Source organism: Verrucomicrobiia bacterium (genome assembly GCA_019634625.1).
In the GTDB taxonomy this organism is placed as follows: domain Bacteria; phylum Verrucomicrobiota; class Verrucomicrobiia; order Limisphaerales; family CAIMTB01; genus CAIMTB01.
Genome location: JAHCBA010000004.1, coordinates 57672 through 173014 on the forward strand (window position 1 = coordinate 57672; position 115343 = coordinate 173014).

General features: G+C 66.8%; 72 protein-coding genes (2 of these 72 cut by a window edge). 39 read left to right on the forward strand and 33 right to left on the reverse strand.

The genetic code is table 11. The annotated features are described in order from the left end of the window. From KF833_03555 to KF833_03570, 4 genes are all read right to left on the reverse strand, one after another. On the reverse strand, window positions 1-567 hold the beginning of the coding sequence (locus KF833_03555) for a glycosyltransferase family 4 protein (GenBank protein MBX3744360.1). It extends 597 nt beyond the left edge of the window; only the first 567 of its 1164 coding nucleotides appear in the window; its start codon is at window positions 565-567; its stop codon lies beyond the left edge, outside the window. After that, window positions 560-1951, reverse strand: coding sequence for a phenylacetate--CoA ligase family protein (locus tag KF833_03560; GenBank protein MBX3744361.1), 1392 nt, complete (start codon window positions 1949-1951; stop codon window positions 560-562). Before KF833_03560 ends, KF833_03555 begins: the two co-directional genes overlap by 8 nt. A gap of 248 nt (window positions 1952-2199) precedes the next feature. Next, complete coding sequence (locus KF833_03565) at window positions 2200-3375, reverse strand: glycosyltransferase family 4 protein (protein MBX3744362.1); 1176 nt, start codon at window positions 3373-3375, stop codon at window positions 2200-2202. A gap of 297 nt (window positions 3376-3672) precedes the next feature. Beyond that, complete coding sequence (locus tag KF833_03570; GenBank protein MBX3744363.1) at window positions 3673-5082, reverse strand: O-antigen ligase family protein; 1410 nt, start codon at window positions 5080-5082, stop codon at window positions 3673-3675. A 517-nt stretch (window positions 5083-5599) separates the two neighbouring features. On the opposite strand from KF833_03570, the gene KF833_03575 reads away from it, so the two are divergent. Next, window positions 5600-10243: a hypothetical protein gene (locus KF833_03575; GenBank protein MBX3744364.1), complete on the forward strand. Its 4644-nt coding sequence runs from the start codon at window positions 5600-5602 to the stop codon at window positions 10241-10243. On the opposite strand, the gene KF833_03580 is transcribed toward KF833_03575, so the two are convergent. The 10 genes from KF833_03580 to KF833_03625 all read right to left on the reverse strand — a co-directional run bounded on the left by KF833_03580 (window position 10185) and on the right by KF833_03625 (window position 24278). Further along, window positions 10185-11471, reverse strand: coding sequence for a glycosyltransferase (locus KF833_03580; GenBank protein MBX3744365.1), 1287 nt, complete (start codon window positions 11469-11471; stop codon window positions 10185-10187). The genes KF833_03575 and KF833_03580 overlap by 59 nt on opposite strands. Beyond that, window positions 11428-12627 (reverse strand): glycosyltransferase family 4 protein, encoded by a 1200-nt coding sequence (locus KF833_03585; protein ID MBX3744366.1) that lies wholly within the window; start codon window positions 12625-12627, stop codon window positions 11428-11430. Before KF833_03585 ends, KF833_03580 begins: the two co-directional genes overlap by 44 nt. After that, window positions 12624-14330, reverse strand: a complete 1707-nt coding sequence (locus KF833_03590) for a glycosyltransferase family 2 protein (GenBank protein ID MBX3744367.1) — start codon at window positions 14328-14330, stop codon at window positions 12624-12626. The genes KF833_03585 and KF833_03590 overlap by 4 nt, the downstream gene beginning before the upstream one ends. Beyond that, window positions 14327-15598, reverse strand: a complete 1272-nt coding sequence (locus KF833_03595; protein ID MBX3744368.1) for a glycosyltransferase family 4 protein — start codon at window positions 15596-15598, stop codon at window positions 14327-14329. The genes KF833_03590 and KF833_03595 overlap by 4 nt, the downstream gene beginning before the upstream one ends. A 3-nt stretch (window positions 15599-15601) precedes the next feature. Then, on the reverse strand, window positions 15602-16945 hold the full coding sequence (locus KF833_03600; GenBank protein ID MBX3744369.1) for a glycosyltransferase family 4 protein: 1344 nt from the start codon (window positions 16943-16945) through the stop codon (window positions 15602-15604). Beyond that, a complete protein-coding gene (locus tag KF833_03605; protein ID MBX3744370.1) occupies window positions 16942-18507 on the reverse strand; it encodes an exosortase/archaeosortase family protein in 1566 nt (521 codons plus the stop codon). Before KF833_03605 ends, KF833_03600 begins: the two co-directional genes overlap by 4 nt. 440 nt (window positions 18508-18947) lie before the next feature. Further along, window positions 18948-21230, reverse strand: coding sequence for a polysaccharide biosynthesis tyrosine autokinase (locus tag KF833_03610; GenBank protein ID MBX3744371.1), 2283 nt, complete (start codon window positions 21228-21230; stop codon window positions 18948-18950). A 3-nt stretch (window positions 21231-21233) separates the two neighbouring features. Then, window positions 21234-21797 (reverse strand): polysaccharide biosynthesis/export family protein, encoded by a 564-nt coding sequence (locus KF833_03615; protein ID MBX3744372.1) that lies wholly within the window; start codon window positions 21795-21797, stop codon window positions 21234-21236. 212 nt (window positions 21798-22009) lie between these two features. Further along, window positions 22010-23218, reverse strand: coding sequence for an outer membrane beta-barrel protein (locus KF833_03620; protein ID MBX3744373.1), 1209 nt, complete (start codon window positions 23216-23218; stop codon window positions 22010-22012). Window positions 23219-23312: 94 nt separating this feature from the next. After that, on the reverse strand, window positions 23313-24278 hold the full coding sequence (locus KF833_03625; GenBank protein MBX3744374.1) for a helix-turn-helix transcriptional regulator: 966 nt from the start codon (window positions 24276-24278) through the stop codon (window positions 23313-23315). A 611-nt stretch (window positions 24279-24889) separates the two neighbouring features. Here KF833_03625 and KF833_03630 point away from each other — a divergent pair. Then, window positions 24890-25630: a hypothetical protein gene (locus tag KF833_03630; protein MBX3744375.1), complete on the forward strand. Its 741-nt coding sequence runs from the start codon at window positions 24890-24892 to the stop codon at window positions 25628-25630. 1225 nt (window positions 25631-26855) lie between these two features. Here KF833_03630 and KF833_03635 read toward each other — a convergent pair. Next, window positions 26856-28874 (reverse strand): acetylxylan esterase, encoded by a 2019-nt coding sequence (locus KF833_03635; protein ID MBX3744376.1) that lies wholly within the window; start codon window positions 28872-28874, stop codon window positions 26856-26858. A 118-nt stretch (window positions 28875-28992) separates the two neighbouring features. On the opposite strand from KF833_03635, the gene KF833_03640 reads away from it, so the two are divergent. The 3 genes from KF833_03640 to KF833_03650 all read left to right on the forward strand — a co-directional run bounded on the left by KF833_03640 (window position 28993) and on the right by KF833_03650 (window position 34025). Continuing rightward, a complete protein-coding gene (locus tag KF833_03640) occupies window positions 28993-31557 on the forward strand; it encodes a DNA translocase FtsK (protein MBX3744377.1) in 2565 nt (854 codons plus the stop codon). A gap of 66 nt (window positions 31558-31623) precedes the next feature. Continuing rightward, on the forward strand, window positions 31624-32619 hold the full coding sequence (locus tag KF833_03645; protein ID MBX3744378.1) for a DUF72 domain-containing protein: 996 nt from the start codon (window positions 31624-31626) through the stop codon (window positions 32617-32619). A gap of 491 nt (window positions 32620-33110) precedes the next feature. Further along, a complete protein-coding gene (locus KF833_03650) occupies window positions 33111-34025 on the forward strand; it encodes a type II secretion system protein (protein ID MBX3744379.1) in 915 nt (304 codons plus the stop codon). On the opposite strand, the gene KF833_03655 is transcribed toward KF833_03650, so the two are convergent. Both KF833_03655 and KF833_03660 read right to left on the reverse strand, forming a co-directional pair. Beyond that, a complete protein-coding gene (locus KF833_03655; GenBank protein MBX3744380.1) occupies window positions 34016-36277 on the reverse strand; it encodes a CRTAC1 family protein in 2262 nt (753 codons plus the stop codon). The two genes, KF833_03650 and KF833_03655, sit on opposite strands and share 10 nt — an antisense overlap. Window positions 36278-36623: 346 nt before the next feature. Then, window positions 36624-36890: a hypothetical protein gene (locus KF833_03660; GenBank protein ID MBX3744381.1), complete on the reverse strand. Its 267-nt coding sequence runs from the start codon at window positions 36888-36890 to the stop codon at window positions 36624-36626. Window positions 36891-36952: 62 nt separating this feature from the next. Between KF833_03660 and sucC the strand changes: the two genes are divergently transcribed. Continuing rightward, a complete protein-coding gene (gene sucC / locus KF833_03665; protein ID MBX3744382.1) occupies window positions 36953-38158 on the forward strand; it encodes an ADP-forming succinate--CoA ligase subunit beta in 1206 nt (401 codons plus the stop codon). Window positions 38159-38209: 51 nt separating this feature from the next. After that, window positions 38210-39109 (forward strand): succinate--CoA ligase subunit alpha, encoded by a 900-nt coding sequence (sucD, locus tag KF833_03670; GenBank protein ID MBX3744383.1) that lies wholly within the window; start codon window positions 38210-38212, stop codon window positions 39107-39109. Between the two features lie 145 nt (window positions 39110-39254). On the opposite strand, the gene KF833_03675 is transcribed toward sucD, so the two are convergent. The 6 genes from KF833_03675 to KF833_03700 form a co-directional block, all read right to left on the reverse strand. Then, a complete protein-coding gene (locus KF833_03675) occupies window positions 39255-39482 on the reverse strand; it encodes a hypothetical protein (protein ID MBX3744384.1) in 228 nt (75 codons plus the stop codon). 59 nt (window positions 39483-39541) lie between these two features. Continuing rightward, a complete protein-coding gene (locus KF833_03680; protein ID MBX3744385.1) occupies window positions 39542-40453 on the reverse strand; it encodes a FliA/WhiG family RNA polymerase sigma factor in 912 nt (303 codons plus the stop codon). Between the two features lie 507 nt (window positions 40454-40960). Continuing rightward, a complete protein-coding gene (gene xylB / locus KF833_03685; GenBank protein MBX3744386.1) occupies window positions 40961-42484 on the reverse strand; it encodes a xylulokinase in 1524 nt (507 codons plus the stop codon). A 558-nt stretch (window positions 42485-43042) separates the two neighbouring features. Next, window positions 43043-45925 (reverse strand): aminomethyl-transferring glycine dehydrogenase, encoded by a 2883-nt coding sequence (gene gcvP, locus KF833_03690; protein ID MBX3744387.1) that lies wholly within the window; start codon window positions 45923-45925, stop codon window positions 43043-43045. 18 nt (window positions 45926-45943) lie between these two features. Continuing rightward, window positions 45944-46564, reverse strand: a complete 621-nt coding sequence (locus tag KF833_03695) for a J domain-containing protein (GenBank protein MBX3744388.1) — start codon at window positions 46562-46564, stop codon at window positions 45944-45946. Window positions 46565-46613: 49 nt separating this feature from the next. Further along, a complete protein-coding gene (locus KF833_03700) occupies window positions 46614-47009 on the reverse strand; it encodes an iron-sulfur cluster assembly accessory protein (GenBank protein MBX3744389.1) in 396 nt (131 codons plus the stop codon). Window positions 47010-47297: 288 nt separating this feature from the next. Between KF833_03700 and KF833_03705 the strand changes: the two genes are divergently transcribed. The 4 genes from KF833_03705 (at window position 47298) to KF833_03720 (ending at window position 53359) form a co-directional block, all read left to right on the forward strand. Then, complete coding sequence (locus KF833_03705; GenBank protein ID MBX3744390.1) at window positions 47298-49082, forward strand: TolC family protein; 1785 nt, start codon at window positions 47298-47300, stop codon at window positions 49080-49082. Beyond that, a complete protein-coding gene (locus tag KF833_03710; GenBank protein ID MBX3744391.1) occupies window positions 49079-51199 on the forward strand; it encodes an efflux RND transporter periplasmic adaptor subunit in 2121 nt (706 codons plus the stop codon). The genes KF833_03705 and KF833_03710 overlap by 4 nt, the downstream gene beginning before the upstream one ends. Before the next feature lie 77 nt (window positions 51200-51276). Next, window positions 51277-51999: an ABC transporter ATP-binding protein gene (locus KF833_03715; GenBank protein ID MBX3744392.1), complete on the forward strand. Its 723-nt coding sequence runs from the start codon at window positions 51277-51279 to the stop codon at window positions 51997-51999. 55 nt (window positions 52000-52054) lie between these two features. After that, window positions 52055-53359, forward strand: coding sequence for an ABC transporter permease (locus KF833_03720; protein ID MBX3744393.1), 1305 nt, complete (start codon window positions 52055-52057; stop codon window positions 53357-53359). Window positions 53360-53426: 67 nt separating this feature from the next. Here the strand turns inward: KF833_03720 and KF833_03725 are convergent, their stop codons facing one another. Continuing rightward, window positions 53427-54407, reverse strand: coding sequence for a transposase (locus KF833_03725; protein MBX3744394.1), 981 nt, complete (start codon window positions 54405-54407; stop codon window positions 53427-53429). Window positions 54408-55136: 729 nt separating this feature from the next. Between KF833_03725 and KF833_03730 the strand changes: the two genes are divergently transcribed. The 3 genes from KF833_03730 (at window position 55137) to KF833_03740 (ending at window position 63368) form a co-directional block, all read left to right on the forward strand. Then, entirely contained in the window at window positions 55137-61706 is a 6570-nt protein-coding gene (locus KF833_03730; protein MBX3744395.1) for an Ig-like domain-containing protein, read from the forward strand. A 148-nt stretch (window positions 61707-61854) separates the two neighbouring features. Next, a complete protein-coding gene (locus KF833_03735) occupies window positions 61855-62718 on the forward strand; it encodes a hypothetical protein (GenBank protein ID MBX3744396.1) in 864 nt (287 codons plus the stop codon). A 308-nt stretch (window positions 62719-63026) separates the two neighbouring features. Continuing rightward, window positions 63027-63368 (forward strand): hypothetical protein, encoded by a 342-nt coding sequence (locus tag KF833_03740; protein MBX3744397.1) that lies wholly within the window; start codon window positions 63027-63029, stop codon window positions 63366-63368. On the opposite strand, the gene KF833_03745 is transcribed toward KF833_03740, so the two are convergent. Next, entirely contained in the window at window positions 63356-64663 is a 1308-nt protein-coding gene (locus tag KF833_03745) for a terpene cyclase/mutase family protein (GenBank protein ID MBX3744398.1), read from the reverse strand. The two genes, KF833_03740 and KF833_03745, sit on opposite strands and share 13 nt — an antisense overlap. Window positions 64664-65039: 376 nt before the next feature. On the opposite strand from KF833_03745, the gene KF833_03750 reads away from it, so the two are divergent. The 3 genes from KF833_03750 (at window position 65040) to KF833_03760 (ending at window position 72230) form a co-directional block, all read left to right on the forward strand. Beyond that, window positions 65040-66431 (forward strand): PQQ-binding-like beta-propeller repeat protein, encoded by a 1392-nt coding sequence (locus KF833_03750; GenBank protein MBX3744399.1) that lies wholly within the window; start codon window positions 65040-65042, stop codon window positions 66429-66431. A 59-nt stretch (window positions 66432-66490) separates the two neighbouring features. Beyond that, window positions 66491-67594 (forward strand): redox-regulated ATPase YchF, encoded by a 1104-nt coding sequence (ychF, locus tag KF833_03755; protein MBX3744400.1) that lies wholly within the window; start codon window positions 66491-66493, stop codon window positions 67592-67594. A gap of 751 nt (window positions 67595-68345) precedes the next feature. Further along, window positions 68346-72230 carry a S8 family serine peptidase gene (locus KF833_03760; protein ID MBX3744401.1) on the forward strand — a complete coding sequence of 1295 codons (3885 nt, stop codon included), beginning with the start codon at window positions 68346-68348 and terminating at the stop codon, window positions 72228-72230. 506 nt (window positions 72231-72736) lie between these two features. Here the strand turns inward: KF833_03760 and KF833_03765 are convergent. The 4 genes from KF833_03765 to KF833_03780 all read right to left on the reverse strand — a co-directional run bounded on the left by KF833_03765 (window position 72737) and on the right by KF833_03780 (window position 75906). Then, window positions 72737-73525, reverse strand: coding sequence for a response regulator (locus tag KF833_03765; protein ID MBX3744402.1), 789 nt, complete (start codon window positions 73523-73525; stop codon window positions 72737-72739). A 124-nt stretch (window positions 73526-73649) separates the two neighbouring features. Beyond that, window positions 73650-74303: a dTMP kinase gene (gene tmk / locus KF833_03770; GenBank protein ID MBX3744403.1), complete on the reverse strand. Its 654-nt coding sequence runs from the start codon at window positions 74301-74303 to the stop codon at window positions 73650-73652. Continuing rightward, a complete protein-coding gene (locus KF833_03775) occupies window positions 74300-75133 on the reverse strand; it encodes a DUF1573 domain-containing protein (protein MBX3744404.1) in 834 nt (277 codons plus the stop codon). Before KF833_03775 ends, tmk begins: the two co-directional genes overlap by 4 nt. Window positions 75134-75177: 44 nt before the next feature. After that, window positions 75178-75906 carry a hypothetical protein gene (locus KF833_03780; protein MBX3744405.1) on the reverse strand — a complete coding sequence of 243 codons (729 nt, stop codon included), beginning with the start codon at window positions 75904-75906 and terminating at the stop codon, window positions 75178-75180. Window positions 75907-76033: 127 nt separating this feature from the next. Here KF833_03780 and KF833_03785 point away from each other — a divergent pair, with 127 nt between their 5' ends. From KF833_03785 to KF833_03830, 10 genes are all read left to right on the forward strand, one after another. Then, the gene (locus KF833_03785) at window positions 76034-77530 is read left to right on the forward strand and encodes a sulfatase (protein ID MBX3744406.1); all 1497 of its coding nucleotides are present in this window, start codon (window positions 76034-76036) and stop codon (window positions 77528-77530) included. After that, entirely contained in the window at window positions 77527-81657 is a 4131-nt protein-coding gene (locus KF833_03790) for a PAS domain S-box protein (protein MBX3744407.1), read from the forward strand. Before KF833_03785 ends, KF833_03790 begins: the two co-directional genes overlap by 4 nt. Further along, complete coding sequence (locus KF833_03795) at window positions 81654-84581, forward strand: hypothetical protein (protein ID MBX3744408.1); 2928 nt, start codon at window positions 81654-81656, stop codon at window positions 84579-84581. The genes KF833_03790 and KF833_03795 overlap by 4 nt, the downstream gene beginning before the upstream one ends. Window positions 84582-84900: 319 nt before the next feature. Continuing rightward, on the forward strand, window positions 84901-85698 hold the full coding sequence (locus KF833_03800) for a hypothetical protein (GenBank protein MBX3744409.1): 798 nt from the start codon (window positions 84901-84903) through the stop codon (window positions 85696-85698). Window positions 85699-86129: 431 nt separating this feature from the next. Next, window positions 86130-87290, forward strand: coding sequence for a Gfo/Idh/MocA family oxidoreductase (locus KF833_03805; GenBank protein ID MBX3744410.1), 1161 nt, complete (start codon window positions 86130-86132; stop codon window positions 87288-87290). 38 nt (window positions 87291-87328) lie between these two features. After that, a complete protein-coding gene (locus KF833_03810) occupies window positions 87329-88243 on the forward strand; it encodes a LysR family transcriptional regulator (protein MBX3744411.1) in 915 nt (304 codons plus the stop codon). Beyond that, a complete protein-coding gene (locus KF833_03815) occupies window positions 88243-89838 on the forward strand; it encodes a sulfatase (GenBank protein MBX3744412.1) in 1596 nt (531 codons plus the stop codon). Before KF833_03810 ends, KF833_03815 begins: the two co-directional genes overlap by 1 nt. A gap of 223 nt (window positions 89839-90061) precedes the next feature. Beyond that, window positions 90062-90304 (forward strand): hypothetical protein, encoded by a 243-nt coding sequence (locus tag KF833_03820; protein ID MBX3744413.1) that lies wholly within the window; start codon window positions 90062-90064, stop codon window positions 90302-90304. After that, window positions 90301-90780 (forward strand): PIN domain-containing protein, encoded by a 480-nt coding sequence (locus KF833_03825; GenBank protein ID MBX3744414.1) that lies wholly within the window; start codon window positions 90301-90303, stop codon window positions 90778-90780. Before KF833_03820 ends, KF833_03825 begins: the two co-directional genes overlap by 4 nt. A gap of 291 nt (window positions 90781-91071) precedes the next feature. After that, window positions 91072-91269, forward strand: coding sequence for a hypothetical protein (locus KF833_03830; GenBank protein MBX3744415.1), 198 nt, complete (start codon window positions 91072-91074; stop codon window positions 91267-91269). 245 nt (window positions 91270-91514) lie between these two features. On the opposite strand, the gene hrpA is transcribed toward KF833_03830, so the two are convergent. The 4 genes from hrpA to KF833_03850 form a co-directional block, all read right to left on the reverse strand. Further along, window positions 91515-95729 carry an ATP-dependent RNA helicase HrpA gene (gene hrpA, locus KF833_03835; GenBank protein ID MBX3744416.1) on the reverse strand — a complete coding sequence of 1405 codons (4215 nt, stop codon included), beginning with the start codon at window positions 95727-95729 and terminating at the stop codon, window positions 91515-91517. 10 nt (window positions 95730-95739) lie between these two features. Continuing rightward, window positions 95740-96891, reverse strand: coding sequence for a site-2 protease family protein (locus KF833_03840; protein ID MBX3744417.1), 1152 nt, complete (start codon window positions 96889-96891; stop codon window positions 95740-95742). A 32-nt stretch (window positions 96892-96923) separates the two neighbouring features. After that, window positions 96924-97619 carry a zinc metallopeptidase gene (locus tag KF833_03845; protein ID MBX3744418.1) on the reverse strand — a complete coding sequence of 232 codons (696 nt, stop codon included), beginning with the start codon at window positions 97617-97619 and terminating at the stop codon, window positions 96924-96926. 265 nt (window positions 97620-97884) lie between these two features. Next, window positions 97885-99285, reverse strand: coding sequence for an NAD(P)/FAD-dependent oxidoreductase (locus tag KF833_03850; protein ID MBX3744419.1), 1401 nt, complete (start codon window positions 99283-99285; stop codon window positions 97885-97887). A 464-nt stretch (window positions 99286-99749) separates the two neighbouring features. On the opposite strand from KF833_03850, the gene KF833_03855 reads away from it, so the two are divergent. From KF833_03855 to KF833_03910, 12 genes are all read left to right on the forward strand, one after another. Continuing rightward, window positions 99750-100547, forward strand: a complete 798-nt coding sequence (locus KF833_03855; protein ID MBX3744420.1) for a sugar transferase — start codon at window positions 99750-99752, stop codon at window positions 100545-100547. Window positions 100548-100595: 48 nt separating this feature from the next. Then, a complete protein-coding gene (locus tag KF833_03860; protein ID MBX3744421.1) occupies window positions 100596-101792 on the forward strand; it encodes a Gfo/Idh/MocA family oxidoreductase in 1197 nt (398 codons plus the stop codon). Window positions 101793-101818: 26 nt separating this feature from the next. Then, the gene (locus KF833_03865; protein ID MBX3744422.1) at window positions 101819-102343 is read left to right on the forward strand and encodes an N-acetyltransferase; all 525 of its coding nucleotides are present in this window, start codon (window positions 101819-101821) and stop codon (window positions 102341-102343) included. Between the two features lie 153 nt (window positions 102344-102496). Beyond that, a complete protein-coding gene (locus KF833_03870) occupies window positions 102497-103660 on the forward strand; it encodes a DegT/DnrJ/EryC1/StrS family aminotransferase (GenBank protein ID MBX3744423.1) in 1164 nt (387 codons plus the stop codon). A gap of 113 nt (window positions 103661-103773) precedes the next feature. Continuing rightward, complete coding sequence (locus KF833_03875; protein MBX3744424.1) at window positions 103774-104922, forward strand: GNAT family N-acetyltransferase; 1149 nt, start codon at window positions 103774-103776, stop codon at window positions 104920-104922. 383 nt (window positions 104923-105305) lie between these two features. Then, on the forward strand, window positions 105306-107522 hold the full coding sequence (locus tag KF833_03880; GenBank protein MBX3744425.1) for a hypothetical protein: 2217 nt from the start codon (window positions 105306-105308) through the stop codon (window positions 107520-107522). 248 nt (window positions 107523-107770) lie between these two features. After that, the gene (locus KF833_03885) at window positions 107771-110065 is read left to right on the forward strand and encodes a glycosyltransferase (protein MBX3744426.1); all 2295 of its coding nucleotides are present in this window, start codon (window positions 107771-107773) and stop codon (window positions 110063-110065) included. Window positions 110066-110101: 36 nt separating this feature from the next. Next, entirely contained in the window at window positions 110102-110989 is an 888-nt protein-coding gene (locus KF833_03890) for a glycosyltransferase (GenBank protein MBX3744427.1), read from the forward strand. A gap of 4 nt (window positions 110990-110993) precedes the next feature. Beyond that, entirely contained in the window at window positions 110994-112799 is a 1806-nt protein-coding gene (locus tag KF833_03895) for a hypothetical protein (GenBank protein MBX3744428.1), read from the forward strand. Further along, entirely contained in the window at window positions 112796-113614 is an 819-nt protein-coding gene (locus KF833_03900; GenBank protein MBX3744429.1) for a polysaccharide deacetylase family protein, read from the forward strand. Before KF833_03895 ends, KF833_03900 begins: the two co-directional genes overlap by 4 nt. Further along, the gene (locus KF833_03905; protein ID MBX3744430.1) at window positions 113611-114705 is read left to right on the forward strand and encodes a peptidoglycan bridge formation glycyltransferase FemA/FemB family protein; all 1095 of its coding nucleotides are present in this window, start codon (window positions 113611-113613) and stop codon (window positions 114703-114705) included. The genes KF833_03900 and KF833_03905 overlap by 4 nt, the downstream gene beginning before the upstream one ends. A gap of 40 nt (window positions 114706-114745) precedes the next feature. Beyond that, window positions 114746-115343 carry the 5' portion of a dTDP-4-dehydrorhamnose 3,5-epimerase family protein gene (locus KF833_03910; protein MBX3744431.1) on the forward strand. The gene runs 44 nt beyond the window's last position, so 598 of the gene's 642 nt are visible here — the first part of the coding sequence; its start codon is at window positions 114746-114748; its stop codon lies off the right edge, out of view.

The following is a 115343-nucleotide window of genomic DNA, read 5'->3' on the forward strand; positions in this document are numbered from 1 at the left end:
AGCCTTGACGCCCTGCGGCACCGATAGATGGAAGCCATTGTACACGCGCCGGATCTTCGACGGCGCCACTTGGAGCGATCTCAAATACCCGCACACCCCCTCGGAGATGCCTACGACCACGCCCGCTCGTCGGGCTCGTGCCTTCAGGGCCCACCGATACCCATTCCGATTCATGCTCCGTTGCGTGAAAAGGAAGTGATCCGCGAACGACGGACTCGACCACGCCTCCAGTGGCATGCTGGTGAAGTCCAGGGAGTGGTGGATGGCGTATCGTCCCCGGCCTCGAATCACCCTTCGGTACTTGAGAAATTCAAGCCAACCCGACAATCCATACTCGGCCGGCCGAAACCGCGCGACAAACCAACCGACTCCCATCGCCGCCAACTGACTCCCCGTGATGTCACTGCCGTTGGGACGCAACGAACATACGTCCAGCCGGAACCCCCGACGGGTCAGGCCTTTGCACAGCGCCATCAACTCCCGGTACGGACTTGAGGTAGCTTCCAGTTGAGGGACGGTGAGGAGCACCCGCTCGCCGCAATCGGCCACATGCCTGTGTTCAGCCATGATGGACTCCCGGTCCCACCGCCGCTCCTGCCCCGGCCCTCCACTCCTTCCAGCCCACCACCGCCTTGAACTTCCCGTTGGAACCCCGAGGAATCCTCTCCACCAGGACGATCTCGATGCGCATCGCACCCACACGCTCCATGAGCGCCCGCCGCAGGCTCTCCTCGGCCGTCGGGCCGTAGCCATGTCCCGGCACCACCCTCACCTCGATCCGGTCTGGTCCCAGCTGCTGAATCTGCGCTTCGACCACCGGTAGTCCCCCCTTGAACACGGGATCGAGGCGCCCGATCCAGCGACCGTCTGGTGTGCGAATGAGATCATCCGAGCGCCCCTCGATCCGGGTCAGGACAGGAAGCGTCCGCCCGCACGGACAACGCCAACCCGGTTCCACCACGGCGCCACGGTCCCCGGTGTCGTAACGAATCAGCGGCTGTTCCCGATGCAGCAGACCGGTGCACACGATCCGGCCCGTCTCCCCAGGCAGCACCGGGGTATCCGAGTCATCCCTCAGAATCTCCAGCACCCCCGCCTCCGGCCACCAGTGCAGGGTGCCCGACTCGCACTCGCTGGCGGCCCCGACGTGTTCGCTCATGCCGTAGGTATCATACACGGGACAGCCGAAGACGCGCCGAAGAACCTCCCTTTGGTGGGTGTAAAGCGGTTCCGCATTGCTGAGCACCGCCTTCAGCGGCGGTGCGCTCAGACTCTGTTCCTCCATCCAACCGGCAAGGAGGGCAAGGGCGGAAGGGTACCCGAGAAGGTAGGTGACCCGATGCACCATCAGCGCCTCGGCATAAGCGGCAGCCGTCGTCCTGGAGAGATGGTAGGTGCTGCAATAGAGCTGTCGCATCGGGCTGTTCCAAACCCAGAATGGCGGACGCTGCCGACCGGGCGGGGCTACCAACTGGCCGCCTAGAATCGCCCACCGGTCATGCCGGCTCAATCCGGCCCAACCCCGCCATCGCGCTTCGAAGAGGGCATACCAGGCCCGAATTCCCTCCACCCCGTGGTAGAGGGTCACCGGAGTCCCCGTACTCCCGCTGGTCCGCTCGATCATCAACGAACGGGGATCGATCCGTTCGTCCACAAACGACAACGGGGCGGACCTGAGGGATTCCTTGGCTAATACAGGCCAGTATTCCAGGCCTCCCGCCTCTCCGGAATCTGTCCGACCCAACCTTTGCCTTGCCCAGGAACGGTAATGCGGAACGTGTTGGGCCGCGTCGGTCAGCAAGCGCTGGAGAATAGGCTGACGCCAGGCAGCCCAAGCCTCGTTCGACCAGCGTTCACGGGCCCACGCCGCTCGGACCCGCTCGTCTGTCTCCCGGCCATATCGCAGTCGCTGCAACCGCCATCCGCGGGCGCTGGCCGCCGCCACTTTCATGGGATAGGGCAGCCGCCGGTAGATTGTATCGATACCGAACGACATGGATGTCGTCTTCCGGAGGGACGAGCTCCGCGAGTTCTTATCCCATCGTTCCACTCCCCTGCGGCCTCGTGGAACTCGGCCCTCCGATTTCAACCGTTAGCCTCTCTCACGGAGACACCAAGACACGGAGGATTCCGATCCAGATACCCATGGTAGCAACGCAACAGCGCCTTCGACGAGAAGGATCCCACTGGCGTTCTCGTTCATCTCCGTGTCTTTGTGCCTCCGTGAGAGTCATTCTCCTTCATCGAACCGTGACTCATCGACGCACTCCCGCCATCGGCCACCTCACGAAGCAGCCTCATCCATTGCGGAAGCACAGCACCCCAATCATACGCCTCCACTTTTCTCCTGGCATGGACGGACAACCTCCCCGCCAGCCCGGGCTCCCGGAACAGCCGCAAAACGGCCGCCGCGATCGCTCCCGCATCGCCGGGCGGCACCAGCAGTCCGTCGTGACCCTCCTCGATCAGGTATGGGGTGCCTCCCACGTTCGTGCTCACCACGCACAGTCCGCACGCCATCGCCTCGATCACACTGACCGGGGTATTGTCCACATCGGTGGTGTTGAGAAAAATGTCCCCTCCCGACAACGCCCTGGGAACATCGGCTTTGGGTACACCGCCCGCCCAGGACACCTCGCGCCCCACGTCGAAGGCGGCCACCGCCGCCTCCCAATCCTGCCGTGCCCCGTCCCCCTTGTCGGGACCGTAGAGCGTCAAACCAATGCCCGGCAGTTCCCGCTTGAGACGGGCCACGACCTCGGCGGCCAGTTGCGGGCGATAGATGCGATGCAACGCGCGCAGCCACACCAGGATCGGCTGCGGCCTCTCCCGGGACCGCCAGGGATACCGCGAGATCTCGAGGGGATTGGGCAGAATCCGGATGTCCCGCCGAGAACCGGCCATGTGGTCTGCAAGGTACCGGGAGGGAGCCGTCACCACCCGGGCTGCACTCAGCACTCGTTTCACCCGGCGCGGCCAGCGCGCGGCGAATCGGGGCAGATTGCCACCGTGCAACGTTGCGACGAACGGTACGCCCCTTCGTTTCAGCCATGCCGCAGCCGTTTCCGCCCACAGAAACGCCGCCCCACTGAAGACATCCAGATGCGCCACCTCCGCCCAGCCCGCATGCTGGCGGACCACCCGCATCATCTGGAACCAACGGGCCCATCGGTTCAAACGGTCCGACGTGGTGACCACCGGCCAGCCGACCACCCGGAGCCGGTCGGCCAGCTCTTCGCCCACCCCCCGCGCCAGGCCGTGGCCGGAGAGAAAGTTCCCCACCATCAGAAGCCGCCGGCTTTCACCGCCTTCCCCGGGCCCTCGGGTCGTATCGAGCCCATGCCCCAGGGGTTCTGATCTCGTCACCTCGAACATACAGACCAGGAACCACTCGGCTGCTCCATCGATCGAATGGGCGGCGTGGCGGTCGGAACACAGCCCATTCCCAAGGACCCGTCGAAGCCGCATCCATGCGGTCGCGAGTGTACGCGATGACCCGGTCATCGCGGCGAGGGCATTCGATTTGATCGCTGGTGCGACGCTGGAGATGGCACACCCAAAGGTCATCCGGGCATCGTGCCGTCTTGGCATCCGATCCCTGTTCCCAAGCGTTTCCCTCCGTGGCCTCCGCGCCTCCGCGTGCCCATCCCTGCTATATGGATACGGTCAAACCTACCCGAGGGTAACGACACGATGGTCCTGGACCGGATCTCCCTCATCGCGTCTTTGCGCGTGGGCGTGAGCTTTCCTCGTGTGTCCAACAGAATGGATACGGCGAGGTCGAGGCTGCCCCTCGTGCCTTGCCAGTGCCATACCAATCAGGAATCCCGGCGTGGCCGTCCGCATGGCGGTGACCGCCATGAACAGCATTCCCCACAGGTAGCCCGCCACCAGGCTGGATCGGATGTAGGGTTGCCCACGGGCACGCCATGCGACCCATCCGATTGCGGCCAGGAACCCCCCAGCAGCCAACCCAAGCAGGCCGTGCTCCGACAACAGCCGGGTGTACTCCGTGTGGGATGCCGTGCCCCGCTCCATTCGTGCGACGGCGATCCCGCCACCGAACACGGGGTTCTCCATCCACAACCTCAAATCCTGCATCACCAACCGATCGCGACCGGTCGAATCGGTATTCATAAACCGCTCCACGATCCTTCCACCCGTGAAGTTCACCAGGTATCCCCAGATTCCCAGCCCGATGACCACCAACGCCGCCCCCAGCATCCCATTGCGCGCCGTCAGCCATCGACGCAGGGGCAACAACGGAGCCGCTCCCATCAGGGATCCGGCGAAGAGATACAGCCCGGTACGCGAAAAGGACAACACCGCGTGCGCCAGAAACCAGACTGCGACCGCGGCGAGCAGATAGGGGAGCAGACCGGCCCGCCGCAACTGTAACGAAAGCAATACCGCGCAGATCGCCCCCAGGGAGAGGATGCTGGAAACCTGGTTCGGCCCGTAACCCCCGGACGCATGCACCGCGGATCCTCCCGAGAAGTCTGAGGTATCCAACTCGCGGACGCCCATGAGCACGATGGTCGCGATGGTAACCACCCCTAATACCAGCCAGACCTGCAAGCGCTGCAGGGATGATTCATCCATCCTAAGCCGGCTGAAGTACCAACCGCAGACCGCCAGGCTTAGCGGTCCGGAGAGGTAGAATCGGATTGTTTCACTGGCAAACTGCGGAGAAAAATTGATGAAGGTGGGCACGACCCCGGGCAGCAGCAGCCCAAAGTATGCCCAAGGCAGCCAGGACGACCGCCCACCGGGCATTCTTGATCCAGCGATGACCAACACGAACGCCAGGGCGTACTTTCCGAATTCCCACGGGACGGGGGCCTTGGTCATTCGCCAGAATATCTCCATCCCCACCACATAAGCTGCCCAAGCCGCCAATCGGAAGGGCCGACGATCCGTAAAAGCCCAGAAAAGGCCCACCCCAAGCGTCAGCAACGCGTGCCCCCCGGACACCAGCGCACTCGACTTGCCCGCCACGCCCAACCCCACATGCACCAGCAAGCCGACCACGAACCACCGTGTGTGGATCGGAGCCGTCCCCGTCGCCGGCACTCGACGCACCGGCGCCCCCCTCCGTCGCCCCACCCCATTCCCAAATGCCATCTCTCCCATCGCAGTCACGCATCATCGCCCCCCAGTCACCCCCTCGCCCGTCACCCCCCTCATGCCCCAGGTCTCAGGCCTCAGGCTTCAGGTCTCAGGTTTCAGGCTTCAGGCCTCAGGCCTCAGGCCTCAGGCCCTCCTTCCCCACAGCTCCGCCCCGTCACGTCGCAACGGGGCCGAACAACGGGCCCCGCGAAGTGCTTCATCCCCCAACGCCCTACCATCGGCACCGCAGGCCCGCTCCTAAAGCCCGATCCCCGCCCTCTCGGGCTCCCCCTACGCAAATGTCCCAATCCCATATTTCTACTTTCTGCTTTCCAGTTTCTGCTTTTCCCCCTCCCCCTAGCCCTTCCAACCCAGCGAATTTAAAGGGAGGAAAAAGAGCCCAATTCCCATTCATTTCCGCTGGACCCATCCGATAGAACCCTCCATAGGCTGCTTGGCCGACCGGCCCTGCCGCTGCCCGGAACCTCCGATGAACACCCCAAATCTCCACCTTCTGCGGCGATCCCTTCTCCCAGCCCTTGTGGGTCTCGCCCTTCTCTCCCCGCCGGCCGTACGGGCGGCCAACGTTCTGAGCCAAGCCAACTTCCACAACGGCCCGGGCCTCTACACCGGCTTCGACGGCAGCGCCCAAACCCGGGTCAACCACTTGCTGACCCGGTACGACGGATGCTTCCTCGAAGCCGGGAGCCTGGCGGGAATCCCCGCAGCGTCTCGGATCGCCTCCGACACTGGCCGCATCCGCAACTGGATCCACGAGCACACCTGGACCACCGTCACGGCCCCCGCCGTCCGCCTGGCGGCCGACGGAGCCCGGATTCCCCTCCGCTTCGAGAATCTCCAGCCCGGTGTCTATTTCGTCCGCCTCGTGGGCCGGGTGGACAACGCGCCGACCCCCCGCATCCGCCGTCCCCTGTACGTGCATCTTCGGATCAATGACGGCCCGGCCGGGGAGGTGAACGAGTACCGGATGCGTGTGCTGTACTCGGAAAACTACGAGGAAACCGGCCGTATCTTTTTCTACGCGCTCAACCCGAACAACACCCTCGACGCGGAACTGTTCGTCGGCCCGGGCAGCCAGGAGGCGCTGATCCTGCATCGAATCGACTTTTTTGACGCCCTTGCCGGAACCGATCGCCGGGCCAACAAGACGGCCGCCTACACATTCACCCCGGAGGAACGCCAGTTGGTGCGGGCGCAAGCCCAGATGATTGCAGCCAAAGGCCCCTTCGAAAAGGACGAGAATGGAGCCAACTACAGAGACAACTACATCTGGCGATGGATCAACAACAACTCTCCCTCGATTCCCCAGAACCCGACCGTCTCGGAGCGTGCCCAGCGCGATACCATCCTTTGGCATGCCATGCCGCCGTTGAACGCCATGCACCTGGGATCGAAGACAGACAACAAACTGTATGACCCGCCGGCGACTTCCGAGGGAACCTGGGTCATCCACCCGGCCACCACGGTTTCGCACACCTTTCTCCACAATTTCGCCCATCCCTTCCAGCTCACCAATGCGACACTCCAGGCGTCCTATTCCTGGGAAGATCTCCGGGCCAACCGCCCCCTGCCGGGTTCCCTTCCCGACGACGGACTGGGTCTCTGGGTTCCTGGAGCGGGAGAGGCCTGGAACAGCCCGGGCAGCTATTATTTCATCATCGGCAATCAGGTGACCCGAAAGTTCTACGACCAGTTTTACCAGATTCTCAGCGGGGAACACTCCGGGCCGGCCCATTGCCTCCCGGAACGCTACCATGTCACCGGACAAGCCGCCGCGGCATGGGACGCGGCCATCATGCTGGCCCGCCTGGCTCTGCAGTGGCCTGCCATGCAACTGGAGGCTCAGGAACTCTCCCTCAACGCCGCCAACCCCGATCTCGCCTACAACTCCGAATGGCGATGGGAAGCCCGGCGGGTGGGCAAGCATGTCTATAACGCCTGGTCGGGAGCCATGCAGACCCGGCTATTTTCGGCCTACGACCAGCTCTTCGATTTCATCCAGGGCAATCAACCGCTCGCCGATGCCATAGGCCGCTTCATTCCTTGGATCCAAACGCCAACCGACCTCATCGCCTTCTTCGACAACCACCTGGTCCAGTCGTCCATGATGGACAACCGGACAGCACGCATTAGCAACAGTGAGCCCATGTACCTGGGCCTGGTGCATGGCCCGGGCGATCTTGGGACCGAATTCATGGACTTTTCCCGCGCGACCGTGTCCGTTCATCCGCTCGGGTTCCGCACCCTCAAATCCCACTACCACAATTCGTTCAGTCAGGACGGGATGAACTACATCGGCTCCACCATGTACGCATCAGGCCAGTCGGCCTTGTTCCTGGATGCCGCTGATCTCACCCGGCGCTTCAAACAAACCGGCGGTGCACCGACCTACGATCTGACCGACGTGGTTGCCTATCCCAAGATCGGGGCCTTTGCCCGTTTCCTGATGAATTCCACCGTGGCGGGCGGATATACGTTCAGTGTGGGAGACGCCTCGCACACTACTTACTCGAACCGGGGCTATTTCGCTGCGGTCAATCAGGAAACGACCCGCAGGATCTGGCGCCTCACCGGCCACCCGAACGCCGCCTGGCTCCTTCGCCATGCCTGGGGCGGACGCAGCAGCGAAACCGACGCCGAATGGCAGTCCATCCTGGCGACCAGCGAAGGCATGCGGGATCCGCGCCTGAGTTCCACATCCCGCCTGTTCCCCGGCTTCGGGGTCGGACTCCTCGAGTCGGGCGTCGAACAGGACGACTTCCGAAAGAAGCGCGCGGTCATGATCCGCACTGGCACGGGCATTGGCCACGCCCACCACGACGCCCTCGACCTCAACCTGTTCGCCCTGGGCCTCCGGATGGCCAACGACTTTGGGCAGCGCAACGAAGGCAGCACCCTGTTTACGGTCCCGCCCGACTCGGCCACCTACACCCACAACACCGTCGAGATCGATGGCTATCACCATCATACCAAGGCGGAGAGCGGGTGGCCGGCAGGCAGTTTCACCCAGCAGGATGCCTGGTTCGAGGCCTTCAAACCCATGCCCGGCGCCCAGTTCCTCGCCGCTTCGGGCCGCTCCATGCAGCATCCGGGCGTCCAGATCTATCGCCGGGACGTCGCCCTGGTGGACCTGGGTGACGACCATTCCTACGTCTTCGATGTCTTCCGTGTGCGGGGGGGCAAGTGGCACACCTGGAGCTTTCACGGCGCCGACACCAGCGGCGAGGAGGGGGGCTTGACGGTCAACACCTCGATGAACCCACCGCCAACCGGTTCGATCAGCGCTCATTACCTCCGCAAACATGCCTCGACCACTCTCCGGGAAGGCACCACTCCCGGCGTCCTCGAGGCGACCTGGCGCCTGGGGCGCACCTCGACCACCCAGAATCTGACCAACGGGGACGGAACTGCGCTGACTGTTACCACTGTGGCCGCGGAACCCAACATGCTCGGCTCCCTCTATGATCCGGCCTCGCCCCGGAAGTACACCCAGGTCACACTCTTCGATCGGGCCGGTGACACCGTGATGGCCGGCAATCTGTACTCGGCGGCCTACAAACTCAATGTGCCGAACCTGTTCGTGCAGTCGCGTCAACCGGTCAGCACCTACGCCGAGATGGCGACTCGCGAGAACGTGTTCCCGGCCCTGATCGAGGCCTTTGCCGGTCAGTCCCGCATCGCGGCCAAGGTGTCCCTCCCCATCGTCAACAACGAATCCGACGCCTTGAAGGCCGTTGCCCTCCGCGTCACCACCGTGGACGGTCGGACCGACCATCTGTTCTCCGACGGGCGCGATGTCCGCCGGGTCATCGATGGCGGGCAACTGGTGGCCCAAGGTCGCTTTGCCCTCTGGTCCGAGCAGTCGGGCGCCTTTCAGGCCCTGCATCTGGTCGGCGGCCGAGAACTCGCCCGGGGATCGATCGCAGTCCGCCCGGCCCATTCCCTGCACCAGGCGACCATTGCCGAAGTGGATTTCCGGAACCGCCGCATCGTGACGACCGAACGTCTGCCCGCCACCCCGGCCACGTCCCAGGCATTCCACATCCGCAATGCCGATCACCATGCCACCTATACCGTAACGTCCGTGGTCGATCACGGCGCAGGCAGTCTCCTGACCTTCGAGAACCCGGCGGACATCGGCGCCTTCGCCATCAAATCCATCTCGGGAAACACCTTCATTTCCGATGACACGCTGACTGCCGATTTTCATGCAAACCGGCATCGTGGACTGACCGCCGCCAACGAGTCTCTCACCCGCTTCTGGAAGATCCACAAGGTCTCCCCGCTGGATCGACGCACCGATGTCTCCTACCAACTCGTGGGCCCGGCAGTCGCTCCCGGTGATTTCACCGATGCCGACGGGGACGGCTTGGTCTCGGTGATGATCTTTGACTTCGGTCCCGGCGATGTCCTCGAAGCTCCTTCGGGGGTCCGTCTGACTGCCTCCGGCAGTCACTACCTGATGGCGGCGGATGTCGATCTCGCCGTCACCCTCCCAGGCACTGGCATCATTCAGCTCCAGTCCCCGGGAGGCTCTTGGACCAGCCTCACCACAACCCTGGCCAGCAGCGGAAGTGTGACTGCCTGGGTCCCGAGAAGTCTCGACCCCGCTCTCAACCGGGCCCTGCGGGTGGTCACCTCCACGGACCTGCCTCCCGTCCAGATGGCTCTCGGCGCCTCCTCGATGCTGTACCAGCTTCCGGTGGAAGCCCACGCGGATGTCAGCGCCTCGACCGGGACGTACCTGACCTCTCCCAGCGCCGGACGGGGAACCGCCACCGTGGAGTTCGAGGTTCCCGTCGCCGGGCCTTACCTCGTCTGGACGCGGGTCCAGGCTGCCCCGGGGATCGCCGGACTGTTCCATGTCGCCTTGAACGGCGAACCCGAACAACCCTTCCTGCTGCCCGCGCCCGCGACGGCAGCCACCTGGGATTGGATTGCGCTCACGGGCACCGCTGGAACGGATCAACCGCGAATTCTTCTCCTCGGTGCCGGTCCCCAGCGATTGACATTCCGCTGGGACTCCGCCCACACCCGGTTGGACCAGGTGATGATCACCACCGATGCCGGCTTCCGGCCGCCTCAGGCCCCCCGCGGCCTGACCCGGCGCTGAAGTGTCGGTGTCCTTCCATGGACTGGACACCAGACGGCAACTCAAGAATCTCGCGCACCCGCTCCAAATGGCGCTCATAGGTGAATTGACCGGCGGCGAGGGCCGCCCGCCGGGACTGGTCCTCCCATCCGTCGGGATGCGCCACCAGGAGACTGAGCCTCCGGACGAATCCGTCCAAGTCACGCACCTCCACAGCTTCACCCGTCCCGAATTGTTCCAGGTACGGACCGATGCAACCGACCCGCCCAGCCAGCGGCACCACCCCGAAGGCCATGGCCTCACTCAACACCTTGGGCCATCCCTCGCTTAGCGACGGGAGCAGTGCCACATGGGTCCGTTCGTAACAAAGGTCCAAATCCGTTCGGCCCAGCCAACCGTGAAAGCGCACGGAAGCCCCCAGCCCCATGTCCCGCGCCGTCGCCTCGTAGCGACCCCGATTGGGGCCATCGCCCACCAAATCGAGAACAGCTTTTCCACCCGTCGCTTGGAACCGGCGGAGGATCTCCAGGCAACGACCCACCCCCTTGGCCTCCTCCAACCGGCCGACAAACAACAGCCGGAGGGGTTCCGTCAGCACCTTCCTGGCCGCGACCGACCGGGCGTGGTCAAGCTCGGCCTGAGTGAGACAAGGGTTGTAAAAGGACCGGACATGCCGGGGCTGGCCGGGCCACTCTCCATTGACGGTCACGACGCCACCATGCCAGCCGCGCTCAAGCCAGGCTCGTTGGAGTCGGTAGCTGAGGGGTTCCGCACCGTCGGGACGCCAGTTGCCGGCATACTTGATCCAACGTCGCCTGGGTTTCCGAGAAAATCCCAACAGGCAGGCCGCCAATAGACTCAGATTGGCCGGGCATCGGACGTGAACCGCATCCGCATGTCGAAATCCCCTGCGGATGGCCCATGCATACCCCGGGTACCGTAGCAGAATGCAAGCCTTGGCCGCCCATCCCCTTCCCCCGGCGGGCCGCACCGGCTCGACACGGACATTTCGTGCCTGGTAGGGGAGCGCACTGGCCGGCGCCGCTTCTTCATAGGCCGGGGCGAGATGGACCACCTCCGCGAACAGGGTCGCCAAGGCGTCGACCTCCCGTACCGTCGCTCCCCAGGCCGCCCAACCGGTCCCGATCCGGTAATGCGGGGTATGGGATACGATGAAGAGGCGCATGATCTCCGGCGCTGAGTCGTCACCGAATCCCGGCAACCGGGTGGGCTCCGGGAGCGGGCTCAACCCCGAGGGGTGACTCCACCAGCGGCTTCAGCACCTGATCGAACCGCTGCACACACTGCTCCCACGTCTGCTCGTTCAGGGCCCGTTCCCGCGCCCGCATCCCCATCCGCTCCCGCAGCACCGCATCGTCCAGCAGGCGCAGGATGACCGAAGCGGTCGCAGGTGGATCATTTTCCGGCGCGGTCAGTCCCGTTTCCCCGGGAAGAATGGCTTCCACCAACCCGGACCCCTCCGAGACCACGGAGGGCCGGCCGCTGAGCGCCGCTTCGACCGCGACAATACCGAACCCCTCGGAGTCCCCACTCGCCGTGGTGCGACTCGTCACCACAAAGACCTCGCAGACCTGATACCAGGCACGAAGGTCCGCGGCGTCGGCGATGCCCTCGAAGCGCACATGCCCCTCCACGCCCAGTTCGCGGGCCACCGTCAGGAAGGCGTCGCGGCGGGTGGGCATCCCGACCATCACATACACGACCTCCGGGTGGCGCCGCACGATGGCCGGCAAGGCCCGAATCACCACCTCCTGCCCCTTGCGATCGGTCACGTTGCCGACCGTCAGGAGTATCCGCGCTCCTGTTACCCCCTTGCGCTCGCGAAACGCCTGACGTTCCGCCTCCGGCATCGGCTCGAACGCTCCGGGGTCGGCACCGTTGGGTATCACCTCCTCGGCCCTCGGTCGTATGCCCGCCGATCGCATCAACCCCCGCGTGAAACGGCTGACACAGACCACGGTGGACGCCTTCTGAAACGCCCAACGCGTCAGGCTCGATCCCACCCTCCCCCGCACCCGAAACTCAGTGGCATGGCCGATGGCCACCCACGGCAGGGTCTTCGGCGCAGTCGCTGCCGCGATCCAGACGGACTTCATCCCGGTCGCCAGAACCACATCCGGCCGCGTCTCACCGAGCATCCGGCCGACGTGGCGCCACCGCCGCCAACCGGTCACGGCCGGATGGCTGGCCCGCGGGAGTCGCACCAGGCGGAAGGGCTGACCATGGCCGAATGCGACGGCCTCCGCGTCGGAGACGTAGTCCTGGGCCGCCAGCACCGTGACCTCCCAACCCCATCGGGGCAGATGCCGCGCCAGTTGCCAGGCATGCGTGCCTATCCCACCGGGACCCGGAGGAAACTCGGAAGCGACCAGCAGCGCCTTCATTCCTCCCTCTCACCGGTCTGGGGAATCTGCGGAAATCTCCCCAGCATGTCGTTCGCTTCCGTCCAGCGCCGATGCAGCACCCAGACGGTGTGGGGCAGAGACACCAGGGCCAGAACCATCCTCAAGGCACGCCGCCAGCCTCCCCCCTCGCCACTCAGGGTTCCCACCGCGTTGATCCACAGCATTTCCCGAACCTCGTTCCTCGGAAAATACCGGAGTCCCCGGTAGATGTCCCACACACTGGCCAGGTGTCTCTGGAACAGCCGGCGGCGACTCCCGGCACGGGTCACCACGCGGGCGCCGTGCGTGCGCAATCCTCCCGCCGGCGCGTGGTGGTGCAGAACCGAGATGGTCGGGTCCAGCAGCATCTTTGCCCCGCTCAGATAGAGCCGCATCCCGAGATCCCCATCGGCCCGTTGCCCTCGATCGTAGGCCAGGTCGAACAACCCGCTTCGTTCGAGCACCTCCCGCCGGATCATGGTGTTGTTGGTCGGGAAGACATCGCTCATCCGCGCCAACCGAAACTCCGGGGGAAGCGGTCCAGCGCCTACTTCATCGGCGACGCCACACGAAACCCCGGCTCCGGTCCGATCAAGGTGCCTCAGGTGCCGCTCCACAAGGTCAGGCCCCACCTCGTCATCGTCATCCAGGAACAGGACCATCTCCCCCGTCGCCATTCGCAGCCCCCGGTTGCGCGAGGAGCACTGACCGGGCACTTCCAATGTCACCACCCGCAATGGCAGTTCCGGAAACGCTTCCACCCAGGAGGTCTCCCTCCGCTCAACGCGGGTCTGATCGACCACCACCACCTCCTTCACGGGAAGGGTCTGTTTTCCCAACTGCCCGAGCAACACTTTCAGATAGGGATAACGGTCCACCGTGGGAATCAGGACAGTCACCCCCCTCCCGGGGACATCGGGGACGCCCTGCTCCGGCACGGATTCGCATTGGGCGGGTTGCCTCAGAGGCGGGGGCGCAGGCACGGATGGCTCGCGTCGCACCCGCCACCAGGCGCGCAACCATTTCCTGAACGGCGCCTGTCGCGTCCAAACCGCCCGGAAGGCGGCCCAACCCAGCCATCGACGCCCATGGCGCCGCCGAACGAAGCGCAAGGCATCCTCGACCTCCCCTTCGTTTGCCGCCCCCACCCCGTTCCCGGAAATCTCCCCGGCCACCCGGCTCGGAGGAGCGGCATCCGAAGGGCCGAGCAGCCCCGGCACATGCCGCATCCGTGCTCCGTGGCGAATCCACCGATGCCCCATTTCCAGGCCGGCGATCTCAAGGGTCCGAAAGCCCGATGGAAGCCCGCCCAACCGCATCACCACCTCCCGTCGCACCAGGCACGCCCGCAGGGACAACCGCCAGGATGTCGCCTCCACCTCGGGATTCGGATCCGCCTGCAGCATCCATGTCGGGGTGACCGAAGCCAGGATGTGCGGACGCCCCCCCATCCCCAGGCGAAGGCCCGCATGCCAGACATCCCACCCTGTGGCCAGCAGTTCGCCAATGAGTTGCAGGCCCGGAGGACGCCCCAAGGTCGCATCCCAGCAGAGCGCAGCCGGCTCGGATCCCGACGCTCCCCAATCGTCGAGGGCCGACCGGACCGACGCGAGATTGCCCCCGACCGTCACCACCTGCCCGGCTCCCCAGTCGAGGGAATCCCCGCCACCGTCCAGAAGGATGAGCCTTACGCCTTCCATCACGAAGGGTGAACGCTCCCACCGTAATCATCGACCCGTGCACGCAATCCCTCTTCTCCTGCGGGCCCCCGATGGAACCGGTCGAAGGCTTCCAATTGATCCTCGATGCGAAAGCGCTGCTCCACCCGTGTCCGCCCGGCCCGCCCCATCCTCAAGCGCAAGTCCGGATCCTCAGCCAGACGTCGGACGGCCTCCGCCATGGCGCCCGGATCCCGACGCGGAAGGACGAACCCCGTCTCTCCGTCGGCCACGTTTTCACCCAGCCCATCCGCATCGCTGCACACGACGGGCAACCGCATCGCCTGCGCCTCGATCGCTCCGTTGCAGAAGCCCTCGGACACCGCCCCGTGCAGGAAGACATCGGCCCAGACCAGTTCCCGCCGCACGCGTTCTGCCGGCTGGGGACCAAGCAGGGTCACCTCCGAATCCAGATTCATCTGCTTTCGCTCGAAAGCCACAGCCTCGAGGTGACTGCCCCCGCCCACGATCCGGTACTCGCAGGCCAGCCCGGCTCGCACCAGTCGATGCACCACCTCGAGATTGAACTCATAGCCCTTCTTCCACTCAAGCCGTCCGACACTCAGCAGGCGTATCGGACGTTCCCGGGTTCCAAGTCGTTCCCCGCCCCGGTCGTCCGGCGGGGTCCAGATGCCCGGGTCGAGTGCCGGGGGGATGAGAACGTGCGGTTTCGCCGGCGGGCAACCCCGGTGCAGGGCCCGGTGCCACAGGTCCTGCCCCAGGCAATGAATGGCATCCACCTCCCGCCACACCGCATCGTAGTACCCGGGCACCTCCAACCCGGAGAAATTGAGATCGTACCCTCGAAAACTGCACGTCAACCGCACCCCGAGCTGACGCCGAAGGTGCGTGCGGCCCACCGCGAGTGCGCCGAACTCGAAATGGACCGAGTCAGGACCGAGCCCGATGAGCGTGGAATCCAGGTAGGCGTTTCGCAGCCGACTCAACGCATCCGCCCCGCGGCCACGCCGGACATACCGCGACAACCGCATGGGATGCCTCGCCGCACCCAGCAGCGCCATCGGCCAGCGCAGCGGCATCAGCCACCTGGGATCGGTCCGCCACACCCGGTGCACCCGGCGCCTCGCCTCGTCGTGGCCCTGCAATGCCGGAAACCGACCCCACTCCCGCGCCTCCGACTGATGGCACACCACATGGACATCCCAGCCCCTGTCCAGCAGTCCGAGAAACTTCGAGACAATGAAGCTCTCCGACAGCCTCGGAAACGCCGGGACGACAAGCACCAATCGCATGCTCTATTCCCTCCTGCCCGCCACCTCACGGAACAGCGCCGCGAACCTTTGAACCTGGTCCTCCAGCCGGAAATCGCGCTCCACCCGGGCCCGGCCGGCCGCTCCCATCCGGCGCGCCGCCTCGGGGCTCTGAATCAGCTCTTCGATGGCCTCCGCCATGGCCAGCGGATCCCGCGCCGGAACCACGCGCCCCTCGACCCCATCGGTCACCGCCTCGCGCACCCCTCCGCAGTCGGTGGTGACCACCGGCAGTCCGCAGGCCATCGCTTCGAGCACGGCATTCGGCAACCCTTCGCTCAGGCTCGAAAACACGAAACAATCCGCTCCCTGCAACCGCTCCCTCACCTCCCGCGGGGAACGGCGCCCCAGAATCTCCACGCGGTCACCGAGACCGAGATCCTGCACCGTATAGACCAGCCTCTCCCGCTCCGGACCCTCCCCGATGATCGCAAGCCGGACCGGCAGACCCCGATCCGCCAACCGGCGCAGCGCGAGCAGCAGGTACTCATATCCCTTGCGCCAGATCAGCGCGCCCGTGGTGACCAACTGAACACCGGCAGCGGACGGGGGACGGGTGGCAGCCGGCACAAATCGAACCGGATCCACCGCAGGCCGGATCACCCGTGCCTTGGCTGCATCCAGTCCCAACCGGCTGGCCTCCTGTAGAATGTCATCACTCACACAATGCACGGCGGCCGCCCTTCGAAACGTCTCCTTCAACCCGGCCACCAGGTCGCGTCGGGCTGGATTGCTCGGGGCGACATTCACCTGACTCCCCCGGCAGCTCACCACCACCGGCGTCCCCAACTCGAAGACCGGCAGGTGCGCCACCGCCGCCGAGTTCCACGGAAAATAGATCACATCCCAACGGCCCAGGCAGAACGGCAATCCGCGGTGAAGCATGGACATTCGCCGCGTAAACCCTCGCGCCTGCCAGCTCGTCCGAACCAGCTTGCCAAGCTCGCGTCGGGACCTCAGGAACGCCATGGCCAGCCATCCGGCCCCTTCCAACCAGCGCATGGGGTGACCCGAACTCCAACCCGGCATCCGGACGGCGCTCAACCCCTGGCGACGCGCACCCCGGATGGCGTCCGCCGTCGGCAACCCCAACGTCACCTCGCAACCGGCCTGGTCCAACCCGACCACCAGCCTTTGCAGAAACGTCTCGGGCGGCCATGAAATGCCCGCCACCAGAACGCGGACCGCTGCCGATCCTCCCGAAGCCGGGCACGCCAAAATCCTGCCGCTCCCCGGTTCGGACCGACCGGCACCGCGCTCCGTGGCTCGACCCAACAGACAGGTTGTCGTCGTCATGCCCACCCCGAACTCACTCCACGCGGCCGTCATGGAACAACGTCGGGCCGTTGCACCTCGACCAGTCCCGGCAATTCGCGCCGGACCGACTCCGTCGCCTCGGCCAGACTGGGGTATCCCGCCAGAATGAGCTGAAAGGTCTGCTGGCCGATCAGGCGCCTGCCCTGGATGGCCAGACGAAACCGTTCCCCGTACTTGCTCCCCAGCCCACCCTGCCGGTCCATGCCATCCTCCCAGAGACAAAAGAAGACATGCAGAACGGCTTCGTCCCGCCCGAATGTGTATCTGCGGAACGGAATGGTGACCCCATCCGCCTCGAACCCCTCCACTCCGGCATCCTCCACAATGCGAAACCCCGACCCGGGCAGGCATCGGTCCGGCCGATGCACGCGGCCCAGGGACGAATGGCCCGCCGTGCGCGGATCCCAGCGAAAGAAGAACGCGGTCCATGCCCGGCCGTCCAAAGTCCGCCACGCCCCCGCCGTGCCGTGATCGTACTTGAGTTGGCGGAGGATGCTGTCGCCGACCTCGACGGGACCATAGCCCGGCGCGTCTTGTGGTGCCTGAAAGGCCCAGCGTGTGGACTCCTTCCAACTCGTATCCCTGGATCGGTACCAGACCTCGTTGCCCAGGAAAATCAGGACCATCCAGATGGCGAATCCGATGGCCGGGGCGCGACGCAAGCCTCCGACAGGCGGACACGACGCCTTGGGCTCGATCGGCGGCGCCTTGGCCAGACGCCCGGCCATCAGCCACAGACCGATGAAACACCCGATCACGATGCTCCACCCGGCGCCATCATGATACTTGTCGATGGCCTCAACCCCCTGAGCCGAAGCCTGCCAGGTAAGAAACAGCGCCCTCCCCACATTGAGAGCAAAGGCGAAGAGGAGTCCGCCCAGTACCAACAGGATCCGCCGGGACCAGAGCAGGCGGAAATGCTCCCCCAGGAACAGCCCGATCATCAAGGTCGTCTGGAACGACCGGATCCCACTGCACGCCTCGTCCACCCCAACCACCCCCGACCCGATTTCAATCAGATTGCCACGTTGCAGGGCGGGGATGTTGAACAATCCCAGAATCTCGACCGAGATCGCCGCCACAATGTGCATGAGTCCCTGGGTGAGCCCGTGTTCGATCCGGAACGGCCAGCGGACCGCGGTGAGGATGAAGGCGATCGGAAAGGCGAAATGACGCACCCACGCCCATCCACCCACGCGATGGATCGCGTACAGGGTCAGCACCACCGTCAGCACGGCTGTGAGCCAGTTCATCAGCGGCCAGGTGCGGTTGACCTCGGCCACGATGCGAATCGGCAGCAGGGCCAGCACGAGCACGCCCATGCCGATCTTCAGGGCCCACGGGTCGCGACCTGGCACAGGATCGGGCCGGGTCCCCCAGTTGCGCAGCAGCAGGCCGGCCGCCAGCAGGGGCACGAACCAGCCATACTCGTACTGCTCACTGGTCGCCCAGGTGAAACTGAGTTGCCGCAGCAAATCCAGCCACAGCAACCCAAAGGCCAGCACCCAGACCCAGAGGGTCACCCGATCCGGCCTCACGTCAGCCGCCGCCATGATACCCGTTGTGGAACTCACAAGTCTCTCACATGTTTCGACACTTCGTGCCGGTCGGTTCGCAGCCCCTTTCCGGTCCGGCCACGACCTTTTGCTCCATCACTTCCTTGCCCCGCCGTTCTCGAAGGGGCCGTGACGCCGCACCGAGAGTCGCCGCTGGCTCATTCCATCGCATCGCCACGCGCTCCGTTCCTCAGGTCGCAACGCTCTGTCCCCGGCACCCGTGGATTTACGCGCAAATCCCCACCCGCCGTGTCCTGTCTCACTCCCGCGAGGAGAATCAGCCTGGGTCACCCCGGGTACCCGCCTCCACCACCGGACCGCCCTCCCCTCGCCAGACATCCTGTCCGATAGTCGACCATTCCCCAGTCCTCCCGTCCTCAGCCATCAAGTGTCATCCCTCCGTCTTCCGTCTTCAGGTCTCAGGTTTCAGGCTTCAGGTTTCAGCCTTCATTCTCCCCTCACGCCGCCACAGGCGGAACTCCGCGATAATAGTCAGCGTACTTGTAGTAGTGGTAGGAGCGCAGCGAGGCGTTGGCGCGGTTGAACACCATGCCGAGAATGCGGGCCTGCCGCTGCTGGAGAACTTCGATGGCTTCCGTCACCTGCGCCGCACGCGAGAATCCCCGCCGCACCACCAGCAGAGCCCCGTCCAGGCGCGGCGCCATGGTCGCCGAATCGTCCGCGGCGAAAATCGGACTGCTGTCGAACAGGACGTAGTCGTACTGCTCGCGCAGCAGGCGGAGCAGGCGCTCGAACTTGGGTCCCGTCAGGAGATCCCCCGGGTTTGCGGCCCCCTTTCCCCGCGCGATGAATCCCAGGTTGGGAAGGAGGTCGGCCTGGATGAAGTCGGCGAGCCGATCCGGGTTCCTCAGGGCCTCCGTAAGCCCCGGTTCCTTGGCAGCACCCAGCAACTCGTGCAGGTGTCCCTTGCGCATGTCCGCGTCGATGAGGACCACTTTGGCCCCCCCGAATGCAATGGCCCGCGCGAGGTTGGAGGCCACGGTCGATTTGCCTTCCCCAGGGATGGCGCTGGTCACCAGCAGGGAGCGAGGCGCACGGTCGTCCCGGACCAGGTAGAGCAGGGCGGAACGCAGGCTGCGATAGGCCTCGGCGAACATGTACCGCGGATCGTCCAGGGCCAGGAGGGGGAGGGTCTTCTCGGATCGCCCCAGCGGCATGTCGGGAACGTGTCCGACCACCCCGCCACCCAACGTCTCGACCAGTTCGGCCGGGGTCTGAAAACGGTCATCCCGGAAGGCGAGGAGGGCCAATATCCCAATCCCGAAGCATAACCCGCCCACCGCGGAGGCGCCGAACATGGCCAGTTCCTTCCGTCGGGTGCGCTCCGCCACTGAAGCAGGTTCGAGGACCGCCATGGTGTCCTGTTCGATGTTGCGGCTGATGCCGACGTTCTGGACCAACAGCATCAGGCGGTCATGAACGGACTGCGCACGCTGCACGTGAACGCGCAACCGTTCCGCCTCGGAAATCCGGGTATTGGCCTCGACGACCTTCGACTCCCATTCCCGGATGGAGTCCCGCACGCTGGCCATCTTGAGACCCAACGCAGCGAGGGCCGCGTCGATCCGGCGCTGTTCCTGAGTGCCGTAAATCTCAAGCATCCGATCCACCCGGGCAATGTCGTCCGACAGGCGCACCATCTTGGGATGTTTCGGGCGGAGATACTGGCTCAACCGGTCGCGCTGCGCCTCCAACATGGCGCGCTCGCGGAGCACGCCCTGAATCTCGGGCGGAATCGTCGCCAGGTAGGCCAGCTCCGCATCCGGGCCCGAAGGAGCGGCCACTTCGCCCCCGCCGGCTTCGGCGAGCGGCGCGGGCGTCGGAGCAGATACCAACGGGGGGTCCGGCCAGCCGTCGGCAGCCGCTTCCGCCTGGGGCCAGTCCCCCGCTGGGACATCCGGGGTGGCGGCGGCCGGGCCAGCCTGCGCCAGCGGCCCGGGGAGTGCGGAAGCCACGGGAGTGGGTCGGCGTCCCGAGCGGAGGATCTGGGCTTCGAGTTCGAGATCGGCCAGTTGGGTCCGCAGCCTGGCGAGATAGCCGCCGGCGATGGTTCCCTCCTCCTGCAGAATCGCCAGGTTGTTGCTCCGCTGGAAGGTGGAGAAGATGTCCTGAGCCATCGTCAGGTCGCGTTCCGCCCGCTGCACCTGCTCGGTGATTGAGGTCAGGGTCTCGCTGCTGGCCAGTTTCCTCATGGTTCGCTTGAACTCGAGGTAGGCGTCCATCAGGGCATTGAGATACGCCTGGGTGTAGCGGGCGTCGGATCCCGTGGCCTGAAGGACAAACACCGAACTCTTGGGGACGGGTGCCATCCGCACACTCACCCGTTCCGGCTGTCCGTCCGGCCCCGTGGGAATCCGAACGCCCCCGACAGCCCGAAGACGCTCCATGGCCAGGTCCCGAATCGGACCCGCCTGCAGGAGGGCGGACTGGGTCCCGAGAAAGTTCTGAAGATCCTCCGAGAACAGTCCGCCCTCCGGCAGCCGCACCCGGATCGGTTCATGCATGCGGGCGTTCGAGACGTACGTCGGCTCCGCAGTCCAGTAGAGGTAGGCGCCCCCCCCTGCCCCGAGAAGCAACGTCAGCACCGGCAGCCACCAGAATCGCCGCAGCGCCAGCAGCAGTTTCCGAAGAAACCGAAGGGCAGCCGGCGACCCGGACTCGTCGATCGGCTCGACGTCCAGATAGGCGGGCTCGGGGCTGCGTTGGGCGGGAAGACTCATGCTCTAAAAGCGAATCAACCGGTCCGGGACGTAGATCATGTCGCCCGGCTCGAGGACCATGTCGTTCTGGGTGCGGCCCCGCTCGATGATTTCGCCGACATTCACGGTGAACGTGGTGTCGGGGCCGCCGTCGGTGGCCCGCCGGGTGATGCGAACGTTGCGTTTGTCGGCGGCGTCGGTGAAGCCGCCGGCGCGAAGGATGGCCTTGCTGACCGTATAGACCTCGTCGCTGGGGATTTCCTGGGGGCCGGGCAGCCGCACCGGGCCGACCAGCCAGACCCGGCCCCGGCTGCGGGCCATCAGATCGACGGCGACGATGACGGTGGCCTGGTAATAGTACTCCTTCTCGAGTTCCTGCTTCAGCTCGACGGCGAGTTCGCGACATGTCTTGCCGCGGGCGGCGAACCGCCCGATGTAGGGCACATCCAGCTCCCCGGAATCGGTGACCACCAGGGGGCGGGGCACCTCTTCGTCCTCGATGATGCGGAAGCTCAGTCGATCCCCCACGACCAGTCGATGCTTGTCGTCCAGGGCATCCATGCTGGCCGGCAACGGAACGGTGGGCACGGCAGAACCTTCAACCGGTGGCGGGGGCAGAACCGACGACACCGCGGCATTGGTCAGCCCAGCCAATGGCGAGGCAAAGCCGGATCCCGGAACCGGATTCTGGGCTGCCGAACCGATCGTCCATACCACGGCCATGACAAGGAGGCCCAGCGTGCGCCCCGCCGACCAGGTGCGCCTCGCAGCCCTCGCAGGGCGGTTGGGAATCCATGCGTTCACTGGAAGGAGTAACTGGCCAGCAGGCCGATCCGGTTCTGGGTGTAGCCGCGATCGGGTTCGCTGGAGTCCCGAAATGTCAGCCGGTAACTCAAACTCAACCGAAGCTTCTCGGTCAGGGACCCGGTCACCGTCAATTCCGGGCCATACCAGTCATAGGTCTCGGCGACCGCGCGCCCGGATCGAACCCTGCCTGCCGCCTTGCCGTGTTCATAGAAGAATCCCGGCCGCACACTGATACGCCGCACCATCGCCCAGTTCACCGTCAGCCGGGCCGAGGTCGCCTTGACGGAATCCGATTGCAGACCGAGCCGCAGTTCGTGCCCCACACTCAGGTTGTAGCCGATGGCCTCCCGCGGCTGGTGGGCGAACGCAAGGCTGCCGTAAAACGCCTCCACGTCCTGGGCCACCGTGAACAGACTGGTCTGGCGGAAATCGTAGGCGCTGTACCCAAACCTCGGCTGCAGACTCATGACCGTCCCCGGACGCCAGTCGGCGTAGATCCCGCCGCCGTAGCCCACGTTGTCGTTCAGGACCGGCAGATCGTACGACGTGAAGGTCAGGGGGCTCTCCACCCCGACCTGGAGTTGCGGATGAACTTGCAGGCCGGCCCGCATCGACACGATATCGGTCGTCCGGTCCTGGTAGTTGAGGGGATCCGCGATGGAAATGGCGTACTGGCGGTCGTAGCCAGCGGAGAGGGTCACGTCCCCCAGATGCCATTGGGCCAGGATCCCCGTGGTGTTGTTCAGCGTCCCCTGTTCCGCCGTTCCCGCCACCTCGCCCCGTTCCGCCGAGTCCCGGGAGTAACTGACCCGGTTGTGCAGGTTGATCAGGACGTCCTTGATCATCATGTCGAAGGACAGCGCCGAGTCGGAGGTCAGCCGCCACGTGCTCAGTTCGCTATGCTCGAAATAGTGGTCGTAGCCGAAACCCACGTTGAGCCGGAGCAGGTTCTTCTGGGTGAGCGGGTAACTGGCGGTCAGCCGCAGCAGCGGGCGCAGGATGAAATCGTCCCTAGGATCCGAACGGGAGGTGTTGATGTTGTCGTTCCAGTCGATTCCCAGCGACGGCGAGATCAGCAGGCGGAAATCCCCCTGCCGGATCGTGTACGGCGCTTCAGGCAATTGCGCCATCCGGGTCTCGAAGCTCTCCGACTGCCCCATGGCCGCAGTCCCGGACAGCGCCAGCCCTGCACCCGCTGCCATCGGAGCCAAGCGGAACGGCCAGGAGATTTCGGGGTGGGAAGACATGCCTGGTGGGGAAACGGGTGCGGAGTTCTGCGCCTTGGGACCGTCGCGATCAGGCGGCAGCCTGCCTGGGTGCCTCGGAATCCGCCAGCCCGGAAGTGCCTGCTCCAACCCCCGCATTCCAAGGCGTCGCGCCACCGGATCCATTGGAACCGTGGCCTGGAAACGGCGTGCCTGTCTTCGACTTGGCCGGGGCCAGCGGTTCCGATTCGGACCGCTTCCGCCAACGGCCCGGACTGTCGCCGAACCGCCGCTTGAAGCAGGAATTGAACTGGCTCAGGTGCGCGAACCCGCAATCCCCGGCCACCTGGATGACCTTGGCCCGCGGATCCCGCAGGAGAGACTCCGCCTTGCGCAACCGCATCTCCATGCGCATCGCCGCCAGCGAATCGCCCGTGTACTGGTGGAACAGCCGGTTCAAGTGGCGCCGGCTGCAACCGAACCGCGCGGCGAGTTCCTCGACGGGCAGGTGAATCAAGTCCTCCTCCGAAATGGCCGCCAGGATCTTCCTGAAATGGACCTCCGCCCGGTCCGGCCGGGTCATGCCCGACGCCCGCGCGCTCTCGATCTCCGGTGTGAGCATCGCCGCCACCACCCGCAACAGCCGGGACCGATGCTCCAGGTTGGGCGCCTCGGGAAGCCCCAGCACCTCGGACTCCATGACCCTCCCAAGGTGCGACCCAATCCCGTGCCGGCGCGGCGCATCGAAGCCGCTGGCCACGTACTGCAACAGCGCCAGCTCCGCACTCGCGAACAAGGGAAACAACTGCTCGATCTGCACCGTGAACCACCCCATCTCCAGCGCCGCACCGGGCCCGGCCCACATCCGGATACCCTCTCCCCCATGCGTCACCAGCACTTCACCCGGCTGAAACCGCTCAGCCTCCGACCCGGACTGGCAACGCCCCTCCCCGCTCGAAATCCAGCCGATCCACAGGGCATCCCGGCGATAAAACCACGCCTCCCCTGCCTCCAGCCTAAGGCGGTGCAGGACCAGATTATCGAGGATCTCGTTCATATGCGATTCCCGTACGCCAATGCGATAGGAGAATCGCTTTAGGGCATTTGATTAGTCAAACCATTTTTGTGCCGCAGGCCGACATTTTTGCGCCGCAAGGGCTTACTGCCCGTCCGGAACCACCAGAATACGCCCCGATCCACCCAGTTTTCGGACCGCTTTCTTACGCTGCGAGGCGATCCGCGAGTCGGTGCGATGGCGCTTGCTCTCTCCCAACCGAACGCTTCCCGTTTTTGGGAACACGAAGGTCGTGGCACACGGGGCGCGGACAGCCCTGTCCACGGGTCTCGCGAAAAGGGCCTGGGCGTGTGCGGACAACCCGTGCACCCAAGGTCCCAAAATTGGCTATAGAAGCGTCCCTGCTCAGTTGAACTACCCCGCTGGTACATGCGAAAAACGCTTAGTCAATTCGTTTAGCCAGAACCAAACCGGCGGACGTTCGAGTGGGCGCCAGTGTCGAGGAGGGAGGCGAGGCGGGTTGATCGCCGCGGATTCAGTGGACAGACGCGCAGGTCATCAGACCTGCCGGTCCGTCACAGGTGTCCGAGGTCCTGCAGCAAAGAATCAACGCAACCAAGGAGAGATCAAGTCCCTCCCACCCAGACACGATCATGAAGAAACTAACATTACTAACGCTCATCGCCGGGCTCGCGGGCAGCATCGCTGCGCATGGGGCATTCCCGGGCCCATTTGACGGTGAGGTGAGAATTGACCCGACACCTAGCGGTGCCGGCGGAGCAAATGGCGGCGGAGCCTTTCTGGCGACCGTGGTCTCTGGCCTCGGGAACGTCGTGAGTGATCCAGGTGGGTCCTTCCTCACGTTCTGTATCGAACGTAATGAGTACATCTCGTTTCCAAGCAATCCTGCGAATCGGGTGTACGACGTGAACCTGGCCAATTCTTCCAGCCGCGGTGGCATTGCCGGCGGTTCTCCAGACCCAATCTCCCTCGCCACGGCTTGGCTCTATTCCAAGTTTCGCGACGGTTCCCTAATCGGCGTTGGCGGGTTCACCGGAAACAGTGCTTCCCACAGTGCACTCCAAAACGCGATCTGGTATTTGGAGCAGGAACTTGGCGTGTCGGGTGCCCCTGCCTTCTCCACTGCGGCAACTAGCCTGGTACAAGCAGCTATTGATGACTTGGGATTGACTTGGGCGAATGTCCAATCGACGCCCGCGAATGGCGAATTCAATGTTCGCGTTATGAGGCTGTACAACGGTCCCAGCGCCGATGCTGAGGGCTACAATCAAGACATGCTCGCCATCGTCCCCGAGCCCTCGACCTACATCGCGGGCGGCCTCGCGCTGCTGCCGCTTCTCTTCGGCCTGCGCGCGCGCTGGCAGAAGAAGTAACGGATTCCGGATACCCCTTTGCACCGCCCCGGGAGCCCACGGCCCCGGGGCGTTTTGTTTCTTCCCTTTCTCACCCGCAGGCGACGACCTACGGACGCGAACCCCAGGTGCGAGACGAGTGGCGAATGGCGAACCCTGGGCCCCTCACGGCCCCGCCCCGCCAAGACTGTTCGGTGTACACGCTTCAGCGTGAGCCTCCCAGTCCACCCCGACACGCTAAAGCGTCTCGAGTTTGGCCATTTGGCTGGCGAACCGGGGTGGCCCCAAAGGGGCCGAATGAGATAGCCCAGGGCAACGCCCTGGGTACCCGCAATGTGAAATCATCCGAGCCCTGAAGGGGCGCGACCTGCCCAAACCCACCCCGACCGTTCCTAGAACAACCCGGAGCATTTTTGCGCCGAGGTGGCGCCCCTTCAGGGCTTGCCCGATATTTTACCCGCCACATCCCAGGGCTCGGTCGCCCTGGGCTATCTCATCTGGCCCCTTTGGGGCTTTGGCGAAGCTCGACTTGGGTTGCAACCCCGGCTGGCCACGACCCACCCTCTGCACCCCCTCACATCCCCGCCCTGCCAAGACCGTTCGGTGTACACGCTTCAGCGTGAGCCTCCCAAACCACCCCGACACGCTAAAGCGTGCACTCCAAACCTGGCGCGACCAGCCCTGTGCACCCCCTCACGGCCCCGCCCTGCCAAGACCGTTCGGTGTACACGCTTCAGCGTGAGCCTCCCAAACCACCCCGACACGCTAAAGCGTGCACACCAAACCTGGCCCGACCAACCTTCTGCACCCCCTCACGGCCCCGCCCCGCCAAGACCGTTCGGTGTACACGCTTCAGCGTGAGCCTCCCAGTCCACCCCGACACGCTAAAGCGTGCACACCAAACCTGGCCCGACCAACCTTCTGCACCCCCCTCACGGCCCCGCCCCGCCAAGACCGTTCGGTGTACACGCTTCAGCGTGAGCCTCCCAGTCCACCCCGACACGCTAAAGCGTGCACTCCAAACCTGGCGCGACCAACCCTCTGCACCCCGTCACGTCCCCTCCCTGCCAAGACCGATCGGTGTACACGCTTCAGCGTGAGCCTCCCAGTCCACCCCGACATGCCGGGAGAGACACCGCTTCATCCAGGTTTCATCCAGTTGGCAAAGACCATCCGGCCAGGCTCATCGAAAGTCCGGTCTTCAGCAGAAAAACCGGGCACCGGGTCCGTTCCGCGGCGAGTCCCATCACCGTTCCAGCACCCATCGATCCAGGAATTTGGCCCCGCCCGGCACAAAGTCCGGGCTGTGCAGATCGCGCACCCGGGCAAATCGGAAATCCCCCAATTCGATCCCGCCGTTTTCCACGGTCCCGCCCGTCACGGCGATCGCGCACGCAGCCCAGTGCCCGGCATCCGCCGCCGCCTTCAACCGTATCCGGCGCGGCGCGTTCTCGTGGTGGCGCACAAACGCCAGGGCAGTCAGCAGATCGTGCACCCGCTGCTGAAAGACCGTGTGGTTGTATCCAAACGTGTACGCCGCCGCCTCCCGCGGATTCGCCACCCGCCGCGTCCGCTCCAGCGGCTGCCCGTCGGCCAGCGATTCCCCCTGGTACAGCAAATCCAGCCCCACCACGGTCTCTCCGTTCGCCACCATCGTCCTGATCTCCGGCCGAAGCGTCCCGTCCGCCGCGTACAACCCCGCCTTACCGGTCGCTGTCGGCACGATCGTCGTGATCCCCCGCGGCCCACGCGGGTGCAGGAACACCGCCGGCACGGCCTCCCCGTGGTTTCCCGCCTTCAGCAGTCCCGCCATCTCGACATATCCGTCCCGTTCGTTCTTCACGGTCATCTCCCAGGCCACCGGCCCGACCTCGGACAACGTCCGGCCCACCGTGATATCGATCCCCGGCTGAATGACCGCCCGCCATCCCGCCTCGCTCTTCGCCGCCTCGGCCAGTTGAGCGTTGGCGTCGAACGTCCACCAGCGTACCAGATCCCGCTCGAAATCGTCCCCGCCTCGTGGCGCCGGATGCAACTCGTCCCAGACCGTCAGGTCCTCCCGGGTCAACCGCCGGAAATCCTCCTCGACAATCGGCTCCGGCAACCCCAGCCCGAGGTGCCGGTTGAGCCACGCATACATCGAGGCGCGACTGACGTAGTTGTAGTTGTGCCCGAAATGCGGCAGGTGCCGCAGCATCACCTTGTCCCTGGCCCCCAGCAATTCGTACAGGCGCTGCAATTCAGGAAACCCCTTCGCCGGCATCTCCAGCGTCCAGTCGTTGGCGCTGGTCAGTCCCTGCGGCCTCGGCGCGAACAGTGCCGCAAACTCGACATTGCCCGTCCCCACCCGCAACCCCGAGGCGTTCTCGCAGGTGCACCCGCCCTGCATCGCCGTGGACACCATCACCGCCGGAAACACCACCGCCGGCCGCGGATCGATCGCCCCAAGGATGAAGGTCTGCGTTCCACCCCCGCTCGCACCCGTCACTGCCAGCCGCGTCGCATCCACCTCGGGCAACCCCTCGAGGAAATCCAGCGCCCGGATCGAATTCCACGTCTGCAACCCCATCACGCTCTGGAAATGCCCCTCCGCCTGCGGACTGTACAACCCCCACCGCTCCGGATCGTTCATCTCCGGCCGCTGCCGCGCAAACCCGTGGGTCAACCCCATCGACAACTGCTGGCTGTCCGCGTACCCCGGCATGTCGTACTGGAACACCACGCACCCCATCCGGGCCAGCGTCACGCACCGCGCCTGGATCACATCCCGTCCCCCTTCCTCAAACCGCTCCGCCCCCGCCACGATCTCCCGCCGCACCGTCGCCAGCCCCTGATCCATGAATCGACCGTTGGCCCAGTGCCCATGCGGCGCCAGCACTCCGGGCACCCGGTCCGTCTTCCCCACCGGACGATACAACGTCCCGGTCACGTAAAACCCCGGCGCGCTCTGGAAATAAACCTTCTCCACCGTGTAATCCCCCATGTCCCGACGCCCGTGGATCACCGGGTTCAAGGCGAACCGCGTCGGCATCGGCCACAACCCCAGCGTCACCAGGATCTGCCGACGCACCCGTTCCGACCGCACCGCCCACTCCTCCCGCCGTTCCGGTACCCGGAACGGAAAATAGCCGTCCAGATCCAGCAGCGGTCCCAACCGCACATCCTCCATCACCTGCCCCTCCGGCAGCGCCCGGGGCCCCATCCCCAACGCCGGACCCGCCCAGCCAATCAGCAACGCGACGACAACCGTGAACCGGGGTGACATGACCCGCTTATAGGCAATCCCCGCCCCGTTGTGCAAGGCGCCGCAAACCCGGAACCTCCACTCCCCTCAAACTTCAAACTTGGAAGCCCTGCCACCCGCTGCCTACCGTGACCTCCGCATGGCAAAGAAGGCCCGTCCGGAGCCCCCGCTGGCCCCACGCCGAGCCGACTGGATCGGTCTCGTCCTGGTGGTCGTATCCGTGGTCTGGCTGCTCGCGCTGGTATCCTACGACCGGCTCGACCTGCCCAACAACGCCGCCCGTCCGAACCAACCCGCCCACAATTGGATCGGCCCCGTCGGGGCGCGCTGGGCCGACCTCACCCTGCTCCTGTTCGGCTCGGCCTCGTTCCTCCTCCCCCTCACCCTCCTCGTCTTTGCCCTCGGCTGCCTCGCCGAGCCCTTCGCCTTCGCCCGCCGCCGCTGGCCCTGGCTCCTCGGTCTCTCCCTCGTCACCGCCGCCGCCTTCGACCTCAATGCCCATCTCGTCCGCCAATGGTTCGGCGGGGACCTTGCCGGCGGACTCGTCGGCGATCTCCTCAACCGCTACGGCTTCCGCCTGATCGGCTACGCGGGCTCGATGATCGCCTTCTTCCTCCTCTACCTCCTTACCCTCCTCGCCCTCTCCGACTTCCAGCTCTTCGACTGGATCCGCGACGCGTGGCGCGAACGCCAGGCCCGCCTCGAAGCCGGTCTCGATGAGGAACTCCGCCTCCAGCGCAAGGCCCAGCAACTCGAACGCGAAGCCCGCCGCCTCCAGGAACAGATGGACCGCGATCGCACCGTCCACTCCGGCGCCGCCGCCAAAGCAGGTGTCGCCGGGGTCGGACCCGACCTCCGCCCCGTCCCTGAACCCACCGTCCGCGACCTCAGCGTGCCCCAGACCAAGCCCGCCGCGAAAGGTTCCCGCCCCTCGTCGGCCGGTCCCGACGAACCCGAAATCCAGGTCATCACCGCCGGCGAAATCCACGGCTACCCCGGCTCCCCGAAATCCGCCGAAGCCGATCCCGATCCCACCCCCGCCGAAGACGTGGACGACAATGAACCCTCCCTCCCCCTTCCCGTCCGCGGCCGCCTGATGTCCCCCCGTCGCCGCCTCTCCGTCGCCTCCGCCCCCAGCATTGGCAATTACAAGCTCCCCCCCCTCTCCCTCCTCCAATCCCCCGACCTCACGGTCCATCCGACCGAATCCAGGGAGGAACTCATCGCCAACGCCCGCCTCATGCAACAAACCCTCGCCCAGTTCGGCATCGAGGTGGCCCTGGGCGACATCACCAAAGGCCCCACCATCACCCGTTACGAACTCCACCCCGCCCCGGGCGTGAAACTCGAACGGATCACCAACCTCACCAACAACATCGCCGCCGCCCTCCGCGCCGAACGCATCCACATCCTCGCCCCCGTCCCCGGCAAAAGCTCCGTCGGCATCGAGGTCCCCAATTCGGTCAAGACCAAGGTCATCATGCGCGACCTCCTCGAATCCGAAGCCTGGGCCCGCTCCAAATGCCGCGTCCCCCTCGCCCTCGGCAAGGACGTCTATGGCCAGCCCATGATCGCCGACCTCGCCGACATGCCCCACCTCCTCATCGCCGGCAGCACCGGCTCGGGCAAGTCCGTCTGCATCAACTGCATCATCGCCTCCCTCCTCTACCGCTTCCCCCCGGACCAGCTCCGTTTCGTCATGATCGACCCCAAGGTGGTCGAACTCCAGCAGTACAACGTCCTCCCCCACCTCGTCGTCCCCGTCGTCACCGACCCCAAGAAGGTCGTCCTCGCCCTCCGCTGGGTCGTCAACGAAATGGAGAAACGCTACCAGATCTTTGCCAAGGTCGGCGTCCGCAATATCAAGGCCTTCAACGACCGCCCAAAAGCCCCACCCCCGCCACCCCCCCCCGAAACGCCCGCCCGCGACAAGGTCGAGTCCAGCTCCGAAGGCTTCGCCGTCGAACTCGACCAGGCCATGGTCACCAACCAGGACGAAGACATCGTCATCCCCGACAAGCTCAGCTACATCGTCGTCATCATCGACGAACTCGCCGACCTCATGCTCGTCGCCCCTGCCGATGTCGAAATGGCCATCGCCCGCATCACCCAGATGGCCCGCGCCGCCGGCATCCACTGCATCGTCGCCACCCAGCGCCCCTCCGTCGATGTCATCACCGGCGTCATCAAGGCCAACATCCCCGCCCGCATCGCCTTCCAGGTCGCCAGCAAGGTCGATTCCCGCACCATCCTCGACCAGATGGGCGCCGATAAACTCCTCGGCAAGGGCGACATGCTCTATCTCCCCCCGGGCTCCGGCCGCCTCATCCGTGCCCAGGGCGCCCTGGTCACCGATGAGGAAATCCAGTCCCTCGTCGATTTCATCGCCCAGCAGGGCAAGCCCAGCTACGAACTCGACATCCACCAGCAGCTCCAGAAATCCGTCCGCGACCTCGACGACGACGCCAGCGAAGAGGACGAGGAACTCATCGAAGACTCCATCGAGATCATCCGCAGCGAAGGAAAGGCCAGCACCTCCCTCCTCCAGCGCCGCCTCAAAATCGGTTACGGCCGCGCCGCCCGCATGATGGATGTCCTCGAAGAACGCGGCATCATCGGCCCCGCCCGCGGCGCCGAACCGCGCGAAATCCTCATCGACCTCGATGGCCGCGGCCACGACGGCGGCAAACAGCAACTCGTCTAACCCCCAACCCTCCCTCAGCCCTCAGCCTTCAGCCTTCAGCCCTCAGCCCTCTGTCCTCCGCTCCCCGTGTCCTCCCCCGCCTTCGACCGGGACCGCCTTCGGCACCTCGCCAGGGCTGCCGCCCGCCATGGCGTCTTCGTGGGAACCTCGTCCTGGAAGTATCCCGGCTGGATCGGCCAGCTCTACACCCGCGACCGTTACCTTTACCGCGGCGCCTTCTCCGAAACGCGCTTCGAACGCGACTGCCTCACCGAATACGCCGAGGTGTTCTCCACCGTCAGCGTGGACGCCACCTACTACCGGTTCCCCGACGAACGTCTCCTCAACAGCCTCCTGGCCGCCGTCCCCGCCGGGTTCCGGTTCACCTTCAAAGTCACCGACACCATCACCGTCCGCACCTACCCACGCCTGCCCCGCTACGGCGACAGGGCTGGTCAACCCAATCCCCATTTCCTCGACGCCGACCGCTTTGCTGCCGATTTCCTCGCCCCCTGCGCCATCCTGGGCGAACACGCCGGCGTCCTGATCTTCGAGTTCTCCCGATTTCACCCCTCCGACTTCGCGCGCGGACGCGACTTCGTGGCTGCCCTCGACACCTTCCTCGCCCGACTCCCCGCCGGCTGGCGTTACGGCGTGGAAATCCGCAACCGCAACCTCCTGCACGCCGATTACTTCGCCACCCTGGCCCGGCACGGAGCGGCCCATGTCTTCACCAGTTGGGAAGCCATGCCTCCCCTTGCCGATCAACTCGCCCACCCCGGCGCCTTCAGCAGCGCTTCCTTCACCGCCGCCCGGCTCCTCCTCAAACCCGGACGCGCCTACGCCGACGCCGTGCGTCGATTCGCACCCTACGATCGCCTGATCGAACCCTACCCCGAAGGTCGCACCGCCGCCGTCTCCCTCCTCATCTCCAGACAGACGCACCCGGTCCAACCACCCCGCCCGGTCCATCTCTTCGTCAACAACCGCTTCGAGGGCAACGCCCTCCTCACCCTCGACTCCCTCCTCGCCGCCGCCTTCTCCAACGCCCTCCCCGATCAGGGCGACCCGCCGGTCGGGTAAATAATTAAGATAGTAGGTCAGGCTCTATGTTGCTTACGCTTCAAAACATATGGTCAGGCTACTTATTTGTTGACGCCAAAAACCCAATCGGGCCCGTAGGGCCGCGGTGGGGACGACCTCGTCGCCGGTTGGTCAATAGGTATGCTGCCTGTCTTTTTATCTGCACTCGCCGACGTTTCGTTTCGGACTTCGGGGACGCGATTGGTGCATCCCGGAGTTGGGGGAGGAGGCAGCGCATCGAAGGGACGAGCTCCGTGAGTCCTCAACCCAACGCCACACACCGTTGCGGCCTCGTGGAACTCGGCCCTCCGAAGCGCCGCCCAGCGGAGTTCGCACCTCTCCCCACAACGCCGGGAGGGATGCACGGGGATGCGATCGAGCCCAAAGTGGATTCTTGCTGAATGCCCCGGATTCCCTGCACTCTCTTCCCGATTCCACACCCCCGGCAGCGCCCGTCGCGCTGCCCTCTAGACGCCAAGCCCCATTGACCCATGCACTCTCAGCCTCCCACTCCGGCCCCTCCGGCCCGACCTCCGGCTCGACCGGCGCCTCCGCACCCCGCCCCGGCCTTCACCCTCATCGAACTCCTGGTGGTCATCGCGATCATTGCGATCCTGGCCAGCATGCTCCTCCCCGCCCTCGCCAAGGCCAAAACCAAGGCCCAGGGCATCGGCTGCCTCAGCAACAACAAGCAACTCGTCCTCGGCTGGCAGCTCTATGCCGGCGATTTCGAGGACCGCTGCGCCAACAACTTCACCATCCCCGGCACCGAGGAAGCCATCAACTCCCGCCGCTTCAATAACTGGGTCAACAACATCATGACTTGGGGCGCCGGTAGTGGAATCCACGACCGCAGTGTGACCAACGTGGAGTGGGTCCGGAACGGAGTCCTCGGCCCCTACACCGCCGGAGCCGTCGGCATCTACCAATGTCCCGCCGACATCTATGTCAGCCCCGCCCAACGCCGGGCCGGCTGGTCCCGACGTCTCCGCAGCATGTCGATGAACGCGCTCTTCGGCCGTTCCAACAATGATCCCGGCGACAACACCGCCCGAGGGGCAAGCTGGGCTTTCGGCGGACAATACCGGCAGTTCATCAAGCTCGGCGATGTGCCCCAGCCGTCGATGACCTACCTCACCCTCGACGAGCATCCCGACTCCATCAACGACGCCTTCTACATCACGGATCCCAATGTCAACCACTGGCAGGATCTCCCCGCCTCCTACCACAATGGCGCCTGTGGCTTCTCCTTCGCCGATGGCCACGCCGAGATCCGCAAATGGCTCAGCGCCGCCTCCAAGTACCCCGTCAAGTTCAGCTACGGCCCCGTGAAACAGTTCGATGACGCCGGCCGGCGCGACATGGCGTGGTACCGCGAACGTATCCAGCTCATCCCCTACCGCTGAGCCTCCGACACCGCCCCCGACACCGCCTCCGACACCCCTTCCCCCCGCGGGGGCGTGCCAACCTCATGGTACCGCTGCATCGCGGGGGCCATCAGGGTGGTCCTCCGCCGACCGCTCCCCGGCCATCGGATCACCACTCTCTCCACCTCCGTCGCCGACCCCAGCCCGAAATGCAGCGTCGATGGATGTTGCGAACGGTATCCGTCCCCCGTCACCACGGTCCCCACCGCCACACGTCCCTCCGCATGCACCTCGACCCGGACCCCCACCGGTGAACCGCCCTCCCGCGATTCCCTAAACCGGAACCCGATCCAGCTTCCCGCCCCCTCCACCCGCGACCGAAGAATGCGAAGCCGGTGACGCGATCCCGGCCACGCCTCGAACCCCAGCGTCACCAGATCCACCCGCCCGTCGAGATCCAGATCCGTCGCCACCACATGGCGCCCGTCCTCCTGCCACCCCAACCCCAGCAGGTGCCCCATTTCCACAAACCCCGCCGCCCCGCGATGGGCAAGGAACCGGTTCAACTCATATCCCCCGTACGACTGCCCCCGCCCTCGTGTCCTTCCAAACTTCCCCATGAAGTACACATAGGCGGCCGGGTCCGGCTCCGACCCCGCCATGTGGGCGTCGTAAAGCCAGTAGTGGGATTCGTAATCCTCCACCGTGTCGCGGCTCTCCAAACCCGTCATCACCACCACCTCCAGAAGCCCGTCGTTGTCCGCATCCAGGGCCGCGCATCCCCACGACCAGCCCGTGTCGGCAATCCCCAGCATCCCCGACACCTCCCAGAATCGCTCCCCCTCCCCTGCCCGGTACAGCCGGTTGCCATGCGCCATTTGCGACCGCATCGGCCGGTCCTCGACAGCCATCTCGGGATGCCATAACCCAAGATGCTCGAGCCGGCTCACCGTCGGCGACGTCATCCCCATCATCAGCAGATCCAACCTCCCGCCGCGGTCGAAGTCCGCCAGCACATGCGCCATCCCAAACGCATGCGGGGCCTCAATCCAATCCCGGGTCCGGTCGGTGAAGCGTCCCCGCCCGTCATTCTCATACACATCGATCCCTGCAAAATCGCTCACCACCACCAGGTCCAGCGCCCCGTTCCCCTTCAGATCCACCAGCGACGCACTGTACGTGCGCCGGTGCCGCTTGCCGCCCAACCCCGCCGCTACCGTGCCGTCCGTCAATCGTCCGGTCCCGTCGTTCAACAGCAGATACGCCGGATGCCCGTCGTTGGCATCATGGAACGGCGTCGGCATCGACCCGGCCTCGTACGGCACCCGGTACTGGCCCAGAAACACGTCCAGATCCCCGTCCCCATCCACATCGCCACAGGTCAGCACCATGGGATACACCAGCTCACGCGGTGCCGGGAAAACCAGTCGCCCCGGCACATCGAAGGTCCCCCCAGGCGACCCCGCCAGCAGAACCACCCCCTCATGGCGCGTGACCAGCAGGTCCACCACCCCGTCCCCGTCGAAGTCCCCCAGGACCGCCGCCGAAATCAACCCCACCTCCGCCCGTCCCAACGGCCCCCCCCGGTAGGTCCCATCGTCCTGCCTCCGATACACCCAACCCTTGCCCGCCAGTATCACCTCCGGATGGCCATCCCCGTCCAGATCATGGACCAGCAGCGGATCCACCGAATGCGCATTGACCGGCGGGGAAAGGTCGTCCTCCAGGATCACCTCGAATGGTCCTCCGCCTGTCCGTCGATCCCAGGTCATCCGCCCAACCGACACCCGCTTCAACCCGGTTCGATCCCCCTCCCCCCATTCCACCTCCACCTCCCCATCCAGCGCCGCCGCCTCCAGGCGCCCCTCATGCGTCAAGTGCACCGTCACCCGCCACCGGCTCGTGGCCGGACGCCCAGTCTCCTCCGGCGTGTACGCCCGGTGACGCAATTCCATCCGGTCGATCCGCCATCCCCCCTCCCCGAACCCGGCAACCCAGCCCGGCCATCCGTCGCCCCGTAGAACCCTTTCCACCCCGCCGGCCCAACGCCGCGTCGCCCCAAACGGCAGCGCTTCGGCATCCGACCAACCGGGCAACGCCACCTCGTCAACAGGCAATCGGGCCAACACTTCCCATCGCCGGTCCGGACCTGCGGCATTCACGGCATCCCACCAGTCATGCACCGGGCGGGCACGGGCCTGCGCCGCCAACTCCGGCGCCCAGACCGTCTCCCCCCACATCCGCTCCCGCCCCTCCAGGACCGCCATCTGCGCCGCCAGTTCGCGACTCATTCCCCGCCCCACCGGCCTGCCCAAAGCTCCATCCGTTCCATCCGCACCGCCCGGATCGACCGGCCACAGCCAACGCCCAATCCAAAACAGAAGGCCGCCCCCAACCAGGAGCGCAACCCATCCTCCAACTCTCGATACTCGACCAGTGGGAAAATCCACGGGATGACTCCCCCCATCCTCTCTCCCTGCTCCCGCCTTCGAGATGGCGCCGTCCGTGCGGAAGCTTCGGGAAAACCATTGCCTCTGTGAGGTGCGGATTCCTAGATTGGCCCGGCGATTCCGATCCCGCATCCCCGGCATGAGAAACCTCCGTCCCACCGCGCCAAGGCCCCCATGCGCGGCAGGCTCAACGCCCGGCGAGCACTCCGGTCATCACCCCAAAGACGAGGAAAATAAACGCCACCACCAGCCCGATCGCGGCCAGCACCGTGGCCACGATCCCGAGAATGTGGCCCGCCTGCGTCAATCCGCGCCCCGTGGGATCCATGGACCCGGCGTCGATCTCCCTCAGATCGCCCTGACCCAACACCCACGCGACAATTCCACACGGGAAACACACCACCAACCCCAGGATCCCCAGCACAAGGATGAGAGCGCCTCGATGAGGTTTCATGATCGGAACTGCTCCGATCTTCTCGCCGAAATCCACCGGGGCCACAAGGAGTTTTACGCCGAATGAACCTGCACGAGTACCAAGCCAAGCAGTTGTTGGAACGTCACGGCGTCGCCGTCCCCAAAGGAGACGTCTGCGACACTGGCGAGGCCGCCCGCGCCGCCGCCGATCGCCTCTTCGCCGCTGGCGAACAACGCGTCGTGGTCAAATCCCAAATCCACGCCGGCGGTCGCGGCAAGGGCACCTTCAAGAACGGATTCCAAGGTGGCGTCAAGCTCTGCCGCTCCGCCCAGGAGGTCTATGACCGCGCCTGCTCGATGCTCGGCCAGGTCCTTGTGACCAAGCAGACCGGACCCGACGGCCGCGTCGTCCGCAGACTCCTCGTCGCCGCCGCCCCCGACATCCTCAAGGAACTCTACCTCGCCGTCCTCCTCGACCGGGAGTCCGGACAACCCATGCTCATGGCCAGCGCCGAGGGCGGCGTGGACATTGAGGAGGTCGCCGCCACCCACCCGGAGAAGATCATCCGCGAACGCATCGATCCCGCCGTCGGCTTCCAGCCCTGGCAGGGCCGCAAGGTGGCCGTGGCCCTCGATCTCCGTGGCGAACTCCTCAACCAGGCGGTCAGGTTCTTCCGCGGCGTCTTCGAGACCTGGTGGAACAGCGACGCCTCCATGCTCGAGATCAATCCCCTCTGCATCGTCGCCGACCGCGACGGCAAGCGCCAGTTGCTCGCCGTGGACGCCAAGATGAGCATCGACGACAACGCCCTCTACCGGCACCCCGATATCGTCGCCATGCGCGACATGGCCGAGGAGGCGCCCCTCGAAATCGAGGCCAGCAAGCATGCCCTCAACTACATCAAACTCGACGGCAGCATCGCCTGCCTCGTCAACGGTGCCGGACTCGCCATGGCCACCATGGACATCATCAAGCACTTCGGCGGAGAACCCGCCAATTTCCTCGACGTCGGCGGCGGAGCCAGCCGCGACCAGGTCACCGCAGCGTTCCGAATCATTCTCGACGACCCCCACGTCCGCGGCATCCTGGTCAACATCTTCGGCGGCATCATGGACTGCAACGTGATCGCCTCCGGCATCGTGGACGCCGTCCGCGAAACCCGGCTCAACCTGCCCCTCGTCGTCCGTCTCGAAGGCAACAATGTCGAAGCGGGCAAGAAGACCCTTGCCGAATCCGGACTCACCATCGTCAGCGCCACCTCCATGGCCGACGCAGCCCAGAAGGTCGTCCACGCCGTCGCAGCCTGAACCCAGCCCCCCCCCGCCTCTTCCCCCCCCAATTCACTCCGCTCCCGCCCCATGGCCATTCTCGTCACCCCGGAAACCAGGCTTCTCGTCCAAGGCATCACCGGCAGCTTCGGCGCCCGGCACACCCAACTCTCTCTGGCCTACGGCACACGCGTGGTCGCCGGAGTCACCCCGGGCAAGGGTGGCCAGATGTTCTCTCAGGAAGGTTATGCCGTTCCCGTCTTCGACACGGTCGCAGAAGCCGTGCGCGCCACCGGCGCCACCGCCAGCGCCATCTTCGTCCCGCCCCCCTTCGCCGCAGACGCCATCCTCGAAGGCGTGGATGCCGGCCTCGAACTCGTGGTCTGCATCACCGAAGGCATCCCCGTCGTGGACATGATCCAGGTCAAGCGCGCGATGCGCGGTTCGTCCACCCGGCTGATCGGGCCCAATTGCCCGGGCGTCGTCACTCCGGGCGACGGACCCGATTCCACGGGCGGCTGCCGCATCGGCATCTCCCCGGGATACATCCACCGAAAGGGTCATGTCGGAGTGGTCTCCCGCTCCGGAACACTGACCTACGAAGCCGTCTGGCAACTCACCTGCCGGGGCGTCGGCCAAAGCACCTGCGTCGGCATCGGCGGTGACCCCGTCAACGGGACCTCCCACCTCGATGTCATCCGCATGTTCATGGCCGATCCCGACACCCACGGGATCATCATGATCGGGGAAATCGGAGGCTCCGCGGAAGAAGAAGCCGCCGAGTGGATCCGCGCTCACGGCTCCAAGCCCGTCGCCGGCTTCATCGCCGGAGCCACGGCTCCCCCGGGACGCCGCATGGGCCACGCCGGCGCCATCGTTTCCGGTGGCAAGGGAACTGCCGCCGCCAAGATCAACGCCTTCCGCGATGCCGGCATCGGTATCGCCACCACCCCGTCGGATATGGCCGACACCCTCCTGAAAATGATGTAGCAGGCGCCGAACCCGGGCACCTCGGCGGGGCGACGCGCATGCCCCTTGCGCCCTGAAGACGCCTTCGCCACGACGGATTCCTCAGCGCCGGCCGCAGGGCCCAGCCATCGCCGACGTTCCCCCCCGCCGCCCACCGATCCTTGGATCACGGAACGACTGCGGTTCGAACCGGCGCCAGCGCGGCGTCCCGATGATGCACCGCCAGGGCTTCCTCCCGCGCCCGATCGAGGGCCTCTTCCGCGGAACCGGAGGGCGTGGACACCACCCCGGAACGACCGCTTCCCTCCTCCAGCCATTCCCCCAGCCACCCCTGACGGCTCCGAAACGCGGCCAGGCGGTAGGTCGTTCCGTCGATGGTGATGTCGGTATTCATGAAAAAGATGTTCCGGACGCCAACCCCGCGCCGCCTATTCGAGAGATCTCCCTACCGCCTCAATTCGCCACGGAGAACAGCCCGGCCCGCCGCAACCCGGGGTTCCTCGGCAGTCCGCTCGCCCGGTTGCGCCCCGCCCCCAGTCCGCCCACGCGACGGCCCACACGCGCCTTCGACGGGATGCCAGCGCCCGCCACCCGACCGCTCCACGGGTCGCCAGGCACCTCTTCGTCCGGCGCAAAAAGCGCCCGGAGTGCCAGCACCGCCTGGCCGTGAATCTGGCAGATCCGCGACTCGGTAAGCCCAAACACCTCCGCAATCTCCCGCAAGGTCAGATCCTCGTAGTAATACAGCGCGAGCACCTTCTGCTGCACCTCCGGCAGACTCGCAATGCGCTCCGCCAGCAGATTGACATCCTCCCGGAGGGCCGTCGCCTGATCCGGCTCCAGCACGCTCTCGTCCGGCAGCACCTCGCCCTGGTAACCCCCATCCTCACTCTCCATGCTCCTGACGGAGTCGAGGCAGACGTAGGTCGCCGGTCGCACCTCCAGCAGCAGTTGCCGGTAGTCCTTCAAGGTCATCGCCAGCTTCGCCGCCACCTCCTCCTCCGTCGGGAACCGACCGAGTTCCTGCTCCAGCCCGCGAAGCACCTGCTGCAGGCGGTCGGCCTTCTCATGCACCGACCGCGGCACCCAGTCCAGCCGCCGCAACTCGTCCATCACCGCCCCGCGAATCCGAAGCCGGGCGTATGTCTCGAACGCCGCCCCGCAATGGGGATTGAAGCGCCGGATCGCGTTGAGCAACCCCACGCGCCCCACGCTGTGAAGATCGTCAGTGTCCACATGGGCCGGCAAGGACAACGCAATCCGCCCCACCACGATCCGTACCAGATGGAGGTGGCGCCCCAGAATCTCCCCTTCTTCGACGCTGCCCTGCCCGTTCTCGGCATAACCCCGCCACAAGGCCTCCATCGGGTCCGCCTCGGTGGGCTTGGCGCTCTCGGTCCCAAAACCGTCACCCGGGGATCCCGGGCAGGCCTGGGAAACAGCAGCTTCGGACGTACTTGGAATACTGGCATCGGCGGTCATCATGACTCCTGGAGAGAAACGGATTTCGGTTGTTGTTGGCTGAACACGGACACACACGTCCTGTGCGGTTCCCGCGTCGAAGCCCAACCCCCGGACCCATCCCCCGATCTGAAGCCCGCCTGCCCTCGTCCGCTCGCACCCATGCGACGGACCGCGGACGGTTCGCCACCTGTTGGCCGGTACCGTCCCCCACTCCCAAAGCTTCAATCCGACTTTCGACTCTTGCACCACATGTACGACATCCCCCTTAAAGCATACGCGATGCCAGCTTTGGCACTCCCACCCGATCCCTGATCATCAACCCCTTGGCGCATTTCCCCCGGATGCCCGGACGACGGGGAACCTTTCCCTGCCCAGTCAGCCCGGCAATTCCTGCCCCCTTACCCCCCCTCACGACACCAGACGCCGATGCGCGCTGAACACCTCCCGCAGGGAGCGGCTCATCCCGTCCTGCACCCCCTGCAACTCCCGATAGCGCTCGACGTTCTCCGCCACCGGCAACGCTGTCTCCCTGGACGCCACCTTCACAAAGGCATCCGTAATCTCCTCCATCCGCACCTTCTCCCCCTTGGACAGCCTCCAGCACCACAGTGCCTGCAACGCCGCCCCGTAAGCCGCCCCTTCGGCAATCCGGAGCGTCACCACCTCGGCATCGAAAACGTCCGCCATGATCTGCCGCCACAGCTTCGAACGCGCCCCCCCGCCGGTGACCCGCACCTGCCGGGCCCGCACCCCCAACTCCGCCAACCGCCGCATGCCGTAGTTCATCCCCAGCGTGACCCCCTCCATCGTTGCCCGTGCGAAATGCCGCGCCGTGAACGTCCCCGGACGGACCCCCAGATACACCCCCGTTCCGTCCGGGACATTCGGTGTCCGTTCGCCTTCCAGGTACGGCAGCAGGATCAACCCCTCGCAACCCGGCGGCGCCTTGGCCGCCATCCGTTCGAACCCTGCGTGGTCCAGCTCGAAATCCCGCCGCACCATTTCGGTGGCCACCGTGACATTCATCGTGCAGAGCAACGGCAGCCAGCGGTTGGTCGAGTCGCAGAACGCCGCAATCTCCCCCCGCGAATCCACCACCGGTCGCTCCGAACACGCATAGATCGTTCCGCTGGTCCCAAGGCTCGCCGTCACCACCCCGGCCCGCGTGTTCCCCGTCCCGATCGCCCCCATCATGTTGTCGCCGCCCCCGGCACTCACCAACACCCCCGCCGGCAATCCCAGCGCCTCGCCCGCCGCTGCCGTCAACGTCCCGGCCGGTTCGTCGCTCGCCGACAACGCCGGCAGTTTGCCGGTCAGCTCGGGATCGATCGCCGCCACCGCCGCCTCGCACCAGCGCCGTCGCCGCACATCCATCAGCGCCGTCCCCGAGGCATCTCCATACTCCATGAACGCCCTCCCCGTCAGCCACCAGTTCAAATAGTCGTGTGGCAGCAGCACGGTCGCCAGCCGGGCGTAATTCCGCGGCTCCCGCTTCTTCAACCACAGGATCTTCCCGGCGGTAAATCCGGGAAGCACCGCATTGCCCAGCGCCCGGATCGTCGCCTTCGCCCCCCCCAGCGCCGCGGTGATCTCCTCGCACTCCGCCGCCGTGCTGGTGTCGCACCACAACTTGGCCGGCCGGATCACCCGTCCCTGCCCGTCCAGCGGAACAAACCCATGCTGCTGCCCGCTCACCCCCATCGTCACCACCTCCCCCGCCCGCGCCCGCGCCGCCTTCAGCGCCGTACCCACGGAGGCCTTCAAGGCATCGATCCACACGGCTGGATCCTGCTCCTTGTGACCGGCCGCCAGCCCAGGCAGCAGATCGTACGCGGCCGAACCTTCCCCCAACACGCGCCCCGAACGTGTGTCCACCACCAGGGCCTTTGTCGATTGCGTGCCCGAATCAATTCCGATCGCCAGCGTTCTCATGGATTGGGAAAGCCCGGAGTCTCCGCCGCTCCCCCCCTTCCCGCCAAGCCCGTTCAGTCCCCTCCCACCACCCGCACGACCGATCCATCGGAGCAACTTGGGCCGGAATGCCTGGTAAAGCATTAAGCCAGACATAATTTGTTGACGTGACTTTCATTTAAAGTGCCATGCGTTTTAATTTTAATTAATTGATCAAATGCAATATGCCTGACATTACTTGTTGACTTGTTATTTGTTGACTGGACTTATTTGAAAAGGGCCAGTCTGTAACATATTTATATCGATGTTGCCTTCCCCGCAGCAAGGCCATCCATAGCGCCACGTCCGGATGGGTTTCGGGAGGATGGGAACGTGCCGGTTGTGTCAGCACGCGTCAGCATTATATCGCCTGACCTATTATTCCGGAGACGATCCAACGATCCAACCGGAAGCGCATCGTGCTCTCGCCAGGAGTCCCCAGGAATCCCGGCCCGGGTCATCCCCTTGAAGCGGCCGGTCTTGCGAGTCTCCATCCCCGCTTCGACACCCGCGGAGGGTGCCCAGCGGACCGACACGGATTCACCCCGCGTAGGCCTCCATGCCGACACAGGAACACACCAGGTTCCGATCCCCGTACACATTGTCCACGCGACTCACCGATGGCCAGACCTTGGTCTCCCGCAAACCCGCCACCGGAAACGCCGCCGCCTCCCGCGAGTACGGCCGGTCCCACACGTCCGCCGCCACCTGGTCCGCTGTGTGCGGCGCGTTCTTCAACAGGTTGTTCTTCGGATCCGCCTCCCCACGCTCGATGGCCATGATCTCCCGGTGTATTGCCTTCATGGCCTCGCAAAACCGGTCGAGCTCCGCCCTCGATTCCGATTCCGTCGGCTCCACCATCAATGTCCCGGCCACTGGCCAGCTCAGGGTGGGAGCGTGAAAGCCGTAGTCGATCAACCGCTTGGCCACATCCTCCGCCGTGACGCTCTTGAACGGTCGCAGATCCAGGATGCATTCATGGGCCACCAACCCGCCCTCCCCCCGGTACAACGTCGGGAAATAACCCTCGAGGCGCTTCGCCACGTAGTTCGCATTCAGGATGGCCACCTGCGTCGCCAAGGTCAGGCCCTCGCCTCCCATCATCCTGATATACATCCACGGAATGGGCAGCAGCGAGGCGCTCCCCCACGGTGCCGCGCTCACCGCCGGGATCGTCCCCGTCTCCCCCTCCGCACCCAGGGGATGCCCCGGCAGGAACGCCGTCAAATGCTCCGCCACGCAGATTGGCCCTACGCCCGGACCGCCTCCTCCATGCGGAATGCAGAACGTCTTGTGCAAATTCAGGTGGCACACATCCGCCCCCATCAGCCCCGAACTCGTCAATCCCACCTGTGCGTTCATGTTCGCCCCGTCCAGATAGACCTGTCCCCCCGCCTCATGCACCCACCGGCTCACCTCCCGGATCGACGCCTCGAAAACCCCGTGCGTGCTGGGATACGTGACCATGAGGCAGGCCAGTTGGGCACGATGCTCTGACACTCGTGCCTGGAGGTCGTCCAGATCGATATTCCCCTGCCCGTCGCATCCCACCGGCACCACCCGCATCCCCGCCATCACCGCGCTGGCCGGATTCGTCCCGTGCGCGCTGGTGGGAATCAGACAAACGTCCCGGTGCCCCTCCCCGCGGCTCCGATGCCATGCCCGGATCACCAGCAACCCCGCGTATTCCCCCTGCGATCCGGCGTTTGGCTGCAACGAAACCCCCGGCAGCCCCGTGATCCGTCCCAGCCAGTCTTCCAGATCCCGGAACAACTCCCGATACCCCGCCGCCTGTTCCTCCGGCGCAAAGGGATGCAGCCCGTTCCATTCCGGCCAGCTCAGCGGCAGCATCTCCGCCGCTGCATTCAGCTTCATCGTACACGAACCCAACGGAATCATGGAGTGGCACAACGACAGATCCCGCGATTCCAGCCGGCGCAGGTACCGCTGCATCTCGGTCTCGCTCCGATATCGGTGAAAGACCGGATGCCGAAGATACGGCGTCGTCCGTTCCACCCACGCCGCCCGTACCGGCGCCACCTCGCCGAAACGAATCTCCTCCTCCCGCTCCCCGCCGAAAATCCGCCAGAGCATCTCGACCTCCGCCTCGGTCGCCATCTCGTCGAGGGATACCCCCACCCGCGTGGCGTCCAGGGGACGCAGATTGATCCGGTGCGCCTGCGCTGCCCGATGCACCGCCCCGGCATCCGCCACCTCGACCGTCAGGGTATCGAAAAACGACGCCGTTTGCAGTCGGCAGCCCAACCGCTCCAATCCCGACGCCAGTCGCGCCGTACGTTCATGCACCCGCCGCGCCATGGCCCGCAGTCCCTCCGGACCATGGTAACAGGCGTAGGCCATCGCCAGGTTGGCCAGCAGGGCCTGGGCGGTGCAGATGTTCGAAGTCGCCTTCTCCCGACGAATGTGCTGCTCGCGCGTCCCCAAGGACAACCGCAGGGCCGGACGCCCCCGCGAGTCACGCGACACCCCCACCAACCGCCCCGGCATGCTCCTCCGAAACACCTCCCGCGTCGCGAAAAACGCCGCGTGCGGACCGCCATACCCCATCGGCACTCCGAACCGTTGCGCACTCCCCACCGCCACGTCCGCACCCCACTCCCCAGGCGGCCGCAGCACCGTCAACGCCAGCAGATCCGTCGCCACCACCACCAGCACCCCCCCACTCCGAATCCGTGCCGCCCATTCCCCGGGGTCATGCACCTCCCCGAACGTGTCCGGATACTGAATCAGCGCCCCAAAGTACCGCGGCCCGCCCTCGAATCCCCGCCAGTCGCCCACCTCCACCGCCAGTCCCAACGCCTCCGCCCGGCCGCGAACCAGCGCCACGCTCTGCGGATGGCAGGTGTCCGCCACAAAAAACCGGTCGCGCGGCGCCTCCCCGGGGCGCCCTTCGCCGGCCTTCACCCGGTGACACATCATCATTGCCTCCGCACAGGCCGTCGCCTCGTCCAGCAACGAGGCGTTGGCAATGTCCATCCCCGTCAATTCCGTCACCAGTGTCTGGAAATTCAGCAACCCCTCCAGCCGGCCCTGCGAAATCTCGGATTGATACGGCGTGTACTGCGTGTACCAGCCCGGGTTCTCCAAAATATTCCGCCGGATGACCGCCGGCATGACCGTCCCGTAATAGCCCATTCCCATCAGCGACCGGTACACCTCGTTCCGCGCCGCCATCGTCTTCAACCGCTCCAAGGCCTCCACCTCCCCCATCGGTCCCGGCAGATCAAGTCCCCCTTCCATCCGAATCCCCGCCGGCACCGCCGCCCCGACCAACGCCTCCAGGGAATCGTACCCGCACGCCCGGGCCATCTCCCCGATCTCGTCCGCCCGTGGCCCCAGGTGCCGCCAGAGAAAGGAGTCGGTGTCGGACCCCGCAGGGCCGGTCAAAGTTGCGTTCGCCATATCGAAAATCGTCGAACCTCAAACCGCCGCCAACCGGACGACCCGCTCCTGGATCTGCTCGGTCCAGCGCGCCACGTAGCTGAGGACCCGGTAGATCTCCTCCAACCGCCCCAGAGGCAGACAACCTGCCCGTCCCGAAGCGCCCTCCGCCGGCGCCCCTTCCCATGCGGCATTCATTCCCCTCAACTCCTCCTCCAAACCCGCGCCCTTCGCCCGCACCGTCTCCTGAAGCGCCCTCAACCGCTCCACCCACTCCATCCCGCGCTCGAACATCCGCACCTTCAATACCGGCGACGTCACCGCGTCCCGCTCCGTCAGAAAACCGTCCACGTCCCGACAGCACTGCCCCACCTCGACAAACAGGTCCATGGTCCCCGGCGGAATCCGCTGGATGTCCGCCGGCCTCCGGCCGGTCTCCAGCTCCAGCAGATGCAGCAACCGCGCCCGAGGCTCGCTCAGGATCCCATGGGCCGCATTGATCTCCATCGCCCGGCGCCCCGCCTCCAACCGTTCTGTTTCCGGCGCCCCATGAAACCGATCGGGATGGGACGCCGCAGACAACGCCAGGTACCGCGCCTTCAAGGCGTCCGCGTCCAGCCAGGGCCTCCGGGATTCCCCCAGCACCGCATACGCATCCATTAGGCATCCATTCCCACGCCAGTCGTTTGCCGCCGGACCAGGCCCGCCCCTAGGCGCTGAAGCTCTCCCCGCATGAGCAACTCGTCGCCGCATTCGGGTTCTTCACCTTGAACCCCCCCTCCTGCAGCGCATCCACAAAGTCCAGCTCCGAACCCGTCACGTACAACGCGCTCTTCGGATCCACCACCACCTGAACCCCTGCCGAATCCACCACAATGTCCCGGTTCTGCGGCCGGTCCTGCAAATCCATCTTGTACTGCAGTCCGGAACATCCCCCACCCACCACCGCCACCCGCAGCACCCCCGTCGGTCGCCCCTGCCTCTGTAGCAAAGACCGCACCTTCTCCCCCGCCGCCGCCGACAATCGAATCAGACGCTCGTCCCCGCGACGCGTCGAGGGAGGCACCGTGGTGGCCGAAGGAGCAGCGGACGTACCGGCTATCATGCGCGGTCAACCTAGTGAGCCCACCCCAAAGCGTCAACGCAACCGTACCCACCCCCTCATCAACGAGGAACCCCGGAACCTCCCAAGAGGTCCCGGGGCGTGCCCTTGCTGCGCTCCGTGGGCCCCATCACGGTCTTGTGCGCAGCGCCACCTCCCTTCTCCTCTCCCCTCCCCAAAACGTCAACGGGAAGCCCTCACCCTCCCTTGTCATCGCCCCGCCAATCGCGTCCCCCTCGACAAACCCCCTGTAACCATATCAGCCTCACCCCCGTCCACCCACACCAGCTCGTGTTGCCCGTTCAGCCGCCCCTCCGCCAACTCCGACGCGCCGCCCCCGGCGCGCTCTTTTTTCCTGCCCTGCTCATCGCCTTCCTCGGCGTGCTGCTCGGCTCCGGTTGCTCCGCCAAACGCTACGAACGCGCCGCCGACCGCGAGGTGTACCGCATCATCGAGGAGGCCGAAAACCGCATCTTCGGTCGCACCAACCTCTTCTCCATAGCCACCCCGTACTCGGACCGCGACCCGGCCTCCATTCACCCCGACGAGATCTTCGCGGAGCGTACCGCCCCGCAACGCCGGTTCATCCGCCTCGAGGAGGCCCTGGACCTCGCCGTCCGTCACAGCCGCGAGTACCAGACCCAGAAGGAACAGCTCTACCTCGCCGCCCTGACTCTCACCGGCTCCCGGTACCAGTTCTCCCCCCAGTTCTTTGCCGGCTCCACCGCCCAGGTCAGCGGCAGCCCGGCCGGCAGCGACATCGGCACCGTCCGTTCCCAGGTCGGCGTGAGCCAGTACCTCCGCACCGGCGGCCGTCTCAGCGCCGCCCTCGCCAACGACCTTCTTCGCTACTTCACCAGCTGGAGCGCCGGCTCGGGTCAGGGCCCCCGCGAAACCGCCGTCAGCCTCATCTCCGTCCAGCTCACCCAACCCCTCCTCCGTGGCTTCGGACGCAACGACCCGACCGTCGAAAATCTCACCCAGGCCGAACGCAACGTCGTGTATGCCATCCGCACCTACACGCAGTTCCAGCACCAGTTCGCCGTCAACGTGGTCAACGACTACTTCAGCCTCCTGGCCCTCAAGGATGTCGTCCGCAACAACCACATGGACTACCTCCGCCGCGTCGATATCACCCGCTACCTCGAGGCCCGGGCCGTGGACCGCGAACAGCAAAGCGCCGTCGATGACGCCCGCACCGCCGAACTCACCGCCCGCATCGGCTACATCAATTCCGTGGCCTCCTACCTCAACCAGATGGCCGCCTTCAAACTCACCCTGGGCGTCCCCATCCCCGAGGAGATCCACCTCGACGACGCCGACCTCGACGATCTCATTGCCAAAGGCCTCCAGCCCATCCAGATCGCCAGCGAGGCGGGCTTCCGTCTGGCGGTCGATCAACACATGGACATCCTCAACGCCATCGACCGCTTCGAGGACAGCCAACGCCGCCTTCGCGTCGCCGCCGACCAGTTGAAGGCCGACCTCGGCCTGTTCAGCACCGCCTCCCTCCAGTCCGAGGCCCCCACGGACTACGCCCGCTTCGACCTCGACGACCTCCGCTACTCGGTCGGACTCTCCCTCGACCTCCCCATCGACCGCCTCCGCGAACGCAACGCCTACCGCGCCGCCCAGGTCTCCTTCGAATCCCAGGTCCGCTCCCTCGCCCTCACCCTCGACACCTTCAAGGATCGCATCGACCGCGGCCTCCGCACCCTCGAGCAGCGCCGTCTCAACTACCTCAACAGTCAGGCCTCCCTCGAAGTCGCCCGCCGCCGCGTCGAGTTCAATGCCCTCCGCCTCGAGGCCGGCCGCGTTCAGGTCCGCGATCTCCGCGAAGCCCAGGACTCCCTCATCGCCGCCCAAAACCAGGTCAATTCCACCCTCGTCACCTACCTCCAGTCCCGACTCCAACTGCTCCTCGACCTCGGTGTCCCCCGCTCCGAACAACCCGCCTTCTGGCTCGAAGATCCCCTCTCCGCCCGCCTTACCCCGGACCAGTTGGGGGAACCTCCGCTGCGAATGCCCGATGGCGATGTCCTCCCTCCAGACTACTTTCTTGAACCGCGCCCATGAACCTCAAGTCCATCACCCACCGCCTTCCGGCCTCCCCGGGCCGCCGCTACGTCCTCCTTGGCGTCGCCGCCCTCCTCCTCATCGTCCTCATTGTCGCCGTCGCCACCCCCCGCGACTCCGCCGCGTCCACCGGCTTTCATGAGGTCCGCCGCGGCACCTTCACCGTCTCCATCGTCGAGGCCGGCAACCTCGCCGCCGTCAGCGAGGTCAGCATCCGCAGCGAGGTCGAAGGCACCGCCCGCATCATCTACATCGTCCCCGAAGGCAGCTTCGTCCATCGCGGCGACATGATCGTCGAACTCGACTCCGCCCAGGCCGAGGACCAGGTCAACCAACAGCTCATCAACTTCGAAAAAGCCCAGTTCGGCCTCATCCAGGCCCAGGAACAACTCTCCATTCAGAGAAGCGCCACCCAAAGCGACATCAGCGCCGCCGAACTCAAGGTCCGCTTCGCCGATCTCGACCTCGAGAAGTTCTTCCAGGGCCAGCGCGACGTGGATCTCATCGAGTCCAGCAATCGCGTCGTCCAGGCCGAAAACCAGCTCGCCATCGCCCTCGAAAACTACAACTGGACCACCAACCTCGCCGCCAAGGGCTACGAAACCCAGCAGAAGGTCGATAGCGACCGCCTCGCCGTCCTTAATCAGCGCAACGCCCTCATCGTCGCCACCAACACCCTCTGGCTCCTCCAGCAGTTCGATCTTCGCAAACTCCAGGAACAGTACGAGTCGAGTCTCGACGAAGCCCGCAAGGAACTCGACCGCGTCGTCGCCCAATCCCGCGCCCGCATCGCCCAGTCCCAGGCCGACCTCCTCACCCAGTCCAACACCCTCATCCTCAATCAACGCAAACTCGAACGCGACCGCCGCAACCTCGAAGCCACCAAGATCCACGCTCCCCAGGACGGCCTCGTCGTCTATGCCGTCAGCGAAAACCGCTTCTCCAGCGAGTCCCTCATCGAGGAAGGCGCCGTCGTCCGCAACCGCCAGGAAATCATCAAGCTCCCCGACACCTCCCGCATGAAGGTCACCGTCAAGGTGCACGAATCCCACATCAACATGATCCGTGCCGGACTCCCCGCCTTCGTCATTCTCGACTCCATGCCCGATACCCGGTTCGCCGCCTACGTCGAGCGCGTCGGCCTCCTCCCCGACACCCAGAGCCGCTGGGGCAACCCCAACCTCAAGGTCTACAACACCGACGTCCATATCACCGATCCCCTCCCCGATGTGAAACCCGGCGTCTCCGCCCGGGCCGAAATCATCGTCACCAACATCGCCAACGCCCTCTCCGTCCCCATCCAGTCCGTCACCACCCACCGCGGTCGCCAGGTCGTCTATGTCCTCAACCGCGGCACCCCCGAACCCCGCCCCGTCGAACCCGGCATGTACAACACCCGGTTCATCCAGATCCTCTCCGGCCTGAATGAGGGCGACCGCGTCCTCCTCGCCCCGCCCTTCGATTCCCAGGAACGTGACCTCGAAGGCTCGGTCCTCACCCCCGACGAACGAGCCGCTCTCACCAATGCCCCCGCCCGACCGGATTCCCGCCCCCGTCCCGCCCCCGGTGAATCCACCGCCATCCCCGGCGCCCCCGGCAGCAGCCTCGCCGCCCGGCCCGGAATTCCCGGCGCAAATCCCGGCGCCCCCACCACCCCCGGAGCAGCCGGTCCCGGCGCCCCAGGCGCCCCAGGCGCTCCCGGCGGTGCCGATTTCCAGGCCCTGATCCGACAGTACGACCGCGATGGCGACGGCCAGCTCAATGACGAGGAACGCGAGGCCATGCGCGCCGCCATGGCCGCCCGGTTCGCCGGCCAGGCCCAGCCCCGCGGCGCGGATGCCCAGGCCGCCCAAGGCCCGGGCTCGGCGCAGGGCCCGGGCGCAGGCCAGGGCGGCCCCCGCTTCAATCGCGAGGAAATGCTCCGCCAGTTCGACAAGGACGGCGATGGCGAACTGAACGAAGAGGAGCGCGCCGCCATGCGCCAGGCCCTCGGCGGCGGGCGTAACCGTGAGGGCGGTGGCGGTGGCGGTGGCGGTTTCGGCGGCGGAGGAGCCGGTCCCCGGGAGGGCGGCGGGGGTGGACGTCCAGGAGGACGCGCTGAACGCCCCCCCGAATAGGCTCATCCAGGCTCATCCGAACCCACTCCCCACCCCGCCTCTTTCCCCATCCATCCCCCATGTCCGCGGACTCCGCCATCATCCGCATCCAGGGCGTCGAGAAACGCTACGTCCTCGGCGGCGAAGCCGACGTCCTCGCCCTCCGGGGTGTCCACCTCAGCATCGAGGAGGGCTCCTACGTCGCCATCATGGGCCCCTCCGGCTCCGGCAAGTCCACCATGCTCAACATCCTCGGCTGCCTCGACCGCCCCACCGCCGGCAGCTACTGGCTGGGCGGGGAGGATGTCTCGATCATGCCCGACGACGAACTCTCCGAGGCCCGCGGACGCATGATCGGATTCATCTTCCAGTCCTACAACCTCATCGCCCAGCTGACCGTCATCGAGAACATCCAGGTCCCCCTCCTCTACCAGGGAGCCGACCTGCGCCAGTTCCAGGATCGCTGCATCGAACTCGCCCGCCTCGTCGGCCTCGGCGACCGCCTCCATCACCGCCCCAATCAGCTTTCCGGAGGTCAGCAGCAGCGCGTCGCCATCGCCCGATCCCTGGTGAATGACCCCGTCATGATCCTCGCCGACGAACCCACCGGCAACCTCGACTCCCGTACCGGCAAGGAGGTCCTCGACCTCATCGACCAGCTCAACGCCAGCGGAAAAACCATCGTCCTCGTGACCCACGACGAACGCGTCGCCGCCCGCGCCCACCGCGTCATCCACATGAAGGACGGCCTCATCGATCGCGAGGTCCTCAATCGCCCCGTCCCCGGCTCTCCCGCCCCCCAACCGGTCCCCGTCGCCTGACCCTCCGGCGACCATCGCCCATTCCTGACTTCACGACTGCCAGCACCCCTTCTCCATGGCCTCCCCGCTGAGCTTCCAGTTCGCCAGCATCGTCCGCCTCGGCATCAAGAGCCTCCTGCTCCACAAGCTGCGCTCCGGCCTGACCATGCTCGGCATCATCTTCGGCGTCTGCTCGGTGATCGCCATGCTGGCCATTGGCGAGGGCGCCTCGTTCGAAGCCCAGGAGGCCATCAAACGCCTCGGCAGCAGCAACATCATCCTCCGCAGCATCAAGCCCCCCGAACAGGCCCGCCAGCAGTCCGGCGGAGGAGGGCCCCGCGGCATGCAGCTCAAGTACGGCCTCACCTACCAGGACGCCTCCCGCCTCCAGTCCACCATCCCGGGCGTGGTCCGCGTCGTCCCGATGCGCATCATCCGCGAAAACGTCCGCTACTCCCGCAACGAAATCCCCTGCCAGGTCATCGGCACCCTCCCCTCCTACACCGAGGTCGCCGGAGCCCGCATCGTCCGCGGCCGCTTCCTCGCCCACATCGATGAGGTCCATCAGAACAATGTCTGCGTCATCACCACCGGACTCGCCCGCCGCCTCTTCCCCTCCGAGGATCCCATCGACAACACCATCAAGATCGACGCCTTCTACTACCGGATCGTCGGGATCCTCGAGGAACAGAGCCAGCCTGAACAACGCACCCAGTCCGGCCGCATGGAGGGCGAACCCCTCGACAACAACGTCTATATCCCCCTCTCCACCTCCCGCACCCGATTCGGCGAGGTCCTGATTCGCCGCACCGCCGGCAGCTTCGAAGCCGAGGAGGTCCAGCTCCACCAGATCACCGTTCAAATGCAGGACACCGCGGCTGTCGAAACCGCCGATCCCCAGATCAAAGCCCTGCTCGACCGGTTCCATGACCAGCCGGACTTCGAGGTCATTGTCCCCCTCCAACTCCTCCGCCAGGCCGAACAAACCAAGCGCATCTTCAATATCGTCCTCGGCTCCATCGCCGCCATCTCCCTCCTCGTCGGCGGCATCGGCATCATGAACATCATGCTCGCCAATGTGACCGAACGGACCCGCGAAATCGGCGTTCGCCGCGCCCTCGGCGCCAAGCGCCGCGACATCACCCGTCAGTTCCTTGTCGAAACCATTGTCCTCTCCGTCGGCGGCGGCCTCATCGGCGTGATCGTCGGTGTCCTCACCCCGGTCGTGGTCTCCCAGATCACCACCATGAAGACCATCGTCACCGTCTGGTCCGTCCTCATCGCCTTCGGCATCTCCGGCGCCATCGGCATCATCTTCGGCCTCTACCCCGCCCGCGCCGCCGCCCGCCTCGATCCCATCGACGCCCTCCGCCACGAATGAACGAGTAGGTGCGCTCCAGCGCCGTCCGCTCCAGCGCCGTCCGGTCCCTGCCCCCCTCCATCCTTCCTCACTCCACCGCCCGGACCCGGAGGTTCCGAAGCACCCTCAGCCCCGGCAGCTCCGCCCCCCGGATTGGTCGCGCCCCGCTCTTCCTGCGCCGGTCGAACTTTTCCCGGTGCCGCTCCCACATCGCATTCACAAAGGCCTCCGATCCCAGAAATACCCCGTCGGTCATGTGCCGAATCCTCCGCCGCAACAAGTCCGACACCGAGACCGGCGCCTCGGAGCCTGGCTCCTGCCCTGCGGCCTCCTTCCCGGCAGCCCCTCTCCCGGCCTTTCCCACGCCTCCCTCCGAAAACCCCATCAGCGCCCGGTACGCCGCCGCCGCCGCGGGCCAGTCCTTCGCCCCGAGCATCTCCGTCAGGCTCTTCCGCATCGCCCGGACACCGCCCAGCGCCGCCGCGTAACCCCCATAGGCATACTTTCCCGGATCCGCCACAAGCCCGGCACGCACCGGATTCAAGTCGATATAGGCCGCGATCAACCGCAAGACCTCGGGCGTGTCCTCAACCATCACACTCCGAAACCGTTCGCCCCACAGAAATCCGTAGCGGTCGTGCCTCCTGTTGTACCAGCGCGTCACCCGCTGCTTGAACTCCGCCATAAACCCGGAAACCTCGCGCATCCGCGTGAGCACCCTCTCCCGGATCTTCTCCGGGATCGGTGCCCCCTCCTTCACCGCCGCCCGTGCCAGTTGGCTCGGCACGGCCTTGCGCCCATGAAACGCCTCGAGCTTGGCGACGATCTCCTCGTCGGTGAACGATTCCGCCGGCCGGCGTGTCGGCACCCGCACCAGCAGGTGAAAATGATTGGGCATCATGCAGTAGGTGAGCACCTCCACCTCGCTGTACTCCCCCAATCGCCCCAGCAACCGAACCATTTCCCCCCTCGCCTCTTCATTGAGCATCGGCAGACCGCCCGCAACTCGGGACATGCAATGGTACACGCCGGCCTCGCCGACATCCGCCTTCAGCCTGGATAGTCTCATCGGGTCTTCTCCTTTCAGTGCCCCATCCCTGAACCCGGGCCATCCTTCACCCCTGCCCCGCCCCAAGTCGAGCACGCTCCGCCCCCTCAAGTTGTCGCCGATCAACCCAACACGGACCACCCAGGGTCGAAACAGGGGGGTCAACATTCATCCATTTACCAAGCCTGACTGCTTTTGTTGACCGCCGATGCGGCGAAAGTTGGGCGCAGCGTCCTTCGCAACAGAACATCGATGGGAATGCAGATGTGGGCATTGGATTGGAAGGCTATTTAGTTAGTCAGACTCTATTTGTTGACCCATATAGTGAGCCAGACCAATTTTGTTGATCGCTCCAACGCCGCGAAATCAGGTCTCGACGAGGCATCATCCGTTCCAATGCGCCATCCAGCAGGCCGCTCTCGTCATCTCCAATGATCCTCGGCTGCAGCCCCACAGCCCCCCTCCAGCTTCCCTCGGTGGCTTTGTCGGTAGTCGTGCGGGGGACAATCCCGTGCACCCCGGAGTTGTGGGTGGAGGCGCGAACTTCGCGAAGCGTCGCCTCGGAGGATCGAGTTCCACGAGGCCGCAACGGCGTGGAGCGTCGGGTCGAGGACTCGCGGAACTCGTCCCTCCGATTCGCTGCCCCCTCACCCACCACTCCGGGATGCACCCGGGGGAAACGCCGCCGTGCCCCTGGCATTGTCTTTCCCGCCCGGATTCGCCACCGTCCGCCGATTTTTCTCACCGAACGTGAACAAGACTAGGAGACTGCGGCACGGCTCGAAATGGATGGCGTGGATCTGGATGTGGACGTTCGCACTGGGAGCGTCCGCCGCGGCACCGCCGCATCTGGCGATCCGCCTGGACGCGGGCGGAGTGGAGTTGGAATGGGCCGCGGACGCGGGATCGTTCGTGCTGGAACAGACGTCGGCGCTGAGCGGCACCCCGGCCTGGGCGCCGGCACCGGGTTCACCCCAACTGGCGGGCAACCGGGTCCGCTGGCGGCTGGCGCCATCGGGAAGCCCCCGATTCTACCGCCTGCGGGAAGGCGCCGGAGCGGGGGTGTCGGTCGCATCGAGTTCCCCCTATTCCGGGGAAACCGGCGTGTCCCTGACCCGGGAGACCATTCTGCGACTCAGCGGCCCAGTGGGCGCAGAGGTCGCGGAGTCCGATCTGCTGCAGGCGTGGTCCGGTGGGCGCCGGTTGCTCACCCGGACCGAGTGGTCGCGGGATCTGCGGACGGCGACGCTGTTCTACCTGGAACCGCTGCCGGCGGGCGCCCGGGTGGAGGTGATCCTGGACGGCCGGGACATCCAGGACGGGCTGGGACGACCCCTGGATCCGGACGGCGATGGGGTGCCGGGCGGAGAGTTCCGCCTTTCCTTCAGCACCGGTCGAATCGCCCCGGTGCCGGGCACGGTCGTGGTGGGCCGGGTGCTGGCCTCCGAACGGAACGCCGACGGCACCGATCGACCGTTGTCAGGAGTGATCGTCACCGTGGACGGTGCGGAGGAAACCTTGCGGGCGGTGACCGACGAGAACGGCGACTTCCAACTCGATCCGGCACCGGCAGGGCGATTCTTCGTCCACGTGGACGGCCGGCCGGCGGTGGGCAGCCAGTGGCCGACTGGCGGCTATTACCCCTTCATCGGCAAGGCGTGGGATGCGGTGGCGGGACGCGAGGATAATCCAGCGGGCGGGTCGGGGGTGGTGTACCTGCCCTTCATCCCCGGGGACGCCCTGCGGCCGGTGCATCCGACCGACATCACGGTGATCACCTTTCCGGAGGCGGTGGTGGCGGCGAACCCTGCCTTGGCGGGCGTGCGCCTGGAAATCCCTCCCAACGGAGTGTTCAGCGACCAGGGGGTGCGGGGCGGAAGGGTGGGCATCGCGCCGGTGCCGCCAGACCGCTTGCCGGAACCGCTGCCGCCCGGGCTGAACCTGCCGTTGGTGATCACCGTCCAGACGGACGGCCCGGAGAACTTCGACCTGCCCGTGCCGGTGCGGTTTCCCAACCTGCCCGACCCCGTGACCGGCGAACGGTTGGGGCCGGGATCGAAGACAGTATTGTGGAGCTTCAATCATGACACCGGGCGATGGGAACCGCAGGGGCTGGCGACGGTGACCCCGGACGGGTTGTATGCCGCGACCGATCCCGGGGTGGGCCTGCGGCAGCCCGGATGGCACGGCCTGGCGCCCGGCACCGAAGGCGCTGGCCCGGAAGGCGATGGCAGCGATGAACCCGACTGCGGGGCCTACGCGGCGCGTTGCTGCGGAGACTGGGCGGAGAAAACCTCGCCCTGCCGGCCTGCCAGGGAGGCGGCCCTGGACAGCATCGGGGACGTGGCGTTGGACAACGTCATCAACCTGGTCGCCGGGGATGCCGGATGCCCGATCGGAACGGCCCTGAGTGCCCAACGGGCGGCTCGCGATTGCGCGCGGGTGGGTCCGTTGACCGGTGCGTGTGTCGGCGTCCTCGACAGCGCCTACACCGGCGCACGGCTGGGCTGCCTGCCGGGAATCGGGAGCGCTCTGGGCCTGGCCTGGGGGTTGAAGGGCGCCATCGATGCGGCGATCGACTACCGGAGCTGCCTGGACACCGCGGCGGCGTCCTGCATCGGAGCGCCTGGACCGGCCCTGGCAGGCCTGGGTTCGACCACGGGCGACCCACGGTTGCTTCGGGCCCTGCGCCATCTCGAAATCCAGGAGCGCCTCATCCTTCGGGTCCAGGCCGCGCTGGGCATCCTCCTCGGGCACTCCCGCTGGGCCGAGGTGTCGGACCCCGAACTCATGCCGGTGCATCGAGCCTTCATGACGCGGGTGCAGGAGGCCCTGAACCCGGCCGGACCGGGTGGGGCAGGTGTCACGACCGAAGAACGGACGGCGATTCTTGCGATGCCGCGTTGGAACGGAGCCACCGATGCGCAGGTCCTCGAATTTCTCGCCCGGCAGGAACAGGTGGCCCTGGGCACGGCGGACGCCACCGTGCGGGCGGAGTTGGCGGAGGGCTTCGACCGTCTGACCCTGGCAATCGCAGAAGTCGAGGCCGCGGGGTGGACCGGGTATTTCGACGGGTTGCACCGGGCCCTGGCGGAGTTCATGTCCATGCATCAACCGCGCCGGGGTGGATCCATCGGGTTCTCCGGAGCACGGCTTGCCCCGGCATCGGGAACCCCGGCCGCAGCCAGCCCGGCGGCGGGTCCGGCGGCATTCCCGGAGGCGCCCATGTTTTACGCCCTGCGCGATCTCAACAGCGGCTTCGTGACCCGCGGACGGCTCAACGCCAACGGCCGGTTCACGGAACTGTTCCTGCGCCCGAACGCCCACTACTCGGTCGCGTACTACGATCCCACCACGGCGCGATTCGGCGTGACGGTGTTCCGCAGCGCGGAGGCGGGCATGCCAACCGTCGTCCCCACGGCGCCCCTTCGCTACAACGGACGTTCCTCCCCAGGCGGGGCGATGCTGGCCGACACCGACAACGATGGCTTGCCGGACGTCGTCGAGGCCGTGGTGGGAACCGACCCACGCAACCCGGACACCGACGGGGATGGCGTGTCGGACGGGGACGAGGTGCGGCTGGGGCTGGATCCTCTCGACGGGGCGGGGTTGCAAACGGGAGTGCTGGCGCGGGTGCCGACGCCCGGGCAAGCCTTCGAAGTGGCGGCGGGCAACGGGTGGCTGCTGGCGGCCTGCTCGACAGGCCTGGCGGTCGTGGACATCCGGGACTCATCCGAGCCGGTGGTGGCGCGGGTGGAACCGGGTCAGGTCAAGGCCGTGGCCCTTCGCGGTCGGGTGGGCGTGGCCCTGCAGGAAAACCGGGTCACAGGCTGGCTCCTGCGCGAAGGCGGTGTGGCCGACCTCACCTGGGAACGGACCGACCTGCCCCATCCAACCGCCGTGGCCATCGGGGGCGAGTCGGTGTGGCTGGGACATGGAAATCTCCTGCGGCGGCTGGACCCGGCAACGGGCCGTGACCTCATGGAACCTGTCACCTGGCCGGTGCGGATCGCACGGTTGATGGAGTCTGGAAACCGGATCCACACCCTGGGGGATGGCCTTCTGGTTCATGGACCCATCCTGCGCCAGGGCGGCGTGCTGCCCGCGGGCCGCGTGCCCGCCCCGGGCAACGTGGGAGCGGGCCTTTCCGGATTGGAACGACAATGGGCGAGCCTCGACGATCAGCTCCTGGTGACCCATCAACAGGGTTACAGCCATTTCGATCTGAGCGATCCGGACCAGCCGCAATTGGTCCGGAATGTGAACACCGCCCAGGCCGGCTGGCGCCATCTCATGCCGCTGCAAAACGGCCGCGCGCTGGCCGTGGTGTCCGCCAACAGCACCGACACGCGCGTGGACCTTTCCATCTTCCAATGGGCCCCGTCGGATGAGTCCCCAACCTTCCTGTCCCAGATCGCCACCCCGGGCACCGCCTTCTCCCTCGCCATGGCCGGCGGAATCGCCTACGTGGCGGACGGGCCCGGCGGCGTCACCGTGGTGCGTCCCTTCCCCGCCGACCTGTCCGGAGTGCCTCCCACGGCGGAACTGGTTCGCCATGGGCAGGGTCCGGACCGCGACCTGGTCGAGGCCGGTGACGCCTTGCGGCTCCAGGTGCGGGCGACCGACGACGTCGGGGTGCGGGACGTGGTCTTTCTCATTGATGGCGTCGAGGTGTCGCGCACCGACCACCGGCCCTGGGAAGTCCTGCATCGCGTGCCTGCACGCGGGCCGGGCGGTTCGGACTCGTTCGAGGCCCGGGCACGCGTCGTGGATGTCGGAGGCAACGTGCGGGAAACCGGCCCGGTGCGATACCGGGTGGTGGCGGACGCCTACCCGCCGGAGGTGTTGTCCGTGGAACCGATTGCCCTGAGCGCCATCGTGCCAGGCGTGCTCGGTGAGGTGAGCGTGCACTTCGACGAACCGGTGGTGAATCCGGCCACCCCGGACCTGCTGGGACTGGTGCACAAGGTGGACGAATCGCCTGTGCCCGGCGCCGTGGCGTGGAGTGAAGACCGTCGGCGACTGGTCTTCACCACCGCGGGCCCGATCGTGCAGGGGGAATATCGGGCGACCTTGTCGGCCGGACTGGCCGATGCCTCGGGGAACCAGCGCCCGGGCCCGTTGACCTGGGAATTCGCCACCGGCACCGAACCGCGGGCCATCGAATCCTTCCCCACCGGTGTCGGCACCCATGTGGCGGTGGGAGGTAGTCTGGAGGAGGCCTGGTATCGCTTTGACCAGCCCTTGCTCGCATCGTCCCTGGCGGCGGCGACCTTGACCGTGACCCGGCTTTCGGAGACCGGGCCTTTCGTTCCCTTCGGCCCGGTGGAACTGCGTGCCAGCGCCGATCGCCGCCTGCTCACCGTGCGGGCCGACCCATCGTTCCCTCCCGGCCGGTATCGGGTGCAGATCAACGCCCCCTTCACCCAGGCTGTCTTCCATGAGTTCCAGTTCCGGAATGTGGGCAATGCCTGGCTGCCGGGGCCTGCCGGGGGCGGCGTCTGGACCTTCCCTCCCGGACCGGCGCCCTGGGACGAGGTGCTCATCGACGCACCCGGGACCCTGCCGACCTTCACGGTCCTGCCATCCCTGGTGTCGCTGGTGGCGCGGTCGGGTCTGACCCTCGCCAACCAGACGCTGCATGTCGAACGGCCCATTGAGGTGCACGGGCCGCTGGTCCTGAGCAGCGTGCGGTTCGGGGCGGGTGAAACCCGGGCCTGGGGATCGGCGCGGTTCTCGGGAATCTTCGGGGGCAACTTCCTGATGGACCTCGGACCCCATTCGTTCCATGCCCACGGTGGCCTTCGCATCAGCGGGTTCGTCGAGTTCCGGCATCCCATGGGGCAGGTGGTGAATCACCCGGGAAGCCTGCTCGAGTTCGATCACGGCGCGACCGTGCAGCCTTTGGGTCAGGACCCCGCCGCCCTGGGGGCGGGAAGGATCCTGAACCTGGGGACCCTGCGAACCCTGGGCACCTCGACCAACCTGCCCATGCGCCTGGAGGGCGTGCGGTTCCGCAACGAGGGCCGCATGGAAGTGCCCACCGGCGGGTTGCTCATGGTCAACCTGGAGCACCACGGCGAACTGGAAGTGGGCGACGAGGCCCGGCTGATCCTGGCGCACCGCCTCCGGGGCGGCGCCTCCTCGCGCATCACCGGGGCAGGCACCCTCGAGTTTGGCGAATACAACACCAGCACCCGGCGCGTGATTTACGACGCCGACACCGACTACCGCGGCACCCTCGAGACCACCGGCCCCCTGGTGGTGCAGGCTGGCCAGCTCACCCTCTGGCGGCCCCTGGTCCGGCCCGGGGGCAACGTGGACCTGCTCAACTCCAGCCGGCTTCATCTCCTCGCCCCCTCCCAACTGGGCCAGGTCCGGGTGAGCGGCGGGTTGCTGCACCTCAATGCCGACAGCGACCTGGCGGGGATCGAGGTGACCCTCAGTTCCAGGGTACGCGTCGATGGCGTCACCCGGGTCCATGGCGACAACCTCGTTCGAGGCATCGATCTTTCAGGATCGGGCCGGCTCGAGTTCACCGGGCTGAACACCCTGTCCAATGGCAACCAGCAGCTCGTTCTGCGGGTCGGAGGCCCGGCGCTCGTCAACCGCGGCACATTCCATTTCGCATCGGGCTCGGCCCAGGGCAGTCATCTGAGGGCCACCTTCGAAGGGCTCGGCACCTTCGAGAATCATGGGGAAATCGTCGGAACCACCCCGCGGCCCATCCAGTTCCTCCTCCCGCTCATCAATCACGGCCGCATCCGGTTCATCACGCAAACCGTCAGCTTCGACGCCCGCGACGGCTTCATTCCCCTCGGCGATGCGTATCGGCCGGCCCCCGGATCGGAACTGCTGCTTCAGAACACCACACTCGATCACAATCACGCCGGAACCCTGGACCTCGCCGCCGGCGTGCTCGCAGGCACGGGTTCTGTCACGGCCGTGAACAGCCTCATCGAGCCTCCGCCCCGCATCCTCAACCGCGCCCTCCTCCGCGTGGGCCATCCCACCGGCACCCTCACCCTGCGCGCCACCGGCGGATTCGAGCAGACCGCCGAGGGGGAGATGGAGTTCACCCTGGGACCGGGCGATAACAGCCGGCTCACCCTCAACCAGACCGCCGCAACCCTGGCAGGTCGTCTGCGGGTCCGCCTGGCGGAAGGCTACCAACCCCCCGTGGGCACCACGGTCACCCTCCTCACCTGCTCGGGCCGGACCGGCGAATTCACCGAAGTCGTGGGCGATCCAGGCCCCGGCCGACGTTGGGAGGTGGTGTACGAACCCAATGCCGTATCCCTCCAGGTCCTGGCGCCCTGACCGACGAAGCACGACGGAAGCCGGCAACGGAATCCCCCGGGCGCACCCGGCACGTTCGGGTGAAGCCCCGTTCATGACGAATACCCAAGAAGCACGGCCCCCCTTTACGGGCCCGTTGCCGGGACGGTAGCGTTGGATCATGCAAGCCATGCAGCGAAGGATGACAGGCCTGCTGGTGATTCTCGGATTCCTTGCGTTCGGTCAGCCCGCCTCCGTCGGGGCTGAGGCACGGCCGACGGGATCGTCAATCGGGCGCGTGGCCATCGTCGGGGCGTCTCTCAGCCAGGGTTTCGGGGCCCCGCCAGGATGGAAGGCAGCCGTCGTGGCGAGTCGCAGGGAACCCCTGGAGAACCCCATCGAGCACACGTCGCTGTTCTTCTTCGTGCGCCCCGTCGCACACGGGACAGCCCTCGTCTCGAAAACCGAGGTGTTGAAACCGTCCCTGGTCGTGGCGCTCGATTTCCTTTTCTGGTTTGGCTACGGAAACGTCGATGCGGCGGGTGCACCCATGACCTCCGAAAATGACCGGTTCACGTTGCTGGACCGTGGAACGGCGCTCCTCGAGCAGTTTGATTGTCCGGTTGTCATTGGCGACTTTCCGGACATGTCCGCGGCGGTGGGCAGGATACTTGCGCCCGGACAGGTGCCGCAGCCGGCAACCCTGGCCGCGCTGAACCAACGGTTGCGAACCTGGGCCTCTTCCCGGACCACCATCGTTCTGGTGTCCCTCGCGCAATGGATGGACCGGATCCAGGCCGGCCAGCCGATCCGGATCGGGGAACACGTCTTTGACAACGATTCCACCGCGAAATGGCTTCAAGAGGATCGGTTGCATCCCAGCCCTGAGGGGCTCGTGGCCCTGGCGATGCTCGTCAACGAAAGGCTCATCGACCGTGGATTCCTGGATCCGGACGCGACGGTGAATTCGCTCCCTGAGATTGCGCGCAAGATGGAGATCGCAACCCTTCCCGAGACCCCGACGCAGGGGGACGACAACCGTCAGGAGCGTTGAAGCGTGAGCGGAACCGCAAGGAGCTCTCAGCCAGCACCGTGGAAATCGCACCCGAACGACGGTGCATCCCCAGGTTGTGGGTGGGCAGGCAGCGAATCGGAGAGCATATCGGAGGGACGAGCTCCGCGAGTCCTCAAGCCAATGCACCCCACCGTAGCGGCCCCGCCGAACTCGGCCCTCCGAGGTGTTCCGTCGCGAAGTTCGCTCCCCTCCCCACGACTCCGGGAATGCACCGCGGTGCGGATAAGTCCCAACTTTGCACTTGCCGCCATCTCCGACCCGCCGATAACAGGGGCCCTTATTCTCCCATGATCACCCCCCGGGCCATTCTTGTGGCGCTGCTTCTCGCCGCCGCCGGCTGCATCCAAACGAAGGAAACCGTCTATCGCGACGAGGAACGCCTCGCCGTCGAGTTCGAGACCGACCTTGCCGCCCGCACTTTCTACGAAACCCTGAGCCGCCTGCCGGACCGCGGCCACCAGCACGAGAGCCAGACCCGGGTCAACCTGCCCATCCTGCTCGATCACGAACGCAAAGTCGTCCGCGGCCAGAACCTCGCCTTCAACGAAGCCGTCCGCCGGTGCGATACCAACCGCGACGGACGCATCACCGAGATGGAAGCCCGGATCTTCTCGGATCAGATCCGCTGATTTCCGTCGCCCGCCAGGTCGGCGTGCAGCATCTCGAGCGTGAGCACCATGTAGGCGGTCACCAGCACCGGGTCCGTCTCCCACCATCGCGGGTTCTCGTTCACCCACGATCCATCCGGCCGCTGGAGATCCAACAGACGTCTTGCCACGTCGTCGCGCCACGCCACTGCCCGCCCGCCGCCACCAGCCGCCCCGGACGTTGTGTCCGGCCCGGCCTCCCCGGACACGCGAAGGGTCCCCACCCGGGCGGCCGTCAGCGCCTTGGTCATGAGATGCAGATAATAATAAAGCCCCTGCTGCCCCATCCCCGGATTCTCATCGAGCGTGTAGTTCCCCTCCAACCATTCGAGAACCGCCGTCACCCGCGGATCGTCCCGCTCCAGCTTCGCGTACATGAAACTCAACAATCCCGCATAGCTGATGCTCCCGTACGACCGCAACGCCACCCTGCCCGTCACGGTATTGGTCACACCCCCGGCCATGCTGTGGCCCGGGTAATACACAAAGCCTCCACGATCCTCCTTCGAGTCGGACACCCACTCCGCCGGGTTCGATTCCTTCCGGTTCTGGCAGTTCTGCAGGAAGTGCACCACCGCCTCCCAGTTGAGATCCGACTCCAGCCTCTGTCCCGACGCCACATCCCGCGGCAACGCCGCTTCCGACCAGCGCATGGCCTCGATGGCGACCAGCGTGTTGTTCATGTCGGAATGCTGGTACTTGCTTCCGTACCCGACCCCGCCATCGAACGGCGTGTCCAGGACGCCCGGTTCCCCGAAGTCCACCTGCGTGCCCGCCAGGTACGCCCGCGCATTCCGAATCACAGGCAGAAAATTGGGATCGTTGGCCGTACTCAGCGCCAGCAGGCTCAGAGCCGTGTTGTAGTTCGCCAGTCCAACCCGGTAGATGCTCCCGTCCGGTCGCACGCTGCTCAACAGGAAATCGTAGGCCTGGTTCAATTCCGACGGACGGCTCTGAAGAAAGCGCCCCGTCGGTTCGCGATTCAACGCGGTCAGCACCATCGCCGTGACCGCGGGTTGTTCGGAGGTGGACCACCAACCGTTCGAATTCTGCTGCTGCAACAGCCACGTCACCCCCCGCTCGATCGCCGCCGCCAACCGCGCCCGATCCACCCTTCCCGCCCCCGCTGCCCCCGCTGCCTCCGCTGCCTCCGCCGCCCAAAGCCCCTGGCCCCATCCAAGTCCCACCACCGCCAACCCCCACCCAAACGCCCGTCGCCACCGTCGCCAAACCTCTCCGCCAGAGTTCAGGACCCAGTTCGTGCCAGGAATTTCCATAAGCTTCTTGGACCCGGACCCGACCCGATCGTTCGGTCCCGACCCCTTCCAAGCATGAAAGCTTTTCTCTGACCCGGCCACCCTGAAATCTGGGCTCCACTCCTGTCCGGGGCATCCCGGAGTTGTAGGCGAGGAGGCAGCGAATCGGAGGGACCAGCTCCGCGAGTTCTCAACCCAACGCTCCACTCCGTTGCGGCCTCGTGGAACTCTGCCCTCCGCCCTCCGCCCTGTCCCTTTTCGCGGCGAACGGATATTCCATGGCAGGATTAGGTCTTCCCAAGGCGGGATTCCATGAAACCACCCCGGACGGACCCGGTCGCGGGGTCGCGTGCCGAATCGCGTTGCCCGCAGGCCTGTCCCCCTGCACAACTCCGTCGTGCGCCTCCCCGCCGTGTTTCTCCTCGGCCACGCCGTTCTCACCCTGCATGCGGGCGACTGGCCCGCGTTCCTGGGTCCATACGGCGACGCCACCTCGTCCGAAACGGGACTGATCGATCGCTTTCCCCCCGAAGGCCCACCCGTGGTCTGGTCCCGCCCCGTGGGCACCGGCTACAGCGCACCCTCCCTCCTCGACGGCCAGCTTGTCCTTCACCACCGCATCGGCGACGAGGAACGCATCGAGGCCTTCGACGCCCATACCGGCCAGCCCCGCTGGCATCACGCTTCGCCCACCTCGTTCCAGGATCCCTTCGGATACAACAACGGTCCCCGCGCCTCCCCCCTCCTCACCTCCAACCGCGTGTACACCTTCGGCGCCGAAGGCCGGCTCCTCGCCCTCGATCGCGCCACCGGAACACCCGTCTGGGAGCGCGACACCGCCAGCGACTTCACCGTCCCCGAAGCCTTCTTCGGCGTCGGCAGTTCCCCCGTCCTCGACACCGGCCACCTCATCGTCATCGTCGGCGGCCAGCCCGACAGCGGGGTCGTCGCCTTCGACCCCGATACCGGCGCCACCCGCTGGGAGAGCGTCGGCGAGGCCAGCTGGTCAGGACTCCCCATGATCGGCTGGCCCGGCACCCCGCCCGTCGTCTGGCGCCGTTGGGACAAACAGGCCAGCTACGCCTCGCCCGTCCCTGCCACCTTCCACGGCCAGCGCCACACCCTCTGCCTCACCCGCCAGGGCCTCGTCTCCCTCAATCCCACCAACGGCGCCGTCCGCTTCAGCTTCTGGTTCCGCGCCCGCGTCAACGAATCCGTCAACGCCGCCAATCCCGTCGTCCACGACGATCTCATCCTCCTCAGTGCCGCCTACTACCGCGTCGGATCGGTCCTCCTTCGCGTCCGACCCGACGGCCAGGGCGTGGACGAGGTGTGGCGCAACACCAGCCTCGAAATGCACTGGGCCACCCCCCTCCTCGTCGGGGATCACCTCTACGGCTTCAGCGGCCGCAACGAGCCCGACGCCGCCTTCCGCTCGGTCGGGTTCCACACCGGCTCCCTCGCCTGGCAGCGCGACGACCGCTGGCCCCCGCGATCCTCCCGCCAGCCCCCCGTCTTCGGCCGCGGTTCCCTCATCCACGCCGACGGCAAACTCATCGCCCTCGGCGAAGGCGGTCTCCTCGGCCTGTTCCAGCCGGATCCGAACCGCTGCATCGAACTCGGCCGATGGCAGGTGCCCGACCTCGCCTACCCCTGCTGGGCCGGTCCCGTGCTCGCCAACGGCCGCCTCTACCTCCGCAGCGAAGACCGCCTTGTCTGCCTGGATCTCCGAACCCAACCCACTTCCCCCGGGTCCCCGGGCGCCGCCATCGACAGCGCCCCCCGATAACAACCCCCCGATAACAACCCTTGCCGGATTGTCCCCGGCCCGCTTCCCTACCCGGCTCTATGCTTCGTGCCGGAATCGTCGGTCTCCCCAACGTCGGGAAATCCACCCTCTTCAATGCCGTCACCCGCACCCGCAAGGCGGAGGCGGCCAACTACCCCTTCTGCACCATCGACCCCAATGTCGGCGTGGTCACCGTCCCCGATGACCGCCTCGAACCCCTCTCCCGCATCGCCAAAACCCAGACCATCATCCCCGCCGCCATCGAATTCGTGGACATCGCCGGCCTCGTGAAGGGCGCCTCCCAGGGCGAGGGCCTCGGCAACAAGTTCCTCAGCCACATCCGCGAAGTCGATGCCATCATCCAGGTCGTCCGCTGCTTCGAGGATCCCGACATCCATCACGTCGCCGGCGCCATCGACCCCGTCCGCGACATCGAGACCATCTACACCGAACTCATCCTCGCCGACCTCGACAGCGTCCGTAAACGCCGCGAACGCCTCGCCAAGGATGTGAAGCGCGGCGACAAGGCCGCCGCCACCGAGGACGCCGTCCTCGCCAAACTCGAACCCCACCTCGACTCCGGCAAACTCGCCCTCACCTGCCCCCTCACCCCGGAGGAAAAAGCCATCGACCGCGGCCTCTGGCTCCTCACCGACAAACCCACCATCTTCGCCGCCAACGTCCGCGAGTCCGACCTCGCCAACGCCGACGCCAATCCCCACGTCCAGAAAGTCCGCCACTACGCCGAATCCCACATCGGCTGCGAAACCTCCGTCATCAGCGCCCAGATCGAAAGCGACCTCATCGACCTCGCCCCCGAGGAGGCCGCCCAGTTCCTCGCCGAACTCGGCGTCAAGGAATCCGGCGTCGGCCAGTTGATCCGCGCCACCTACCACCTCCTCGGCCTCCGCACCTACTTCACCGCCGGCGAAAAGGAAGTCCGCGCCTGGACCATCCGTGCCGGCGATACCGCCCCCAAGGCCGCCGGCGTCATCCACACCGACTTCGAACGCGGCTTCATCAAGGCCGAAACCGTCGCCTACGACGACCTCCTCCAATGCGGCTCCGTCGCCGCCGCCCGCGAAAAGGGCCTCTACCGCATGGAAGGCAAGGACTACGTCGTCCAGGACGGCGATGTCCTCCTCTTCAAGTTCAACGTGTAGGCGGCGCCCCCGCCCGGGAAAGGCCCGAACTCCAGACCCCTTCGGCGCGATCCCTCTAGGTGAGCCAACCCCTTTCGGAGGGACGAGCTCCGCGAGTCCTCAACCCCTTGCCCCTCACCTCTTCCCCCTCCCAGGGACTCGTACTCAGCCCGAAGGGCGGTACTCGTCCTCGTCCTCGTCCTCGATCCCGCAGACACACCCTTTCGATCCTCGCCTTGCCGCTGGCCCGATGGGTTCAGGAGGGCGAAGGGGAAGGGCGATTACGATTACGATTACGATTACGATTACGATTACGAGTACGAGTACGAGTACGATTACGAGTACGAGGCCGAGGCCTGCTGCAAGACCCTGAGGTGCACCCTCTCGAAGAGGGGGGGGTGGTGGAGCGCACCAAGGCGGATCACCGCGGAGCTCCCAGGGATCCCAGGGATCCTGCGAGCTTCACCTTCGATCGGGTCCCAGAAACCCGCAGGGTTTCCAGAGATTAGCCGGGGGTCGAGCCCGGCTCCGCGGGTTCGACCCCCGGTCAGAAGTCCCACCCCGCTCACGACCCCGCCAGGGGTCGCACAACCTATCCCTCGATCCCGCAAGCACACCCTTTCGGAGGGACGAGCTCCGCGAGTCCTCAACCCACGGCCCCTCACCTCTTCCCCCTCCGGGATACTCGCCCCTCCAACGCCACGCTCCGCGAAGTTCACTCCTCTGAGGTTTTCCCACGACAGTCCACGGTCCGGCCGGTACACCTACCCCCATGCATCAGCGGCCATTCAGCCGGATACCCACCCTCGAGCGCCTGACCCGCCCCGCCACACTGCCGTCCGCCTTCCTCTCCCTCCTCCTCGGCGCATCCCTCGCCGCTTCCGAACCGTTTCCCGCGGCCGGCCTCCTCCCCAAGGACGAAACCGGCGCCACCCGCTTCCTCCAACAATACCCCGACTACGACGGCCGGGGCGTCATTGTCGCCATCTTCGATACCGGCGTGGATCCCGGTGCCCCCGGCCTCCATCTCACTCCTGACGGACGCCCCAAGATTCTCGATGTCGTCGATGCCACCGGCAGCGGCGACGTGGACTTGTCCACCGTCCGCACCGCCAGCGAAGGCGTGCTCATGGGCCTCTCCGGGCGGCCGTTGACCATTCCCCCGGACTGGGCCAACCCCACCGGTGAGTTCCGCCTCGGCCTCAAACGCGCCGACGAACTGTTCCCGCCCGCCCTCTCCCAACGCCTCCGACGCCACCGCCGCGAACGCTGGGATGAGGAACAACACCTCCTCGAAATCCACCTCCGCCGCGAACTCGCCGCCTGGGATGCCGCCCACCCCAACCCCTCCCCCGCCCAGGCCAGGGACCGCGAAGAACATGCCGCCCGCCTCGAACAGTGGCGCGATCTCCAGGACAACTTCCAGGATCCCGGCCCCGTCTTCGATTGCGTCGTCTTCCACGACGGCCACGTCTGGCGCGCCGTCGTCGATACCGACGAGGACGGCGATCTCTCCAACGAAAAGGCCCTGGCCAGCTTCCGGCTCGAACGTCAGTTCGGTTCCTTCAGCGCCGAGTCCCAGCTCAACTACGCCGTCAATATCCACGACCACGGCCGGCGCCTGTCCATCGTCGTGGACAGCGGCATGCACGGCACTCATGTCGCCGGCATCGTGGCCGCCCACTTCCCCGGTCAGCCCGAACTCGACGGCATCGCCCCCGGCGCCCAGATCGTCTCGGTCAAAATCGGCGACACCCGCCTCGACAGCATGGAGACCTCCACCGGGTTCGAACGCGGCCTCGCCGTCGTCCGCGAGTGGCAGTGCGATGTCATCAACCTCAGCTACGGCGAACCCACCACCCTCCCCAACCGCGGACGCCTCATCGAACTCCTCGCCGAACGGGTGGACGAAGACGGCATCGTATTCGTCGCCTCCGCCGGCAACAGCGGCCCCGCCCTGTCCACCGCCGGCGCCCCCGGCGGCACCACCTCCAGCCTCATCGGTGTCGGCGCCTACGTCTCCCCCGCCATGATGGCCGCCGCCTATTCAATGCGGCATCAACCCCGGGAAACCCAGTACACCTTCTCCTCCCGCGGACCCACCTACGATGGCGACCTCGGCGTCGATGTCTCCGCCCCGGGCGGCGCCATCTCGCCCGTCCCCAACTGGACCCTCCAGCGTGGGCAGCTCGCCAACGGCACCTCCATGGCCGCACCCAGTGTCGCCGGTGCTGTCGCCCTCCTCCTCTCCGGTCTCAAGGCCGAAGCCGTCCCCACCTCCCCCATCGCCATCCGCCGTGCCCTCGAACACTCCGCCCGCCCCGTTCCCGACCTCTCGGTCTTCGATCAGGGACGCGGCCTCATCCAGGTGAACCGCGCCTTCCCGGTCGCCAAAGCCCTCGCCCACCCCCCCGAATCCACCCCCCGCTACGAGGTCTCCCTTCCCGACCGCCAGGCCGCCCGCGGCGTGTACCTTCGCGAACCCCACGAATCCTCCAGCCCTCTCGTCACCCAGGTCCGCGTCCGCCCTGTCTTCCCCAAATCCACCCCACACCCCCACCGGGTCCAATTCGAGGGACGCTTCCGCCTCGAATCGTCCGTCCCCTGGATCGAACTCCCGTCCCACCTCGTGCTCTACCACGGAGGTCGCATCTTCGAGATCCGCGTGGACCCCACCGCACTCCCCCCGGGCGCCCATTACGGCGAAATCCAGGCCCGCGAAGTCCCCGACCGCGGCGCCGGCCCGGCCTTCAGCATCCCCGTCACCGTCATCCGTCCCCACGCCCTCGAGGACACCGATGCCACCGCCTGGTCGGAGAGAATCGAACTGGCCCCCGCCCATCTCGAACGTCGGTTCTTCACGATCCCCCATGACGCCACCCGCGCCGAACTTCACGTCCGCGCCGATCCCCTCGAGTCATCCCGGCGCCTGGTCGTTCACACCCTCCAGCTCGTTCCCGGCCGCCCCTACACCGACACCGGCACCCAACGGTACCTGACCCTCGCATCCCACGGAGAAGAGCGGCTCCACTTCCCCGTCGTCGGCGGACGCACCCTCGAACTCTGCCTCGGCCAGGCCTGGTCCAGCCTGGGCGAGGGCGCCTTCGAGTTCTCCCTCCAGTTCCGCGGGGTCGTTCCCGCCGAATCCGCCGTGTCCATGGGCTCCGGCGATCGCGCCCGCCGCGTCGAAGTCGCCGCCTCCATCGCCGACGCCCGCATCGCTCCCGCCGCCCGCCTCACCACCCGCCGTCGCTGGGTCCACCCGTCCGCCTCCCACATCACCGCCCTCCCCGAGGATCGCGACACCCTCCCCGGCCGCCGACGGGTCCACGAAAAGATTCTCGAATACCCCTTCACCCTCGATGCCGACAGCACCGTGACGCCCCGCTTCCCGGCCCTCAATGCCCGCCTCTACGAAGCGGAATACGGGTCCCAACTCTGGGCCGTCTTCGATGCCGCCAAACGCCTCGTCGTCGTCGATGACGGATGGGACCCGGGTCCCGTCCGGCTCCCCAAAGGCTCCTACCTCCTCCGGTTCCACCTCCGTCACGACCGGACCGAGGCGCTTCAGCATCTCGAATCCCTTCCCCTCGCCCTCGATCTCCAACTCGCCTCGCCCCTCACGCTCGACGCCTACACCGATGCCGACCAGGCCCTGGCCCGCGGATCACGCCTCCAACCCCGCACCCTGAACCGCGGCGACCACGTCGCCTTCTGGCTCGCCACCCCCGACGCCGATGCCCTCGCCTCGCGTGCCGCCCCCGGCGACCTGCTGCTGGGCACCCTGCGCTACGAATCCAACCCGGGAGCCCTCGACTACCCCCTCTCTCTCGCCGTCGGCCCCGCGCCGTCCGCCCCGTCCCCCGGCAGGACGAAGCCGTCCATCCCACCCGCCGATACTCCCCCCGAAGATCCCCTCGCCAAGGCGCGACGCGACTTCGAAATCTCGCTCCTGGATCGCCTGAAGGGACCCCGCGACGCCGACGCCTTCCAGTCCCTCGCCGCCGAACTCCTCGAGAAATATCCCGACGCCCTCGAAATCCGCACCCGCCAACTCCATCGCCTCGACGATTCCGACCGTTCCTCCCGCGCCTGCGATGTCATCGCCGCCGCGGATGCCATCATCGACCGCATCGACCGCACCGCCCTCGCCGCCCATCTCGGCACCCGCCGCGATCCGGAGAACGACACCCATCCCGCCCAAACCCGCGCCTCCGCCGCACAACAGGAAGCCCTCCTCGACGCCCTGTTCCGAAAGGCCCGCGTCCTCGCCGGTCCCGACGGCCTCCAACCGGCCGTCCCGCTGCCCGCGCCCCAGGCCTCGGTTGAAAAGGCGCCCACGGCTGCGCACCACGACGGCGAGTGGGACGCCGGGGCCGCCGACCCCCTGTTCGAGGAAACCTGCGTCGAACTCAGCCGCTGGGTCGATCTCACCCAGGGCCGTTACCTCGACCTTCACCTTCACCGCGAATGGCGTGCCGGTCGTCCCGCCGTCGTCCTCCGCCACCTGACCCGGCGCCTGCGCGACGATCCCACCGACCGTTCCCTGCACGAGCGGCGCATCCGCGTCCTCGATCGCCTCGGCTGGTCCTCCTGGGCCGAACACGAACGCGCCTGGCTCCACGCCCGCTTCCCCGCCGACTACCCCCCCTTCTGAATTCCCACGAAAAACGCCCCTCAACGACCCAGGTCACCCAGGCGGCCCAACTGCGTTCGGTGGACCGCCTGGTCGATGAATTCCCTGCGCACGGAGGCACCGAGGCACGAAGGATCCTGATGCAGATGGTCCCAATGGTGTTCTCGTTCATCTCCGTGTCTTTGTGCCTCCGTGAGAGGCATCCATTTTGATCGAACGCCACGGCCCGCCGCCACCGCATCACCCTCCAGCCCCGCGATCCAAATAGCCGGAAACTTCGTGCATATGCACGAAGTTTGAGAGCATTTCGAGCCCGCCGCTCGTCCGTCCAGCCTGCCTGGTGCATCCCCAAGTTGTCGGTGAGGAGGCAGCCAATCGGAGGGACGAGCTCCGCGAGTCCTCATCCCAACGCACCCCATCGTTGCGGCCTCGTGGAACCCGGCCCTCCGAGGCGATGCCTCGCGAAGTTCGCGCCTCGACCCACAACTCCGGGATGCACGGCAGCCCGCCACCCCCCCCCGGCGCGGTCACGGGCTCCGTGCACCTTCGCCATGCGCCCCCCCCTCACTCCCCGTCCCACCCGATTGGATCAACCCTTCGAGGCGCCGCCGTAATTGCCCGAGTTCCCGCGACTTGAAGTGCCGTCGCGTCGCGTCCAGCGCCCCAATCACCTCCCGCAACACCGCTTCAAACTCCGGCGCCGGAATCGAACCGGATAACCCCGGCGCAACCCCGGGCGCCACCGCCGTCGGGCCCGCGGACATCTCCAACCCCCAATGCTCGCTCACCCTCAGCGCCTCCTCGAATCGCGCCATCACCCGGTTCAAGGCGCCCTCGCCCTCCTCCCTCTCCGCAACCTCCCCCTCCCGCGGTAGCGCACGAAACTCCCTCAGACACTCCCGCAATTGCGCCTCCCGCTCCCGCCACGCCCTGGCCCTCCGCCTCGCCCCCATCCCCCGCTCGATCAGGGCAAGCAGCGTCCCGGGTTCCGGCGGCTTCACCAGATACCCAACCACCGGCGGACCCACCGACTGCATCGCCGTCTCCAGCGTCGGCCGCCCCGTCAGCAGAATGATCGGCACCTCCGGCGCCGCCGCCCGCAGATGCTCCACCAACGCCAACCCATCGTTCCCCGGCATGTGAATGTCCGAAATCAACAGATCGTAAGGGCGCTCGCTCAACGCCGTCACCGCCCCGCTCACATCCTTCACCCATCGGCACTCGTACCCGTGATGCCGCAGCACCCGCTCCAGGGTCGCCCCAAACAATGCATCGTCCTCCGCCACCAGGATCCAACCCTTGCTTCTCCCTTCCATGATGCCTCCTACCGTACCCACCCCGCCGCCCCTGCCAATGGCAAACCCCGACAGCCCAGGCAACGGGGCAGCCCCATGTTGTCATATCCGTACTTTGACAATGGACGTTCCTCGCCTTCCCCCATCATCCCATCCCCGTCTCCGGCCAGCGCGCCGTCACAATCTCCCAGATCCGCTCGTGCACCGTCATGATGGGCAGGGTTCCGTCCACACTCACCACCCGGCCAGGTTCCTCCTCCGCCAGCCGCCGGTACCCCTCCGCAACCCGCTCGAAGAACTCCGCCCCCTCCCGCTCGAACCGGTCAGCCTCCTCACCGCCGGAACTCTCCCTTGCCCTCCGCCGCGCCAGGCTCACCTCGGGCGGCACCCGGAGCAGCAGCGTGATGTCGGGCAACGTCCCACCCACCGCGAACCCCACCACCTCCCGCACCCGCTCCAACGCCAGACCGCGTCCCCAACCCTGGTAGGCCAGCGTCGAATGATGGAACCGGTCGCACACCACCATCTCCCCCGCCGCCAGCGCCGGCCGGATCACCTCCCCCACCAACTGCGCCCGGGCGGCGTTCATAAGAAGCAGTTCCGCCTCCGAAGTCATGCGCGCCCCCGCCGGATGATGCTTCAACAGATCCCGGATCGCCTCCGACAACTCGGTGCCGCCCGGCTCCCGCACCACCCGCACCACCCGCCCCGCCCGCCGCAGCCGTTCGCCCAGCAGCGCCGCCTGCGTGCTCTTCCCTCCCCCTTCCGTCCCTTCCAACGTGATGAATCCCCCGGTCACGGACCCCTCCCCGCCTCGTCCCGTCGACCCCGGCCATCCCTCGCGTCCCCGTCGTCCCTGTCCCCATCCCCCATCGGCCGCCCGCCAAGGGTGCGGGCCAGATACTCCGCCAGGGATGCGATCTGCTCCGCACTCAGCGGGCCGCCCTCCTCCTCGGCGAACCCCGGCATCAGCGAACCCTCTCGACCCCGCGCAATCCATTCCGTCCAGTGCGCCGGATCCCCCGGATGCGCCATCCGCCGCAGATCCGGCACCATCGAAGCCCGGTTGGGCGAATCGTGACATATCGCACACACTGCGAGGTACAGCGCCGGCCCCCTCCTGCCGGCCGCCGGTTCGGCATGGCACGATGCACACTCCCCCCGGAACACCGCCGAACGATCCGCCATGGCAATCGCCATGTTCCGTTGACGGTCGGCCATGTCCTCCTCGTCCTCGGCACCCTTCCCCAACACCGCCCGGACGCTGAGCCGCTTCACCCCGATCGAGGTGTTGAGGAACACGGACTTGCTCACCGTCCCCCGTCGCCCCCGCGCATCGAGCGCCACCTTGAACCTTCCTCCCTCTCCGGGAGCCAGTGTCCATGGCAGCTCCGGCACCCGCGCGACCGTGCAACCGCACGAGGTGCGCACCGACTCGATCGTCACCGGTCCGGCTGCCGCATTGGTGAAGACGAACTCGAAGGGAATCTCGAACTGGGCCGCCACGCCCCGCTGCTCCAGGCGCACCGCCTCGAACACCAGTTCATCGGCCTGGCCGCGGCCGAACGGCAGCCGGATCGCCCCCTCCAATTCCAAACCCAGCGTGAGGACCCAGGCCAGTCCCCACACCCTCGTCGCCCGGCGCCAGGGTCCGGTGCGCATCGCATCTCCTTCTAATCCGCCGCCTTCAGGTCCATGCCGTGCAGGTAGTAGAGAATCCGGCCGCAATTGGCGCAATGCACGATCTCCCGGCCGGCCTGGGTGGTCAGCACATCCTGACGCGCCAGCTTCATATGGCATCCGCCACACACCCCCCGCTCGATCCCCACCACCACCCGGTCCCCCTTCGTCTTCAGGATCCGCTCGTACCGCGCCAGCAATCCCTCCTCGACCGTTGCCCCAAACTCCGTTCGCGCCGCCTCCGCTTCGGCAAGCTGCCTGCACAATCGCGCCTCCGTCTCCGCGCACTGCTTCAATTGCGCCTCGCTGTCCGCCCGCGCCAGCCGGACCGCCTCGGTGGCCGCCGCCAGCCGCTTGTCGGCCTCCTCCAGCTGCTCCATCAGAACGAGCTGCTGATCCTCCAGCCCGCGGATCACCTCCTTGCACGTCGCAATCTCGTGACTCAGCGCCTTGTACTCCTCGTTCTTGCGCGTCTGCCACTGCTGCCCGGCGTACTTCGCGATCTGTTCCTTCTTCGCCTCAACCTCCAGTTCCAGCCGCTTCCGCTCGCTTTCCAACCGCAACCCGTTCTGCCGCGAGGCCTCGAACTCCTGCTCCGCTGCCGCCCGCCGCTTCTCAATCAGGCGCCGCTGCGGATCCACATCCGCAACCTCCGCCCGCAATCGCAACAGCCGGCGGTCGCGATCCTGCAGCTTCAGCAGCTTCTCAATGGCTTCAAGCATGGGAGGTCAAAGAACCGCCACGCTATCGGCCCGGCGCAAACCAAGTCAACCCGCCCAAAAATCGCCCGGGCGCCTTGCAGGAGCAGGAATTGCCTCCAACCGCCCTTCTGGAGTGTCATCGGCCCCGATGCGCCCCCTGCCAACCCCCGCACACCCGCAGCCCCCCGCTCCCCGTGCCGGCCTGATCGCACTCGCTCTTCTCCTCGCATGCGCCTCCCTCCCAACCGCCACCCGCGCCGCCGCCCCCCTGGACACCGACCGCCCCCCCAATGTCATCCTGATCTTCTGCGACGACCTCGGCTACGCCGACATTGGCCCCTTCGGAGCCGACCGCATCCGCACCCCCCACCTCGACCGCCTCGCCCGTGAGGGCATCCGGTTCACCGACTTCTACGTCGCCCAGGCCGTCTGTTCCGCCTCCCGGGCCGCCCTCCTCACCGGCTGCTACCCCAATCGCATCGGCATCTCCGGCGCCCTCGATCATCGCTCCACCATCGGCCTCCACCCCGACGAAACCACTCTCGCCGAACTCCTCCGCGACCGCGGCTACGCCACCGCCATCTTCGGCAAATGGCACCTCGGCCATCACCTCCCCTTCCTCCCCACCCGGCACGGATTCCAGGAATGGCTCGGCATCCCCTACTCCAACGACATGTGGCCCTTTCACCCGGAAGCCCCTCCCGGCACCTACCCGCCACTCCCTCTCTTCGAAAATGACCGCATCCTGCATCCCGACGTGCAACCGCACGATCAGGATAACCACACCACCCTCTACACCCAGCGCGCCCTCGACTTCATCGCCCGCCATCGCGACCGCCCCTTCTTCCTCTACCTCGCCCACCCCATGCCCCATGTGCCCCTGCACGTCCATGACCGCCGTCGTGGCCGCTCCCGCGCCGGCCTCTATGGCGATGTCGTCGAGGAACTCGACTGGTCCCTCGGACAAATCCTCCGCGCCCTCCGCCGACACCGCCTCGACCGCCATACCCTCGTCCTCTTCACCTCCGACAACGGCCCCTGGCTCTCCTACGGAGACCATGCCGGTTCCGCCAAACCCCTCCGCGAAGGCAAAGGCACCGCCTGGGAAGGCGGCGTCCGCGTCCCCTTCCTCGCCCGCTGGCCCGGTCGCATCCCGCCCGGCGCCGTCTGTCGCGAACCCGCCATGACCATCGACCTCCTGCCCACCCTCGCCCGCCTCGCCGGAGCCCCACTCCCCGACCGGCCAATCGACGGACGCGACATCACCCCTCTCCTCACCGGCCAGCCCGGCGCCCGCAGTCCCCATCGCGCCCTCTGGTTCTACTACCACGCCAACGAACTTCACGCCGTCCGTGCCGGCCCCTGGAAACTCGTCTTCCCCCACCGCTACCGCACCCTCGCCGACACCCCACCCGCCACGGGCGGCATTCCCGCCCGCTATCTCCAGACCACCACCCCTCTCGCCCTCTACCGACTCGATACCGATCCCGGCGAAACCACCGATCTCGCCAGCACCCACCCCGATGTCGTCGCCCGCCTCCAGGCCCTCGCCGAAGAAGCCCGCGCTGACCTCGGTGACTCCCTCACCCAAAGGCCCCCAACCCGCGCCCGCCCCCCCGGTCGCTGGATCCCCCACTCCCCATGAACCGCCCCAGCTCCCCCACCCCCACACCGCATTCCGCCGAGGCGGCCCGCCCGTCGGCTACCCCCACACCGCATTCCGCCGAGGCGGCCCGCCTGGCCGCCATGCACGAATACCCCATCTGCCACCAGGTCCCGGGCACCGGCCCCTCCGAGGCCTGCCGCATCGCCGCCCTCCTCTGTCACCGGCCCATCGCCGCCGTCGAGTTCATCCTCCAGGATACCGTCGTCATCGCCGCCTCCGCCGGCCTCCATGTCGGTACCCTCCGCCGCGAAGACGCCCTCAGCCCCCTCGCCCTCGATGCCACGGACCTCGTCGTCATCCCGGACACCTTCCGCCATCCCCGCTGCGCCTCCCTCCGGCTCGTCCGCGCCGGCCGCGGCGTCCGCTTCTATGCCGCCGTCCCCCTCGCCACACCCGAGGGCGCCGTCCTCGGCGTGCTCTCCGTCTGGGACCACGTCCCCGGACACCTCACCCCCGTCCAGTCCGAATCCCTCGAAGGCCTCGGCCGCATGGTCATGGCCCAACTCAACCTCGGCCGCCGCCAACGCCAGCTCGAAGCCCTCGAAACCCAGCACGCCGAAGTCGAAGCCGCTCTCCGCGAGGCCGAATCCAAGTTCCGCGGCATCTTCGAACACACCGTGGTCGGCATCTACCAGACCACCGCCGACGGCCGCTACCTCTCGGCCAACCCCATGCTCGCCCGCATCTACGGCTACGACTCCCCCGAGGAACTCATCGCTTCCGTCAACGACATCCAGCAGGACCTCTACGTCGATCCCGCCGCCCGCGACCGCTTCGTCCAGGCCCTCCGCCAGCAGGACACCATCGCCAACTTCGAGGCCCGCATCCGCCGCAAGGACGGCTCCGTCATCTGGATCGCCGAAAATGCCCGCGTCGTCCGCGATCCCCGCGGCGAAGTCCGCTTCTACGAGGGCACGGTCCAGGATATCACCGCCCGCAAGCTCGCCGAGGAACAGCTCCGCACCTCGGAAATGCTCTACCATTCCCTCGTCGAGGACCTTCCCCAGAATGTCTTTCGCAAGGATGCCGCCGAACGGTTCATCTTCGCCAACAGCCGGTTCTGCCAGACCATCGAACGCCCCATCGACCGCCTCCTCGGCTGCACCGACTTCGATCTCTTCCCCCCCGAACTCGCCCGCAAGTACCAGGCCGATGACCAGCGCGTCATGGCCGAAGGCCGCACCCTCCGCGAAACCGAGCGCAACGTCACCCCCGACGGCACCGTCCACTGGGTCGAGGTCATCAAAACCCCCCTCCGCGACCCCGCCGGCCGCGTCGTCGGCATCCAGGGCATCTTCTGGGATGTCACCGAACGCAAACGCCTCCAGGACGCCCTCGCCTACGAACACGACCTCCTCCAGGCCCTCCTCGATCACAGCCCCGACATCATCTACTTCAAGGACCCCAAGTCCCGCTTCTCCAAGGTCGGCCGCGCCCTCGCCCGCCGCTTCGGCATCTCCGACCCCGACGACCTCATCGGCAAAACCGCGTTCGACCTCCTCCAGCCCGAACTCGCCCGCATCGTCCATGCCGAGGAACAGGAAATCCTCCGCCGCGGCGAACCCATCGTCAATCAGGTGGATGAACTCGTTGACCACCGCGGCCGGCGCTCCTGGGCTTCTGTCACCAAGGTCCCCATCTACAACCGGGCCGGCGAAATCCTCGGCCTCGTCGGCGTCGCCCGCGACATCACCAAACTCATCGAAACCGAACAGGCCCTCCGCGAAGCCGAGGAAAAATACCGGGCCATCTTCGAAAACTCCGTCGAGGGCATCTACCAGACCTCCCCCGAGGGCCGCTTCCTCCAGGTCAACCCCTCCCTCGCCCGCATCTACGGCTACGCCTCCCCCGACGAGGTCATCCAGCACCTCACCGACGTCCGCACCCAGGTCTATGTCCAGCCCAGCCGCCGCGAGGAGTTCGTCCGCGCCGTCCTCGATGCCGGCAGCATCACCGGCTTCGAATCCGAAATCTACCGCCGCGACGGCACCCGCATCTGGATCTCCGAAAGCGCCCGCCTCGTCCGCGATCGCGAAGGACGCCTCGCCTTCTTCGAGGGTACCGTCGAGGACATCAGCGTCCGCAAGCAGATCGAGGCCGAACAGGAAAAGGCCCGCCAGGCCGCCCTGGAATCCGCCCGCCTCAAATCCGAGTTCGTCGCCACCGTCAGCCACGAAATCCGCACCCCCCTCAACGCCATCCTCCCCAATACCGACCGCCTCCTCGATTCCGGCCTCGACCGCCAGCAACTCTCCCTCGTCGAGAACATCCGCCACGGAGCCCACATGCTCCTCCAGATCGTCAACGACATCCTCGACCGCTCCAAACTCGAAGCCGGCGCCGTCACCCTCGAATCCATCGACTTCGATGTCCATGAGGTCATCGAACGCACCCTCAACTTCTTCGCCAGTCATGCCCACGCCAAACGCCTCGAACTCGTGGGCCACATCCACCCCGACGTCCCCCACCGCCTCCGCGGCGATCCCGGACGCCTCGCCCAAATCCTCAACAACCTCCTCGGTAACGCCATCAAGTTCACCCCCTCCGGGGAAGTCGCCCTCGAAGCCTCCGCCTGCCCCCGCAATCACGACTCCATCGACCTCCAATTCCAGGTCCGCGACACCGGCATCGGCATCGCCCCCGATGCCCATGATCGCGTCTTCCAGGCCTTCGCCCAGGGCGACGGCTCCATGACCCGCCGCTACGGCGGCACCGGCCTCGGCCTCGCCATCACCCGCGGCTTCGTCGAACTCATGGGCGGTTCCATCGACTTCACCAGCCAGCTCGGCCAGGGCACCACCTTCCGCGTCCAGGTCCGCCTCCAGCTTCCTCCCCACCCCGTCCCCACCTGCCTCCCCCCTCCCCTCCTCGACGGCTTGCGCGTCCTCGTCCTCGACGACAACGCCTCCCAACGCCGCGTCATCGCCGACTCCCTCCGTCAGCTCCACCCCGCCCAGATCACCCAGTCCGAATCCATCGCCGCTGCCGTCCACGCCCTCCGCCAGGCCGCCCGCACCCGGCTGCCCTTCGATCTCGTCCTCTTCGACGCCGACCTCCCCGGCAGTTCCACCCTCCAGACCGCCCGCCGCCTCCGCGTCGCCACCGGCTCCCGTACCCGCCTCGTCGCCCTCCTCCCCCCGGGCACCGTCTCCCGCGCCCGCGGCTTCCGCGCCGCCGGCCTCGCCGGCACCCTCAACAAACCCCTCCGCCAATCCCGCCTCCCCCTCGATCTCCAGGCCATCTTCACCGGCCTTTCCGAACCCGCCCCCCAGCCCCCCGCCCGGCCGGTTGCCGAACCCCGCCCCGGTGCCGGCCTCAAGGTCCTTATCGTCGAGGATCAGGACCTCAACCAACGCGTCGCCAGCGACCTCCTCCAACGCCTCGGCGCCCGCGTCGTCACCGCCGCCACCGGCCCCGATGCCATCCGCGCCTTCTCCGAACAACCCTTCGATCTCATCCTCATGGACTGCCAGATGCCCGAAATGGACGGCTATGAGGCCACCCGGCGCATTCGCAATCTCGAACGTCAGCGGCCTTCCCCACATCGCATCCCCATCGTCGCCCTCTCCGCCAATGCCCTCCACGGCGACCGTGAACGCGGCCTCCAGGCCGGCATGGACGATTATCTCACCAAACCCCTCCTCGTCCCCGAACTCATCCGCATCCTCCAGAATGTCGCCCGTCGCCAAGCCCCCTCCCGCCATTCACCCACCCCCTCCGCCACCCCCCCACCCCTGACCGAACCCGACCTCCCCGTCCTCGACCCGGAACCCCTCCGCTCCCTCGCCTCCCCCGACGACCCCCGCGCCGCCGACGACTTCATCCGCCAGTTCCTCCTCGATGCCCCCGCCATCCTGGACCGCCTCGAATCCGCCCTCGCCGAGGCCTCCCATTCCCGCCTTCGCACCGAAGCCCACCGCCTCAAGGGCAGCTCCGGCTATATGGGAGCCCAACGCCTCGTCGAGGCTTGCGCCCGTCTGGAAGCCGACTCCCGCGATGCCCTCCCCGACGATGCCACCCAATCCGTCGCCCGCATCCGGTCCGAATTCGACGCCGCCCGCCTCGCGCTCGAAAACGTCCTCGCCCATCCTCCCGCCACCCCGTGAATCCACCCCGCCGCACCCTCGCCTCGCTCCTCCTCCTCCTCCTGACGGCCGCGCTCCTCCCCGTCGCCACCCGCGCCAACATCCCCCACCTCCTCGTCCGCTCCCCCCACCCCGCCCCCATCCCCCTCCCCCTCGCCCATTCCCCCGCCACCCCCTCCCCATTCCAATCCTCCACCGCCCTCTCCCTCCCCACCCCCACCCCCCCTCCCGCCGCCTGGCGCCCGGGGGACCGCTGGCGCCTGCCCGTCAATCCCCACACCGACGAAACCCTCGTCGTCGATGCCGTCCGCCTGACCCATCCGGACTTCGTCGAAGTCCGCGGCCGCCTCGCCGGCATCCCCGGTTCCCATTGCCTCCTCGTCCTCGGACCCAACCTCGTCGCCGGCACCATCCGCCAGCCCGGTCAACCCATCGCCCAATTGCTCCCAGGCCCCCGCGGCACCCACCACCTCAACACCCTCAGCCCCACCCACGGCCCACTCTGCGGCAACCCTTCCCTCCCCGCCCCACCCCTCCACCGCCACCAGCCTCCACCTCCGCCCTCCGCCGCCCCTGACGACGCCCCCTCCGATCCCGGCGACGCCATCCTCGACCTCGCCTTCTTCTACACCCCCGCCGCCGAAGCCGGCGCCGGCGGCACACGCGGCATGCACGCCCTCCTCTCCCTCGCCGTCCTCGAAGCCAATGACGCCTTCGCCCGCAGCGGTGCCCGCCTCCAACTCCAAACCGTCCTCGTGCGCCGTGTCGAATACACGGAGTCCGGCGACCTTGCCCGCGACCTCGACCGCCTCACCCGCCCCAACGACGGCTGGCTCGATGACCTCCACACCCTCCGCGACCACTACGCCGCCGACCTCGTCTGCCTCGTCACCGAATCCGAGAACTCCCACCTCCTCGCCGGCATGGCCAATCAACTCTTCGACACCTCCCCCGCCTCCCTCGCCCGCGGCTTCACCGTCTGCCTCCGCCCCTTCCTCGTCGGCAATTACACCCTCCCCCACGAAATCGGCCACCTCCTCGGCTGCAATCATGACCACGCCAATGCCCCCGGCTCCGGCCTCCATCCCTGGTCCCACGGCACCCGCATCGCCGTGGAAGACATCCTCCACCGCACCGTCATGGCCTATCGCCCGGGAATTCAGTTCCCCCACTTCTCCAATCCTCTCGTCTCCTACCGCGGCGTCCCCACCGGCGTCGCCTCCGGCCCCAACGCCGCCGACAATGTCCGCACCCTCAATGCCACCGCCCCCCTCGTCGCCGCCGTCCGCAACCCGCCCTCCCGCGTCGGCTTCCCCGAACCCCACCTCGTCGTCCGTGAATTCCATCCCGCCATCCGCATCCCCTGGACCCGCACCGGCACCCCCTCCAACGCCGCCTTCACCCTCCGAACCCGCGATGGCTCCGCCCGCGCCCACACCGACTACCTCCCCCTCGACCTCCGCGTCTCCCTCGACGAGGACCCCGCCCACGACGCCGTCGAACTGCACCTCCTCGAAAACCCCCTCCCCCAGGGTCCCCGCCTCCTCGCCATCGACCTCCTCGATCCCTCGCCAGGCCTCGCCCTCGGCCCCGTTGCCTCCCTCACCATCACCCTCCCCGACGACCCCCTCGATGCCGCCGCACCCCTCGACACCAGCGTCCGCGCCAACCCCGGCGCCGATTACCTCGTCGCCGCCCTCGCCGTCACCCCCGACCACCACCTCCTCGCCGCCGGCGCCTTCGTCACCTACCAGCACCAACGCCATCCCCGCCTCGTCCGCATCCGTCCCGATGGCTCCCCCGACCCGGACTTCCGCGCCGACGTGAAATACCAGGTCGATGCCCTCGCCGTCTTCCCCGATGGCCGCATCGCCCTCGCCGGCGAATTCAACACCGTCAATCACGTCCGCCACGACCGCGTCGCCATCCTCCGTCCCGATGGCTCCCTCGATCCCCGGTTCCGCTTCGATCCCGGCGCCGACCGTGCCGTGCATGCCCTCGTCATCGACGCCGACGGCCGCCTCGTCCTTGGTGGCGCCTTCCTCAGCATCGCCGGTCGCCCCGTCACCCGGCTCGCCCGACTCCTCCCCACCGGCGCCCTCGACCCCGCCTTCCAGACACCGCTCGGACCCGATCGCGACGTCCTCGCCCTCGCCCTCGATTCCGACGGCCGCATCCTCGTCGGCGGCCGCTTCCGCCAGCTTGCCGGCACCGCCCTCGGACTCGCCCGCCTCCTCCCCGACGGCCTCCCCGATCCCGATTTCCTGCCCCCCCACGACGTGGATGGCGCCGTCCGTGCCCTCGCTCCCGGCCCCGACGGCACCCTCCTCGTCGCCGGCGAATTCACCCGGTTCCGCGGCCAGCCCGCCGGCCGCCTCGTCCGCCTCCTCGCCAACGGTCTCCCGGACCCCGCCTTCGCCCCGGGCGTCGGCGCCGACGGTCCCATCCGGGCCCTCCTGCCCATGCCCGACCGCACCCTCTGGATCGCCGGCGGCTTCACCTCGGTCGACGGCCATCCCCGCCGCCACATCGCCCGCCTGCTCGCCGACGGTTCGCCGGACCCCAGCTTCGACCCCGGAAGCGGTCCCGACGACTGGGTCCTCGCCCTCGCCGAGTGGCCCGACCGCGCCATCGCCCTCGGCGGCGTGTTCACCCACGTCAATGGTCTCCCCCGCGGCGGCGTCGCCTCCCTGCTTTCGGAACCCATCCTCCCGCCCCGGTTCCAATCGGTGGGCCTGCAAGACGGCACCTTCCTCTGGGAAGCCCGCCTCCTGCCACGCCAATTCTACCGCCTTCAATCCTCCTCCGACCTCACCCGCTGGACCGACTCCTCCCCCTTCCAGTCCCAATCCCCGATCACCACCGGCTCTCTTCCCGTCCCCCTCCCCGCCCCCTCGAACACCCCCGCTACCCACTTCCTCCGCCTCCAGCGCCACCTCGAGTAAACGCCCCCCTCCCTCCTCCACAACCTCCCCCCTTAAATCACCCTATTCTCCGCACACATGCACGAATTTTACGACCATTTAACAGCCACACCCAAGTCTCCCCGCCCTCCAAATCGCCAGAAACTTTGTGCATAGGCACGATTATCAGGACCATTTCCAGCCCACCGCCCCGCGCCATAATCGACCCAATCGCCGTGCATGTGCACAGGCTTTTCGGCCTTGAAACGGTTGGCCTCCGTTCCCCTGGATCAACGTAACTGTCGTGCATATGCATGAGAATTAAGTCGATTTAGCCGCCGTGCCGGAGCAGGTTCGGTCCATGCACCCGAAGACCGAGGAACTCCTCTACATCCTCCTCTGGACCTGCGAATCCCTCTCCCAACCAACCGTCCGCAACCTGACCGAATCCTTCGAAAGCTGGGCCTATCGCAGCGGCCTGCTGCGCCAGATCCGCGAACTCGAACACAAGGGCCTCATCGAAAGGACCAGCCCTCCCCCCCAGCGCGGCAAACGCGTGGACCGCCTGGTCCGGTTGACCGAGTCCGGCCGTCTGCACGCCCTCCATGGACGCGATCCCGAGGCCCGCTGGAACCGCGAATGGGACGGCCAATGGCGCCTGGTGCTCTACGATCTCCCCGCCGTCGATGGCACCCGCCGCAATCGCGTTCGTAACGCCCTTCGCAGCCGCGGTTTCGGCTGGCTCCAGGATAGCGTCTGGATCTCGCCCGATCCTGTCACCGAGCTCGTTGCCTCCCTCGACGAAAACCCCTCGGATGTCGAATCCCTCCTCTTCCTCGAAGCCCGCCCGGCCGGCGGCGAATCCGATCGCGACATTGTCGCCGGCGCCTGGAACTTCGAAGCCATCCACCAGCGCTACACCCGATACCTCAAGGTCCTCGCCCGCCTCCCCGCCAAATGGTCGGGATCGGAATCGGACGCCGAACACCTCCGGCAATGGCTCGCTCTCGAACGTGCCGCCTGGTCCGAAGCCGTCCGCAGCGACCCCCTGCTGCCCCGACGCCTCTGGCCCGAGGGCTATCCTGCCCCTCAAGCCCTCCGCCAGCGCCTCGAACGCCTCGCCGTCGCCGGCGAACGCATGCGCTCCTTCCGCCCCTGAGGTTCTGACCGGCAGCCCCGCCCCCCCATTCCCGTGCATCCCGAAGTTGTGGGGCGAGCTGCGGACTTCACCCGGCATCGCTTCGGAGGGCCGGGTTCCACGAGGCCGCAACGGTGTGGAGCGTTGGGCTGAGGACTCGCGGAGATCGTCCCTCCGATTCGCTGCCTCCTCACCCACAACTCTGGGATGCACCGCTCCCATTCCGTGAGCGAACCGGGCTGGGCGATTACGAGTACGATTACGATTACGAGTACGATTACGATTACGAGTACGATTACGATTACGATTACGATTACGATTACGAGGGGAACCCAGGGGCATCTCCATGGCGTCGGAGATGCGTTCGGTCGAGGGATACGACGAGGAGACCGTCGGCAGACGTTTTCGCGTGAGGCATGGCCCCCGCTCCCGCTACGCTTCCCTCCCTCGCCATGAACGAAGTCCGCCTCGGAATCATCGGCGTCGGCAACATCGGCCGGCACCACGCCCAATACCTCCTCGACGGCAAGGTCCGTCGCGCCCGCCTCACCGCCCTCTGCTCGGTGGTCCCCCGCGAACTCGAACCCTTCCGCGACCGCGGTCCCGCCCTCTTCACCGACGCCGACGAACTCCTCCGCTCCGGTCAGACCGATGCCGTCATCATCGCCACCCCCCATTACCAGCATGTGACCATCGGCATCGCCGCCCTCGAAAAGGGCCTGCACATCATGGTCGAGAAGCCCATCGCGGCCCATAAGGCCGACGGCGAACGCCTCATCGCCGCCGCCCGGACCCGGCCCAAACAGGTCTTCGCCGCCATGTTCCAGCTCCGCATCGAACCCCGCTACCAGAAGATTCGGCAGCTTCTCCAGAACGGGGAACTCGGCCGGCTCATGCGACTCACCTGGATCAACACCGACTGGTTCCGCACCGACGCCTACTACGCGAGCAGCGACTGGCGCGCCACCTGGAAGGGCGAGGGCGGCGGTGTCCTGATCAACCAGTGCCTCCACAACCTGGACACCCTGCAATGGCTCGTCGGCATGCCCTCGCAGGTCCGCGGGTTCTGCCAGCTCGGCCGCCACCGCAACATCGAGGTCGAAGATACCGTCACCGCCCAGCTCCTCTGGCCCGACGGCGCCACCGGCACCTTCATCTCCACCACGGCCGAGGCCCCCGGGACGAATCGCCTCGAGATCGCCGGCTCACGCGGCCGTCTGGTCCTCGAAAACGACCGCCTCGTCTTCGATCGCAACGAGGTCGATGCCGTCGAGTTCAACCGCACCACCACCAGCGGCTTCGCCAAGCCCGATACCTGGCGGATCGAGATTCCCTTCGGCAACGCCACCCTTCCCCACGCCCAGCTCATGCAGGGTTTCGTCGATGCCATCCTCGATGGCACCCCGCCGCTCGTCGCCGGCGAGGAGGGCCTCCATTCCATCGAACTCGCCAACGCCATGCTCTTCTCCTCCCTCCTCGAGAAGACCCTCGACCTGCCCCTCGAGGGTGCCGCCTACGAGGCCCGCCTCAACCAGCTCATTGCCGAGTCGCGCTTCCAGAAGAAAACCGTCGCCACCGGTACCGACGACTTCGAGAAATCCTTCCGCCGCTGACGTCCGCCCGGCGGCCCGCCCCCAACGCCGCGCCCGCCATGCTCAACCTCCATCATCTCGAACTCTTCTACTACGTCGCCCGCCACCGCGGCATCGCCGGCGCGGTCCGCCACATGCCCTACGGCATCCAGCAACCCGCCGTCAGCGGCCAGATCCTGACCCTCGAAGATCACCTCGGCGTCACCCTCTTCCGGCGGCGCCCCTTCGAACTCACCGCCGCCGGACGCGACCTCTTCGCCGTCCTCGAACCGTTCTTCTCCGGCCTCGACGACCTCGAACGCCGGCTCCAGCGCGAGGCCTCCGCCCGGCTCCGGCTGGGCGCCTCCCAGACCGTCCTCAAGGATCACCTGCCCGCCATCGCCCGCGCCCTGCGGGAACAGTTCCCCAATCTCCAGCTCGTCCTCCGTACCGGATACCAGCACCACCTCGAATCCCTCCTCGAAGCCGGCGAAATCGACCTCGCCGTGACCGTCATCGACCGCTCCATCGCCACCGGACTGCGCTCGGAAATCCTCATCGAACTCGAACTCGCCCTGCTCGTCCCCCCACGCCATCCCGCCCGAAACGCCGATCGCATCCTGGCCGCCGACCGCCTTTCCGAACCCCTCGTCGGCATGCCCGCCGAAGAGGCCGGACCCCGCGTCTTCCATCGCGAACTCGAACGCCGCGGCCTCGCCTGGCCCGTCACCCTCGAAGTCGGCACCCTCGAACTCGTGGCCACCTACGTCGCCGCCGGATTCGGCGTCGGCCTCGGCATCCGCATCCCCGGCGTCCCCCCGCCCCCCGGCGTCCGCGTCCTGCCCCTCGACGACTTCCCGCGCATCCCGGTCGGGCTCCTCTGGATCGGCAAACTCTCCCGCGTCACCCGAACCCTCGCCGACCGGCTCCGCGCCGCCGCCCGTTCCCTCATCGACCCGCCTTCGCCCCCATCCTCTCCCGTCGCCACGCGCTGATGCCCCACTTCCCTCCCCTCCTCCAATCCCTCCCGCTCGCGGCGCTCCTTCTTGCCGTCGTCCCGGCCCCTTCGCCCGCCCATTCAGACACACCTCGCCCGCCAAACATCCTCATCGCCATTGCCGACGACTGGGGCGCCCATGCCGGCGCCTACGGCACCCGCTGGATCCGCACGCCCGCCTTCGACCGCGTCGCACGCGAGGGACTTCTCTTCCGCCACGCCTACACTCCCACCGCCAAGTGCGCCCCCTCCCGCGCCAGCCTCCTCACCGGACGCAACCCCTGGCAGCTCAAGGCCGCCGCCAATCACGTCCCCTTCTTCCCGCCCGAGTTCAAGACCTGGCCCGAAGCCCTCGCCGAACACGGCTGGTTCGTCGGTCACACCCAGAAGGGCTGGGGCCCCGGCGTGGCCACCAATTCGCTCGGCCAACCCCGCCGCCTCACCGGATTCGCCTTCAACGCCCGACGCGCCCCACCCCCCGCCACCGGCATCGCCCCCGCCGACTACGCCGCCAATTTCGAGGACTTCCTCGAAGCCGCTCCCGACGACCGCCCCTGGTGCTTCTGGTATGGCGCCCTCGAACCCCATCGCGGCTTCCAGTTCGGCTCCGGCATGGCCCAGGGCGGCAAACGCCTCGAAGACATCGACCGCGTCCCCGGTTACTGGCCCGATCTGCCCACCGTCCGCCACGACCTCCTCGACTACGCCTTCGAAGTCGAACACTTCGACCGCCACCTCGGACGCATGCTCGACCTCCTCGCCGCCCGTGGTCTCCTCGATACCACCCTCGTCCTCGTCACCTCCGACCACGGCCCGCCCTTCCCCCGCCTCAAGGGCAACACCTACGAGGACGCCAACCGCGTTCCCCTCGCCCTCCGCTGGCCCGACGGCATCCCCCACCCGGGGCGCGTCCTCGACGACACCGTCAGCTTCATCGACCTCGCCCCCACGCTTCTCGAGGTCGCCGGCATACCCTGGGACCGCTCCGGCCTCGCCCCGTCCCCGGGACGCAGTCTCGTCGGTCTCTTCCGCTCCCCACGCTCCGGTCAGGTCGATCCCCGGCGCGATCACGTGCTCCTCGGTCGCGAACGCAACGATGTCGGGCGGCCCCGCGATGAAGGCTACCCCGTGCGCGCCATCCTCCACGACCGCATGCTCTACCTCCGCAACTTCCAACCCGGCCGCTGGCCCGCCGGCAATCCCGAGACCGGCTACCTCGACTGCGATGGCAGTCCGACCAAGACCCTCATCCTCGAATCCCGCCGCGCGGATCCCGACGATCCCCATTGGGCCCTCTGCTTCGGACACCGCCCCGCCGAGGAACTCTACAACCTCCGCGACGATCCCGACTGCCTCCACAATCTCGCCGGCCTTCCCGCCCACGCCGCCACCAAGGCCGCCCTCGAAGCCCGCCTTGTCGAAGCCCTGCGCGCGCAGGAAGACCCGCGCATCCTCGGCGACGGCGACATCTTCGACCGCTACCCCTACGCCCAACCCGCCCAGGCCCACTTTCACGAACGCCTCCTCCGCGGCGAAGACGTCCGCGCCCCATGGGTCCACCCCACCGACTTCGAACCTCTCCCGGCCCCATAAGCCGTATCCATTCAACTCGCGGAGCTCGTCCCTCCGGTTCGCTGCCTCCTCACCCACAACTCCGGGATGCACCGGGGAGGCGACCAGGGAGATTCCCCGGATCGACCCGGGGAGCATGGTATGCATCCTTGTGCAATAGGAAGACTGCGACGCTGCGTCATCTGCGCCATGAGTACGGACCCCACCTTGACGCCAGGCGCGTCTGACACTAGCGTCAGACGCCTTGAAAACAATCCCGCTGCGCCAGCTGGTTCGCGAGCCACTGAAGGTCAAACGCTGGACCCGTTCCGGCCAGAGCGTCCAGGTCACGGACAGCGGACGGCCTCTTTGGGTCATCCACCCGGTGGTCTTGGAGGATCACGACGAAGATCGCGCTCGCGCCATCGATGAGTTGCTCGAGGAAGCGCTGCGCAGTCCACGCTCCCCGGTCAGCGCCGCCGCCCTGATCGAGGAATCGAGGCGATGAGAGTTTACGCGGACAGCAGCTTTCTGCTCCGACTGGTCACCGGAGAGTCCGGGGCTGAGCAAGGGGTTGCGGAGTATCGCCGGCTGGGCCGTCCCCCGCTTCCATACCTGCTGTTGCACACGCTGGAAGTGGAGAACAGCATCCGGCAGCGCGCCTTTCACGAGCGACGCGTGCTCCCATCCGGCCAGCGGGCGCGCATCCATCGCGAGCGTGACGCGGCCTTGTCGCGTCTGGGCGGCTTCCTGAAACGGGGTGCTTTCCAGGCGGTGGCGCTGGACATGGACTCCGCGCTGGACCGCGCACGACGGCTTTCGACCTCACACACCGATCGACTTGGTGCCCGGGCGATCGACCTGCTTCATGTGGCCTGCGCGTTGTTGTTGGAAACCGGGGTTTTCCTGACCTTCGACCAACGCCAGTCCGACCTGGCGAAGGCCGAAGGAATGCAGGTGTTCAGCCAGCAGACCGCGGCTTGAGATGGCATCGCCGCCGGACCGCATGACACCCCGGCGCCCTGTGGCCAGATCGGCCGGCGCATCGACCGACGCTTCCGGCCCACCACCGAAAGCTTCATCGACCTCGCCCCCACGCTTCTCGAGGTCGCCGGCATCCCCTGGGACCGCTCCGGCCTCGCCCCGTCCCCGGGACGCGGTCTCGTCGGTCTCTTCCGCTCCCCACGCTCCGGTCAGGTCGATCCCCGGCGCGATCACGTGCTCCTCGGTCGCGAACGCAACGATGTCGGGCGGCCCCGCGATGAAGGCTGCCCCGTGCGCGCCATCCTCCACGACCGCATGCTCTACCTCCGCAACCTCCAAACCGGCCGCTGGCCCGCCGGCAATCCCGAGACCGGCTACCTCGACTGCGATGGCAGTCCGACCAAGACCCTCACCGCCACCTGCGAGGCGGTCCTGGACGGCACCAAAACTCCGGGCACCCCGACCACCCTCCGCCGAACGGCATCCTGACCCTCCCCCAGCGCGAGGTGCCGGGAAGGCTTGGAGGCGGCCTCCCCTCCGCCCTCCCGGCACCATCCTCCAACGACCCTCAAGTCCCTCAGCACATCCGGCATCGAGGCATTCCGTCCGGCGACGGAGCAGCGGGCTCAAATCCGTACCAATTGTTGATCTCCGCCCCCCGGTTCCAGATTTCTGATTTCTGATTTCAGGCCTCAGGTTTCAGGTTTCAGGTTTCAGGTTTCAGGTTTCAGGTATCACGCCATCAACCTCAACCTCTCCCACTGCGCCTCAAGGCGCTTCGCCGAAATCGGCGTCGGCGTTCCCAACTCCTGGGCAAACAGCGACACCCGGAACTCCTCGATCATCCACCGGAACGCCTCGAGTTCCCGCCGTTTCTCCTCGGACCATGCCTTGCCCGCGGACGTCCGCCAGGCCGTCGCCCACGGCGTCACCTGCGCCTCCCGTTCCCGGTCCTTCGCCGGGTTCACCCCGGCCCGTTCGAGGCGCAGCAACAGGGCCTTCAGGTAACGGGGAAAATGACCCAGCCGTTCCAGGGAGACCCGCTCCAGGAATCGCGCCCCCATCAACTCACCCAACTCCGCCTCACCCACCCGGACCGGACCGCGGGCCGCGGGCTGTGCGGGGATCGCTCTGGCGCCAAGGGCCAGTTGTCCCAACTGGCTCAAATCCTTCACCACCCGCGCCGCTCCCGGTCGTGGCCCCGCCGCCGCCGCTGACGATTCCCCTCCCATCCGCCGCACGACGTCACGACGCAATTCGAGAATCCCGCGCAACCGCTCCATCCATGGCCCCGACAATCCCGTCAACCGTCCCCGGGCCGACGCCACCGCCGCGAGAAACGCCCGCTCGGTGAGCGCCCCGGACGGGCCCGGTCCGACCACATGCGCCATCAGGTGCCGGTACGCCGTCTCCTCGAGTTCTTCGACAGTCCCGATCGGCGCGTACAACGGCCCCACGGCGGTCAATGCCCGCAGATCCTTCCGCAGCCAGGCCACATCCCGACCCAGGGCCAGTTCGATCAGGCGCCACCACCCGGACCCGGTCTTCGCCTTCGCCTCGGTGGCCGACCGGAACAACCGCACATCGACCGACTCGCCTGCCACCTCGAGCCCCGGCCAGCCGTACTCGGGCAAACCCGGACCCTCCCGCACCGTCACGCGCTCGGGGAGGTCACCGAACGACCATGTGGTCACCTGGCATCGTTCCCAGCGGGCTGCCGCCGCACGCCACGCGGCATCCCCGGCCGCTCCCGACGCTGGCACGGCCGGCTTGACCTCCGCCAACTGGCGCCGCACCGCCGCCCAATCCCGCGAAGCCACCAGCGGCTTCTCGTCCGGCCCCACCACCTCAACCCTCGCCCGCAAGTGCGGTGGAAGCGTGTCCGGCGCCCATGCGTCCGGCGGCACCGGGACGCCATATCGCTCCCGGATGAAGCGCGCCAGGTCATGGCCCAGGGAAGGTCCCTCGGGCCGGAAATCCCGCGCCATTTCCGCAGCCTTGGGAGCAATCGGCAGCAGGCGTGCCCGAAGCGATTTCGGAAGCGCCCGAAGCCACTCCTCCGCCTTGGCCTCCCGCAACCCCGGCACCGCCCACTCGAGCATCGCCGGCGACACCGAATCCGCCAGCGTGAACGGCACCCTCACGGTGACGCCGTCGTGCTCCTCGCCCGGCGCGTAGGCGTAGCGCAGCGGAACCGGCTGCCCCCCCACCTGCACCGTGTCCGGAAAGGCTTCCCGGTCGTAGGCGGTCTCCTCGCCCCCCGCCAGGTCGGCCTCGGTCACGCCCAGCGCCTCCTGCCCGGCCGCTCCCCGCTCACCGATCCATCGGTCCAGATCGTCCCGCGACGACATGTTCTCCAACTGCCGCGCGTAGAATGTTTGAAGGGCGCCGTCCACGTCCCCGAGGTCCTGCCGTCGCACCCGCGTGCGCCAGTTCTCGACCGCTTCGCGCACCTTGCGGTTGTGCTCGATGAACCGGTACCGCGCCGGCCATTCCCGCGGACGTTCGTCCGTCCGGGTCCAGTTTCCCAACCGGTCGCGCCAGGCCGCCTTGCCAGCCCGATCGCCCCGCGCCGGTCCCTCGGTCTCCCCCGAACCGCGCGGGCGCGGCAGGAGTTCCTCCGCCACCAGCGCCGAACGGATGAAGATTTCCGTGGCCGCCACCGGGTCGATCGGTCCGTACGCCACCCACCGGCGCCGCACCTCCATGCCGTACAACGTCGTGATCTCGTCCGCCCCAACCCGGCCCGCCTCGGCGCTCCAACGCGGATCCCGATGGGTGACCTCGCATAGGTGCGGCGCCACGGCGACAATCCATTCCGGATCGATCCCCGCCACGGTCCGCGCATAGACTTGGGAAGTCTCGACAATCTCGCCCGCCACCACCCAGGCAGGCTGGGCGCTCCGGACCCGCGTTGCCCGGTCGTCGTCCGGGCGCGCCCCGCCCTTCCCCCGGCGTTCAGGCTTCTCGCCCCGCTCGAACAGGGCCGAACCGGGAAACAGGTGGACGATGCGGTTCCCCGCCCCCTTGTAGCGGTTCCGCTCCTCCCGGCGCCCAACATGCGCCAGCAATCCCGAGAGCACCGCGCGATGCACGGCCTCGTAGGCGGCATTGCTCTCGTTCAGGCGCACCGTTCCCAGTTCCTCGAGGGCGTCCCACAACTGCCCGTGCAAGTCCTGCCACTCCCGCATCCGCACGTAGGAAAGGAAATTCTCCCGGCAGAACTTCCGCCGCTGCCCCTGCGTCCGCAGCGCCTCCCAACGCTCGTGCACCGCCTCCCAAAGGTTGAGCAGGGTCAGGAAATCCGACCGCGGATGCACATGACGCCGATGCGCCGCCTCCGCCTCCGCCTGCCGTTCCATCGGCCGCTCGCGCGGATCCTGGATGCTCAGGCCCGACGCAATGATCAGCAGCTCCCGCGTCGCATGCTCGCGTTGCGACTCGAGCAGCATCCGGCCCAGCGTCGGATCGATCGGCAGCCGCGCCAGATCGCGCCCCAGCGGCGTCAGCTCGCGCGAGGAATCCAACGCCCCCAACTCCTCCAGCAGGGCATACCCCGACCGGATCGCCGCCGGTGTCGGCGGATCGAGAAAGGGAAAGGTCTCGATATCGCCCAGATGGAAGGCCTTCATCCGCAGGATCACCTCCGCCAGGTTCGCCCGCTGGATCTCCGGCTGCCCGTAAACCGGACGCCCTTCGAATTCCTCCTCGGAATACAGCCGGATGCAGATCCCCGACTCCACCCGCCCCGCCCGTCCCTTCCGCTGGTTCGCGTTGCTCTGCGCAATTGCCTCGATCGGCAGGCGCCGCGTCCGGGTCCGCGGACTGTACCGGCTGATCCGGGCCAGACCGGTGTCCACGACATAACGGATCCCCGGGATCGTGAGCGAGGTCTCCGCGATGTTGGTCGCCACCACCACCCGGCGCCGCCCCCCCGGGGCGAACACCCGCTGCTGGTCGCCCGAACTCAGCCTCCCATACAACGGCACCACCTCGACCCTCCCGCCCAACCGGCCCTCGAGTTGATCCGTCGTCTCCCGGATGTCGCGCTCCCCCGGCATGAACACCAGCACGTCCCCCCGCGCCCCGTCGTCCACCACCGACTCCACCGCCCGTACCGCCGCATCCACGTAGGTGCATTCCCCGCTCTCCTCGTCCTCGGCCGCCAGCGGACGGTACTCCACCTCGACGGGATACAGTCGCCCCGAGACTTCAAGAATGGGTGCCCCCCCGAAGGCCTGGGCAAAGGTCGCCGTGTCGATCGTCGCCGAGGTGATGATCAGTTTGAGATCGTCCCGCCGCGCCAGCAGGCCCTTCAGGTGCCCGAGGAGGAAGTCGATGTTCAGGCTCCGTTCGTGCGCCTCGTCCAGCACGATGGCGTTGTACTCCGAAAGCAGCGGATCCCCCTGCACTTCCGCCAGCAGCATCCCGTCCGTCATCAGCTTGATGAACGTCTCCGGACTCGACCGGTCATCGAACCGGATCTTGCACCCCACCTCGCGCCCCCACGCCACCCCGAGTTCCTCCGCAATCCGCCGCGACACCGACAACGCCGCCACCCGTCGCGGCTGCGTGCATCCGATGCGGGCCTCGATCCCCAGGCCCGCCTCCAGACACATCTTCGGAATCTGGGTCGTCTTCCCCGAACCCGTCTCCCCGGCCACCACGACCACCGGGTGCGCCCGGATCGCGGCCACCAGGTCCTCGTGCCGCGCCGCAATCGGCAGATCCGCCGGCACCGTCACCGGGGGCCGGTGCTCCGCCCGCCACTCCCGCAGCGCCACCGACGCCCGCCCCCGTTCCAGCAGGCGGTCAATCACCGCATCGTGCGATCCCGGATGCCGCCGGTCCCGTATCACCCGTGCCAGACGCGATCCCAGCCGCACCCAGTCCGGCAACATGCACCGGGGAAGCAACCCCTTCAGTTCCTCGATTCTTGTGTCGGTCATCCAGCCCGGATCAGGACCTGGCCCCCCGGTCATGCAGAATCGGTGGCAGTCCGGAAGACCCGCGACGCCCGGAATTCAAGGCCGACCGGATCAGCACATAGTCCGTCACATTGTCCCAGGTCAGCAGCCCGACTAGTTCACCCCGCTCCACCACCGGCACCAGTCCCTGGCCCCGGCCGCTGTGCGCTGCCAGGACCTCGTTCAGATCCCCGGAAGCCTCGACCACGATGAAGTTTCGATCCATTGCCGCACTCACCGGCACCCACTTCCCCTGCTCCGCCAGACTCGCCACCAGTTGCTGCCGGGTGAGCACCCCCACAACCCGGCGCCCATCCACGACCGGGAAATCCTGCTGCGACCCCGCCAGCACCAGGTCCACCGCCCGCGCCAGCGGGTCCGAGGGCCCCAGCACGGCGAAGTGTGTCACCATGGCGTCCCGCACCCGCGCCCCCGACAGGTTCGACCGGAACTGGGCCAGCCCCGCCTCCTGGCTCGCCCCGATCCAGACAAACAGGGCGATGAAGAGCAACAGCGGGTTCCCCATGCCCCCCAACAGCCCCAGCAACCCAAACACCGCGAAGATCAGGGCGATCCCCTGCCCCAGCGAGGCGGCAATCTGCGTCGCCCGCGCGTACTCCATCCTCATTGCCAGCAGCGCCCTCAACACCCGCCCCCCATCCATCGGGAACGCCGGGATCATGTTGAACACCACCAGCATCGTGTTCACCACCAACAGCCGGGCGGCCATCGAGCCCTCCATCAATCCCATCGATCCCGTCCCCAGCCGTTGCCCTGTCGCCAGCAGCCAGAGAACCAGCAGCACGGCGATCACCACATTCACCGCCGGCCCCGCCAGCGCCACCCACAACTCCTGCAACGGCCGGTCCGGCATCCGTTCAAGCCTCGCCACCCCCCCGATCGGCAACAGCGTGATGTCCCGCGTCCGGATCCCATACCGCCGCGCCGCCAGCGCGTGCCCGTACTCGTGCAGCAGCACGCAGCCAAACACGGAACATAGAAAGAAGACCCCGTGGATCGCTGCCGCCATCGAACGGCTTCCCAGGAAGATGGCGGTCCCAATGAACCCCAGAAACAACACGAAGGTGACGTGCAAATACACGTCGATCCCCGCGTAGCGCCCGAGTCGCAACGACCATTTCATGACCGCATCCCCTCACCCGCCCCGGTCCGGAGTCAATCCCGGGATCGTCCCATCAGCAGCGGCAGCAGGTACATCAGCATGTACGCCAGCGAGGTGATGAAGGCCGCCACATACGTGAGCGCCGCCGCGTTCAGCACTGCCGCCACCCCCTGCCCCTCCTGCGGCGTCCGCAGGAACCCCAGCCGCGACAACATGTCCTTCGCCCGCCGCGAGGCATCGTACTCGACCGGCAGCGTGATCAGATTGAACAGCATGATCACCCCCCACCCCGCCGCCATCAGCGCCAGGCCCGTGTAGGTCTGGAACAGCCCCGTGACCATCCCGATGATCGGCAGCCACATCACCAACTGGCTCGCGTAGTTCGTCGCCCCCACGGCCAGCATCCGCAATTGGAGGGGCAGGTACGCATTCTTGTGCTGGATCGCGTGTCCCGCCTCGTGGGCCGCCACCCCGAGCGCCGAAAGCGAATTCCCATGGTACACGTCGCTCGACAGCACCAGTCGCTTGTGCAGCGGATCGTAGTGGTCGCCCAGAAAGGACTGGTGCTCGTGGATGCTCACCTCGGTGATGCCGTTCCGCCGCAGGATCTCCGCCGCCACCTGCGCCCCCGTGTACCCGCTCGATCCCGGCACCCGACTGTACCGGCGAAACATCGACTTCACGTACATCTGGGCCAGCAGCGCCAGCCCCATCGTCCCCAGAAACACCAACAAGAACAGTGCGCTCATAACGTCTTCGTCTCCGATTTTTGCCGGGCAGCTTTAGCCGAAGGCCCGCCCGGTTCAACAGAAACACGACACCACGGCCATCTTCCGTCCATCCCCACGCTGCCAAGGCCCCAGCCGATCGGGAGAGGCGTTGGCCAATAGTAAGTCAGGCAACCTTTTGTTGACGACAGAGATATACTGCGTCAGACATACAATTGTTGACGGCCCCCTCCGACTCGGTACTCCCGGAATTCCGCCGTCCCGCGGGGACAAGCTCCGCAACGCCTCATCCCTCCGCCAGCTCCTCCGCCGGATAGGTCCAGATCTCCGCCAGCGTGGGGTGATAATGCGGCACCGCCGCCAGCTGCGCGGCCGTCAGTCCCGCGCTCATCGCCACCCCAATCTCGTGGATCAATTCCCCGCCCATGGGCCCGACGCACGCCCCACCCAGAATCCGACCTTCCTCCACATCCGCCAGCAGCTTCACGAACCCGTGGCGCGCCCCCATGATCAGCGCCTTCCCGTGGTCCTCGAACCGGTACCGCGCCACCCGGTGCGGGATGCCCTGCCTCCCGGCCTCCCGCTCTCCCAATCCCACCACCGCCACCTGCGGCTCAGTGAAGACCACCCGCGTCAGCAATCGATAATCCATCTCCCACGGCCGGTCCGGATCCACCGCATTGTGCCCCGCGATCTCCCCCTGCCGAACCGCCAGATGCACGATGTCGTGCGGCCCCGTGCAGTCCCCGGCCGCAAAGATGTTCCCGGCACGGGTCCGCATCCGGGCGTCCGTGACAATCCGCCCGCCCTCAACCCGAACCCCCGCCGTCTCCAACCCCAACCCGTCCAGGTTCGGCCGCCGCCCCAACGCCAGCAGCACCGCCTCCGCCCGGGATTCCCGCTCGTCGTCCCCATGGCGGAAGCGCACCACCCGATCCGCCCCCTCCCGCCTTGCAGACAGCAGTCCGGTCCCGGTCCAGACGGTGATCCCCTCTGCCCTCAGCGCCTCCTCCAACGCCTCCCCGACATCCGCATCGAAGCCACTGAGCACCCGCGCGCTCCGTTGGATCACGGTCACCTCGACCCCGAATCGTGCCAGCATCTGGGCGAACTCCAGCGCAATGGCCCCGCCGCCCAGGACGATCATCGACTCCGGCAGCGTCGGCAGATGAATGAGTTCGTCGCTGGTCAGAAAACCCGCGTCGTCCAGCTCAGCCAGGGGAGGCGGGCTCACGGTTGATCCCGTCGCCACCACAAACTGATCCGCCGTCAAACGGTCCCCACCGTCTCCCAGCGCCAGGGTGTGTCCATCGAGGAATCGCGCCCGCTCGCGGATCAGGTCAAACCGCCCATCCTTCAATTGCCCCTGCCGGTACTCGGCAAACTCCCGAATGAGGGCGTCCTTGCGCGCCAGGACGTCCGCCCACGAAAACGTGCCGGAAACCGGCTCGATTCCCCACGTCCGGGCGTTCCGCATCCAGTGCCGGATCTCCGCCGCCCACAGCAGCGCCTTGGTCGGCATGCACCCGCGCAGGATGCATAGCCCGCCCAAGGTGTCGGCGCCGTCCACGACGACTGCCCGCCGTCCTGCGGCGGCCACGGTTCGAGCCGCCGCGTAGCCGGCACTTCCTCCGCCAATCACGGCGACATCGTAATCCCAGCCTCTGGACGCTCCGTTTCGATTCATCGGAGGCCAAGGCTGGTGGGCTCCCTCCCCAAGGCAAGCCCACACCTCAAACCGGGTCGCTGAACGGGTCGCTTCAGGCACCTGCCCCCCCGTTTTCTACGGCGTTTCCTTAACCCGACCGAAAACGCACCCCGCCCCCCGACTTTCCAGAGAAATCCAACGTACTTACATTCAAGTAGTTACGGCAATTCCACCCAACTCGCCTAAGGCAGGCGCTGAACCCTATAAGACTAAAGCATTAGGTCTGAGAAAATTCCCTATTTTCCCGTTGACGCCCTTCTCCCGCCGTGTTTTCCTCTACCTGCGTTTCCCATGACGCCTCGTTGTAGCGGGAGGTCAATAAGTCGTTCCATTATGTTGAAGAGTCGTTTCAGTGCATTCGGAGCCGTCAAAGGCGTCCGGCAGCCCCTCGAAGGGGCCGCAGCGGTCAGAACAGATTGCCCAGCCCAGGGAGGGAACCGCGCATGAGCACTCCCAGCATGAGCCCCTCCAGCATGGGCGCTCCCACCACACAACCCTTCGGACCCGCCTCCGGCAATCTGGAGGGATTTCCGGAAGCAATTCCCGTCCCGACCTGGAAACGGGTCCTGGACGTGTTCCTGCTGCTCATGGTTCTGCCGGTGGTCGGCCCCGTATTTCTCCTTGCGGCAGCGTGGGTTTCCCTCGTCTCGCACGGCCCCCTGCTCTTCGTCCAGGAACGTGTCGGACGGGGCGGACGTCGTTTCAAGTGCTTCAAGTTGCGCACCATGCAGCCTGATTGCAGCACCGCGTCCCACCAGCAGCACCTCAAGCAGATCCTGGCCAGTGACAAGCCCATGCAGAAGCTCGACACGGTGGATCCCCGGTTGCTCCCGGGTGCCAAGATCCTTCGAGCCCTCGGCATCGACGAGTTGCCCCAGCTTTACAACGTCTTCCGGGGCGAAATGAGCGTGGTCGGTCCCCGCCCCTGTATTCCTTACGAGGCGCAGCAGTTTCAACCCTGGCAGCGCGAGCGCTTCGCCGGACTCCCGGGCATGACCGGCCTCTGGCAGGTGCGCGGCAAGAATCGCACCACGTTCCTGGAAATGATTCGCCTCGACATCGAGTACGTGCGGACCCAGTCGCTCTGGCTGGATCTCCGCATTCTTGTCGCCACGCCCAAGGCCCTGATGCTCCAACTGGTGTACGCACTCTGGAATCGGGCACAAACGGGAAGACAGCGCTTAAGCCGGAGCCAACCTGTGCCGATTGCTACTGCGGACGGCTCAGGCGTTGTCGGATGATCCGGGGCGCGCTGACCGGCGTCGCCCATGCATCTCCCTTCCCAGCTCATGTCTGCCAAAATCAACGTCGGTGTCGTCGGATGCGGCTATTGGGGGCCCAACCTCATCCGCAATTTTGCCTCCCTCCCGGACGCCAGACTTCGGGCGATCTGCGACCTGAACACCGAAAGACTGCGGCATGTTCAGAACCTCTACCGGGATGTCGAGGCGTACACCGACTTCCCCCGCTTCCTGTCCCAGGGAAAACTGGACGCCGTGGTGGTCGCCACTTCGGTCGGCCTTCACCACCGCATGGCCAAGGCCGCGATCGAAGCCGGCAAACACGTCCTCGTCGAGAAACCCCTGGCCACCAGTTCCGCCGAGTGCGCGGAACTCGTCGCTCTGGCCCGCCAGAAGGGTGTCATCCTCATGGCGGGACATACATTCCTCTACTCCCCGGTCGTGCGCCGCATCAAGCAGATCGTGGACGCCGGCGATATCGGCGAGGTGCGGTACATCTCCGCGCGACGATTGAACCTCGGCCTGTTCCAGAAGGACATCAACGTCGCCTGGGATCTCGCCCCTCACGACCTCTCGATCATCCTCTATATCCTCGGCGAACTGCCCCAGCGGGTGAACTGCTGCGGAAGCGCCAACGTCTCCCCTCGCGTCGAAGACGTCACCTCCCTCTGGCTCGGCTTCTCCAAAAATCGATCCGCCATCGTCCAGAGCAGCTGGCTCGATCCCCGCAAGACCCGCGAGATGACCATCGTCGGCAGCCGCCGCATGATCGTCTATGACGACACGGCAAGCCTCGAAAAGATCCGCATCTTCGACGCCCGGGTCGATTCCCCCCCCCATTACGACACCTTCGCCGAGTTTCACTACGCCTATCACTACGGCGATGTGTACGTCCCCTACGTCCGCCAGGAGGAGCCGCTCCGGCTCGAATGCCAGCACTTCGTGGACTGCATCCGGTTCGGCCAGCGCCCGCTGAGCGATGGCGAACAGGCCCACCAACTGGTCCGCATCCTCGAGGCCTCCTCACTCTCCCTTCAGCAGAATGGAGCCCCGGTGGACCTGACCGCCCCCGCGCCGACCCCGGTGGCCCCGCCTGCCGGATTGCCTCCCGCGCCCAGGCAGGCCGCAAAGTCACCGGTGGCAGCCGTCCCGGGAGGCCCCGGTTCTTCGACACGCCGTGCCGCAACCCGATCCACGGGAAGCCGACGCCGCTCGTCCCGCTCCGTCACCGGTTCCGCCGCCTGACCGGAACCCCTCACCCCTCTGGCCGCGTGAGCACTCCCGCAGGCGATTTTCTCCGCGTGGCGCCCGATGTCCGATTGGGCAAAGGCGTCCGCCTCTTCGGCTTCGTCAACCTCTACGGTTGCGATATCGGGGACGACACCCGGGTCGGCACGTTCGTCGAGATTCAGAAGGACGTCCGCATCGGACGCCGGTGCAAGATCTCGAGTCACACCTTCATCTGCAGTGGCGTCACCATCGAGGATGAGGTTTTCGTGGGCCACGGAGTGATGTTCATCAACGACCTGGTCCCGCGTGCCACCAATCCCGATGGCCGCCCCCAGAGCGAGGCCGACTGGCAGTGCGTCCCCACGCTGGTCAAACGGGGCGCTTCCATCGGATCGAACGCCACCCTTCTCGCCGGGATCACCGTCGGAGAACGCGCCGTGGTCGGCGCCGGGGCGGTGGTGACCCGCGATGTCCCCAACGACACCGTCGTCGTTGGCAACCCGGCCCGCATCCTGCGGACCCTCGATCCGCACTCGACGACGCCCCAGGACACAGTTTCCGATTGACAGGCTTGCGTCGTCCCCGGATAGCCGCAGGGGGTAACGCAGCCGACCAAGGAGGACGGGATGCGCGCCGGCCAGGCGCAGGGCATCCCCGCGGCAGCCGGCCCGATCGCCAAGGATCCTATTTCCATTCCATCGACCCCCAACCCTGACCCCATGAACGTTCCCTTCCTCGATCTCCAAGCTCAACACGCCCCTCTCAGGGCCGAAATCGAAGCCGCCATTCGCGAAGTGCTCGACACCTGCGCCTTTGCCGGCGGCCCCTTCGTAACCCGGTTCGAAGAGGACTTCGCCGCCTTCTGTCAGGCACCCCACGCCATCGGGGTCGGCAATGGCACCGACGCCCTCTGGTTCGCCCTCCTCGCCCTCGGCGTCGGGCCCGGCGACGACGTCATCACCGCTCCGGGCACCTTCATGGCCACCGCCGAGGCCATCAGTTTCACCGGGGCCACCCCCGTCTTCGCCGACATTGACGAATCCACCTACAACCTCAATCCCGAGGCCCTCGAAAAAGCCCTCACCCCGCGCACCAAGGCGATCATTCCAGTCCACCTGTTCGGTCAACCCGCCGACATGGACCCGATCCTGGAGTTCGCCGCCCGCCACGGCCTGGCGGTGGTCGAGGACGCCAGTCAGGCCCATGGCGCGGAATACAAGGGCAAACGCGTCGGCACCCTCGGGGACTTCGGCTGCTTCAGTTTCTACCCGGGCAAGAATCTCGGCGCCATCGGCGAGGCCGGCGGTGTCGTCACCAAGGACGCCGCATTGGCCGAGAAGGTCCGCGTCCTGCGCGACCACGGTCAGATCCGCAAGTATCACCACCAGCACATCGGCTGGAACGGTCGCATGGACGGCATCCAGGGCGCCGTCCTGCGCATCAAGCTTCGGCAACTGGCCCGCTGGAACACCCAGCGGCGCGCCCACGCCCGCCGTTACACCGAACTGCTCGGACACCTGCCCAATCTCGTCCTGCCTGTCGAAGCCGGTTACGCCCGCCACATCTTCCATATCTACGCCGTGCGCGTGGCCCGCCGCGACGAAGTCCTCGCCGAACTGACCCAACGCGGCGTCCATTGCGGCATCCATTACCCCGTCCCCGTCCACCTCCAGGGCGCCTATCGCCAACTCGGCCACGCCCGAGGTTCGTTCCCTGTCGCGGAACGCTGCGCCGACGAGTTCCTCTCCCTCCCGATGTTCCCCGAACTCTCCGAGGAACAAATTGCGTACGTCGCCGCCAGCGTCGCTGACGTCCTGGGTCAGATCTCCCCCACCGGTCAGGAAGCCTTGACACCCCAGAACTCCCGCCAGACCGGGAATTGATCGGACCCATCCGTCCACTCCCACGCGCCTCGGGAAACCAACTCACCTCCACCTCCAACGGTCCTCCATCCAAATAGAAACCCTTCCCGAGAGTCACGGACCTGAGTTCCATCATGGCTTCCCCCACCACCCGTCTCGAGCCCGCAACGGCGACGGCCAGGACGCTCCTCCCCAACCCGGGATCCGAGGTCGAGGTTGTCGATCCGCTGCTCTCGCCCGGGTGGGATGCCTGGGTGTCCCGCCATCCGGGCGCCACCGTCTTTCACCGGTCCGCCTGGTGCCGGACGCTGGTGGACGCCTACGGCTTTACCCCGCTTTACCTGATCCGGAAGGACGAGGGCAGCCCCGTGGCCGCCTGGCCTCTCATGGAGGTCGGTGGAACCCTCCGGGGCCGGCGGGGCGCTTCCCTGCCCTTCACCGATCATTGTCCGCCGCTTCTCCCGACACCGCAGCCGACCGGGACCGCGGATGTCCCGGGCGACCTCGGCGACGTCGCCCTGCGCGAGCCCCTGCTCGCCAAGGCATTCGATCTCGGCCGGCAACGCCGTTGGCACTCGCTGGAACTCCGTGAAGCTGCCACTTGGACCCGCGAGGACCGGGCATCCGTCCGGTTTTTCGGGCACACAATCGACCTCGCCGAAGGGGAAGCCGCCGCCCTTCATCGGTGCGACAGCGCGGTCCGCCGCTCGATCCGCAAGGCCGAGGCCTCCGGCCTTCGAGCCGTTCACGGTCAGGACTCCCACGCCATCCGCGCCTACGCCCGGCTCCATGCCCTCACCCGCCGCCGTCACGGTCTCCCTCCCCAGCCCTACCCGTTCTTCAGCGCCCTCCAACGCCATGTGCTCAGCCCGGGATTGGGCACCGTCCTGCTGGTGCTCAAAGACCAGACCCCGATTGCCGGAGCCGTCTTCCTCTTCTCAGGCCCCCAGGCGATTTACAAGTTCGGCGCCTCCGACGAAACCCATCAGGCCCTGCGCCCGAACAATCTTGTCTTCCGGGAGGCCATCCGGCTTTGCGCCCGCCAAGGGGCCACCAGCCTCGACCTCGGTCGCACTTCCCTGGCCAACGAAGGCCTTCGACGCTTCAAACGCGGCTGGGGATCTTCCGAACGGATGGTCTCCTACCTCCGATACGATCTTCGAACACGGCAAACCATTCCCACCCCGGACCGCGCCTCCGGCTGGCATACCCTCCTCTTCCAACACATGCCCCAACCGCTGGCTTCCCTAATCGGCAGATTTGTCTATCGTCTTGCCGCCTGACGACCGATAAATGGATGAAGTCCGCTCAACTATGAAGGTCGTGGCCCCCTGAACATTCCCGACTCCGCCCCGACCCTGACAAACTTTGCCTATCGTTCCCCGTCCCATGCCGCTTTCTGCACCTGCTCGTTCCCTTCCAGCGGCAACCCGGCCCCTTGGATGCCCATGCGCCATTCCCGCCGCGATACCCCGCTCCCATCCCGCGGCCCGGCCGCGCCATGCCCGTTCCTCCCTTTCGGCAGGCTCCCAACGCCTCCACCCCAAGCAGCTCCCCACCACCCTCCCATTGACATTTCCGCGAACCGGGTTCGACCCGGGTCACGCCGCTCCCCGGCGCAGTCGGACAACGGACCAATAACGTGAGACCAGGCGAAACCATTGTCGTGAACCCGCGCCCCGCGGATTCCCAATCCTCAGGCGGGTTCAGCACTCAGGACATCTATTACGTCCTGTTCCGCCACAAAGGAAAAATCCTCCTCCTGACCCTGCTCGGCCTCATTGCCGCCGCGGGCGTCTATTTCACCGCCAGGCCGACCTACGTCTCCGAGGCGCGCCTCCATATCCGGTTCGTCACCGAAAACCGGAACATCACCCCGGACGGCAGCGGGACCGTGCGCACACCGGACCCGCGGGGCGACAACATCATCAATTCCGAGCTCGAAATGCTCACCAGCTTCAATCTCGTTCGCGAGGTCGTGGAGTCGGTCGGCGCCACCAACATCGTCCGCAACCCCGAGGATCCGGACCCCGTCACCAGCGCCTACCGGGCCGTCATCCGGGGCATCGAGGTCAGCGTCCCCCGGCGCAGCAACGTCCTCCGCATTGCCTTCCGCCACTCCGATCCGCTCGTCGCCCAAACCGTCCTCACCAACCTCGTCGGCAGTTACCTCCGGATGCATGTCCGCGTCCATCGGTCGTTCGACGCCCTCAACGACGTGGCCCGGCAGGTCGATCAGCGACGGTTCCAGCTCGAACAGACCGAGCGCGAACTTCGCGAACTGAAAAACTCCATCAACGTCGTCGATCTCCGGGAAACCAAGCGCTTCTTCAATGACCAGATCGGCCGGATCGAGGGCGAGATCGTCAACGCCCAGATCCAGCTCGAAGAGCGCCGCGTCGCCCTCGGATTCCTCACCAACCGCCTCGCCGCCGCCTCCACGTCCGCCGACGCCTCAGCCCCGGCCAGCACCGCCTCCCCCGCCAGGCTCTCCGAATACCGAGATGTCCTCGCCAATGTCCAGCGCCTCACCCTCCAGGAGCAGGACCAGGCCACCCGCTTCACCGAGCAAAGCCCCTTCCTCCGCGCCACCCGCGACCTCCTCGCCGAAGCCGTCCGCAAGCGCGAGGCCCTCGAAACGGCCCACCCCGAACTCGCTCTGATGGCGGCTCCGTCGCCGTCCGGTCGCGGAGGCCCCTCCGAATTGACCATCGACCCCACCGCGGCCATCGCCGCCGTCCGTGGCCTCGAAGTGCGGCTGACCACCCTCACCAATCATCTCGCCCAGCTCCAGGCCCAGGCCCGGCAGGTCAACGACAGGGAGGACGAAATCTCCCGCCTCGAACGCAAACTCGAGATCGACGCCAAACAGTACGTGGACTACTCCACCGCCCTCGAAAGGGCCCGCGTCGAAGAGGAACTCAGCCAGGGCCGCTCCTCCACCCCGAACATCGCCCGCACCCAGGACCCAACCCCCTCCGCCGCCGATTACGGCAACTGGAAGGCCATCGCCGCCGGCCTTGCCGGAGGTGGCCTGGTGCTCGGACTCGCCCTCGCCTTCCTCCTCGAGTTTCAGCTCGACAACACCCTGCGCCGCCCGGTCCACGTCGAACGCAACCTGCGCCTTCCACTCTTCCTCTCCATCCCGCGCCTGCGACTCAACGGCACCGCCCGCAAGGCCCTCCCCGCTCCCCCGCCCGCCCCATCCTCCCCCGATGCGCCCGCGGAACCCGCCCAGGACCGCTACACCGCCCCGGGTGAGATCGATTCCTATGCCGAGGCCCTTCGCGACCGCCTGATGATGCATTTCCAGCTCCACGGCCTGAACCACAAGCCCAAGCTCGTCGGCGTCACCTCCTGCGGCCACGGCGCGGGCGTCACCACGCTCGCCACCAACCTCGCCTCGTCCCTGTCCGAAACCGGTGACGGCAACGTCCTCTACGTGGACGTCAATCCCGACCGCGGCCCTTCCGTCCAGCCCTTCAAACACGGTCACCGCCTGGCCGGCATTCGCGATGCCCTCGAACAGGAAACCCGCGAGGTCGCCAAGGTGCAGGAAAACCTCTACATGGTCAGTCTCGCCGATCCCGCCTCCGGCAAGGTGGGCATCGTCCCCAAGACCCTGTCCGGTCTCGTCCCACGGATGAAGGCCAGCGATTACGATTACATCATCTTCGACCTGCCTCCCATCACCCAGACCAGCGCCACCGCCAAGGTCGCCGGACTCCTCGACATGACCTTCGTCGTGGTCGAGTCCGAGAAAACCCAGTCGGAGCTGGCCAAAAAGGCCGTCGCCCTCCTTTCCGAATCCCGCGCCAATGTGGCCGCGGTCCTGAACAAGCACCGGCGCTATCTGCCGCGGAAGGTCGATACGGACCTGTAGTCCGCTCGCCGTCGCACCCGGTGCGGTGCCCCCTCCCGGACGTCCCTCGGCGACCGGCGCGGGAGCACTCATCGACAGTCCCAGGGAGGCATCGCCTCCGCCAAGGATATGGGTCCCATCCGGGTCCACCAATGCAGGTCGCTCCCCGCGAACCGACCGGGACGAAGTCTGCCCCGGCCCCGTGCCGCCGCGGATGTCCGCCGCCCCGGCTCCGCGGATACCCGCCCTCCCTCCCTTTTCTGAGCACCATGCTGCGCAACCGCCTCTACTACCTCCTCAAGCCCTACCTCCCCTGGAGAACCCGCATGATGCTCCGTCGGTGGAGCGCACAGCGCATCCTTCGCCGCTCCGCCGATGTCTGGCCCGTCCTCGACGCCTCCGCCCGCGTGCCTGCCCACTGGCCGGGCTGGCCCGACGGACATGACTTCGCCCTCGTCCTGACCCATGACGTCGAAGACATCGGCGGCCTCCATCAGGTCCGGCAGCTCGCCGAGGCCGAACACGCGCTCGGCTTCCGCTCCTCCTTCAACCTCATCCCGGACGGGCCCTACTCCGTCCCGCCCGAACTGCGCGCGTGGCTCGTCGAGCAGGGCTTCGAGGTCGGCATCCACGACCTCCACCACGACGGCCACCTGTACTCCTCACGCCAGGGCTTCCGCGAACGGGCCCAGCGCATCAACCAGTTCCTCGCCTCCTGGAATGCCGTCGGGTTCCGCTCCGGTTTCATGCACCACAACCTCGACTGGCTGCATGACCTGAACATCCTCTACGACGCCTCCACCTTCGACACCGACCCGCTGGAACCCCAACCGGACGGCGCCGGCACCATCTTCCCGTTCTGGGCCCCCCAGCGCCACAGCCCCGCCAGGCCCGATGGCCAGCCGCCTTCCGCATCCCGGCGTTACGTCGAACTGCCCTACACGCTCCCCCAGGACTCCACCCTCTTCCTCCTGCTCCAGCACCGCGACCCGTCCATCTGGATGCGCAAACTGGACTGGCTGGTCGAACGCGGAGGCATGGCGCTGATCAACGTCCACCCGGACTACCTCGATTTTTCCGGCTCGGGTCGCAACGCCCGCCAGTTCCCAGCCTCCCACTACCTCGACTTCCTCAAGTACGTCCGCACCCGCTACGCCGGACGCTACTGGCAGCCCCTCCCCAAGGACCTCGCCGCCTGGTACCGCGACACCTGTCCCGCCCCTTCCCCGGTTCCCGCTCCCGCCCCGTCGATCCCCGAGATCTCCACTCCGGACGCCCGGCCGGAGGAGGATCCCGTTGGCCAGCGCGCCTGCCTCGCCGGCCGCCGCGCCGCCGTCATCCTTTACTCCTACTATCCCTCCGATCCCCGCCCCCGCCGCGCCGCCGAGGCCCTCGTCGAGGCCGGCATGCAGGTGGACCTCTTCTGCCTCTCGGAAGGCCCCCATGAACCCGCCGTCGAAACCGTGCACGGCGTCCAGGTCTTCCGGTCCCAGCTGAAACGCCGCCGCGACAGCAAGCTGACCTACTTCGTCCAGTACGCCGCCTTCCTCCTCGCCAGCGCCCTCTTCCTCTCCCGCCGCTCCCTCGCCGCCCGATACCACCTGGTCCATGTCCACAACATGCCGGACGTCCTGGTCTTCTCGGCCCTCGTCCCCAAGCTCCTCGGCGCCAAAGTCGTGCTCGATTTCCACGATCCCATGCCGGAACTGATGACGGCCATCTACAACCTGTCCGACCGCCATCCCCTGGTCCGGCTCCTCCGTCGCCTCGAACGCTGGAGCATCGCCTTCTCCGACCTCTCGGTCACCCCCAACATCGCCTTCCGCAACCTCTTCCTCTCCCGGGGCTGCCCCCCCGACAAGATGCGCATCGTCATGAACTCCCCCGAGGAGTCCATCTTCGATCCTTCCCGCGCCTCCCAGCGCCCGCCACCCAAACCCGGAAGCCCCCCCGCCTTCCGCCTCATGCACCACGGCTCGATCGTCCATCGCCATGGCATCGACACCCTCGTCCGCGCCGTCGCCATCGCCCGCCACCACATCCCTGGCCTCCGGCTCGACATCTTCGGTTCCCGCACCCCTTTCCTCGACACCGTCCTCGCCCTCACCCGGGAACTGGACCTCGAATCCTGTGTCGCCTACCACGGCCCCAAACCCCAGACCGACATCGCCCTCGCCATCCTCGAAGCCGATCTCGGCATCGTCCCCAACCGCCGCTCCCCCTTCACCGAACTCAATTTCCCCACCCGGCTCTTCGAGTATCTCTCCCTCGGCCGCCCCGTCATCGCCCCCAACACCCACGGCATCCGCGATTACTTCCCGGAGAATGCCATGTGCTACTTCGAACCCGGCGACGCCGAGGACCTCGCCCGCCAGATCCTCTGGATCCATCAACACCCGGACGAGATTCAGGCCCGGGTCCAACGCGGGCGCGACATCTACCAAGCCCACCTCTGGAGCCAGGAACGCCGCCGCTGGATCCACATGGTCCACAATCTGTTCCACAGCGCCCAGCACCGCCCCAGCCTCGCTCCCGAACCGTTCAGTGCCGCCCCCCTCCCCTGATCCCGGTCGTCCGGCTCCGATGGCATCGCTCCTCTCATGACACCGGCCTCCCAGCCCTCCTACGTCGTCATCACGCCCGCCCGCAATGAGGAGGCCAACCTCGAGCGGTTGATCGGCTGCCTCGCCGCCCAGTCCATACGCCCCTCCCGTTGGGTCGTCGTCGATGACGGCTCCACCGACCGCACCCCCGCCATCCTCGAAGCCGCCACCCGCACCCACCCCTGGATCCAGTCGGTCCGCCGCCAGGACCGCGGACATCGCAAACCCGGGGCCGGCGTGGTCGAGGCCTTCTACGACGGCTACGGCCTCGTCGAGGACTTCCCCAGGGATTTCATCGTCAAACTCGATGGCGATCTCTCCTTCGATCCCGATCACTTCGCCGCCTGCTTCGCCGAGTTCGACAAGGAACCCCGCCTCGGCATCGCCGGTGGCGCCGTCTGGACCCTCCAGGACGGCACGCTCCTCAATGACGGTGCCGGCGATCCCCCCTTCCACGTGCGGGGCGCCACCAAGATCTACCGCCAGGCCTGCTGGCACGACATCGGCGGCCTCATCCGCATGACCGGCTGGGATACCTTCGACGAAATCAAGGCCAACTCCCTCGGCTGGACCACCCGCACCCTCGCCCATCTCCGCGTCATCCAGCATCGCCAGACCGGCGGCGCCGACGGTTCCTGGCGCAACTGGTTCAAGAACGGACGCGCCAACTACGTGGTCGGCTATCACCCGGTCTTCATGTTCGCCAAGTGCTGCCGCCGCATCTTTCAACGGCCGTTCGTCCTCGCCGCCGCCGCCCTGTGGTCCGGCTACACCACCGGTTACCTCACCTCCGCACCGCGCGTCGGGGATCTCCCCGCCATCCGCTTCCTCCGTAACCAGCAGTTCCGCGCCCTCCTCGGCCGCCCCAGCTTCTGGTCCCGCTAGGTCCATGGCCGACTTCCTCCTCGATCTTCGCCCCCCCGGCCGGCGCGCTCTCGACCCCGCCGCCGGGTACCTCCGCTTCAACCCCGGGATCGCCGCCTTCTCTCACACGGCTCCCGACTTCGGCCTCGTCCTCACCCAGACCGGCCGACCCGACCTCTGGAGCCCCTATCTCGATCCCAATGGCATCTTCGTCGCCATCGCCGGCCGCCCCGCCTTCGACGCCGCCGAGTGGGACCAGGCCCAGTCCCTGCCTGACCCCGGCGGTCTCGCCGCCAAGATCGCCTTCCTCCGCTATCGCCAGTCCGGTCTCCCCGCCCTCGAGTCCATCGGCGGCAATGTCGCCGTCATCCTCCACGATCCCAGCACCCGTACCCTCCACCTCGTCACCGACTGTGCCGGCGCCTTCCCGGTCTTCCATGGTCACACCCCCGACGGCGATGTGTTCGGTTCCCACCCCGATGTCGTCGCCGACGCCGCCGGCGAGAACTCCCGTCTGGACACGATCTCCCTCGCCGAGTTCCTCCTGACCAACACGGTCACCCCGCCCCACACCTACTACGAGCGCGTCAAGGCCGTCGATCACGCGTCCACCGTGACCGCGACCTTCCAGGACCAGGCGCCGCCAACGCTCTCCCGGCACCGAACCTTCGATTTTTCGCTCGCCGCCGATCCCAACGCCTCCGAAGAAGATCTCGCCGGGGCCCTCGCCGAAGCCCTCCGCCGCGCCGTCCGTCGTCGTACCCTGCCCCGCCTCGGCACCACCGCCGTCGCCCTCAGCGGCGGCCTCGACTCACGCGCCCTCCTGGCCTGCATCGAGGATCCGGAACGTGTCTTTGCCTTCACCTGCTACGACCAGCCCAATCCGGAGTTCCGCGTCGCCCAGGCGGTCGCCCATTCCCTCGGTGTCCGTTTCCTCCCGTTCCAACGCCCCTTCGAATACTACGGCGACCATGCCGCCGCGGGGGTCCGCATCTCGGGCGGCATGGGCACCTTCGCCAACAACCACTTTCTGGGCGTCATCGACCGGCTTCACCAGGAGGGCGCGGAGAATCTCCTCACCGGCTGCTACTGCGACTACCTCTTCAAGGCCCTCCCCCTCAACCTGGACCGCCACTGGCTCACCGGGCGCGAACGCCTCGGCCCCTTCCGCCACCAGTTCTACTTCAGCCATCGCTCGTCCGCCTCCCCGCTCGCCAGCGCGGTCCGCGATCGCTGGGAAGCCCGGATCCCCACGGAGTTTCGAACCCAATCCACCCCGGAAGCCGTCTTCCAAGTCGAGGCCCGACGCACCTTCCCCCTCTGCTACGAAGGCGACAACCAGCAGCGCGTTGTTCCCCAGCGCCTCACGGGTTGGGCCCTCCCCGTCTCCGATCGCGAGGTGCTCGCCCTCTACCGCACCCTCCCCTACACCCTCAAACTCGACCGCTCGATCTTCCTCAAGGCCGTCCTCCGCCTGACCCGGTCCTCCCCGGTGGCCCGCGTCCCCGATGCCAATACCGGCGCCCGGCCCGGCGCCCACCCGGCGACCGTCTGCCTCGCCTCCTCCTGGCTCCGCGCCAAGCGCAAACTGCGCAAACTCCGCCCCACCCTCGCCACCGAGGGTTCCTGGCCCGACTGGCACCATTACGTGGCCCAAAGCGCCACCCTCAAATCCCTCTGGGAACGTCCCAACCCCGAGGCCTTCGATCTCTTCCGCCAGGTCCTCGGTCCCGACGCCGTCCGCCCCGACATCCGCACCTACGCCGGCAGGGACACCTTCCTCCTCGTCGCCCTCCTCACCCTCAAGCTCTGGTTCGAACGCCGCGCATGATCAAGCGACTCCTCAGACTCGCCATCAGTCTCGCGGTCTTCGCCTGGGACCGCCTCCTCGACCTGGCCCTCCGCCTCGCCGGCAAACCCCTGCCGCCTCGGGCCACCGTCATTTACTACCACGCCGTCCCCGCCGCCCACCGTCCCCTCTTCGCCCGCCAGATGGACGAAATCCTCCGGCGTTTCTCCCCGGTCCCATCCCTCCACCAAGGCCCCCTCGCCCCGGGACAACGCCACGTCTCGGTCACCTTCGACGACGCCTTCGTCAGCGTCCTCCACCACGCCCTCCCCGAACTGAAGAAACGCTCCATCCCCGCCACCGTCTTCATCCCGTCCGGTTGCCTCGGTCAACCACCCTCCTGGCTCGAACGGGCCCGGGATTTCGCCGCCCAGGACCGCGTCATGTCCGCCGACGAACTCCGCACCCTCGCCGCCGAGCCGTCCATCACCCTGGCCTCCCACTCGGTCACCCACCCGAATCTCCTCCGCCTCCCTGCCGATCAGGCCCGCACCGAACTGGCCGGATCCAGGGCCTCCCTCGAAGCCCTCTTCGAGCGCCCCGTGGACCAGTTCAGCTTCCCCTACGGCGCCCACCGCCCGGAACTCCGCCGCGCCGCCCTCGACCTCGGCTACCGCCGGATCTTTACCAGCGATCCCCTCCCCGCCTTCACCCAGGCCGGTGAATCCGTCACCGGCCGCGTCTCGGTCGATCCCGATGACTGGCCGGTCGAGTTCCGCCTCAAAATCGCCGGCGCCTACCGCTGGCTCGGCCACCTCCAGGTCGCCAAACGACGGCGACGTTTCCCCGCCTCATGACGTCCACCATCGCCCCCCCCATGCCCGCCCAGGCACCCGATGTCGTCCGTATCGACGGCATGACCGAGGCCCGCTGGAATGAGTTCCTCGACGGCTTCGAGGACGCCAGCCTCTACCAAACCTGGGCCTACGGCGCCGTCTCCTGGGGGGAACGGCAGTTGAGCCACCTCGCCCTCCTTCGCGACGGCCGGCCCATCGCCCTCGCCCAGTTCCGCATCGTCCGCCTCCCCGTCGTCCGCCGGGGTGTCGCCTACCTCCGCTGGGGACCCGTCTGCACCCCCCGCGGCGAATCCTGGGATCCCAGCCGCTATCGAGCCGTCGCCCGTGCCATCGTCGCCGAATACGCCCAACGCCGCCGCCTCCTCGTCCGCATCCTCCCCGCCCTTCCCGTCGGAGACGAACGCTGGTCCGCCGCCGGCCAGATCTGGTCCGAACTCGGCTTCCGCCCCGACTCCGGCGTCCGCCCCTACCACTCCCTCCGCCTCGACCTCTCCCCGCCCCTCGACGTCCTGCGGAGGCAGCTCGACCAGAAGTGGCGCAACCAGCTCAACGGCGCCGAACGCAACGCCCTCACCGTCCGCGAGGGAACCGGTCGCGACCTCTACGACACCTTCCTCCGCCTCTACCACGAGATGATGGCCCGGAAGAACTTCGACACGACCGTCGATCCCGACGAATTCGGCCGGATCCAGGAACGCCTCCCCGAATCCCAGAAGATGCTCGTCTTCATCAGCGAAAAGGACGGGCAGCCCATGACCGGCCTGGTCGCCTCCCGCGTCGGCGAATCCGGCATCTACCTGCTGGGCGCCACCAGCGACGCCGGCATGAAAAGCAAGGGCTCCTACCTCCTCCAGTGGCGCATGATCGAGCGCCTCAAGGCCCTCGGCTGCCGCGGATACGACCTCGGCGGCATCGACCCCGAAAAGAACCCCGGCGTGTATCACTTCAAGCAGGGCATGGGCGGCGACGAAATCCGCTTCCCGGGCCGCTTCTCCTTCAGCGCCGACCCGTTCAGCACCTTTTGTGTCTCCCTGGCGGAGCGCCTCCAGAGCCTGATGGCCCGCGCCCGCCGTCCCCGGCCCATCCCCTGATCGGCCGCCGTCCAACACACCCCCTTTCGGTCCATTCCCTATGAAAATCCTCGAGGTCAAGTCCCTGTCGATTCCTTCCGTTAAGGTGATCCGGTTCGCCCGTTTTCCCGATCACCGTGGCTACTTCGCCGAACACTACCGCCGCAGTGACTTCAACAACCATCCCCAGATGGACTTCCTCCGCGCCACGGACTTCGTCCAGTGCAACGAGAGTTTCTCCCGGGCGGGCACCCTGCGCGGCCTCCATTTCCAGTGGAATCCCTACATGGGCAAACTCGTCCGCACCGTCGCCGGGCGCATGCTCGACATCGTCCTCGATATCCGCAAGGGCTCTCCCACCCTCGGCAAGGCCATCATCCACGACATGCCGTCCGACCCCTCCGCACCCCATCAGGAATGGATCTGGGTCCCGCCCGGCTTCGCCCACGGCAATGTCTTCCCCATCGACACCACCATCGAATACTTCTGTTCCGGCGAATACAGCCAGGGCTGCGAAGCCGGTGTCACACCCTACGCGAAGGACATCGACTGGAGCCTCTGCGACCCCGCCGCCAGGGCCGTCTTCGACGCCATCGCCCCCACCACCCAGCTGGTCACCGACAAGGATCGCAACGCCTTCCAACTGGGCCAATGGCTCG

Coding starts and splice junctions, on each gene's coding strand:
- KF833_03560 (MBX3744361.1), bottom strand. CDS start 1,951: ATGAAAGTGGCGGCGGCCAGCGCCCGCGGATGGCGGTTGCAGCGACTG.
- KF833_03565 (MBX3744362.1), bottom strand. CDS start 3,375: ATGTTCGAGGTGACGAGATCAGAACCCCTGGGGCATGGGCTCGATACG.
- KF833_03575 (MBX3744364.1), top strand. CDS start 5,600: ATGAACACCCCAAATCTCCACCTTCTGCGGCGATCCCTTCTCCCAGCC.
- KF833_03585 (MBX3744366.1), bottom strand. CDS start 12,627: ATGAAGGCGCTGCTGGTCGCTTCCGAGTTTCCTCCGGGTCCCGGTGGG.
- KF833_03595 (MBX3744368.1), bottom strand. CDS start 15,598: ATGCGATTGGTGCTTGTCGTCCCGGCGTTTCCGAGGCTGTCGGAGAGC.
- KF833_03600 (MBX3744369.1), bottom strand. CDS start 16,945: ATGACGGCCGCGTGGAGTGAGTTCGGGGTGGGCATGACGACGACAACC.
- KF833_03610 (MBX3744371.1), bottom strand. CDS start 21,230: ATGAGTCTTCCCGCCCAACGCAGCCCCGAGCCCGCCTATCTGGACGTC.
- KF833_03620 (MBX3744373.1), bottom strand. CDS start 23,218: ATGGCAGCGGGTGCAGGGCTGGCGCTGTCCGGGACTGCGGCCATGGGG.
- KF833_03625 (MBX3744374.1), bottom strand. CDS start 24,278: ATGAACGAGATCCTCGATAATCTGGTCCTGCACCGCCTTAGGCTGGAG.
- KF833_03630 (MBX3744375.1), top strand. CDS start 24,890: ATGAAGAAACTAACATTACTAACGCTCATCGCCGGGCTCGCGGGCAGC.
- KF833_03635 (MBX3744376.1), bottom strand. CDS start 28,874: ATGTCACCCCGGTTCACGGTTGTCGTCGCGTTGCTGATTGGCTGGGCG.
- KF833_03640 (MBX3744377.1), top strand. CDS start 28,993: ATGGCAAAGAAGGCCCGTCCGGAGCCCCCGCTGGCCCCACGCCGAGCC.
- KF833_03650 (MBX3744379.1), top strand. CDS start 33,111: ATGCACTCTCAGCCTCCCACTCCGGCCCCTCCGGCCCGACCTCCGGCT.
- KF833_03655 (MBX3744380.1), bottom strand. CDS start 36,277: ATGAGTCGCGAACTGGCGGCGCAGATGGCGGTCCTGGAGGGGCGGGAG.
- KF833_03660 (MBX3744381.1), bottom strand. CDS start 36,890: ATGAAACCTCATCGAGGCGCTCTCATCCTTGTGCTGGGGATCCTGGGG.
- sucC (MBX3744382.1), top strand. CDS start 36,953: ATGAACCTGCACGAGTACCAAGCCAAGCAGTTGTTGGAACGTCACGGC.
- sucD (MBX3744383.1), top strand. CDS start 38,210: ATGGCCATTCTCGTCACCCCGGAAACCAGGCTTCTCGTCCAAGGCATC.
- KF833_03675 (MBX3744384.1), bottom strand. CDS start 39,482: ATGAATACCGACATCACCATCGACGGAACGACCTACCGCCTGGCCGCG.
- KF833_03680 (MBX3744385.1), bottom strand. CDS start 40,453: ATGGAGGCCTTGTGGCGGGGTTATGCCGAGAACGGGCAGGGCAGCGTC.
- xylB (MBX3744386.1), bottom strand. CDS start 42,484: ATGAGAACGCTGGCGATCGGAATTGATTCGGGCACGCAATCGACAAAG.
- gcvP (MBX3744387.1), bottom strand. CDS start 45,925: ATGGCGAACGCAACTTTGACCGGCCCTGCGGGGTCCGACACCGACTCC.
- KF833_03695 (MBX3744388.1), bottom strand. CDS start 46,564: ATGGATGCGTATGCGGTGCTGGGGGAATCCCGGAGGCCCTGGCTGGAC.
- KF833_03700 (MBX3744389.1), bottom strand. CDS start 47,009: ATGATAGCCGGTACGTCCGCTGCTCCTTCGGCCACCACGGTGCCTCCC.
- KF833_03710 (MBX3744391.1), top strand. CDS start 49,079: ATGAACCTCAAGTCCATCACCCACCGCCTTCCGGCCTCCCCGGGCCGC.
- KF833_03720 (MBX3744393.1), top strand. CDS start 52,055: ATGGCCTCCCCGCTGAGCTTCCAGTTCGCCAGCATCGTCCGCCTCGGC.
- KF833_03725 (MBX3744394.1), bottom strand. CDS start 54,407: ATGAGACTATCCAGGCTGAAGGCGGATGTCGGCGAGGCCGGCGTGTAC.
- KF833_03735 (MBX3744396.1), top strand. CDS start 61,855: ATGCAGCGAAGGATGACAGGCCTGCTGGTGATTCTCGGATTCCTTGCG.
- KF833_03740 (MBX3744397.1), top strand. CDS start 63,027: ATGATCACCCCCCGGGCCATTCTTGTGGCGCTGCTTCTCGCCGCCGCC.
- KF833_03745 (MBX3744398.1), bottom strand. CDS start 64,663: ATGGAAATTCCTGGCACGAACTGGGTCCTGAACTCTGGCGGAGAGGTT.
- ychF (MBX3744400.1), top strand. CDS start 66,491: ATGCTTCGTGCCGGAATCGTCGGTCTCCCCAACGTCGGGAAATCCACC.
- KF833_03760 (MBX3744401.1), top strand. CDS start 68,346: ATGCATCAGCGGCCATTCAGCCGGATACCCACCCTCGAGCGCCTGACC.
- KF833_03765 (MBX3744402.1), bottom strand. CDS start 73,525: ATGGAAGGGAGAAGCAAGGGTTGGATCCTGGTGGCGGAGGACGATGCA.
- KF833_03780 (MBX3744405.1), bottom strand. CDS start 75,906: ATGCTTGAAGCCATTGAGAAGCTGCTGAAGCTGCAGGATCGCGACCGC.
- KF833_03785 (MBX3744406.1), top strand. CDS start 76,034: ATGCGCCCCCTGCCAACCCCCGCACACCCGCAGCCCCCCGCTCCCCGT.
- KF833_03790 (MBX3744407.1), top strand. CDS start 77,527: ATGAACCGCCCCAGCTCCCCCACCCCCACACCGCATTCCGCCGAGGCG.
- KF833_03800 (MBX3744409.1), top strand. CDS start 84,901: ATGCACCCGAAGACCGAGGAACTCCTCTACATCCTCCTCTGGACCTGC.
- KF833_03805 (MBX3744410.1), top strand. CDS start 86,130: ATGAACGAAGTCCGCCTCGGAATCATCGGCGTCGGCAACATCGGCCGG.
- KF833_03810 (MBX3744411.1), top strand. CDS start 87,329: ATGCTCAACCTCCATCATCTCGAACTCTTCTACTACGTCGCCCGCCAC.
- KF833_03815 (MBX3744412.1), top strand. CDS start 88,243: ATGCCCCACTTCCCTCCCCTCCTCCAATCCCTCCCGCTCGCGGCGCTC.
- KF833_03825 (MBX3744414.1), top strand. CDS start 90,301: ATGAGAGTTTACGCGGACAGCAGCTTTCTGCTCCGACTGGTCACCGGA.
- hrpA (MBX3744416.1), bottom strand. CDS start 95,729: ATGACCGACACAAGAATCGAGGAACTGAAGGGGTTGCTTCCCCGGTGC.
- KF833_03840 (MBX3744417.1), bottom strand. CDS start 96,891: ATGAAATGGTCGTTGCGACTCGGGCGCTACGCGGGGATCGACGTGTAT.
- KF833_03845 (MBX3744418.1), bottom strand. CDS start 97,619: ATGAGCGCACTGTTCTTGTTGGTGTTTCTGGGGACGATGGGGCTGGCG.
- KF833_03850 (MBX3744419.1), bottom strand. CDS start 99,285: ATGAATCGAAACGGAGCGTCCAGAGGCTGGGATTACGATGTCGCCGTG.
- KF833_03855 (MBX3744420.1), top strand. CDS start 99,750: ATGAGCACTCCCAGCATGAGCCCCTCCAGCATGGGCGCTCCCACCACA.
- KF833_03860 (MBX3744421.1), top strand. CDS start 100,596: ATGTCTGCCAAAATCAACGTCGGTGTCGTCGGATGCGGCTATTGGGGG.
- KF833_03870 (MBX3744423.1), top strand. CDS start 102,497: ATGAACGTTCCCTTCCTCGATCTCCAAGCTCAACACGCCCCTCTCAGG.
- KF833_03875 (MBX3744424.1), top strand. CDS start 103,774: ATGGCTTCCCCCACCACCCGTCTCGAGCCCGCAACGGCGACGGCCAGG.
- KF833_03885 (MBX3744426.1), top strand. CDS start 107,771: ATGCTGCGCAACCGCCTCTACTACCTCCTCAAGCCCTACCTCCCCTGG.
- KF833_03890 (MBX3744427.1), top strand. CDS start 110,102: ATGACACCGGCCTCCCAGCCCTCCTACGTCGTCATCACGCCCGCCCGC.
- KF833_03895 (MBX3744428.1), top strand. CDS start 110,994: ATGGCCGACTTCCTCCTCGATCTTCGCCCCCCCGGCCGGCGCGCTCTC.
- KF833_03900 (MBX3744429.1), top strand. CDS start 112,796: ATGATCAAGCGACTCCTCAGACTCGCCATCAGTCTCGCGGTCTTCGCC.
- KF833_03905 (MBX3744430.1), top strand. CDS start 113,611: ATGACGTCCACCATCGCCCCCCCCATGCCCGCCCAGGCACCCGATGTC.